The sequence below is a fragment of the Agrococcus sp. Marseille-Q4369 genome (genome assembly GCF_018308945.1).
In the GTDB taxonomy this organism is placed as follows: domain Bacteria; phylum Actinomycetota; class Actinomycetes; order Actinomycetales; family Microbacteriaceae; genus Agrococcus.
The window spans coordinates 1672102-1782216 of the sequence record NZ_CP070501.1; the positions used below are offsets into that span (position 1 = coordinate 1672102).

General features: G+C 72.4%; 112 protein-coding genes and 2 pseudogenes (2 of these 114 cut by a window edge). 43 read left to right on the forward strand and 71 right to left on the reverse strand.

Translation table 11 applies throughout. The features are described from left to right. The 4 genes and pseudogenes from JSQ78_RS08365 to JSQ78_RS08380 form a co-directional block, all read left to right on the forward strand. Nucleotides 1-229, forward strand: partial view of a Fic family protein gene (locus tag JSQ78_RS08365; RefSeq protein ID WP_249295562.1) — the 3' end only. Its footprint begins 962 nt before the window's first position; the window shows 229 of its 1191 coding nt (coding positions 963-1191); its start codon lies beyond the left edge, outside the window; the stop codon is at nt 227-229. Nucleotides 230-329: 100 nt separating this feature from the next. Continuing rightward, nucleotides 330-1781, forward strand: coding sequence for a phytoene desaturase family protein (locus JSQ78_RS08370; RefSeq protein ID WP_211446966.1), 1452 nt, complete (start codon nt 330-332; stop codon nt 1779-1781). 67 nt (nt 1782-1848) lie between these two features. Continuing rightward, the gene (locus JSQ78_RS08375) at nt 1849-3090 is read left to right on the forward strand and encodes a Fic family protein (protein WP_211446967.1); all 1242 of its coding nucleotides are present in this window, start codon (nt 1849-1851) and stop codon (nt 3088-3090) included. 99 nt (nt 3091-3189) lie between these two features. Next, nucleotides 3190-4709, forward strand: a pseudogene (locus tag JSQ78_RS08380) (lipase maturation factor family protein). Nucleotides 4710-4842: 133 nt separating this feature from the next. On the opposite strand, the gene JSQ78_RS08385 reads toward JSQ78_RS08380, so the two are convergent. Beyond that, nucleotides 4843-5979 carry an FUSC family protein gene (locus JSQ78_RS08385; protein WP_211446968.1) on the reverse strand — a complete coding sequence of 379 codons (1137 nt, stop codon included), beginning with the start codon at nt 5977-5979 and terminating at the stop codon, nt 4843-4845. 114 nt (nt 5980-6093) lie between these two features. On the opposite strand from JSQ78_RS08385, the gene JSQ78_RS08390 reads away from it, so the two are divergent. Further along, a complete protein-coding gene (locus JSQ78_RS08390; protein WP_211446969.1) occupies nt 6094-6900 on the forward strand; it encodes a serine hydrolase in 807 nt (268 codons plus the stop codon). Between the two features lie 55 nt (nt 6901-6955). Here the strand turns inward: JSQ78_RS08390 and JSQ78_RS08395 are convergent, their stop codons facing one another. After that, entirely contained in the window at nt 6956-7147 is a 192-nt protein-coding gene (locus JSQ78_RS08395) for a hypothetical protein (RefSeq protein WP_208065207.1), read from the reverse strand. 540 nt (nt 7148-7687) lie between these two features. Between JSQ78_RS08395 and JSQ78_RS08400 the strand changes: the two genes are divergently transcribed. Both JSQ78_RS08400 and JSQ78_RS08405 read left to right on the forward strand, forming a co-directional pair. Continuing rightward, nucleotides 7688-8221, forward strand: coding sequence for a hypothetical protein (locus tag JSQ78_RS08400; RefSeq protein ID WP_211446970.1), 534 nt, complete (start codon nt 7688-7690; stop codon nt 8219-8221). A gap of 371 nt (nt 8222-8592) precedes the next feature. After that, complete coding sequence (locus JSQ78_RS08405) at nt 8593-9036, forward strand: hypothetical protein (protein WP_211446972.1); 444 nt, start codon at nt 8593-8595, stop codon at nt 9034-9036. On the opposite strand, the gene JSQ78_RS08410 is transcribed toward JSQ78_RS08405, so the two are convergent. After that, entirely contained in the window at nt 9033-9278 is a 246-nt protein-coding gene (locus JSQ78_RS08410; protein ID WP_211446973.1) for a glycine zipper domain-containing protein, read from the reverse strand. The genes JSQ78_RS08405 and JSQ78_RS08410 overlap by 4 nt on opposite strands. 71 nt (nt 9279-9349) lie before the next feature. On the opposite strand from JSQ78_RS08410, the gene JSQ78_RS08415 reads away from it, so the two are divergent. Beyond that, nucleotides 9350-10333: a Gfo/Idh/MocA family protein gene (locus JSQ78_RS08415; RefSeq protein ID WP_211446974.1), complete on the forward strand. Its 984-nt coding sequence runs from the start codon at nt 9350-9352 to the stop codon at nt 10331-10333. A 20-nt stretch (nt 10334-10353) separates the two neighbouring features. Here the strand turns inward: JSQ78_RS08415 and JSQ78_RS08420 are convergent, their stop codons facing one another. Both JSQ78_RS08420 and JSQ78_RS08425 read right to left on the reverse strand, forming a co-directional pair. Then, nucleotides 10354-10545, reverse strand: a complete 192-nt coding sequence (locus JSQ78_RS08420) for a hypothetical protein (protein WP_211446975.1) — start codon at nt 10543-10545, stop codon at nt 10354-10356. 60 nt (nt 10546-10605) lie between these two features. Further along, on the reverse strand, nt 10606-10890 hold the full coding sequence (locus JSQ78_RS08425; RefSeq protein WP_211446976.1) for a DUF2277 domain-containing protein: 285 nt from the start codon (nt 10888-10890) through the stop codon (nt 10606-10608). Between the two features lie 155 nt (nt 10891-11045). On the opposite strand from JSQ78_RS08425, the gene JSQ78_RS08430 reads away from it, so the two are divergent. Further along, a complete protein-coding gene (locus JSQ78_RS08430) occupies nt 11046-12662 on the forward strand; it encodes an HNH endonuclease signature motif containing protein (protein ID WP_211446977.1) in 1617 nt (538 codons plus the stop codon). A 27-nt stretch (nt 12663-12689) separates the two neighbouring features. Here the strand turns inward: JSQ78_RS08430 and JSQ78_RS08435 are convergent, their stop codons facing one another. From JSQ78_RS08435 to JSQ78_RS08445, 3 genes are read right to left on the reverse strand one after another with little or no spacing between them, the layout of a single operon-like run. Next, on the reverse strand, nt 12690-13535 hold the full coding sequence (locus tag JSQ78_RS08435; RefSeq protein WP_211446978.1) for a transglutaminase family protein: 846 nt from the start codon (nt 13533-13535) through the stop codon (nt 12690-12692). Further along, a complete protein-coding gene (locus JSQ78_RS08440; protein WP_031223657.1) occupies nt 13532-14461 on the reverse strand; it encodes an alpha-E domain-containing protein in 930 nt (309 codons plus the stop codon). The genes JSQ78_RS08435 and JSQ78_RS08440 overlap by 4 nt, the downstream gene beginning before the upstream one ends. Then, nucleotides 14461-16191, reverse strand: coding sequence for a circularly permuted type 2 ATP-grasp protein (locus JSQ78_RS08445; protein WP_211446980.1), 1731 nt, complete (start codon nt 16189-16191; stop codon nt 14461-14463). Before JSQ78_RS08445 ends, JSQ78_RS08440 begins: the two co-directional genes overlap by 1 nt. Nucleotides 16192-16275: 84 nt before the next feature. Here JSQ78_RS08445 and JSQ78_RS08450 point away from each other — a divergent pair, with 84 nt between their 5' ends. The 3 genes from JSQ78_RS08450 to JSQ78_RS08460 all read left to right on the forward strand — a co-directional run bounded on the left by JSQ78_RS08450 (nt 16276) and on the right by JSQ78_RS08460 (nt 19024). Continuing rightward, nucleotides 16276-16794, forward strand: a complete 519-nt coding sequence (locus JSQ78_RS08450; protein WP_211450570.1) for an adenine phosphoribosyltransferase — start codon at nt 16276-16278, stop codon at nt 16792-16794. A gap of 153 nt (nt 16795-16947) precedes the next feature. Then, the gene (locus tag JSQ78_RS08455; protein WP_211446982.1) at nt 16948-18216 is read left to right on the forward strand and encodes an AAA family ATPase; all 1269 of its coding nucleotides are present in this window, start codon (nt 16948-16950) and stop codon (nt 18214-18216) included. After that, a complete protein-coding gene (locus JSQ78_RS08460; protein ID WP_211446984.1) occupies nt 18209-19024 on the forward strand; it encodes a hypothetical protein in 816 nt (271 codons plus the stop codon). The genes JSQ78_RS08455 and JSQ78_RS08460 overlap by 8 nt, the downstream gene beginning before the upstream one ends. A 311-nt stretch (nt 19025-19335) precedes the next feature. Here the strand turns inward: JSQ78_RS08460 and JSQ78_RS08465 are convergent, their stop codons facing one another. The 9 genes from JSQ78_RS08465 to JSQ78_RS08505 all read right to left on the reverse strand — a co-directional run bounded on the left by JSQ78_RS08465 (nt 19336) and on the right by JSQ78_RS08505 (nt 29078). Further along, nucleotides 19336-20931, reverse strand: a complete 1596-nt coding sequence (locus JSQ78_RS08465; protein ID WP_211446985.1) for a xylulokinase — start codon at nt 20929-20931, stop codon at nt 19336-19338. Then, nucleotides 20928-21644: an L-ribulose-5-phosphate 4-epimerase gene (locus JSQ78_RS08470; RefSeq protein ID WP_211446987.1), complete on the reverse strand. Its 717-nt coding sequence runs from the start codon at nt 21642-21644 to the stop codon at nt 20928-20930. Before JSQ78_RS08470 ends, JSQ78_RS08465 begins: the two co-directional genes overlap by 4 nt. A gap of 17 nt (nt 21645-21661) precedes the next feature. Beyond that, nucleotides 21662-22531 carry a sugar phosphate isomerase/epimerase family protein gene (locus tag JSQ78_RS08475; RefSeq protein WP_211446989.1) on the reverse strand — a complete coding sequence of 290 codons (870 nt, stop codon included), beginning with the start codon at nt 22529-22531 and terminating at the stop codon, nt 21662-21664. 22 nt (nt 22532-22553) lie between these two features. Beyond that, complete coding sequence (locus JSQ78_RS08480; protein ID WP_211446991.1) at nt 22554-23324, reverse strand: class II aldolase/adducin family protein; 771 nt, start codon at nt 23322-23324, stop codon at nt 22554-22556. Continuing rightward, complete coding sequence (locus JSQ78_RS08485; RefSeq protein ID WP_211446992.1) at nt 23321-24454, reverse strand: ABC transporter permease; 1134 nt, start codon at nt 24452-24454, stop codon at nt 23321-23323. Before JSQ78_RS08485 ends, JSQ78_RS08480 begins: the two co-directional genes overlap by 4 nt. After that, a complete protein-coding gene (locus JSQ78_RS08490; RefSeq protein ID WP_211446993.1) occupies nt 24451-25464 on the reverse strand; it encodes an ABC transporter permease in 1014 nt (337 codons plus the stop codon). The genes JSQ78_RS08485 and JSQ78_RS08490 overlap by 4 nt, the downstream gene beginning before the upstream one ends. Further along, nucleotides 25461-27020, reverse strand: a complete 1560-nt coding sequence (locus tag JSQ78_RS08495) for a sugar ABC transporter ATP-binding protein (RefSeq protein ID WP_211446994.1) — start codon at nt 27018-27020, stop codon at nt 25461-25463. Before JSQ78_RS08495 ends, JSQ78_RS08490 begins: the two co-directional genes overlap by 4 nt. 130 nt (nt 27021-27150) lie before the next feature. Continuing rightward, entirely contained in the window at nt 27151-28200 is a 1050-nt protein-coding gene (locus tag JSQ78_RS08500; RefSeq protein ID WP_211446995.1) for an autoinducer 2 ABC transporter substrate-binding protein, read from the reverse strand. Further along, nucleotides 28197-29078 carry a DeoR/GlpR family DNA-binding transcription regulator gene (locus JSQ78_RS08505; protein ID WP_211446996.1) on the reverse strand — a complete coding sequence of 294 codons (882 nt, stop codon included), beginning with the start codon at nt 29076-29078 and terminating at the stop codon, nt 28197-28199. Before JSQ78_RS08505 ends, JSQ78_RS08500 begins: the two co-directional genes overlap by 4 nt. Before the next feature lie 138 nt (nt 29079-29216). Between JSQ78_RS08505 and JSQ78_RS08510 the strand changes: the two genes are divergently transcribed. Genes JSQ78_RS08510 through rbsK form a run of 6 tightly spaced genes read left to right on the forward strand, consistent with a single transcriptional unit; the run spans nt 29217 to nt 37224 of the window. Continuing rightward, nucleotides 29217-29606, forward strand: a complete 390-nt coding sequence (locus tag JSQ78_RS08510; RefSeq protein ID WP_211446997.1) for an L-rhamnose mutarotase — start codon at nt 29217-29219, stop codon at nt 29604-29606. Between the two features lies 1 nt (nt 29607). Then, on the forward strand, nt 29608-30768 hold the full coding sequence (rhaI, locus tag JSQ78_RS08515; protein WP_211446999.1) for an L-rhamnose isomerase: 1161 nt from the start codon (nt 29608-29610) through the stop codon (nt 30766-30768). Nucleotides 30769-30799: 31 nt separating this feature from the next. Then, nucleotides 30800-32833, forward strand: coding sequence for a bifunctional aldolase/short-chain dehydrogenase (locus tag JSQ78_RS08520; protein ID WP_211447000.1), 2034 nt, complete (start codon nt 30800-30802; stop codon nt 32831-32833). After that, entirely contained in the window at nt 32830-34251 is a 1422-nt protein-coding gene (locus JSQ78_RS08525; protein WP_211447002.1) for a rhamnulokinase, read from the forward strand. The genes JSQ78_RS08520 and JSQ78_RS08525 overlap by 4 nt, the downstream gene beginning before the upstream one ends. A gap of 25 nt (nt 34252-34276) precedes the next feature. Beyond that, entirely contained in the window at nt 34277-36283 is a 2007-nt protein-coding gene (locus JSQ78_RS08530) for a S9 family peptidase (RefSeq protein WP_211447004.1), read from the forward strand. A gap of 5 nt (nt 36284-36288) precedes the next feature. Further along, nucleotides 36289-37224, forward strand: a complete 936-nt coding sequence (gene rbsK, locus JSQ78_RS08535; RefSeq protein WP_211450571.1) for a ribokinase — start codon at nt 36289-36291, stop codon at nt 37222-37224. A 6-nt stretch (nt 37225-37230) separates the two neighbouring features. On the opposite strand, the gene JSQ78_RS08540 is transcribed toward rbsK, so the two are convergent. After that, nucleotides 37231-38805: a stealth family protein gene (locus JSQ78_RS08540; RefSeq protein WP_249296024.1), complete on the reverse strand. Its 1575-nt coding sequence runs from the start codon at nt 38803-38805 to the stop codon at nt 37231-37233. Between the two features lie 274 nt (nt 38806-39079). Here JSQ78_RS08540 and JSQ78_RS08545 point away from each other — a divergent pair, with 274 nt between their 5' ends. After that, nucleotides 39080-39979 (forward strand): phosphodiesterase, encoded by a 900-nt coding sequence (locus JSQ78_RS08545; RefSeq protein WP_249295565.1) that lies wholly within the window; start codon nt 39080-39082, stop codon nt 39977-39979. Between the two features lie 45 nt (nt 39980-40024). Here the strand turns inward: JSQ78_RS08545 and JSQ78_RS08550 are convergent, their stop codons facing one another. Continuing rightward, complete coding sequence (locus JSQ78_RS08550; RefSeq protein ID WP_211447010.1) at nt 40025-40864, reverse strand: hypothetical protein; 840 nt, start codon at nt 40862-40864, stop codon at nt 40025-40027. A gap of 109 nt (nt 40865-40973) precedes the next feature. Between JSQ78_RS08550 and JSQ78_RS08555 the strand changes: the two genes are divergently transcribed. After that, nucleotides 40974-41462, forward strand: a complete 489-nt coding sequence (locus JSQ78_RS08555; protein WP_211447012.1) for a VOC family protein — start codon at nt 40974-40976, stop codon at nt 41460-41462. Nucleotides 41463-41474: 12 nt separating this feature from the next. Here the strand turns inward: JSQ78_RS08555 and rocD are convergent, their stop codons facing one another. Then, nucleotides 41475-42722 (reverse strand): ornithine--oxo-acid transaminase, encoded by a 1248-nt coding sequence (rocD, locus tag JSQ78_RS08560; protein ID WP_211447014.1) that lies wholly within the window; start codon nt 42720-42722, stop codon nt 41475-41477. A gap of 14 nt (nt 42723-42736) precedes the next feature. Continuing rightward, nucleotides 42737-43627, reverse strand: a complete 891-nt coding sequence (ddaH, locus tag JSQ78_RS08565) for a dimethylargininase (RefSeq protein WP_211447016.1) — start codon at nt 43625-43627, stop codon at nt 42737-42739. Between the two features lie 91 nt (nt 43628-43718). Here ddaH and JSQ78_RS08570 point away from each other — a divergent pair, with 91 nt between their 5' ends. Further along, nucleotides 43719-44156 carry an Lrp/AsnC family transcriptional regulator gene (locus JSQ78_RS08570; protein ID WP_021010510.1) on the forward strand — a complete coding sequence of 146 codons (438 nt, stop codon included), beginning with the start codon at nt 43719-43721 and terminating at the stop codon, nt 44154-44156. Nucleotides 44157-44184: 28 nt separating this feature from the next. Here the strand turns inward: JSQ78_RS08570 and JSQ78_RS08575 are convergent, their stop codons facing one another. The 6 genes from JSQ78_RS08575 to JSQ78_RS08600 form a co-directional block, all read right to left on the reverse strand. Then, nucleotides 44185-44775: a hypothetical protein gene (locus tag JSQ78_RS08575; RefSeq protein WP_021010511.1), complete on the reverse strand. Its 591-nt coding sequence runs from the start codon at nt 44773-44775 to the stop codon at nt 44185-44187. After that, nucleotides 44766-45371 carry a hypothetical protein gene (locus JSQ78_RS08580; RefSeq protein WP_021010512.1) on the reverse strand — a complete coding sequence of 202 codons (606 nt, stop codon included), beginning with the start codon at nt 45369-45371 and terminating at the stop codon, nt 44766-44768. The genes JSQ78_RS08575 and JSQ78_RS08580 overlap by 10 nt, the downstream gene beginning before the upstream one ends. Next, a complete protein-coding gene (locus tag JSQ78_RS08585) occupies nt 45368-45859 on the reverse strand; it encodes a hypothetical protein (RefSeq protein ID WP_211447017.1) in 492 nt (163 codons plus the stop codon). The genes JSQ78_RS08580 and JSQ78_RS08585 overlap by 4 nt, the downstream gene beginning before the upstream one ends. Continuing rightward, entirely contained in the window at nt 45856-47145 is a 1290-nt protein-coding gene (locus JSQ78_RS08590) for a hypothetical protein (RefSeq protein WP_211447018.1), read from the reverse strand. The genes JSQ78_RS08585 and JSQ78_RS08590 overlap by 4 nt, the downstream gene beginning before the upstream one ends. Beyond that, complete coding sequence (locus JSQ78_RS08595; protein WP_021010515.1) at nt 47142-47447, reverse strand: hypothetical protein; 306 nt, start codon at nt 47445-47447, stop codon at nt 47142-47144. Before JSQ78_RS08595 ends, JSQ78_RS08590 begins: the two co-directional genes overlap by 4 nt. An 82-nt stretch (nt 47448-47529) precedes the next feature. After that, nucleotides 47530-47787 carry a WXG100 family type VII secretion target gene (locus tag JSQ78_RS08600; RefSeq protein WP_021064990.1) on the reverse strand — a complete coding sequence of 86 codons (258 nt, stop codon included), beginning with the start codon at nt 47785-47787 and terminating at the stop codon, nt 47530-47532. 147 nt (nt 47788-47934) lie between these two features. Between JSQ78_RS08600 and JSQ78_RS08605 the strand changes: the two genes are divergently transcribed. Together JSQ78_RS08605 and JSQ78_RS08610 are read left to right on the forward strand one after the other, a co-directional pair. Then, on the forward strand, nt 47935-48417 hold the full coding sequence (locus tag JSQ78_RS08605) for a DUF2087 domain-containing protein (RefSeq protein WP_211447019.1): 483 nt from the start codon (nt 47935-47937) through the stop codon (nt 48415-48417). A gap of 22 nt (nt 48418-48439) precedes the next feature. Then, nucleotides 48440-48850: an NUDIX hydrolase gene (locus tag JSQ78_RS08610; protein WP_211447020.1), complete on the forward strand. Its 411-nt coding sequence runs from the start codon at nt 48440-48442 to the stop codon at nt 48848-48850. Nucleotides 48851-49109: 259 nt separating this feature from the next. On the opposite strand, the gene JSQ78_RS08615 is transcribed toward JSQ78_RS08610, so the two are convergent. Together JSQ78_RS08615 and JSQ78_RS08620 are read right to left on the reverse strand one after the other, a co-directional pair. Then, a complete protein-coding gene (locus tag JSQ78_RS08615; RefSeq protein ID WP_211447021.1) occupies nt 49110-50426 on the reverse strand; it encodes an FAD-dependent monooxygenase in 1317 nt (438 codons plus the stop codon). A gap of 73 nt (nt 50427-50499) precedes the next feature. Next, nucleotides 50500-50850 (reverse strand): nucleoside triphosphate pyrophosphohydrolase family protein, encoded by a 351-nt coding sequence (locus tag JSQ78_RS08620; protein WP_211447022.1) that lies wholly within the window; start codon nt 50848-50850, stop codon nt 50500-50502. A 29-nt stretch (nt 50851-50879) separates the two neighbouring features. On the opposite strand from JSQ78_RS08620, the gene JSQ78_RS08625 reads away from it, so the two are divergent. Beyond that, nucleotides 50880-51377: a beta-class carbonic anhydrase gene (locus JSQ78_RS08625; protein WP_211447024.1), complete on the forward strand. Its 498-nt coding sequence runs from the start codon at nt 50880-50882 to the stop codon at nt 51375-51377. Nucleotides 51378-51466: 89 nt separating this feature from the next. Further along, the gene (locus tag JSQ78_RS08630; protein WP_211447025.1) at nt 51467-52654 is read left to right on the forward strand and encodes a MalY/PatB family protein; all 1188 of its coding nucleotides are present in this window, start codon (nt 51467-51469) and stop codon (nt 52652-52654) included. Between the two features lie 18 nt (nt 52655-52672). On the opposite strand, the gene JSQ78_RS08635 is transcribed toward JSQ78_RS08630, so the two are convergent. From JSQ78_RS08635 to JSQ78_RS08645, 3 genes are read right to left on the reverse strand one after another with little or no spacing between them, the layout of a single operon-like run. Beyond that, nucleotides 52673-53620: a nucleoside hydrolase gene (locus tag JSQ78_RS08635; protein WP_211447027.1), complete on the reverse strand. Its 948-nt coding sequence runs from the start codon at nt 53618-53620 to the stop codon at nt 52673-52675. Nucleotides 53621-53660: 40 nt separating this feature from the next. Continuing rightward, nucleotides 53661-54020 carry a VOC family protein gene (locus JSQ78_RS08640; protein WP_211447029.1) on the reverse strand — a complete coding sequence of 120 codons (360 nt, stop codon included), beginning with the start codon at nt 54018-54020 and terminating at the stop codon, nt 53661-53663. Between the two features lie 45 nt (nt 54021-54065). Further along, a complete protein-coding gene (locus JSQ78_RS08645; RefSeq protein ID WP_211450572.1) occupies nt 54066-54896 on the reverse strand; it encodes a CPBP family glutamic-type intramembrane protease in 831 nt (276 codons plus the stop codon). A gap of 175 nt (nt 54897-55071) precedes the next feature. On the opposite strand from JSQ78_RS08645, the gene JSQ78_RS08650 reads away from it, so the two are divergent. Further along, on the forward strand, nt 55072-55986 hold the full coding sequence (locus JSQ78_RS08650; protein WP_249295568.1) for an ABC transporter ATP-binding protein: 915 nt from the start codon (nt 55072-55074) through the stop codon (nt 55984-55986). Next, nucleotides 55983-57290 carry an FtsX-like permease family protein gene (locus tag JSQ78_RS08655; protein WP_211447031.1) on the forward strand — a complete coding sequence of 436 codons (1308 nt, stop codon included), beginning with the start codon at nt 55983-55985 and terminating at the stop codon, nt 57288-57290. Before JSQ78_RS08650 ends, JSQ78_RS08655 begins: the two co-directional genes overlap by 4 nt. A gap of 83 nt (nt 57291-57373) precedes the next feature. Here JSQ78_RS08655 and fgd read toward each other — a convergent pair whose 3' ends face one another. Next, on the reverse strand, nt 57374-58366 hold the full coding sequence (gene fgd / locus JSQ78_RS08660) for a glucose-6-phosphate dehydrogenase (coenzyme-F420) (protein WP_211447032.1): 993 nt from the start codon (nt 58364-58366) through the stop codon (nt 57374-57376). Nucleotides 58367-58397: 31 nt separating this feature from the next. Then, nucleotides 58398-61865 (reverse strand): bifunctional proline dehydrogenase/L-glutamate gamma-semialdehyde dehydrogenase, encoded by a 3468-nt coding sequence (locus tag JSQ78_RS08665; RefSeq protein ID WP_502756143.1) that lies wholly within the window; start codon nt 61863-61865, stop codon nt 58398-58400. Between the two features lie 1109 nt (nt 61866-62974). Here JSQ78_RS08665 and JSQ78_RS08670 point away from each other — a divergent pair. Then, nucleotides 62975-64558, forward strand: a complete 1584-nt coding sequence (locus JSQ78_RS08670) for a phytoene desaturase family protein (protein ID WP_211447033.1) — start codon at nt 62975-62977, stop codon at nt 64556-64558. A gap of 7 nt (nt 64559-64565) precedes the next feature. On the opposite strand, the gene JSQ78_RS08675 is transcribed toward JSQ78_RS08670, so the two are convergent. Then, nucleotides 64566-65135: an acyl-CoA thioesterase gene (locus tag JSQ78_RS08675; protein WP_249296029.1), complete on the reverse strand. Its 570-nt coding sequence runs from the start codon at nt 65133-65135 to the stop codon at nt 64566-64568. 92 nt (nt 65136-65227) lie between these two features. Here JSQ78_RS08675 and JSQ78_RS08680 point away from each other — a divergent pair, with 92 nt between their 5' ends. Next, nucleotides 65228-65713 (forward strand): GNAT family N-acetyltransferase, encoded by a 486-nt coding sequence (locus tag JSQ78_RS08680; protein WP_211447035.1) that lies wholly within the window; start codon nt 65228-65230, stop codon nt 65711-65713. Between the two features lie 4 nt (nt 65714-65717). On the opposite strand, the gene JSQ78_RS08685 is transcribed toward JSQ78_RS08680, so the two are convergent. The 4 genes from JSQ78_RS08685 to yczE form a co-directional block, all read right to left on the reverse strand. Next, nucleotides 65718-66515: a histidine phosphatase family protein gene (locus JSQ78_RS08685; RefSeq protein ID WP_211447036.1), complete on the reverse strand. Its 798-nt coding sequence runs from the start codon at nt 66513-66515 to the stop codon at nt 65718-65720. Beyond that, a complete protein-coding gene (locus JSQ78_RS08690) occupies nt 66512-68497 on the reverse strand; it encodes a bifunctional copper resistance protein CopD/cytochrome c oxidase assembly protein (protein ID WP_211447037.1) in 1986 nt (661 codons plus the stop codon). The genes JSQ78_RS08685 and JSQ78_RS08690 overlap by 4 nt, the downstream gene beginning before the upstream one ends. 108 nt (nt 68498-68605) lie before the next feature. Further along, nucleotides 68606-68890 (reverse strand): HU family DNA-binding protein, encoded by a 285-nt coding sequence (locus JSQ78_RS08695; RefSeq protein ID WP_021010536.1) that lies wholly within the window; start codon nt 68888-68890, stop codon nt 68606-68608. Nucleotides 68891-69085: 195 nt separating this feature from the next. Beyond that, nucleotides 69086-69766: a membrane protein YczE gene (gene yczE, locus JSQ78_RS08700; RefSeq protein WP_211447039.1), complete on the reverse strand. Its 681-nt coding sequence runs from the start codon at nt 69764-69766 to the stop codon at nt 69086-69088. 127 nt (nt 69767-69893) lie between these two features. Between yczE and JSQ78_RS08705 the strand changes: the two genes are divergently transcribed. The 4 genes from JSQ78_RS08705 (at nt 69894) to JSQ78_RS08720 (ending at nt 74184) form a co-directional block, all read left to right on the forward strand. After that, complete coding sequence (locus JSQ78_RS08705; protein WP_211447041.1) at nt 69894-70874, forward strand: TIGR03885 family FMN-dependent LLM class oxidoreductase; 981 nt, start codon at nt 69894-69896, stop codon at nt 70872-70874. After that, entirely contained in the window at nt 70871-72553 is a 1683-nt protein-coding gene (locus JSQ78_RS08710; RefSeq protein WP_249295574.1) for an alpha-amylase family protein, read from the forward strand. The genes JSQ78_RS08705 and JSQ78_RS08710 overlap by 4 nt, the downstream gene beginning before the upstream one ends. A gap of 74 nt (nt 72554-72627) precedes the next feature. Then, complete coding sequence (locus JSQ78_RS08715) at nt 72628-73935, forward strand: HNH endonuclease (RefSeq protein WP_211447043.1); 1308 nt, start codon at nt 72628-72630, stop codon at nt 73933-73935. 12 nt (nt 73936-73947) lie between these two features. Continuing rightward, entirely contained in the window at nt 73948-74184 is a 237-nt protein-coding gene (locus JSQ78_RS08720; protein ID WP_211447045.1) for a hypothetical protein, read from the forward strand. A 90-nt stretch (nt 74185-74274) separates the two neighbouring features. Here the strand turns inward: JSQ78_RS08720 and rpsN are convergent, their stop codons facing one another. From rpsN to JSQ78_RS08765, 9 genes are all read right to left on the reverse strand, one after another. Continuing rightward, nucleotides 74275-74580: a 30S ribosomal protein S14 gene (gene rpsN, locus JSQ78_RS08725; RefSeq protein ID WP_021010540.1), complete on the reverse strand. Its 306-nt coding sequence runs from the start codon at nt 74578-74580 to the stop codon at nt 74275-74277. Next, on the reverse strand, nt 74581-74751 hold the full coding sequence (rpmG, locus tag JSQ78_RS08730; protein ID WP_021010541.1) for a 50S ribosomal protein L33: 171 nt from the start codon (nt 74749-74751) through the stop codon (nt 74581-74583). Next, nucleotides 74751-74987, reverse strand: coding sequence for a 50S ribosomal protein L28 (gene rpmB / locus JSQ78_RS08735; protein ID WP_123696728.1), 237 nt, complete (start codon nt 74985-74987; stop codon nt 74751-74753). Before rpmB ends, rpmG begins: the two co-directional genes overlap by 1 nt. Before the next feature lie 181 nt (nt 74988-75168). Next, a complete protein-coding gene (locus JSQ78_RS08740) occupies nt 75169-76371 on the reverse strand; it encodes a hypothetical protein (RefSeq protein WP_211447046.1) in 1203 nt (400 codons plus the stop codon). 80 nt (nt 76372-76451) lie between these two features. Further along, complete coding sequence (locus JSQ78_RS08745; protein ID WP_211447047.1) at nt 76452-76886, reverse strand: Fur family transcriptional regulator; 435 nt, start codon at nt 76884-76886, stop codon at nt 76452-76454. Beyond that, a complete protein-coding gene (locus JSQ78_RS08750) occupies nt 76883-77704 on the reverse strand; it encodes a metal ABC transporter permease (RefSeq protein ID WP_211447048.1) in 822 nt (273 codons plus the stop codon). Before JSQ78_RS08750 ends, JSQ78_RS08745 begins: the two co-directional genes overlap by 4 nt. Then, nucleotides 77701-78600, reverse strand: a complete 900-nt coding sequence (locus tag JSQ78_RS08755; protein WP_211447049.1) for a metal ABC transporter permease — start codon at nt 78598-78600, stop codon at nt 77701-77703. The genes JSQ78_RS08750 and JSQ78_RS08755 overlap by 4 nt, the downstream gene beginning before the upstream one ends. Beyond that, nucleotides 78597-79406: a metal ABC transporter ATP-binding protein gene (locus tag JSQ78_RS08760; protein ID WP_249295578.1), complete on the reverse strand. Its 810-nt coding sequence runs from the start codon at nt 79404-79406 to the stop codon at nt 78597-78599. Before JSQ78_RS08760 ends, JSQ78_RS08755 begins: the two co-directional genes overlap by 4 nt. Further along, nucleotides 79403-80305 carry a metal ABC transporter substrate-binding protein gene (locus JSQ78_RS08765; protein ID WP_502756144.1) on the reverse strand — a complete coding sequence of 301 codons (903 nt, stop codon included), beginning with the start codon at nt 80303-80305 and terminating at the stop codon, nt 79403-79405. The genes JSQ78_RS08760 and JSQ78_RS08765 overlap by 4 nt, the downstream gene beginning before the upstream one ends. Before the next feature lie 244 nt (nt 80306-80549). On the opposite strand from JSQ78_RS08765, the gene nadE reads away from it, so the two are divergent. Then, nucleotides 80550-81407, forward strand: a complete 858-nt coding sequence (gene nadE / locus JSQ78_RS08770) for an NAD(+) synthase (RefSeq protein WP_211447051.1) — start codon at nt 80550-80552, stop codon at nt 81405-81407. Here nadE and JSQ78_RS08775 read toward each other — a convergent pair whose 3' ends face one another. Genes JSQ78_RS08775 through JSQ78_RS08790 form a run of 4 tightly spaced genes read right to left on the reverse strand, consistent with a single transcriptional unit; the run spans nt 81408 to nt 85921 of the window. Further along, the gene (locus tag JSQ78_RS08775) at nt 81408-82748 is read right to left on the reverse strand and encodes a dihydrolipoamide acetyltransferase family protein (RefSeq protein ID WP_211447053.1); all 1341 of its coding nucleotides are present in this window, start codon (nt 82746-82748) and stop codon (nt 81408-81410) included. It abuts the gene before it with no gap. 31 nt (nt 82749-82779) lie between these two features. Next, nucleotides 82780-83742 (reverse strand): alpha-ketoacid dehydrogenase subunit beta, encoded by a 963-nt coding sequence (locus tag JSQ78_RS08780; RefSeq protein WP_211450576.1) that lies wholly within the window; start codon nt 83740-83742, stop codon nt 82780-82782. Between the two features lie 14 nt (nt 83743-83756). Continuing rightward, a complete protein-coding gene (locus JSQ78_RS08785; protein ID WP_211447054.1) occupies nt 83757-84866 on the reverse strand; it encodes a thiamine pyrophosphate-dependent enzyme in 1110 nt (369 codons plus the stop codon). Then, nucleotides 84863-85921 (reverse strand): histidinol-phosphate transaminase, encoded by a 1059-nt coding sequence (locus JSQ78_RS08790; protein ID WP_211447056.1) that lies wholly within the window; start codon nt 85919-85921, stop codon nt 84863-84865. Before JSQ78_RS08790 ends, JSQ78_RS08785 begins: the two co-directional genes overlap by 4 nt. Nucleotides 85922-85981: 60 nt before the next feature. On the opposite strand from JSQ78_RS08790, the gene JSQ78_RS08795 reads away from it, so the two are divergent. Further along, nucleotides 85982-86386, forward strand: coding sequence for a phage holin family protein (locus JSQ78_RS08795; protein WP_211447058.1), 405 nt, complete (start codon nt 85982-85984; stop codon nt 86384-86386). 6 nt (nt 86387-86392) lie between these two features. On the opposite strand, the gene JSQ78_RS08800 is transcribed toward JSQ78_RS08795, so the two are convergent. From JSQ78_RS08800 to JSQ78_RS13845, 4 genes are read right to left on the reverse strand one after another with little or no spacing between them, the layout of a single operon-like run. Then, nucleotides 86393-88768: a glycoside hydrolase family 65 protein gene (locus JSQ78_RS08800; RefSeq protein ID WP_211447059.1), complete on the reverse strand. Its 2376-nt coding sequence runs from the start codon at nt 88766-88768 to the stop codon at nt 86393-86395. Further along, on the reverse strand, nt 88765-89727 hold the full coding sequence (locus JSQ78_RS08805; RefSeq protein ID WP_211447060.1) for a PfkB family carbohydrate kinase: 963 nt from the start codon (nt 89725-89727) through the stop codon (nt 88765-88767). The genes JSQ78_RS08800 and JSQ78_RS08805 overlap by 4 nt, the downstream gene beginning before the upstream one ends. A gap of 49 nt (nt 89728-89776) precedes the next feature. Then, nucleotides 89777-91261 carry a serine/threonine-protein kinase gene (locus JSQ78_RS08810; protein WP_249295580.1) on the reverse strand — a complete coding sequence of 495 codons (1485 nt, stop codon included), beginning with the start codon at nt 91259-91261 and terminating at the stop codon, nt 89777-89779. Further along, the gene (locus tag JSQ78_RS13845; RefSeq protein WP_249295582.1) at nt 91258-91518 is read right to left on the reverse strand and encodes a hypothetical protein; all 261 of its coding nucleotides are present in this window, start codon (nt 91516-91518) and stop codon (nt 91258-91260) included. Before JSQ78_RS13845 ends, JSQ78_RS08810 begins: the two co-directional genes overlap by 4 nt. Before the next feature lie 209 nt (nt 91519-91727). Between JSQ78_RS13845 and JSQ78_RS13850 the strand changes: the two genes are divergently transcribed. From JSQ78_RS13850 to JSQ78_RS08825, 3 genes are read left to right on the forward strand one after another with little or no spacing between them, the layout of a single operon-like run. Continuing rightward, entirely contained in the window at nt 91728-92159 is a 432-nt protein-coding gene (locus tag JSQ78_RS13850) for a low molecular weight protein-tyrosine-phosphatase (RefSeq protein ID WP_502756145.1), read from the forward strand. A gap of 9 nt (nt 92160-92168) precedes the next feature. Further along, nucleotides 92169-93548, forward strand: coding sequence for an adenylosuccinate lyase (gene purB / locus JSQ78_RS08820; RefSeq protein ID WP_211447063.1), 1380 nt, complete (start codon nt 92169-92171; stop codon nt 93546-93548). A gap of 36 nt (nt 93549-93584) precedes the next feature. Then, the gene (locus tag JSQ78_RS08825) at nt 93585-94601 is read left to right on the forward strand and encodes a zinc-binding dehydrogenase (RefSeq protein WP_211447064.1); all 1017 of its coding nucleotides are present in this window, start codon (nt 93585-93587) and stop codon (nt 94599-94601) included. A 60-nt stretch (nt 94602-94661) separates the two neighbouring features. On the opposite strand, the gene JSQ78_RS08830 is transcribed toward JSQ78_RS08825, so the two are convergent. From JSQ78_RS08830 to JSQ78_RS08860, 7 genes are all read right to left on the reverse strand, one after another. Beyond that, entirely contained in the window at nt 94662-96164 is a 1503-nt protein-coding gene (locus JSQ78_RS08830; RefSeq protein WP_211447066.1) for a catalase, read from the reverse strand. Nucleotides 96165-96277: 113 nt separating this feature from the next. Then, nucleotides 96278-96715: a Fur family transcriptional regulator gene (locus JSQ78_RS08835; RefSeq protein WP_211447067.1), complete on the reverse strand. Its 438-nt coding sequence runs from the start codon at nt 96713-96715 to the stop codon at nt 96278-96280. 53 nt (nt 96716-96768) lie between these two features. Then, complete coding sequence (locus JSQ78_RS08840) at nt 96769-97608, reverse strand: sulfurtransferase (RefSeq protein WP_211447068.1); 840 nt, start codon at nt 97606-97608, stop codon at nt 96769-96771. 134 nt (nt 97609-97742) lie between these two features. Beyond that, complete coding sequence (locus tag JSQ78_RS08845; protein WP_211447069.1) at nt 97743-98270, reverse strand: hypothetical protein; 528 nt, start codon at nt 98268-98270, stop codon at nt 97743-97745. A 101-nt stretch (nt 98271-98371) separates the two neighbouring features. Next, nucleotides 98372-98944, reverse strand: coding sequence for a hypothetical protein (locus JSQ78_RS08850; RefSeq protein WP_211447070.1), 573 nt, complete (start codon nt 98942-98944; stop codon nt 98372-98374). Then, nucleotides 98941-99222 carry an ABC transporter ATP-binding protein gene (locus tag JSQ78_RS08855; RefSeq protein ID WP_211447071.1) on the reverse strand — a complete coding sequence of 94 codons (282 nt, stop codon included), beginning with the start codon at nt 99220-99222 and terminating at the stop codon, nt 98941-98943. The genes JSQ78_RS08850 and JSQ78_RS08855 overlap by 4 nt, the downstream gene beginning before the upstream one ends. Then, nucleotides 99219-99806 carry a hypothetical protein gene (locus JSQ78_RS08860; RefSeq protein ID WP_211447072.1) on the reverse strand — a complete coding sequence of 196 codons (588 nt, stop codon included), beginning with the start codon at nt 99804-99806 and terminating at the stop codon, nt 99219-99221. The genes JSQ78_RS08855 and JSQ78_RS08860 overlap by 4 nt, the downstream gene beginning before the upstream one ends. 72 nt (nt 99807-99878) lie before the next feature. On the opposite strand from JSQ78_RS08860, the gene JSQ78_RS08865 reads away from it, so the two are divergent. From JSQ78_RS08865 to JSQ78_RS08875, 3 genes are all read left to right on the forward strand, one after another. Continuing rightward, nucleotides 99879-101099, forward strand: a complete 1221-nt coding sequence (locus JSQ78_RS08865) for an amidohydrolase (RefSeq protein WP_211447073.1) — start codon at nt 99879-99881, stop codon at nt 101097-101099. Nucleotides 101100-101224: 125 nt separating this feature from the next. After that, a complete protein-coding gene (locus tag JSQ78_RS08870) occupies nt 101225-101800 on the forward strand; it encodes an NADPH-dependent FMN reductase (protein ID WP_211447075.1) in 576 nt (191 codons plus the stop codon). A 15-nt stretch (nt 101801-101815) separates the two neighbouring features. Then, nucleotides 101816-102085 carry a YciI family protein gene (locus JSQ78_RS08875; RefSeq protein WP_211447077.1) on the forward strand — a complete coding sequence of 90 codons (270 nt, stop codon included), beginning with the start codon at nt 101816-101818 and terminating at the stop codon, nt 102083-102085. 19 nt (nt 102086-102104) lie between these two features. Here the strand turns inward: JSQ78_RS08875 and JSQ78_RS08880 are convergent, their stop codons facing one another. Further along, nucleotides 102105-102977 carry an Fpg/Nei family DNA glycosylase gene (locus JSQ78_RS08880; protein ID WP_211447078.1) on the reverse strand — a complete coding sequence of 291 codons (873 nt, stop codon included), beginning with the start codon at nt 102975-102977 and terminating at the stop codon, nt 102105-102107. 154 nt (nt 102978-103131) lie between these two features. On the opposite strand from JSQ78_RS08880, the gene JSQ78_RS08885 reads away from it, so the two are divergent. After that, nucleotides 103132-103575 carry a hypothetical protein gene (locus JSQ78_RS08885; protein ID WP_211447080.1) on the forward strand — a complete coding sequence of 148 codons (444 nt, stop codon included), beginning with the start codon at nt 103132-103134 and terminating at the stop codon, nt 103573-103575. Between the two features lie 49 nt (nt 103576-103624). On the opposite strand, the gene JSQ78_RS08890 is transcribed toward JSQ78_RS08885, so the two are convergent. Further along, a complete protein-coding gene (locus JSQ78_RS08890; protein ID WP_211447081.1) occupies nt 103625-104614 on the reverse strand; it encodes an NYN domain-containing protein in 990 nt (329 codons plus the stop codon). A gap of 133 nt (nt 104615-104747) precedes the next feature. Between JSQ78_RS08890 and JSQ78_RS08895 the strand changes: the two genes are divergently transcribed. Then, the gene (locus tag JSQ78_RS08895; RefSeq protein ID WP_211447082.1) at nt 104748-105029 is read left to right on the forward strand and encodes an iron-sulfur cluster assembly accessory protein; all 282 of its coding nucleotides are present in this window, start codon (nt 104748-104750) and stop codon (nt 105027-105029) included. A gap of 148 nt (nt 105030-105177) precedes the next feature. Here JSQ78_RS08895 and dnaB read toward each other — a convergent pair. The 6 genes and pseudogenes from dnaB to JSQ78_RS08925 all read right to left on the reverse strand — a co-directional run. Further along, nucleotides 105178-106527 (reverse strand): annotated as a pseudogene (gene dnaB, locus JSQ78_RS08900) (replicative DNA helicase); the annotation flags it as partial. Nucleotides 106528-106920: 393 nt separating this feature from the next. Further along, the gene (rplI, locus tag JSQ78_RS08905) at nt 106921-107373 is read right to left on the reverse strand and encodes a 50S ribosomal protein L9 (RefSeq protein WP_211447083.1); all 453 of its coding nucleotides are present in this window, start codon (nt 107371-107373) and stop codon (nt 106921-106923) included. A 12-nt stretch (nt 107374-107385) separates the two neighbouring features. Beyond that, nucleotides 107386-107643 carry a 30S ribosomal protein S18 gene (gene rpsR, locus JSQ78_RS08910; protein ID WP_021010585.1) on the reverse strand — a complete coding sequence of 86 codons (258 nt, stop codon included), beginning with the start codon at nt 107641-107643 and terminating at the stop codon, nt 107386-107388. A gap of 54 nt (nt 107644-107697) precedes the next feature. Further along, nucleotides 107698-108237: a single-stranded DNA-binding protein gene (locus tag JSQ78_RS08915; protein ID WP_211447084.1), complete on the reverse strand. Its 540-nt coding sequence runs from the start codon at nt 108235-108237 to the stop codon at nt 107698-107700. A gap of 2 nt (nt 108238-108239) precedes the next feature. After that, nucleotides 108240-108602 carry a 30S ribosomal protein S6 gene (gene rpsF / locus JSQ78_RS08920; protein ID WP_211447085.1) on the reverse strand — a complete coding sequence of 121 codons (363 nt, stop codon included), beginning with the start codon at nt 108600-108602 and terminating at the stop codon, nt 108240-108242. 170 nt (nt 108603-108772) lie between these two features. After that, nucleotides 108773-110115, reverse strand: the 3' portion of a protein-coding gene (locus JSQ78_RS08925) for a CCA tRNA nucleotidyltransferase (protein WP_502756123.1). 118 nt of this gene lie beyond the right edge of the window; 1343 of the gene's 1461 nt are visible here — the last part of the coding sequence; its start codon lies off the right edge, out of view; it ends in the stop codon at nt 108773-108775.

The following is a 110115-nucleotide window of genomic DNA, read 5'->3' on the forward strand; positions in this document are numbered from 1 at the left end:
GCGCATCCACTCCATCTCGGAGAACGCTGCGATGCGAGCGCTCAACGAACTGCGCGACGCTGAGATTCTGGAAACGCGCTCCACCGGAACGCGCGCGCGGGCCTTCGTCGCGCGCGAGATCCTCGATCTTGTGACGATCACGGAACGGCAGCTCGCGTCGACGCGCTTCGACACCCGGGCGAGTGCGCCGATACGGGAGGTGCCAGCACTTCCCGAGCCCAGAACCTAGGGCCAGCCACGCTCAAGTTGCGGGCGTAGGGTGCCGCGCAAGGGTTGCGGCGCGCCCGGACGGGCCGACGCATCCGCTCGCCACGATCTCGGGAGGCCGCATGACCAGCGCTGTCGTCGTCGGCGCGGGACCGAACGGCCTCACCGCCGCCGCGGTGCTCGCGCGCGCCGGGCTCGAGGTCACGGTGCTCGAGCGGAACGAGACGATCGGCGGGGCGAGCGCGTCGATCCCGGCGTTCGGCGACCAGGCGATCATCGACCCTGGCGCGTCGGGGCACCCCTTCGGCATCACGAGCCCCGCCTTCCGCTCGCTCGGGCTCGAGCAGCACGGGCTCGAGTGGGTGCACGCCGACTACCCGATGGCGCACCCGCTGCCGGGCGGTCGAGCGGCGATCCTGCACCGCGACGCCGAGCAGACCGCGCGCGAGCTCGGCGTCGACGCGAAGGCGTGGCTGCGACTGCACGCGCCGGCGACCGAGGATCCGAACGCGACCGCCGAGGCGATCCTCGGGCCGCTGCTGCGGTGGCCGAAGGACCCGGTGCTGCTCGCGCGCTTCGGGCTGCGCGGTGCGTGGCCCGCGACGCTGCTCGCCCGCTCGGTCTTCCGCTCGGGCGCCGCGCAAGCCCTCTTCGCCGGATCGGTGACGCACGCGACGCTGCCGCTCGGGCATCCGCTCACGAGCGCGTTCGGCGTCGCGTTCGGCGGCGTCGGTCACTCGGCGGGGTGGCCGTTCGCCAGGGGCGGGTCGCAGTCGATCGCGGATGCCCTGGGTCGCGTCATCGAGGCACACGGCGGCCGGATCGAGACCGGCGTCGACGTCGCCGACCTGCGCGACCTGCCGCCGGCCGACCTCGTGCTGCTCGACCTCACGCCGCGGCAGCTGCTGCGCGTCGCGCACGGCCGCATCGAGGGGCTCTACGCGAAGCGGATGGAGACGTGGAAGTACGGCCCGGCGGTCTCGAAGCTCGACCTGCTGCTCGACGGACCGGTGCCGTGGGAGGACGAGCGCGTCGGCCGCGCCGGCACCGTGCACTTGAGCGGCACGCTCGCCGAGATCGCGCACGCCGAGCGCGAGGTGGCGCTCGGCCGCATGCCGGAGCAGCCGTTCGTGCTTGCGACGCAACCGAGCGTCGCCGATCCCGAGCGAGCGCCCGCGGGGCGGCACACGCTGTGGGCCTACGCGCACGTGCCGCACGGATGGCCCGGGGACGCATCCGATGCCATCGAGGCGCAGATCGAGCGCTTCGCTCCCGGCTTCCGCGACCGCATCCTCGAGCGTCGGCCGATGACGCCCGCGGCGCTCGAGCTGTGGAACCCGAACCTCGTCGGCGGCTCGATCGGCGGCGGCACGCTCGCCGGCACGCAGCAGCTCGCGCGGCCGGTGCTCGCGAACCCCTACCGCGTGCCGATGCCGGGCCGGATCTTCCTGTGCTCGTCGTCGGCACCGCCGGGCGGCGGCGTGCACGGCATGAGCGGGTGGCACGCGGCGCACGCGGCGCTCAAGGAGATCGGCGTGCACGAGAATGTCACGAGCGACGGAGCTCTCGGCTAGACACAAACCTCCAACAGGTGGATGACGTATTGAGGGTTTCGTGCCAAACCTTTAGTACCGTGGGTGCATGAGCACGGTTGCCGGCGAGGCCTCGGCTCCACCCATCGCCTCATGGCCCTCTCTTGAGTACGAGACGGCGCATTGGCAGGTCGATGAAGATTCTGGGCTCTCGCGCCGCCAAGCCGCGCTCAACCGGGGCGACTACCAGGCCGCGGTCGTGCCTCATGTCTCGCAGCTCGAGGTGCGCCTGCCTGCTGACCTCGCCGCTGACCTCGACGAAGCGACCGGTGCGCTCGTGCGTCTCGATGCACACGCCGATGAGCAGCTTCGAGGCGAAGCAGAGGTCGCTCCGCTGCAGTCGATCCTCCTGCGCACCGAGAGTGCGTCGTCGTCGCAGATCGAAGGCCTGACGGCGAGCGCGAGGAAGCTGGCCCTGGCCGAGATCGGTGAGGAGACCGGCACCAACGCGATGCAGGTGCATGGGAACGTCCGCGCCATGGACGCGGCGCTGCGCCTGGCTGAGCGGCCGGGCGTTGCGAGCATCCTGGAGATGCACCGGGCGCTCATGCGGGGACAAGATCGGCACACGCCGGGAGCCTTCCGCGCCGAGCAGGTGTGGATCGGCGGTGGCGCGGGGCCCCGAACCGCATCGTTCGTGCCGCCACTCCATCAGCGCGTCGCAGCCGACATGCAAGATCTCGCGGCATTCATCGAGCGCAACGACCTCCCTTCACTCGCGCACGCGGCGCTCGCACACGCGCAGTTCGAGACGATCCACCCCTTCACCGACGGCAACGGCAGGACCGGGCGCGCGCTCGTGCATGCGATGCTGCGACGCGCGGGCACCACCCGTCGTGTCGCGACGCCTATCTCTGCCGGGCTGCTGACTGACCCGGAGGGCTACTTCACTGCGCTGACCGCCTTCCGCGAAGGCGACGCTCGACCCATCCTGGAGACCTTTGCTCGCTCTGCCAGGCAAGCGGCATCATTCGGCACGAGTCTGATCGATGGGCTCGCCGAAGCCCGCGCGTCGATGCGGGATCGAACGACTGCACGGTCCCATTCGTCGGCTTGGCCGCTGATCGACCTGCTCATAGGACAGCCGGTCGTGAACACGAAGTTCGTGATGCAGCGGCTTGGGGTGTCCGCCCCCACCGCTGGCGCGGCACTTGCCCGGCTCGAGGAGGACGGCGTGCTGCGACAGACGACGGCCGGTCGCAGGAACCGGCTATGGCAGAGCGACGACGTGCTCGGCGTTCTCGACCGCCTTGCAGAGCGCATACGGCGGGCGTCGTCCGGTCGCGCCTGAGCTCAGCTGTCCGGCGAGGAGGCATTGCGCCCACCGGGCTCATTGCCGTCCGGATCGCGAGACGTCACGCTGGTTGTGGTCGCAGGGGAGGAGCGAGTCATGGTCGGGCTGGAGTGGCTGGAGTGGCTCGACGCCCCGCACGCCGAGCTCGCCCGGCAGGTGCTGCAGCGCGGCACCGCCGCGATCTTCGCGATCGCGTTCCTCTCGACCCTCCTCCAGTTCCCCGCGCTGCTCGGCGAGCGCGGCCTCCAGCCCGCCCCGCGATACATCGCCGCCGGCGGCCTCGAGGGCGTGCCCAGCATCTTCCGGTGGCACTACTCCGACCGCATGCTGCGCATCCTCTGCGTCGTCTGCATCGCGATCGCGCTCACGCTCGTCGCCGGTCTTCCACAGGCGGGGCCGCCGTGGGCGCCGATGCTCGCGTTCCTCGCGCTCTGGATCGCCTACCTCTCGATCCTCCCGATCGGGCAGACGTTCTACGCCTTCGGCTGGGAGCTGCTGCTGTGCGAGGCGGGCTTCCTTGTCGCGTTCCTCGGTTCCGACGACCACGCTCCCCCGGCGCTCACGCTCCTGCTGATGGTCTGGCTCGTCTTCCGCCTCGAGTTCGGCGCCGGCATGATCAAGCTGCGCGGCGGCAGCGAGTGGCGCGACCTCACGGCGCTCATGTACCACCACGAGACGCAGCCGATGCCGGGGCCGCTCAGCCGCTGGGCGCACCTCGCGCCCGCGTGGTGGCACAAGCTCGAGGTGCTCGGCAACCACGTCGCTCAGCTCATCGCGCCGTGGGTGCTCGCCGTCGCGTTCGTCGGCGCCACCGCCGCGGGCGCGATCGGCCGGGCAGGGCCCGCCGCCAGCATCTCGCTCGCCTTCGCCGCCGTCGCGACGGTCTCCGCCGCGATCATGATCCTCACGCAGGGCTGGCTCGTCATCACCGGCAACTTCGCGTGGCTCAACTGGATCACGATCGTGCTCGGCTTCGCGGCCGTCGACGATCGCGTCGTCGCGTGGCTCGTGCCCGCCTGGCCGTCGACGGGCGACTACGAGCCGACGCCCGTGTGGTTCGGCATCCTCACCATCGTCCTCGTCGTCGGCTATGCGTGGCTGTCGATCCCGTCGGTGCGCAACCTCTTCTCGCGCCGCCAGCTCATGAACGCGTCGTTCAACCGGTGGCGGCTGGCGAACGCCTACGGCGCCTTCGGCACCGTCACGAAGCAGCGCGACGAGATCATCATCGAGGGCACGCTCGAGGCCGAGCCGCGGGACGGCGACTGGGTCGAGTACGCGTTCAGGGGCAAGCCGGGCGACGTGCGGCGCGTGCCGGGCTGGTTCGCGCCGTACCACCTGCGGCTCGACTGGCTCATGTGGTTCCTCGCCCTCGGCGCGCACGGACCGTGGTTCCGGATGCTGCTGGTGCGCCTGCTGGAAGCCGACCGGCCGACCCTGCGGCTGCTCGCGCGCGATCCGTTCGGCGGACGTCGCCCGCGTGGGTGCGGGCGCGCGTCTACCGCTATCGATTCGCGACGCGGGAGGAGAAGCGCGCGACCGGCCAGGTGTGGATGCGGGAGGGCGGCTCGCTGCTCGTCGCGCCGATGCGGGGCTCGGCGATCGACGACCAGTGAGTCATCGCTGCGGCGCTGCGTTCGTGCCGCCGCGCCGCGCTCGCATTGCAGGTAGAGGGCGAGTCGCTGGAAACGCGGCCGCGATGGAGCGACACGACCTATACCTGTTCGCCCGCAGGCCGCGCTGTCGCTGCTACGGCCCCTGCACCTGCGGCGCCGCCGTCGCCGCCGCTCGGTCGATGCGGCTCCGGATGGCGCGCAGCGCGAACACGACCGCGGCGAGGCCCGACTCGGGGCGGTCCCGGGTGACCGCCTCCTCGTAGAGCGCGTCGATGGCCTTGCCCGACGCATCCGATGCCTGCTCGACGCCGTCGAGCTCCTCCCACGCCCGCAGGTGCGCCGCGAGCGCCTCGACCGCGTCGGCGGTGAGCTGCCGCTCCGCCTCGTCGATGCTCACCTCGACCGGCTGTGACCACGCAGCGCCCGCGAGCGCGTCGAGCACATCGATCGCGCGATGCACGACCGCCCGCAGCGCCGCGACCGCTGCGGCATCGCGCTCGACGTCGTGCGGTCGAAGCTTGGCGCGCGGGTTGAGCCGCCTGCTCTCGCGAGCCTCGCGCACGTCGTCGGCGAGCGCATCCACCCACCCCTCGAGCTCGGGACCCCACGAGGCCCAGTCCTCCCGCTCGGGCGGCCACTCGCCGCGGAGCGTCTCGGCGAGCTCGTCGAAGCGATCGGCGAGCTCGAGCACCGAGGTGTTGATGCGTCGGTGCGCCTCTCGATCCCACAGCGGCGGCCGGGCGAGCGCGTTGATGATGACGCCGACGACGAGGCCGAGCGTGAACTGGCCGACGTAGCCGGTCGCGTAGCCGTCGGGGTCAGCGCCGCCGAAGAGGATGACGAGCACCGCGACGACCGGCACGACGCTTGCGCCGATGCCGAGCGTCGCCGCGCCCTGCAGCACGACGCCGACGGCGCCGATGATGCCGATCTTGGCGAGGGCCGGGATGTCGATCCACAGCATCGCCATGCCGAGGGCTGCGCCGAGCACGAGGCCGAGCGCCTGCTGGAGCGCGGCGCGCGCGATGGTGAAGAAGGTGGTGCCGACGGTGATGAAGGCGCCGAGCGGGGCGGCGTAGGCGTAGTCCGAGAGGCCGCCGGGCAGGATCGACCCGATGCCGAGCGCGACCATCGCTGCGAGCGCGGTGCGCACGGCGATCGCGATGCGCTCGGGCGGCAGCCAGCGGTAGAGCGCGCGCTTGGCCTTCGGCGCGACGGATGCGCGGCGGCTCTCGGGCGCGCCGGCGGACGATGACGACGGCCGGGCCATGCGGTCACGCTAGCCTCACCGACTGGAAGTGGCGTGCCGATCGCCACCCGTTCGTCGAGGAGCCACCGCAGGTGGCGCATCGAGACGAACCCCCGCTTCGTAGACTCCCCCTCGATGACCGCAACGCATCCGCCCCTCACCGACGCCGCGACCTGGTCGGTGCTCGTGCGTGACGTCGCGACGGGCGAGACCGTCCTCTCGAGATCGCCCGAGCTTGAGCTCTCAGCCGCGTCGACGCCGAAGCTGCTGCTGCTCGTCGCGTGTGCGGTGCTCGCCGAGCGCGGCGACCTCGACCTCGACGAGCGGCTCGACCGGTCGAGCGTCGAGCCGGTCGGCGACTCCGGTCTGTGGCAGCACCTCGCGCAATCGACGCTCGCGGTGGGGGATGCCGCGATGCTCGTCGCATCCGTGAGCGACAACCTCGCGACCAACGCGCTGCTCGAGCGGATCGGTCTGGATGCGGTCGAGCGCGTGCGCGCAGAGCTCGGCATCGAGGGCGTGCGCCTGCACGATCGCGTGCGCGACCACCGGGGGCCGGAGCATCCCGCCCGGCTCGGGACCGCATCCGCCACCGGTCTCGCAGACCTCATGGTGCGACTCGCGGCTCGCAGGCTGGGGTCGGCGGCAGTGAGCGACCGGGTGCTCGGCTGGCTCCGCCATTCGGTCGACCTCAGCATGGTCGCCGCGGCGTTCGCGAAGGATCCGCTGTCCCACGGTCACGGAGCCGAGCACCCTGGGATCGTGAACAAGACCGGCACCGATGCGGGTGTCCGAGTCGACGCCGGACTCGTGCTGGGCGCGCGGCGCACGCTCGCCTACGCGGCGCTCGCGAACTGGGCGCCGGAGACGGACACGACGGATGCGGTGCTGACGTCGATGCGCGCGATCGGCGCCGAGCTGCGCCGGTTGGTCGAGGAGTAGCGCCGCAACGAGAAGCGGGGCCGACCCCGAAGGGACGGCCCCGCTGTGGCTGCGGTCATCGCAGCAGGGTGCGCGCGAGCGCGTCGAGGCGGAACTGCTCACGAGCGGCGAGTGCCGCCTCGTAGGCCTCTGCCTCGCGTCGCTGCTCCTCGAGCTGCTGGGGCTTGAGAGCCCAGCGCTCCAGGTGGCGCGATGCGTTCAGTGCGAGCCGGCGAGGAGCCGGCAGCACCAGCGTCGAATTCGACATGGTGGTTCTGCTTTCTGGCATGGCGATTTCGCCCCGTCAATGGGCGCGAGATATCGCAAGATGAATTGCGTGAGAATGGCGCGCTCGCTGCACTCGAGTGATGAATGCGGCTGCGCGGAGTGCGGCGGGAGCAGAGCGGCCGGCAGGTGTCCGGGCGCCGTGCAGCAGCCGTGGTCAGCGTGCGGTGAAGAGAGGAGACGCAGGGCTCAGAAGCCTGCTGTGGCCTGGCAAGAACGAGTCCGTGATGGACTCGGCAGCCGTCGGCCCGTGCGCTCCGCCGCTAGCAGACCCCGCCAGCGAGGAGGGTCCCAGCGGGAATCATGTCGGTGATGAACATCGCGAGCTCCTCCTTTCAGCTTGGCGTGGAAGTTCGCGGTCATGAAGGTATAACGGTCGGAGCGAGAAGCGCAAGTCCATTCGCGATGTTTCTTTGTCCGAGTTTGTGTTGGGGGACATAAGCGAGTGCTCGTCACTCGGGTCGGCACGTGAGCCTGTGGAGAGCACTGTCGGCGTCCGACGCTGCTCGCGTACTCTGCCCGCATGTTCCGAAAGCGGACGGCGCGGGCAGCCCTGGCCCTACTCGTCAGCGTGGCCTTAGCGGGGTGCGGCACCTCGGATCCGCAGCCGACGAACTCGCCAACCACAACGCCGTCCGAGTCGGTGGTCACCGAGGTAAGCGCAGAGGCCGCGGCGCGTGCTGCCTTCGATGGATTCTTCAGCGCTGTGGACGCGCAGTTCGCAGACCGGTCGCCGTCGGCCGCAGGACTCGAAGCGTACGCCGAACCCGCGCTCGCGGCGGAGTATGCCGAAGCTATTCAGACGTCGTTGGACCGCGGTCAAGTCACGCGCGGAGTCCCTACCGTCCTGACGTTCGCAACAACGGACTTCAGCGCGGACGGCGTGATCGCCGATCTGTGCACCGACAGCAGCGGGCTCCGCACGATCGACGACCAGGGCCTCGAGCGACCAGGTGCCGCAGTCTTGCGGTGGACTGCAGACTTCTCTCTCTCTGACGGCACGGCGCTGATTCGATCGCTGGAGCCCCATCAGGACGCTGCCGAATGCACTGGCTAGTCGCGGCGGCTATAGGTGCCGCCTTACTCACTACATCAGGACCGCCCGCGGACCCATGCACTGAACTGGATCTGTGGAGCGGGCACTGCTTCATCGATCCGGGTAGTGGCGAAGTCGTGGTGGGCGGGTCGCTCATCCACCCGGGGATCGGCCCGGCCGAGCCGGGCGCTGGAGGATCAGCCATCGCCGCTCCGAACGACGAAGCCGAGCGTGCGTGGCGTGCCTATCTCCAGATGCTCCACGACCGCTGCGTCGCGATGGGCGAGAACGTGGACGAGTGCCCGCCACCCCCTCCTCCGCCGGGGGAGCCACTGGAAGCTGAGTCCTTCGACCCCATCACCATCAGCGACCTCGCAGCTTTCCGCCCGCTCGTGGGCGAGCTCGTGGTTGAGCCGGACGGCTGGGGCGTCGTCGGCACGCCGACCAACTTCTACGCGACTGCTCAGACGCACACGATGACCGGTCAGCTGTTCGACGTCCCGATCGAGGTGCGGTGGACGCCGACCTCGTACGTCTTCGACTACGGGGACGGGACGTCGGAGACGAGCACCGCATCCGGAAGCCCATGGCACGGACCGGAAGAGTCGTGGACCGAGACGACCACGAGCCACACGTACGCGTCCCGCGACGATGTGACCGCATCCCTCACCGTCGTCTTCACCGCCGAGGTCGACGCAGGCGGCGGCTGGTTCCCCGTGCCCGGCACGCTGCCGGTCGCGGCGCCGAGCGTCGGCGTGAAGATCTTCGAGGTCGGGACCGTGCTCACGAACGGCGACTGCATGGCCAACCCGACGGCAGCCGGCTGCGGAGGCTAGTCGCCGCCCCCGGCGCCGCCGTCTCCACTGTCGCCGCCGTCGTCCGGCTGCGCAGCAGTGCCGCCGTCGGAGCCGCGCGAGTCGTCCTGGCTGGCCCCGAAGGCCACGCCGAACGCGATGCCGATGCCCATGCCGATCGCGATGCCGAGCGCGAGGTTGTCCATCGCGACACCGATCGCAGCCCCGATGCCGAGGCCGATCGCGATGCCGGCGCCGAACATCCCTGCTCGCTTCTCGTCCATGCAGGCCACGCTAGGGAGCGGCGCCGACGGCCGCCTCCCTCCGACGAGGGAGATCGCACTAGGGTCTCCGCATGACGACCTCCTCCCCCGGTTGGGGCATCCTAGGCGCCGGAGGTATCGCCGGCGCCTTCGCCCGCGACCTCGCGACGGCGGGCATGCGCACGGTCGCGGTGGGGAGCCGCGACGACGAGCGCGCCCGAGCGTTCGCCGAGCGGCACGGCATCCCGAACGTGCACCTCGGCTACGAGGCGCTCGTCAGCGATCCCGAGGTCGACGTCATCTACGTCGCGACCCCGCACTCGCACCACCGGGAGCACGCGCTCCTGGCGATCGACGCCGGCAAGCATGTGCTCGTCGAGAAGGCGTTCACGACGAATGGCGATGACGCGCAGGCGGTCGTCGACGCGGCGCGCGCGCAGGGCGTGTTCGCGATGGAGGCCATGTGGACGCGCTTCCTCCCCACCATGGTCGCCGTCCGCGAGCGGATCGCGGCCGGCGAGCTCGGCGACGTGCTGAGCGTGCAGGCCGACCACTCGCAGATGCTCGACCTCTCCCCCGGCAGCCGCCTCATCGAGGCGGCGCTCGGCGGCGGCGCGCTGCTCGACCTCGGCGTCTACTGCGTCTCGATCGCGCACGCGATCCTCGGGCCGGTTACCCGCATCCAGGCATCCGGCGTCGTCGACGGCTTCGGCGTCGACCACCGCGGCTCGGCGATCCTCGAGCACGCGGGCGGCGGCATCTCGACGCACACGTTCTCGATGATGACGCTCGGCTCGAACCGCGCGACGATCGCGGGCACTGACGGCGTCATCGAGCTCGACCCCGCGTTCTACGCGTGGACGCGCTACCGGCGACGCCACGCATCCGCTCACTCCACCGCGGTCGAGGAGTTCGAGCCCCAGCTCGTCGGGCGAGGCATGCAGTTCCAGTCCGCCGAGGTCGAGCGCTGCATCGCAGAGGGGCGGCTCGAGAGCGAGCTCATGCCGCTCGACGAGACGGTGGCGATCATGCGCGTCATGGACGAGATCACTGAGCGGATGCGTTCAGGCGCGTAGTGCGAGACCCCTCGGCGGCCCTACACGCCGTCAGCATCTTCAACGGCGGTCGACGGCTGTCCGAACAGCGCCTCCGCCATCATCCCGCCGGCGACGCCGAAGATCATCCAGATCCCCAGCTGATCGGCGGGCGCGTCGAACGCCGTAGCTGCGACCGCGCCGACGGCCATGCCGAGGCCGACCCAACCGAAGAACCCGAGCCATCTCGCCATGCCTCCACGCTATGGGCGCGGGTCAGCTCGCGACTCCCCCGTGCGACGGAGCGGCGGCCCTCAGCCCGCCGCGAGCGCCTCCCGCTCGGCGATGCGGACGCGCACCTCGGGCCGCCGCAGCGGCGGCACCGTCTTCGGCGGCTGCCGTCGCTCGGGCAGGTCCTCGAGCAAGTGGTGCGTGATGTGCGCGACCTCGGCGACGGCCCGCTCAAACGCGTCGCGAGTGCGGTCGGTCGGATGCGTGATGCCCGACACCTTGCGGATGTACTGGCGGGCAGCGGCCTCGATCTCCTCGTCGTTCGCGGCTGGCTCGAGACCGCGGAGCTCGGTGATGTTCCTGCACATGCAGGAAGGGTAGATCCGGGCGCGGTGCCGCGCCAGACGCTGGCGCGGGCAGTTGGGCCGCGGTCGCCCGAGTTGTCCACAGCCATCGACCCGGGTCCGCGGCGTGTGGGTGGTCTTCAATACTCTGTGCGGAACAGGGATTCGAGGAGGCAGTGATGTCGACCACCGAGCAGGCCGCGGCAGCGATCCGCGCCGCCCGCGCCGTGCTCGATGACCTCGCCTCCATCTCCAGCGCTCCGCGCCAGGAGGTCGTCGATCTGCTGCACCAGACGGCAGAGCTCGCCCGCATCGTCGATGCGCAGCGCGTTCGCCTCGCGGGCGAGATCGAGCAGCGCTCGAAGGGTCCAGAGGAGTCGTCGATCTGCGCTTTGATGGGCAAGCGCAGCCCGAAGGAGGCCGTCGCCTCGGCGTTCGGCATCCGTGCGGGCCAGGCGGCAGAGCTGCTCTCGACGGCCAGGGCGACCAGTCGATCGGTCGGCATCAGCGGCGGCAGCGTCGAAGCACCGTTCCCGCTCGTCGCGGCCGCGCTCGCCGAGGGCGCGATCTCGCTCGCCCAGGTGCGCACCATCGTCTCCGAGCTCGCCCCGGCCGCGCCGAGGGCAGATCTCGACCAGCTCGCCTGGGCTGAGCAGAAGCTCGTCGAGGCGGCCACCGACGCCGCAGCGCCCCTCGTGCCAGAGCTGCTCGCCGTCCGCGCGAAGGCCTTCGCGACGTACCTCGATCCCGACGGCGTGCTGCCGAACGCCGAGCGGCAGTACGCGCAGCGCGACCTGCGCATCTGGCAGCGGCAGAACGGCATGTGGCACTTCGAGGGCGACTCCCCGGCGGAGCTCGGCTCGCAGTTCAAGGCGCTGATGGATGCGTACACCGCGCCGCGCGCGAAGGTGCGATTCGTCGACGACGACGCGCCGCGCGACGATGCAGCCGAGGCCGACCTCGACAACCGCTCGCTCGGACAGAAGCGGCACGACGTGCTCATGGGGCTCGTCGCGGCGCACGCGGCGTCCGGTGACGCTCCCCTCGCGGGTGGGGCGCCACCGCGCATCGTCCTGAACGGCACGATCGAGGCGTTCGACGCGTACATGCAGAACGCGGAGCACCGGGAGCGCACCCTCGCCATCGAGCACACCGGCGACCTCGTGCCCATCGAGACCGTCGATCGACTGCTGTGCGAGGCAGTCGTGCAGCGCGCGGTCGTCGACGAGCGCGGCCACGTGCTCGACCTCGGGCGCGAGCAGCGCCTCTTCACCAAGCCGCAGCGCATGGCACTCGCCGTCCAGTACGAGGGATGCGCGACGCCCGGCTGCCACATGCCGGTCGCCTGGACCGAGGTGCACCACGTGCTCTGGTGGAGCCGAGGCGGGCCGACCGACACCGAGAACGGGATTCTGCTCTGCACGCACTGCCATCACGAGGTGCACGCGGGCCGGCTCCTCGTCGTCGGTGAGCCGGGCGACTGGCGCGTCGTGCCGCAGCTGCGGCCGAGCGATCCCTACGCGCGCGCCGTTCGCTCCGGAGAACCGCTGCGCGCGATCACCGCCGGCGCAGCCACCGCATCAGCCGCCGCCGCGACATCGCTCGCGGTGAGGCTGCCCGACCCGCCGCCTCTGCCAGCGCCTCCGCCCCTGGCGCGACCGCGTCGACGAGTGCGCGGACGCGGCGCATCGCTGACGGAGCGCAGGCTGCTGCATCGCCTGGGCGACCGCCGCAGGCGCCCGAGCTGGGCTGCCGCAGACTTCCACGCGCGACGCAACCTGGTGCTGCGGACCTGAGCCGCGCTCGGTCTGCGCCGACAGGGCTCAGCTCTCCTTCGTGATCTCCACCGAGACGAACAGCTCGCTCTTGCCCGCTCCGGCGTAGACGCCGCGCAGCGGCGGCACGTCGTTGTAGTCGCGGCCGAGGCCGACCTTCACATGGCGGTCGCCGATGTCGATGAGGTTCGTCGGGTCCCATGCGTTCCACTCACCGGTGAACCACTCGACCCACGCGTGCGACTCGCCCCGGATCGTCTCGCCGATCACCGGCTCGCGCTTGGGGTGCAGGTAGCCTGAGACGTAGCGCGCCGGGATCCCGACCGAGCGCAGCGCCCCGATCGTGATGTGCGCGATGTCCTGGCACACGCCCTTGCGGTTCTCCCATGCCTCGGAGGCCAGCGTGTGCACGTGCGTGACGCCCGACATGTACTCGATCTGCTCGCCGACCATCCGGGCGATCGCCGCCGCCGCGGCGCCCGGCGTCTCGGACGCATCCGCGATCATCCGCGCCGACGCGACGAGGTCGGCCGACGGGCGCGTGCGCCGCGTCTGCCCGAGCTGCTCGACGTACTGCGTCGCTCGCGCCGCGACCTTCTCGAGCTGCTCCCACGAGAGCTCGTGCCCGCCGGTGAGCCGCGGCCGCACCTCGACGAGGCTCGTCGCCGTCAGCTGCAGCTCCGTGTGCGGCGCGAGCACGTCGAACGAGACGACCTTCGTGCCCCAGTAGTCGTCGTAGGTGTTGACCGAGGTGCTCGGGCGCACGTCGAGGTTCGAGTAGATGACGAACTGGCCGTCGCTCGTCGACGGCAGCATGCGCGACTCGTTGTAGGAGGCGACGACGGGCCGCTCGTAGCGGTAGCCGGTGGTGTGGCGGATGCGGAGCCGGCTCACGAGGCCTCCCTCGTCCAGGCGGGCATGTTGTGGGTCGGGAAGTAGCGCTCGCGCACCGCGTGCGACACGGCCGTCGTGGTCGACTGCACCTTGTCCATCACCGTCGGCAGGCGCTCGATGATCTCCTGGATCGGCGTGAACTCGAGCTCCGCGCGGATCTGCCCGAGCATCCGCTGGGCCGGGTCGACGTAGCCGACGCGGTCGTGCCTCGGCTCGATGTCGTGCAGGCAGTCCTCCGCTCCCCGGATCGAGAACAGGATCGAGCGCGGGAAGAGGCGATCGAGCAGCAGGAACTCCGCCGCGTTCGTCGACGAGGGCACGCCGCGGTAGGTGCGCAAGTACGCCTCGTAGGCGCCGACCGAGCGGAGGATCGTCGTCCACGAGGGGCCCGACGCCTCGGTGAGCGCGCGCGTCGCGAGCAGTCGCGCGACCATGTCGGCCCGCTCGATGAAGCGGCCGAGGTTGAGGAAGCTCCACGCATCGTCGCGACTCGCGGTCGAGTCGGCCATGCCGCCCGCGAGCGCCGCGCGCTCGCGCACCCAGCCGAACATGACGTGCACCTGCTCGGGGCTCACGCGCCGCGGCATGTTCGCGTAGGTGGCGTTGAGCACCTCCCACAGCTCGGTCGAGATGATCTCGCGCGCGCGGCGGGCGTTCTCGCGCGCCGCGTTGACGGAGTAGGCGATCGATGCCGGCTGCGAGCGGTCGGTCGCGAGCGTGTTGACGACGTCGACGCGCGTGAGCTTCCGCTCCGGCGGGGCGTCGTGCCCCATGACGCCGAGCAGGGCGCGGCACGCGGTGTCCTCGTCGACCGCGACGTCCTCGAGCAGCAGCTGGAGGTAGACGTCGAGGATGCGCGCGGTGCCGTCGGCGCGCTCGATGTAGCGGCCGATCCAGAACAGGCTCTCGGCGATGCGGGAGAGCATCATCGGGCGTCACCTCCGTCGGCGGGGCGTCTCGATACGCCGGCTGCGCCGGCGGCTCGACGAGCGGGTGGCAGCGAGCGCGCGGATTGCTGCTGCTGCTCCGCCTGCGTCGACTTCGTGGTCGGCGCATCCTGCGGCGACTGGTCCTGCGGATGCTCCCCGAGCGCCGCCGCGGCCGCTGCGGCCGCCGTCACGATCGGGATGGGCCGCGTCATCGGCTCGCCCGAGGCGCCGAACTCGGCGTCGTGGTCGATGAGCGGCAGCTGCTCGCGCGGACCGGCGAGCACCCACGTGTCCTTCGAGCCGCCGCCCTGTGAGGAGTTGACGACGAGCTGTCCCTCGGGGAGCGCGACGCGCGTGAGCCCGCCAGGCAGCACCCACACATCCTTCCCGTCGTTGACGGCGAAAGGGCGCAGGTCGACGTGGCGCGGCCGCATGCCGTCGTCGACGAGCGTCGGGATCGTCGAGAGCTGCACGACGGGCTGCGCGATCCAGCCGCGCGGGTCGTCGAGCAGTCGCTGCTTGAGCGCCTCGAGCTCCTCGGGCGTCGCGTCGGGACCGACGACGAGCCCCTTGCCGCCCGAGCCGTCGACGGGCTTGACGACGAGCTCGTGCAGGCGGTCGATGACCTCCTCGAGCGCTCCCGGGTCCTCGAGCCGCCACGTGTCGACGTTCTTGAGGATCGGCTCCTCGGAGAGGTAGTAGCGGATGAGGTCGGGCACGTAGGTGTAGACGAGCTTGTCGTCGGCGATGCCGTTGCCGACCGCGTTCGCGATCGTGACGTTGCCGAGTCGCGCGGCGAGCATGAGGCCGGGGCTGCCGAGCATCGAGTCGGCGCGGAACTGCAGCGGATCGAGGAAGTCGTCGTCGACGCGGCGGTAGATGACATCGACGCGCGCTGGCCCCTCGGTCGTGCGCATGTAGACGCGGCCGCCCGAGGTGAACAGGTCGCGACCCTCGACGAGCTCGACGCCCATGAGGCGCGCGAGCAGCGTGTGCTCGAAGTAGGCGGAGTTGTAGACGCCGGGCGTGAGCACGACGACGCGCGGGTCGTCGACGCCCGCGGGCGCGGCGGCCCGCAGCGCGTGCAGCAGCTTGTCGCAGTAGTCGCCGACCGGCCGCACCCGCATCGACGAGAACATCTCGGGCAGCGTCTGCGCGATCACGCGGCGGTTGGAGATGACGTAGCTGACGCCCGATGGCACGCGCACGTTGTCCTCGAGCACGCGCCACTCGCCCTCCTCGTCGCGGATGAGGTCGATCCCCGAGACGTGGATGCGCACCCCGTTCGCGCCGACGACGCCGGCGGCCTGGCGGTGGAAGTGCGTGGATGTGCTGATGAGCTTCGCGGGGATGATGCCGTCCTCGACGGCGCGCTGCGGACCGTACATGTCGGCGAGGAACGCCTCGAGCGCCCGCACGCGCTGCTGCACGCCCGACTCGACGTGCTTCCAGTCCTCCGCCGTGATGATGCGCGGGACCGCGTCGAGGGGGAACGGCCGCTCCTCACCCGCGAAGTCGAACGTCACGCCCTGCGCGAGGTAGGAGGTGGCGAGCGCGTCGGCGCGAGCGCGGAGGTCGTCCTTCGACATCTCCGAGAGCGCGTCGTACAGCGGCTTGTAGGGGCCGCGAGCGTCGCCCTTGCGCTCGAACATCTCGTCCCACGGCGTGCCCTGCCGCTTGCGAGGCACGGCGAAGGGCTTGTCGTAGTCGTCGAAGAGGTCGCCCATGGCGCGAGCCTACTGGCGACGGCGGCTGCGTCCCTGCGATCGCGGCGGGCGACGAGCCGCGGCGGCTAGCCTCGGCCGGTGCCGATGCCCACCCCCGACCAACTCGCCCGCGCCGAGTCGCTCATCGCGCTCACGCCCGACTGCCCGACCCGCGGCGTGCTGTTCCGCGACATCGGTCCGATGCTCGAGGACGCGGATGCGCTCGCTGCCGTCACCGAGGCACTCGCCGCACCGTTCGAGGGCGGCTTCGACCTCGTCGCGGGCGTCGAGGCGCGCGGGTTCCTGCTCGCGGGCACCATGGCGGCGACCGCTCGGACGGGCCTCCTCCCCGTCCGGAAGGCCGGCAAGACGCCGAGGCCAACCGCATCCGTCGACTACGCCCTCGAGTACGGCGTCGCGACCATCGAGGCCGCGGGCGACCTCTCAGGTCGTCGCGTGCTGCTCGTCGACGACGTGCTCGCGACCGGCGGCACGCTCGGCGCGGCCGCGCGGCTCGTCGAGGAGCTCGGCGGCGAGGTCGCGGGCGTCGCGGTCGTACTCGAGCTCTCGGCGCTCGGCGGCCGCGAGCGGGTGCCGGCGACGCACGCGGTCTTCAGAGCTTGACTGCGAGCCTGCTTCGGGCCACGCTCGGCGCCGGCCGTCGTACGCGGAACCATGTGTCATAGTGAGGCTATGCGCAGACTTGTCGCCGTCGACGTTAGCGGGCTATTCGGAACCACTCACCACCGTGTGGATGTGCGGCCTCGCCAGCCGACCGTGATCACCGCGCCGAACGGTGCTGGCAAGACTCACGTGCTGCGGCTCATCGCCGCGGCGCTAACAATGGACTCTCGCACTCTGTTCGGGATCGACTTCGACAAACTGACTCTTCAGTTCGACGACGACACAGAGCTATCGTACGCAACCGTCCAAGACAATGAGCCACGAGCGGCCTCGCTCGTCGTCGAAGCGTCACTCCACGGCGAGACTGAATTGCTCACGATCAAGCGGCCCGGGTCGCTCGATGCAGCGGATGAACCGCCGCCCTATTTGCGTCAGGTGTCACCGAACCGCTGGCACGACATGCGAAGCGACCGCTATCTGACGGGGGAACAAGTCGCCGAACGCTATGAATCTCGCGTCAACTTGGCTGATCACCCGATCATCGCCTCCATCGTCAGCGGAGAGCGGGCTTACTTGATCGACACCAAGCGCCTTGAGAGCGACCGCGCCGACTTCGCCAGTCGCGGCTACGACCAGGCGCGCCCGGGCCCGCGCGCTTCACGCATCCGGCACTACCTGGGCGAACTGCAGCAGAAGGTGAGCGCCGCCAGGTCCGAGTCGGTGACGGCGGCCCAAAGCGAAGACCTATCGTTCGCGACCCGAGCTCTCGCCGCAGCAAGCTTGAGCGTTAACGAGAATGAACTACGCCGTAGGTACGCACGAATCGCACGCACTTACGAAGACCTCGGCAGAAACTCGCTGTCAGTGGGGCACACACTGATGGAGTTTCCGGAGAAAACAACACCGACAATCCGCCGTATTCTTCATGTGTTCTTCGAAGATATGGAGCGGCGCCAGGCTCCCTTGTTACCGGTGAACGCTCTCGTCAACGCTCTCCGCTCCGTCCTCGACACGAAATTGTCGGCATCGGGCAAGGCCACCGGCATGACCGAGCGCGGCGGACTTCGCATTATTGGCCGTAACGGAAGAAACGTCGAGATCTCGAGACTTTCCTCCGGCGAGCAACACCTGGTGGCCCTCTTCACGATGCTCTTGTTCGGTGCCGCGCCGAACTCGGTTGTTCTGCTGGACGAACCCGAGATCTCACTGCATGCTGCATGGAAGCACGCATTCCTGGACGACGTGGTACGCATCAGCGAATTGAACGGCTTGCAAGTGATCATCGCGACGCACTCGACCGCCATAATCAATGGACGATGGGAGCTGACCGAAGAACTGGCTTTCTCTGCAGTGGACGATCACGACGATGATACTCAGGAGGAAGATAGCCTCGACTTACTGAGCGAGTATGCGAATGAATAGCCTGCGTGAACTCGATGACCTGGCGGGTCGGATCCGCCTGCACCAGCAGTCGGATAAACGGGTTGCACTGATCGTTGAAGGGGAGGATGATGTCATCGTCCTGCAACCGCTGCTTGACTCACCGATATTCCCAGCCGGCGGACGCAGCCTTGCACTCAAGGCATCCGCAAGACTCTTAGCCTGGGGCCGCAAGGGTCATGTCGCCGTGGTCGACCGGGACTTCCGCCCACACCAGCTGGAGGTCGACGGAGCGGTTGCCCCGTTGGCGTACGAGGGCCGCGACCTTGAATCGATGCTCATCCGATTCGGCGTGGTGAGCCAGGCTCTACGCTCTTTCGGAGAGCCAGCTAAACTGGCCGAGTTTGGTGGCGCAGACGCTCTGATCGAGCGATGCTGCGCCGAGGCTGAATCGGTTGCGCGCATTCGATGCTACTCGCTCGACCACCGACTCATGCTTCCGTTCGACAGAGTGGCTGTGACTGCGTTCGTATCTTGGCCTGACCTCACGCTCGACGAGGAACGCTACTGTCAGGCTTTGATCGCTAAGACCGAGCTTTCTTTAAGCGCCGAAGAGCTCTCCAATGAGGCGAGTCGAATCACCATTGACGAGTTCGGACCGCGCGGCAAAGATGTCATAGAGATTCTGAGCAAGGGGCTCGCTCGCGGGCTTCTTAAGTTGTCGAGCGGCGTGAAGTCGAAAGACGCGCTGGGCAGCCTTGCCCTGGCTGCTTCCGCTTTTCGCCTGCAATCCTCCGCCTGGTTCAAGGAGTTAGAACTTGAGCTGGAGGCCAAGACAGTGCATGTCTGAACACAGTCTTGGTGACGCGTCTCCCGCGTTGAGACTACGATGCGGTAGTCCTGGGGTCCAAGGCTTCATGGCGCGTCCGGTGCCGACGGAGGCCGGCAGATCATTGCCGCCGACCTCGAAGGCAGGCGATGCGCCGGCGACCATCCGATTGAGACCCGGCGATTGCCGGTTGTCAATGACGTGCTCGCGGTCGCCGGCAGACCCGTCGCGGCCTCGCAGCTGGGTCGAGTGGCGAGAGCGCTGGCGTGACGGTCGTGCTCACGTTCGCCGCGCTCGTGCGCTGATCTCGCCGCGATCGCGAGCGGCTCGATTCAGAGCGCCTCGACCGCCGCGGCCTCGACCGCGAGCCCCGCGCTGTAGCGCTCGAGGTAGGCCGCGAAGCCGCTGACGTCGCCGGGGTCGGGCTCGATCGTCGACTTCTCGGCCGCCGCGAACACGGCTTCGTCGAGGTAGCGCGAGAGCCCGCGCGCATCCCCGCCCGCGGCTGCTCGCGCGAACGCCGCGAGCACCGCGATGCCCCACGCGCCGCCCTCGGACGCCGTCTCCCCCACCGACACGGGCGCGCGGAGCGCTCCGGCGAGGAACCGCTGCGCGACGCCCGCGGTGCGGAACATGCCGCCGTGCGCGAACATGCGGTCGAGCCGCACGCCCTCCTCGTCGAGCACGCGCATGCCGAGCGCGAGCGTGCCGAACGCGCCGTACAGGTGCGCGCGCATGAGGTTCGCGAGCGTCAGCCGGCTCTCGGGCGTGCGCACGAGCAGCGGCCTGCCCTCGTCGAGGCCCGCGATCGGCTCCCCCGCTACGTGGTTGTAGGCGAGGAGCCCGCCCGCATCAGCCTCGCCCGCGAGCGCCTCGCGGAAGAGCGCGTCGAAGACGGCGTCGTCGTCGATCGGTGCGCCGGCGGCCTCGGCGAAGCGCGCGAACACGTGCGCCCATGCCGCGAGCTCGCTCGCGCCGTTGTTGCAGTGCACCATCGCGACGGGGTCGCCCGCGGGCGTCGCGACGAGGTCGATCTCGGCGTGCACGCGCTCGAGCGGCCGCTCGAGCACGACCATCGCGAAGATGCTCGTGCCCGCGCTCACGTTGCCCGTGCGGGGCGCGACCGCGTTCGTCGCGACCATGCCGGTGCCGGCGTCGCCCTCCGGCGCGCACAGCGGCACGCCGGGCCGCAGCGTGCCGCTCGGGTCGAGCAGCAGCGCGCCCGCCGGCGTCAGGGCTCCCGCGGGCTCGCCGGCGCGCAGCACGGTCGGGAGCAGCTCGGCGACGCTCGCGACCGGCAGACGGCCCGCGACGAGCTCGTCGTAGCGCGCGACGAGCTCGGAGTCGTAGTCGCCGCCGGCCGCGTCGAGCGGGAACATGCCGGATGCGTCACCGACGCCGAGCACCGCGCGTCCCGTGAGGGCGCGGTGCACGTAGCCGGCGAGGGTCGTGATCGAGCGGACGCGGGGCACGTGCGGCTCGTCATCGAGGATCGCCTGGTGGAGGTGCGCGATCGACCAGCGCAGCGGGATGTTCACGCCGAACGCCTCGGTGAGCTCCGCCGCGGCGCGGCCGGTCGAGGTGTTCCGCCACGTGCGGAACGGCGCGAGCAGCTCGCCCGCCTCGTCGAAGGCGAGGTAGCCGTGCATCATGCCCGAGACGCCGATCGCGCCGATCTCGCGCAGCTCGGCGCGGTGCTGCGCGCGGACGTCGTCGCGGAGCGCCGCGAACGCGGCCTGCACGCCGGCCCACGCATCGTCGAGCGCGTAGGTCCAGGTGCGCTCCTCGAAGCGGTTCTCCCACGCGTGGGAGCCGACCGCGAGCACGCGCGCGGGATCGGCCGCGTCGACGATGCACGCCTTGATGCGCGTCGAGCCCAGCTCGATGCCGAGCGCCGTGCGGCCCGCCTCGATCGCCTCGGCGCTCATCGGTCGCCCTGCTGCGTTCCGGGCCGCTGGCCGTAGACGTGCTGGTACCGCTCGTGCAGCCGGTCGATGTCGGCCGGCGCGATGGGGATGAGGGGCCCTGCCTCGCGCGCGAGGTGGACCGTGCGGGCGACGTCCTCGACCATGACCGCCGCCTTCACCGCATCCCTCGCCGTCCTGCCGATCGTGAACGGACCGTGGTTCTGCATGAGCACCGCGCGCGAGCGGTGCTCGCGGAGCGTCTCGACGATGCCGCGGCCGATCGAGTCGTCGCCGATGATCGCGAACGGCCCGACGGGGATCGGCCCGCCGAACTCGTCCGCCATCGCGGTGAGCACGCACGGGATCTCCTCGCCGCGCGCGGCCCACGCGGTCGCGTAGGTCGAGTGGGTGTGCACGACGCCGCCGACCTCGGGCATGTGCCGGTAGACGTAGGCGTGCGCGGCGGTGTCGCTCGAGGGGCTCGCCTCGCTCCCGGCGGTGCCGGGCACGACGGCACCGTCGAGGTCGCACACGATCATCCGCTCGGGCGTCAGCTCGTCGTAGTCGACGCCCGAGGGCTTGATGACGAAGAGGTCGGCGCCCGGGACGCGGCCCGAGACGTTGCCGCCCGTCCACACCACGAGGCCGTAGCGCACGAGCTCGCGGTGGAGCCGCGCGACGTCCTCGCGCACGGCGTCGATCGCCGCGAGCGTCGTCGGGTCGAGCGCAGCCATGCTCGGTCCGGCCATGCTCAGTGGAGCGCGATCGTCTCGACCGAGCGCAGCTGGTCGCGGATGAAGCGGTTGGCGTGCGCGGCGAGGTCGTCGGAGTCCTCCCAGAGGTTGCGCCAGATGCCGAGCGTGTTCGAGAGCGACTCCGAGACGACGGCGCTCGAGAACGACTCGAAGACGATCGGGCCGTCGTAATCCAGGCGCGCGAGGCCGCGGAAGAAGGAGCCGAAGTCGACCGACCCGGTGCCGAGGTAGCCGCGGTGGCTCTCGCCGATGTGCACGTAGCGCAGCCGCTCGCCCGCGTCGAGGACGGGCTCGAGCATCCCCGACTCCTCGATGTTCATGTGGTACGTGTCGAGGTGCAGGTGCACGTTGTCGTGCCCGATCTCCTCGAGGAAGCGGAGGCCCCCGCGCGCGGTGTTCGCGATGTTCGTCTCGTAGCGGTTGACAATCTCGAGCGAGAGCGTCACCCCCGCCGCGGCCGCTCGGTCGGCGAGGCGGCGGAGCGCGGCGGCGGAGTTCGCGCGGCCCGCCTCGGTCGCGGGCTGCATGTACTTCTGCATCGCGGAGTAGATGACGCCGCACAGGTGCTGCCCGCCCGCCTCGGCGACGACGTCGATCGCCCGCTCGAGGAGGGTCTCGCCCTCGCGGCTCACCGCGCCGTCCTCGCTCGAGAGGTCGTGCGCGGCGTCGAGCCCGAGGCTCGACGCCATCGCGACGCCGTGGTCGTCGAGCATGCGGCGCACGAGCGCCCCGTCGATCGCGAACGGATCCATGAGCGGCAGCTCGAGCAGGTCGAACCCCGCCTGCTGGGTGCCGGCGATGGCGGTCTGGAGGCCCGCCTCGTCGAACGTGCCGGTGAAGACGAGGCCGTGGACGCCGATCTGCATGATTGCTCCTTCGCTGGGTGGTCTATCGCGCCGCGTCGAGGATCGCGCGGCGCACGTGCTCGTCGTCCCGACCGTCGATGCGGTCGAGGACGGCGTCGGGGAGGAAATTCGGCTCGCCCACCGAGAGCGCCCCGACGAGGATGCGCGCGACCTTGTCGGCCATCTCGGTGATGCGGAGGCACTCGGCCGGCGTCGCGCCGATCGCGAAGATGCCGTGGTTCCGCATCCACGCGACCTTCGGGAGCGCGCCGTGCCGGTCGGCGAAGTCGCGCAGCTCGTCGCGCATGAGCCGGCCGAGGCTCAGGCCCGGGTCGACGTAGGGCACGAGCAGCGTCTCGGTGCCGAGCACCACGATCTGGTCGGGGAAGAGCGCACCGGCGGCGAGCAGCCCTGCCCGGTCGGAGCACAGCACCGAGTTCGCCGCGATGGGGTGCGTGTGGCAGGCGGCGCCCGCGCCGGAGCTCAGCACGACCGCGTGCAGGAGCGCCTCGACGCTCGGCCGCTTCGCGTCCGGGTCGACGCGCGAGGCCATGAGCGCCTCCGCGACGCGTGCGTCTCCCGCACCGCCCTCGAACGCCGCCGGGTCGTCGAGCAGCTCGAGGATCGGCGCGAACCGGCACTCGACGAGGTCGTCGGGCGCCGCGGCCGCGAGCGACGAGCCCGTGGCCTTCACGAGCATCCGCTCGTCGTCGAGCCTCGCCGAGACGTTGCCCTCGGCGAGGATGACGAGCTCGCGCTGCGGCTCGCCCACGGCGTGCGCGAGCCGCAGCAGGTCGTCGCGGGGATCGGTCACTTCGGCGCTCCCGGCGCGGTCGCCGGGACCGCGAGGCGCGGTGGTGCTCCCGCCTGCCGCCTGCGGATCGTGGCGTTCGAGAGCAGCGAGGCGCCGAGCAGCACGATGCCGAGCGCGAGCAGCTGCGCCTGCGCGCCCTCGTTGCCGGGCACGACGAGCAGGATCGAGGCGTTGAGCCACACGATGAGCAGTGCCGCGAGCAGGATGCCGCTCAGCTTGCCGATGCCGCCCGTGATGGCGACACCGCCGAGCACCGCGATCGTGATCGCGGGCAGCGCCATGCCGCTGCCGCTCGTGCCCGCGTCGGGCCGGGCGGAGGCGAACTGCGCGACGGTGTAGACGCCGACGAGGCCCGAGATCGCACCGGCCGTGACGTAGGCCATCATGCGCGTGCGGCGCGTGTCGATGCCCGCCCACTGCGCGGCGGTGTCGTTCGTGCCGATCGCGTAGAGCTTGCGGCCGTAGGTCGTGCGGTTGAGCACGAACCACGCGACGATCGCGACGGGGATGAGGAAGGTGAAGACGCCGAGCGGCACGAGCGGCAGCGAGCCGCCGATGACGGGGAGCTCGACGGCCTTGGCCGCGTTGTAGAACTCCGAGATCTCCGGTCCCGAGATGGGCCGCTGCTCGCTCACGACGAGCGCGATCGAGCGGTAGGCGTAGAAGGTCGCGAGCGTCGTGATGAGCGCCGGGTAGCCGAGGTAGGCGGTGAGCACGCCGTTGATCGCGCCGAGGAGCGCCCCGAAGAGCACCGCGAGCACGACCGCGACGAGCAGCGGCAGGCCCGCCTGCTGGTAGAGCATCGCGAAGACGATGCCCGTGAGCGAGACCATCGAGCCGACCGAGAGGTCGATGCCGCCGCGGCCGGAGGTGATGACGAACAGCTCGGCGAGCGCGAGCAGCGCGAGCGGCACGTAGGCGATGAGCGTCGAGGCGAGGTAGTCGCTGTTGAACGTGCCGCTCGTGAGCCCGACGGCGTCGAGGATCGACATCGCGACGAGCAGCACGATGATGAGCGCGAGCAGCAGCACCGCGCGGTCGCGGAGGATGCCCGAGCCGAGCCACTCGCGCACGCGCGAGGGCGGCGCCGCCTGTCGCTCGTCGGCGGGGGTCGTCGTGGTGGCGGTCATGCGCGGGCCCTCCTGGCTCGCTCGCGGATGATGTCGGTGCCGACGGCGATGAGGATGAAGATGCCGACGAAGAGGAAGCCGAGCTGGGTGGGCCAGCCGAGCTGCGTGACGCCCGAGACGACGGTCTGCACGAGGATCGCGCCGAGCAGGGTGCCGACGACGCTGCCGCGGCCGCCGAGGATCGAGGTGCCGCCGATGACGACGGCGGCGATGACCTGCAGCTCCTTGCCCGAGCCGACCGACTGGTCGAGCGTCGAGGTGCCCGTCGCGATGATCATGCACGCGGCGAGCCCGGCGAGCGCGCCGGTGATGAGGTACACCCAGACGAGCCGCGGCTGCACCTTGATGCCCGCGAGCCGGGCGGCGTTCTGGTTGCCGCCGATCGCGTAGAGGTTGCGGCCCGACTTCGCGTAGCGCAGGAACCACCACGCGACGGCGACGGCGAGCACCGCGATCGCGAAGGAGTGCGGCACCCCGAAGGTCGAGCCAGCCGAGCCACGCCCGAAGAACTCGAGCGTCGACGGGATGCCGTTGACGGTCGACGAGTTGAAGACGCGCAGCCCGAGCCACAGGAAGACGTTCGCGGTGCCGAACGTGATGATGATCGGATGCACGCGGCCGTAGGCGATCAGGATGCCGTTGAGCGCGCCGAGCGCCGCGCCGATGACGATGGCGAGCGCCACCGCGACGATCGCGGGCACGTCGTAGCTCACGAGCACGCGCGCGGTCACGACGGCGGAGACCATGATCATGCCCGCGACGGAGACGTCGATGCCCGCGGTGATGATGACGAAGGTCATGCCCACGCCGATGAGCGCGATCGGCGCGACCTGCACGAGCAGCGGGCCGATCGAGCCGGGCGTGAGGAACGCGGGCGTGAAGATGCCGAGCAGCACCCACAGGATCACAAGCACGACGAGCAGCACGACCTCCTGCCCCGTCACGATCGGGGGCAGGATGCGGCGCATGCTCACCGCTTGCGGCGCGCGGGCTTCGGTCGCGGTGGTCATCGGTCGTCCTCCTCGGTGACGGGCTCGTCCTCGGCGCCGGCCGCCGCCGCGAGCAGCGAGGCCTGGCTCGCGCTGGGCGGGAACTCGCGGGCGATGCGCCCGGAGCGGAAGACGAGGACGCGGTCGGAGATGCGCTGGACCTCTGCGAGGTCGGTGGTGATCACGAGCACGGCCGTGCCGCGCGCGGCGAGGTCGGCGATGATCCGGTGGATCTCCTCCTTCGCGCCGACGTCGACGCCCTGCGTCGGCTCGGCGAGCACGAGGAGCTTCGGCTGCTCGACGATCTGGCGGGCGAGCACGACCTTCTGCGCGTTGCCGCCGGACATCGCGCCGAGCGGCTGCCGCGACGTGGGCGTCTTGACCGCGAGCCGGCCGATGAGGTCGTCGGCGATGCGCCGCTCGGCCTTGGGCGACACCCAGCCGGGGAGCTTCCCGAGCAGGCCGAGCGAGCCGACCGTGATGTTGAAGGCGATGCTCTGGAACGAGAAGGAGCCCTGCGACGAGCGGTTCGCCGGCACCATTCGGATGCCGCGGCGCTTCGCCTCGGCGGGCGTGCCGGGGTGGCGGTCGCTGCCGACGACGCGCATCCGTCCGTTCGTCGCACGGCGCATGCCGTAGACGACCTCGCCGACCTCGGCCGCGCCGGAGCCGATGAGGCCGTAGAGGCCGAGCACCTCGCCGGCGCGCACCGAGAGCGACACGTCGGCGAACGTGCCGTCGAGCGTGAGCCCCTCGAGCTCGAGCACGGTCTCGCCGTGCTCGCCCGGGACGTGCTCGCCCTCGTCGAGCGCGCCGCCGACCATGCGCTCGGCGATCTCGCGCACCGAGAGCTCGCCGATCGGCTCGGTCGAGACGGTCTCGCCGTCGCGCATGATCGTCACGGCGTCGGCGATGCGGAAGAGCTCGTCGAGCCGGTGACTGATGTAGATGATGGAGACGCCGTCGGCGGCGAGCCGTCGCACGACGCCGAAGAGCACCTCGATCTCGGCGTCGGTGAGGATGGCGCTCGGCTCGTCGAGGATGAGGATGCTCGCCTGCTCGAGGAGCGCCTTCGCGATCGAGACCTGCTGCTGCTGCGCGATCGAGAGGCCGCCGAGCGGCTGCGAGGCGACGCCGCGGTCGAGCCCGACGGTGTCGAGCAGCTCGAGCATGCGCGGCGCCTGGGCGCGCCAGTCGATCATCGGGCCGCGGGTGATCTCGCGGCCGACGAAGAAGTTCTCGGCGACGGTGAGCTCGGGGAAGAGCTGCGGCTCCTGGTAGACGGTCTGCACGCCGAGGCCGATCGCGTCGGTCGTCGAGCCGATCGAGACGGCCGTGCCGTCGATCGCGATCGAGCCGGTGTCGGCCTGCTCGGCGCCCGCGAGGATCTTGATGAGCGTCGACTTGCCGGCGCCGTTCTCGCCCACGAGCGCGTGGACGGTGCCGGGCATGACGGTGATGTCGGCGTGGCGGATGGCGCGCACGCCGCCGTAGCGCTTCGAGATGTCGCGCATCTCGAGCCGGGGCGTGGAGTCGTGCCCCGGCGTGGGGCGTGCCCGCTGGGCGGTGTCGGTCATGGTGCTCCTCGTGATCGCCGCCGCTGGGGCCGGCGGGCTGCCTGCGGGTCGGCCTCCGGGCCGGCCGGCGGGCCAGATGGGGTGCCGGGGCGCGGCGCGAGCCGCGCCCCGGCGTCAGTCGATCGGGCGATCAGTAGTCGTAGTCGCCCGCGTTCTCGGCGGTGAAGACGGTCGGCGGGCCGAGCAGCAGCACGCCCGTCGCCTCGTCGTACTCGACCTCCGAGAGCGCCTCGTTCGACAGGCTCGACGTGTCGCCGAGGTCGCCGTCGGTCGCGAGCTGCACGCCGGCCCAGCCGGTCAGGTAGCCGAGGCCCTCGACGTCCCACAGGATCGACCCGCTCGACGCGCCCGACTCGAGGTACGGGAGCATCGACTGCGGCGTGCCGAGGCCGACGGTGAAGACCTCGCCGATGCGGTCGGCGTCCTGCACGGCCTGTGCGACGCCCGGGGCGCTCGAGGTGCACTCGCCCACGAGGCCCGTGAGGTCGGGGTGGCTGTTCATGAGGTCGGTCGCCATCTGCGTCGCCATGGCCTGGTCCTCGCCGGCGTAGACGATGTCGACGATCTCGGCGTCGGGGTACTCCGAAGCGGTGTACGCCTCCTGCACCTCGATCCACGCGTTGAGGTTCGCCGCCGTCTCGCCGCACGAGACGATCGCGTACTTGCCCGAGCCGCCCATCGCCTCGAGGAGCGAGTCGGTGAGCTGCTGGCCGATGCCCTCGACCGAGGCCTGGCTCACGAAGACCTCGCGCACCGAGTCGGGCGCGTCGGTGTCGGTCGTGGCGACGTGGATGCCGGCGGCCTGCGCCTCCTGCAGCAGCGGCGCCATCGAGTTCGGGTCGTTCGGTGCGACGAACAGCACGTCGACGCCCTGCTGGATGAACGAGCGCACGATGTCGGCCTGCGCGGCCGCGTCGGCGGTCGTCGGGCCCTGGTAGAGCCACTCGAAGCCGAGCTCCTCGGCCGCCTGCTGGCCGCCCGTGTTCATCGCCTCGAAGTAGGGGATGCCCTGCAGCTTGGGGACGAACGCGATGGTCAGGCCCTCGGCGCTCGCGCCGTCGGTGGCGCCCGGCTCCGCCGACGATCCGGTGTCGGTGTTGCGCGACGTGCAGCCGGCCAGCACGACGGCAGCGGCCGCCGAGAGCGCCAGTGCACCCGCGATCTTGCGTGAGATCTTCATCGATGCTCCTTCAGGGTGAGGCGACGGGAGGCGGTCTCCGCCCGTGCCGAGACCGGCGCCGTGCCGGTCGTCTGCGCGTCGGGGAGCGGCACGCGGGCCACCGGCACGCCGATGGCGCGCCACTCCTCGACGAAGTCGTCGGATGCGTCGGCATCCGTGATGAGGCTCGTCACCTGCTCGGCGCGCGCGAACGGGTGCAGCGCGAAGCCGTCGATCTTGCTCGAGTCGAACAGTCCGTGCACCTCGTCGGTCGCGGCGACGAGCGCTTGCTTCGAGACGGCCTCGTCGGTCGCGAGCTCGAGCAGGCCGCGCTCCGGCGAGAGGCCGACGACGCCGACGAACGCCTTGTGCACGCGGCCGCGGCCGACGAGCGCGTCGGTGATGGGGCCGACGAGGCCCGAGCTCTCGCGGCGCAGCGTGCCGCCGGGCATGATGACGCGCGCGTCGGAGCGCTCCATGAGCACGGTCGCGGTCGGGAGCGACTGCGTGATGACGACGAGGCCCTGCCGCTGCAGCAGCTCGAGCGCGAGGTAGTGCGCGGTGCTCGAGGTGTCGAGCGCGATGACGTCGCCGTCGGCGACGAGCGTCGCGGCCTGGGCGGCGATCGCGCGCTTCGCGGCCGACTCGCGCTGCAGGCGGTCGCGGAAGGCGCCCTCGTCGCCGCGCTCCGGCAGCAGCGCGCCGCCGCGCGTGCGTCGCAGCAGCTGCCGGCGCTCGAGCGCGTCGAGGTCCTTGCGGATCGTCACCTCGGAGACGTCGAGGTCGCGGGCGAGCTCGGCGACCTGCACGGAGCCGTTGGCTCCGAGGGCGTCGAGGATGCGCGCCTCACGACTGATCACGGCGTCTCCCTTGTCGGTGATGGTGGCGACAGTACGCATCCGAAACCGGCTTCGCAAGTCACCGATACCGAATCGCAACCTTTGTGCTTGCGTTCGAAACCTCGACGAGGCATGCTGGCGTGGCGCGACCGGCGCTGAGCCGACCGGTGGCGACGGTCGACGAGGACGGGAGCGAGCATGGCGAGCACGGAGGCGCAGCGCCTGACGCCGGTGTGCTTCCGCTTGCGCGTGCGCCCCGAGCTCGTCGGCGAGTACCGCGAGCGCCACGCCGCCGTCTGGCCCGAGATGCTCGAGGCGCTCAGCGCGACCGGCTGGCTCGACTACCGCATCTTCGTCGCCGACGACGGCACGTGCATCGGCACCTTCCGCACCCTCGACCTCGACGCATCCCTCGCCGGCATGGCCGCGCGCGACGTCAACGCCCGCTGGCAGACCGAGATGCAGCCCTTCTTCGAGGGCATCGAGCGACCCGCCGACGAGTCCTTCGAGCTCATCCCGCTCGCCTTCGACCTCGACGCGCAGCTCGCCACGAGCCGAACCGAATCCCGCCCCGAACCGAGGAGCTGACATGGCCGTCACCCCCACCGCAGAGCAGCTCGAACGGCTGCGCATCGAAGTGCCCAGCTGGGCCTACGGCAACTCCGGCACGCGCTTCCGCGTCTTCACGACGCCCGGCACGCCGCGCGACCCGTTCGAGAAGCTCGCCGACGCCGCCGAGGTGCACCGCCACACGGGGCTCGCGCCGACCGTCGCTCTGCACTACCCGTGGGACAGGGTCGACGACTGGGCGGCGCTCCGCGAGCGCGCGGCGGAGCTCGGCGTCGCGCTCGGCACGATCAACTCGAACACGTTCCAGGACGACGACTTCAAGTTCGGCTCGCTCACGCACCCGGATGCGCGCGTGCGGCGAAAGGCGATCGACCACCACTTCGAGTGCATCGACGTCATGCACGAGACGGGCTCGCGCGACCTCAAGGTGTGGCTCGCCGACGGCACGAACTATCCCGGGCAGGACTCGATCCGCGAGCGCCAGGACCGCCTCGCGGAGTCGCTCGCCGAGATCTACGCGCGGCTCGCCGACGACCAGCGGATGGTGCTCGAGTACAAGTTCTTCGAGCCGGCGTTCTACCACACCGACATCCCCGACTGGGGGACGAGCTACGTGCACTGCCTCGCGCTCGGCGACCGCGCGAAGGTCGTGCTCGACACCGGCCACCACGCGCCCGGCACGAACATCGAGTTCATCGTCGCGCAGCTCCTGCGGCTCGGGAAGCTCGGCGCCTTCGACTTCAACTCGCGCTTCTACGGCGACGACGACCTCATCGTCGGCGCCGCCGACCCGTTCCAGCTCTTCCGCATCGTCGTCGAGCTCATCGCGGGCGGCGGCTACGGCGACCCCGACGTGCAGCTCGTGCTCGACCAGTGCCACAACATCGAGGAGAAGGTGCCGGGCCAGATCCGCAGCGTCCTCAACGTGCAGGAGGCCGTCGCGAAGGCGCTCTCGCTCGACACCGAGGCGCTCGATGTCGCGCGCCGCGAGTGCGACGTGCTGCTCGCGAACGAGATCCTCATGGACGCGTTCGCGACCGACGTGCGCCCGCTGCTCGCCGACTACCGCGAGGCGAAGGGGCTGCCCGCCGACCCGATGCGCGCCTTCCTCGCCTCCGGCTACCTCGAGCGCATCGCCGCCGAGCGCGTCGGCGGCACCCAGGCCGGCTGGGGCGCGTGACCGCGCCGACCCCCGAGACGACGGAGACGACATGAACCAGGCAGTCAGCGACCTGCTCGCGCGCAGCAACACGCTCGGCAGCGATCCCCGCAACACGAACTACGCCGGCGGCAACACGTCGGCGAAGGGCACCGAGATCGACCCCGCGACGGGCGAGCCCGTCGAGCTCCTGTGGGTCAAGGGCTCCGGCGGCGACCTCGGCACGCTCACGGAGGCTGGCCTCGCCGTGCTGCGCCTCGACCGCGTGCTCGGCCTCGTCGACGTCTACCCCGGCGTCGAGCGCGAGGACGAGATGGTCGCCGCGTTCGACTACTGCCTCCACGGCCGCGGCGGCGCCGCGCCGTCGATCGACACGTCGATGCACGCGCTCGTCGAGGCGCCGCACGTCGACCACCTGCACCCCGACTCCGGCATCGCGATCGCCACGGCGGTCGACGGCGAGGAGCTCACGCGGCGCATCTTCGGCGACAGGGTCGTGTGGGTGCCGTGGCGCCGCCCCGGCTTCCAACTCGGGCTCGACATCCGCGACATCCAGCGCGCGAACCCGGATGCGGTCGGCTGCATCCTGGGCGGGCACGGCATCACGGCATGGGGACGCTCGAGCGAGGAGTCGGAGCGGAACTCGCTCTGGATCATCCGCACCGCCGCCGAGTACATCGAGCAGCACGGCCGACCCGAGCCGTTCGGCGCCGAGCTCGACGGCTACGCCGCCCTGCCCGAGACCGAGCGACGCGCGCGCGCGGCGGCGCTCGCCCCGCACATCCGCGCGATCGCCTCGACCGACCGCCCGATGGTCGGCCACTTCAGCGACGCGGAGGTGGTCACCGACTTCCTCGCGCGCGCCGAGCACCCGCGGCTCGCGGCGCTCGGCACCTCGTGCCCCGACCACTTCCTGCGGACGAAGGTCAAGCCGCTCGTGCTCGACCTCCCCGCCGACGCGCCGCTCGAGCGCGCCATCGAGCGGCTCGGCGAGCTGCACGAGGCCTACCGCTCCGACTACGCCGCGTACTACGAGGCGCACCGGACGCCCGAGTCGCCCGCGATGCGCGGCGCCGACCCCGCGATCGTGCTCGTGCCGGGCGTCGGCATGTTCTCGTTCGGCAAGGACAAGCAGACCGCGCGCGTCGCGGGCGAGTTCTACACGAACGCGATCAACGTCATGCGCGGCGCCGAGGCGATCTCGCGCTACGAGCCCATCTCGGATGCCGAGAAGTTCCGCATCGAGTACTGGTCGCTCGAGGAGGCGAAGCTGCAGCGCATGCCGAAGCCTCGCTCGCACGCGGGCCGCATCGCGCTCGTCACGGGCGCCGCGAGCGGCATCGGCAAGGCGATCGCCACCCGGCTCGCCGCCGAGGGCGCGTGCGTCGTGATCGCCGACCTCGACCTCGAGAAGGCACAGGCCGCCGCGGCGGAGCTCGGCTCGACCGACGTCGCGATCGGCGTGCAGTGCGACGTCACGCGCGCCGGTGAGGTGCAGGCGGCGGTCGACGCGGCGCTGCTCGCGTTCGGCGGCCTCGACCTCGTCGTCAACAACGCCGGGCTGTCGCTGTCGAAGTCGCTGCTCGAGACCACCGAGGCCGATTGGGACCTCCAGCACGATGTGATGGCGAAGGGCTCGTTCCTCGTCTCGCGCGCGGCGGCGAAGGCGCTCATCGACCAGGGCCTCGGCGGCGACATCGTCTACATCTCCTCGAAGAACGCGGTCTTCGCCGGTCCGAACAACATCGCGTACTCGGCGACGAAGGCCGACCAGGCGCACCAGGTGCGGCTGCTCGCGGCCGAGCTCGGCCAGTACGGCGTGCGCGTCAACGGCATCAACCCCGACGGCGTCGTGCGCGGCTCGGGCATCTTCGCCTCCGGCTGGGGCGCCTCGCGCGCGAAGGTCTACGGGGTGAAGGAGGAGGAGCTCGGCAAGTACTACGCCGGCCGCACGCTGCTCGGCCGCGAGGTGCTGCCCGAGCACGTCGCGAACGCCGTCGCGGCGCTCACGGGTTCGGAGCTCAGCCACACGACCGGCCTGCACGTGCCCGTCGACTCCGGTGTGGCGGCCGCGTTCCTGCGATGACGGCGACGGTCGCGGCGGTCGACCTCGGCGCGACGAGCGGTCGGGTGGTGCGGGCCGAGGTCGGCCCCGCCACCCTGCGGCTCGAGGAGGTCGCGCGCTTCGAGAACCGGCCGGTGCGCATCGGCGACGGCCTGCACTGGAGCGTGCCCTCGCTCTACGACGAGGCGATGCGCGGCGTCGCGGCGGCGTCGCGGATGCACGGGGATGCGTCGCTCGCGTCGGTCGCGGTCGACTCGTGGGCGGTCGACTACGCGCTGCTGCGGCGGGGCAGCCTGCTCGGCATCCCCTTCTCCTACCGCGACGGCCGCACGGCGCGCGGGCTCGAGCTCGTCGACCGGGTCATCGCGCAGCCCGAGCTCTACGCCCGCTGCGGCCTGCAGCGCATGCCGTTCACGACGATCAACCAGCTCATGGTCGACCGCGAGCGAGGCCTCCTCGAGGTCGCCGACCGGCTGCTCATGCTCCCCGACCTGTTCGGCTACTGGATGACCGGTCGCATGGTCGCCGAGCGCACCAACGTGTCGACGAGCGGGCTCATGCGGCTCGACGAGCAGTGGGACACCGAGCTCATGGGGATGCTCGGCATCCCGCCATCGCTGCTCGCGGAGGTCGTCGACCCCGGCACGCGCATCGGCCCGATCGACGCCGCGACGCGCTCCCACTACGGGATCGAGGGCGCGCCCGACGTGTTCGCCGTCGGTTCGCACGACACCGCATCCGCCGTCGTCGCCGTGCCGATGGAACCGGGCGGCGCCTACGTCTCGAGCGGCACGTGGTCGCTCGTCGGCATCGAGACGGCCGCGCCGATCGCGACGCCCGCGGCGCTCGACGCGTCGTTCACGAACGAGGGCGGCGTCGACGGCCGCACGCGCTTCCTCAAGAACGTCATGGGCCTGTGGATCCTGAGCGAGTCGGTGCGCACGTGGCAAGCGGCGGGCGAGCGGCTCGGCCTGCCCGAGCTGCTCGCTGCGGCCGCGGCGGTCGACTGGGCCGTGCCCGTCTTCGACCCGACCGACGACGCCTTCTACCCGCCCGGCGACATGCCCGCGCGCATCCGCTCGTGGTTCGAGGAGCGCGGGCAGCGGCCGCCGCAGGGCAGGGCGGAAGTCGTGCGCTGCATCCTCGAGTCGCTCGCCGAGGGCTATGCTCGGGCGCTGCGGGACGCGGCCGCGATCAGCGGGCAGGCGATCGAGCGGGTGCACGTCGTGGGCGGCGGAGCGCGGAACGCGCTGCTGTGCCAGCTCACCGCCGACCGCACGGGGCTGCCGGTGGTCGCCGGCCCGGTCGAGGCGTCGGCGATCGGCAATGTCCTCGTGCAGGCGCGCGCGCTCGGCGCCGCGCCCGCGACCCTCGAGGAGCTGCGGGCCCTCGTGCGCGCGACGCACGAGCTCGTCGAGTACCGGCCGCGCGCCCGCTGAGAGGAGCGGCCGCTAGCGTCGAGGGATGCACTCCGCGCGCTTCGACGACTTCACCGACATCGACGGCCTGCTGCGGCTGCCGCGCTTCGCGGGGCTCGCGGCCTCGCCGGGCGGCGAGCGGCTCGTGGCGGCGATCGCGCAGGCTGACGAGCACGGCTCGCGCATGGTCTCGTCGCTCTGGGAGCTCGACCCCGCGGGTGAGCGGGACGCGCGTCGGCTGACGTGGTCGGACAAGGGCGAGAGCGCGCCGCGCTTCGCGCCCGACGGCTCGCTGCTCTTCTCCTCGGCGCGGCCCGACCCGACGGGCGGCGCCGACGAGGACGTGCCAGCGATCTGGCGCCTGCCCGAGCGAGGGGAGGCGAGCGTCGTCGCGTCGGCGCCGGGCGGGCTGAGCCTCGTCGCGGTCGCCGACGACGGGTCGCTGCTCGCGACGACCGAGGTGCTCGCGGGCGGCTCGCTCGACGACGACGCCGAGCGCCGGAAGGCCCGCAAGGACGCGAAGCGCACCGGCATCTGGCACACCGGCATGCCCATCCGCTACTGGGACCACGAGGTCGGCGACGTGAGCCCCCGGCTCGTGCTCGTCTCCCCGAGCGGCGAGCTGCGCGACCTCACGCCCGACGCCGACACGGTCGCGCTCGTGAACGCATCCGCCGACCTCGTGCCCGACGGGTCGGCGATCGTCACCACCTGGACCGAGCGCGTCGCGGGCGGTGAGACCCGCTCGTCGATCGCGCTCATCGACACCGCGTCGCTCGAGCGGCGCGAGCTGCTGCCCGCGACGGCCGGCGAGCAGTGGAGCGGCCCGGCCGTCTCGCCCGACGGCACGCGCGTCGCCGTCACGCGCCTGACGACCTCGACGCCGACCGACACGACCTACGACTTCCTCGAGCTGCACCGGCTCGACGGCGGCGACCCCGTGACCGTCGAGGTCGGCGACGTCACGATCACCGACTACGCGTGGGCGGATGCGTCGACCCTGATCGTCGTGGGCGACCTGCACTCGCGCGGTGCCGTGCTCGTCGTCGACGTCGCGACGGGCGCCGTGCGCACGCTCGTCGATGACGCACCGCACGCGGCGCTCGCGCCAGCCGCCGAGGCTGGCGCGGTCTTCGCGCTCCGCACCGACATGGTGACGCCGGCGGCGCCCGTGCGGATCTCGCTCGAGGACGGCAGCTCGGCGAGCATCCCGGCGCCGGGCGGCATCGGCGAGCTGCCCGGAACGCTCGAGTGGGTCGAGGCCGACGTCGACGGCGTGACGGTCGGCGGCTGGCTCTGCACGCCGCACGCCGCGAGCGCCGCCGAGCCCGCGCCCATCATGCTCTGGATCCACGGCGGCCCGCACGGCTCCTACAACGCGTGGAGCTGGCGCTGGAACCCGTGGCTCGCGGTCGCGCGGGGCTACGCGGTGCTGCTGCCCGACCCGGCGATGTCGACCGGCTACGGTCACGCGGGCCTCAACCGCGGCTGGCCGCGCCTCGCCGACGTCGTCTGGCGCGAGTGCGAGACGCTGCTCGACGCCGTGCTCGAGCGGGCGGAGCTCGACGAGGAGCGCACCGCGGTGCTCGGCGGCTCGTTCGGCGGCTACATGACCAACTGGATCGCCGGGCACACCGAGCGGTTCCGCGCGATCGTGACGCACGCGGGGCTGTGGGCGCTCGACCAGCAGCACGCGACGACGGATGCCGCGGCGCAGAAGGTGCGCGTGCACGGCCACGCCGACGAGCTGCCCGACTGGTACCGCGCCTACTCGCCCCACCACCACGCATCCGCCATCACGACCCCGATGCTCGTCACGCACGGCAACCGCGACTACCGGGTGCCGGTGAGCGAGGCGCTGCGGCTGTGGTGGGATCTCGTGTCGGGCTGGCCGGGCTCGCCCGAGGCGATGCCGCACCGCTTCCTGCAGTTCACCGACGAGAACCACTGGGTGCTGCGGCCCTCGAACGCGCGCACGTGGAACGAGGCGGTGCTCGGCTTCTGCGACCAGCACGTGCTCGGCGCCGAGCCCGTGCCGGACGCGCTGGCGTGAGCGCGATGGGCGAGGCAGCGGGCGTGGCGGTCGGCGCCGTGCTCGTCGTCGGCTCGATCAACGTCGACGTGACGGCGTTCGCACCCCGCGCGCCGCAGCCCGGCGAGACGCTCTCGGGCGACTCCTTCGAGCTCCAGCTCGGCGGCAAGGGCGCGAACCAAGCCGTCGCCGCGGCGCGGGCGGGCGCGACGACGCACATGGTCGGATGCGTCGGCGACGACGCGTTCGCGGGTCTCGTGACGTCGAGCCTCGGCGCCGCCGGCGTCGACCTCGAGCACGTGCGCACCGTGCCCGGTCACACGGGCGTCGCCCACATCCGCGTCGTCGAGCGCGGCGAGAACGACATCGTCGTGATCCCGGAGGCGAACGCGGCCCTCGACGACGCGCAGCTCGAGCGCGCGTTCGCCGCGCTCGCCGGCACCGCGCGCGTCTTGCTCACGCAGCTCGAGACGCCGTTCGCGACGACGCTCGTCGCGGCCCGGCTCGCGCGCGAGGCCGGCATGACGGTCATCCTCGACCCGGCACCCGCGGTGCCGCTCGACGACGCGATCTGGCCGCTCATCGACCTCGTCAAGCCCAACGAGACCGAGGCGAGCCTGCTCACCGGCATCGAGGTCGACTCGCGGGAGTCGGCCGAGCGCGCCGGGCGCTGGTTCCTCGATAGGGGCGCTGGCGCGGCGCTCATCACGATGGGCGGCGAGGGCAGCGTGCTCGTGACCGCGGGGTCGGTCACGCTCCACGAGGCGCTGCGGGTCGACGTCGTCGACACGACGGCCGCGGGAGACGCCTACGCGGGGCACCTGGCAGCATCCATCGCCAGGGGCCTCCCGATCGACGAGGCCATCCGCCGAGCCGGCGCCGCGGGCGCGATCACCGTCACGCGCCGCGGCAGCTCGTCGAGCGTGCCGACGGCGGGCGAGGTCGACGCGCTGCTCGGCTGATGCCGCTCAGCGAGAGGCCGCCGCCCTCGCGGCAGCGGCGGTCACGGCCTGCCGCTCCCAGGGCGCCGGGATCGGGAAGTACGCCTCGAGGAACTCGCGCACCGCGGCCGTGCGCTCCTCGACCGAGATCTCGGGGAACGAGCCGTCGTTGAGGCAGAACATGTCCTGATCGCGCCGCTTCAGCAGCCGCTGCATCGCCGGCAGCGCCTTCTTGAGCGTCGTCTCGATGTACTGCACCTTCGCGTCGCGCTGCTGCACGGCCCGCCCGGTCATGAGCGCGTAGTAGTGGTAGAGCGAGTTCGTCACCGAGATGTCGGTCGGCGAGCGGAAGCGCGCCGCGGCCGTGCGGCGGAAGTCCTCCGGGAACTCCGCCTCGAGCTCGGCCATGACGCTCCGCCGCAGCGGCGCGGCGCAGTGCTCGAGGTGGCGGGTCGTGATGGCGCCGAAGCGCTCGCGCAGCAGTCGCCGGTTCGTGCGCGCCGCGTTGTCGTGGCCCGATCGCTTGGCGTGCGTCTCGCCCATGCCGATGCGGGTCGTGGCCTCGACGAACTTCGTGATCCCGCCCGGTGAGAAGAACACATCCGGCTTCAACGGGCGCCCGAAGAACATGTCGTCGTTCGAGTAGAGGAAGTGCTCGCTGAGCCCCTCGATGTGGTGCAGCTGCGCCTCGACCGCGTGCGAGTTGTGGGTCGGGAGCACCGAGGGGTCGGCGAACATCGCCTCCGCCGGCACGATCGTCACCATCGGGTGCTCGGCGAGCCACTCCGGCGCGGGCGAGTCGGTCGCGATGAAGATGCGGCGCACCCACGGCGCGTGCATGTGCACCGAGCGCAGCGCGTACTTCAGCTCGTCGATCTGCCGGAAGCGCGCCTCCGAGTCGTCGCCCTCGCCGACGACGTACGCCTGCATGCGCTTCGCGCGCTCGCGCTGGAACTCGTCGCTCGAGCCGTCGACCCACGAGAAGACGATGTCGATGTCGAACGGGACGTCGCTCGCGAGCGGCTCCCACATGTCGCGGATCGTCTGCCACTCGCGGCCGTAGCGCAGCACCGAGTCGACGACCGCCTCGCTGCGGGGCATCGTCGCGCGCATGAGCGCGTTCGGCAGCGGCGCCTCGAGCGTCTCGTCGCCGAAGCGCCACAGCTCGAGCTGCACCGCCGTCTCGCGGCCGTAGCGCAGCCGGCCCGCGGGGGCGACGCGCGGCCGGTAGACCCGCATGGCGCCAGCCTTGCGGTGCCCCGCGAGGCGGCCGTCGCCGAGCAGCACCGCACCGAAGCCGAGCGCCTTCTCGGGCGCGATCGCCTCGGCGTAGAAGGGCTCCTCGGCGAACGCCTCGGCGAGCGCGGCCGCGAGCTGCTTGCGCAGCGCCCGGTCGACCGCCACGATCGGCCGCCCGTCGTCGTCGCGCACGAGCAGGCACGGGATGTCGGCGGCGTCGAGCGCATCGCGCAGCGCCAAGAGGTCCTCGACCATCGACTCGTGCGGCGTCATGTGGCCGCTCAGCAGCGCGTAGCGCCCCTTCTGCAGCACGACGTCGGCCCGATCGAAGCGGCTGAAGCGGCCGCCGGACGGCAGCACCACGAGCTCGGGAGCCTCCGAGACGCGGATGCGCGAGACCGGTCGGGCGGGCGTGAAGACGCTGTCCGGGTCGTCGACCTTCCGCTCGTGCTCGTCTGCCACTGGGCGCGCCGTTCCTCTCCTCGGGGTACATCCCATGGTACTTCCCCGGAATCCGGTGCCGGAGCGGCGTGTTCTCGCTCGTACACGCCGCGTTCACGTCGCGTTCGGGCGCGTGCGCTGGACTAGCCTCCGAGCAAGTTCGATGAAGAGCCGACACCTTGGAACAGGACGAATCGTGACAACCCGATCCGCCGAGCACCCCCGGCCGGACCACTTCCTCCTCCACATCTCCGACACCCACCTCCTCGCCGGCGGCGGCCGCCTCTACGACCGCGTCGCGAGCGAGGACCACCTCCGCCGCCTCTTCGACGAGTTCGAGGCATCGGGGGCGAGGCCCGAGGCGATCGTCTTCACCGGCGACCTCGCCGACCGCGGTGAGGCGGATGCGTACCGTCGCCTCCGTCGGATCGTCGACCCCGTCGCGGAGGACCTCGACGCGCAGGTCGTCTGGGTGATGGGCAACCACGACGAGCGGCGCGCGTTCCGCACCGAGCTGCTCGGCCAGGCCCCCTCGGATGCGCCGATCGACGCGGTCACGCACGTCGGCGGGCTGCGGATCATCACGCTCGACTCGACCGTGCCGGGCCGCCACCACGGCGAGGTCGGCGACGAGCAGCTCGAGTGGCTGCGCGCCGAGCTCGCGGAGCCCGCGCCGCACGGCACGATCCTCGCGATGCACCACCCGCCCGTGCCGAGCGTGCTCGAGCTCGCGGCGAGCGTCGAGCTGCGCGACCAGCGCAACCTCGAGGAGGCGCTCGTCGGCACCGACGTGCGCTCGATCCTCGCCGGCCACCTGCACTACTCGTCGACCGCGACGTTCGGCGGCATCCCCGTGTCGGTCGCCTCCGCCACCTGCTACACGCAGGACCTCAACGTGCCGGTCGGCGGCACGCGCGGCCGCGACGGCGCGCGCGCTTTCAACCTCGTGCACGTCTACCCGACGACGGTGCTCCACTCGGTCGTGCCGCTCGGCGCGTTCCCGCACCTCGACTGGATCGACGCCGACGAGTCGCGGCGCCGCCTCGAGGCGTCGGGACTCCGGCTCGCGCCTGAGGCGCTCGTCCCCGCTGGCTGAGCCGCTGCGGGCGCCGAGGGCGCCCTCGGCGTGCCGAAGCCCCGGCTAGACCAGCCGCGCCTCGATCGTCACGGCATCCGTCACGCTCACTTGCACTTCGGCGAGGCTGACGCCGGCCGGCAGCTCGGAGGCGAGGTCGATGCGGCGGCCCTCGTAGGCCTGGATCTTGCCGCGCATCGCGCCGAGCATCGCCGACACGAGCGGGTTGCCGCTGTCGACCTGGATGTCCGAGAGCGTCACACCCATGCGGTCGTCGATCGACGCGCTCGCGGTGCCGCGCACCGAGGCGCCGAGCAGCCCCTTGCGCACCTTCGCGTCGACGGCGATGCGCAGGTCGCGCGGCCCGGTCGACTCGACGTCGAGCTCGAGCTTCGAGACCGAGACGCCGTGGTCGAGCAGCGCCGACTCGGCGAGGCCCAGCACCGCCTTGCCGATCTGTGCCTTGGGCACCGACACCATCGCGTGCCCGTGCAGCGGCCGATCGGCGGTCGGGCGCGCGAGGTCGACCGCGAGCTCGCCGAGATCGGTCTCGATCCAGGTGAACGGCACGTCGGTCAGCTGTGCGTCGAGCGTCACGTCGGCGCCCGAGACGTGCATGGGGCTCGCGTGCACGCGCAGGTCGCGCAGCACGGCCGACTCCCAGCCCACCGAGGCCCCTTGCGGCTCGAGCCGCGCGCGATCGCGGTCGACCTCGCCGGCGAGGATGAAGCCGGTCAGGTCGAGGTGGAGCCTGGCGATGTCGGCGCCGTCGAGCTCGGCGTCGATGATCGACGTGCAGGCGATGCCGGCGGGCTCGGCGGCGATCACGACGGTGCGGATGCGCTTCGCGAGCTGCGCGCCGTCGGTCGGCCTGGGTGCGTGCCCGAGGAGGATGCTTTCAGCCACCCCGCGACCATACTCCCCTTCTGCTATGCGTGCAGGCTGACCCCGCGTCGCAAGTGCTGGGCGGCCGGAGCCCCTGGCGCGAGCGCGACGGACGGCGTAGCGTCGCGGCATGAGCAGCCTGGTCGTGCACTTCGAGATCCACGCGAGCGAGCCGCAGCGGCTCATCGACTTCTACAGCGAGCTGCTGGACTGGCGGTTCGAGCGCTACGGCGACCTCGAGTACTGGTCGATCTTCACCGGCGAGGGCGCGGCGAGCATGCAGGGGCCGGGCATCGGCATCAACGGTGGCCTCGCGCGGCGGGAGGGCCCGCCGCCCGGCCCCGATGCACCCGTCAAGGGCGCGAACATCGTCGTCGGGGTGGATGACGCGGATGCGGTCGTCGCCCGAGCGCTCGAGCTCGGCGGCTCGGTCGTCGTCCCGGCCGCCGACATGGAGGGGCTCGGCAGGTTCGCGACCCTGCTCGATCCCGACGGCAACCTCTTCGGCATCATGGCCGAGGAGCTCGCGGGCGATGGCGCGGGCGAGCGCATCGAGCCGGCCGGCGCGGACGGCGCCGCCGAGGCTGCCGACCCGATGGGCGCGACGCCGGAGCCGTGACCCGCGCGGGCGTCAGCGCGATGCGCTGACGGCCTCGCGGAACGCGGCGATGAGCAGGTCGAGGTCGGATTCCTCGATGACGATCGGGGGCGCGAACCGCACCGTCTGCCCGTGCGTGTCCTTCGCGAGGATGCCGCGCTCGAGCAGCCGCACGCACACGTCGCGCGCGGTGCCGACCGCGGGATCGATGTCGATCCCGGCCCACAGCCCCACGCCGCGCACCTCGGTGACCCCGTGGCCGACGAGCTCCGCGAGGCCCGCGTGCAAGCGCTCGCCGAGCTCGCGAGCGCGAGCCTGCATTGCCCCCTCGGAGAGCATCCGCACGACCTCGAGCCCGACCGCCGCGGCGAGCGGGTTGCCGCCGAACGTCGAGCCGTGCGAGCCGGGCGTCAGCACGCCGAGCACGTCGGCATCGGCGACGACCGCCGACACCGGCACGACGCCGCCGCCGAGCGCCTTGCCGAGCAGGTAGACGTCGGGCACGACGCCCTCGTTGTCGCACTGGAACGTCGCTCCCGTGCGGCCGAGCCCCGACTGGATCTCGTCGGCGATGAAGAGCACGCGCTCTCGCGAGGTGATGTCGCGCACGCGCTGCAGGTAGCCGGCCGGCGGCATCTTGATGCCAGCCTCGCCCTGGATGGGCTCGAGCAGCACCGCCGCGGTGCGCGGCGTGATCGCGGCCTCGAGCGCCGCGGCGTCGCCGAACGGCACGCGCACGAAGCCGGGCGTGAACGGCGCGTAGCCCGTCGTCGCATCCGGGTCGTCCGAAAACGAGACGATCGTCGTCGTGCGCCCGTGGAAGTTGCCCTCCATCACGATGATCTCGGCCTCGCCCGCCGGCACGCCCTTCACCTCGTAGGCCCAGCGGCGCGCGACCTTGATCGCCGACTCCACCGCCTCGGCGCCCGTGTTCATCGGCAGCACCATGTCCTTGCCGGCGAGCGCCGCGAGCGCCTCGACGAACGGGCCGAGCGCCGCGGAGTGGAAGGCGCGGCTCGTGAGCGTCACGCGGTCGAGCTGCGCGTGCGCGACGGCGAGCAGCCGGGGGTTGCCGTGCCCGAAGTTCACCGCCGAGTAGGCGGCGAGGCAGTCGAGGTAGCGGCGGCCGTCGACGTCGGTGACCCACGCGCCCTCCGCCTCGGTCACGACGACCGGCAGCGGGTGGTAGTTGTGCGCCGCGTGCGCCTCGACCTGCTCGATCGCGTCGCGCGTGGCCTCGCTCGGCGTCGTGCGGCTCACCGCATCCGTCGTCTGGGTCATGGTCGCCTCCGTCGTCATCGTCGCAGCTCCAGGGTGCAGCACTTGATGCCGCCGCCGCCCAGCAGCAGCTCGCTCAGGTCGAGCCCCACGGTCTCGAAGCCGCGCTCGCGCAGCTGCCGCTCGAAGCCCGTCGCCCGCTCAGCGATGAGCATCGTGCGGCCGTCGCCGAAGGAGTTGAGGCCGAGCACGGATGCGTCCTGGTCGTCGACGAGGATCGCGTCGGGGTAGCGGCGCTCGAGCTCCGCGCGGCTCGCGTCGTCGAACGCCTTCGGGAGGTAGGCGATGTTCGACTCGTCGAGGATCGCGACGGCGGTGTCGAGGTGGTAGAACGACGGGTCGACGAGGCGCAGGCTCACGACCTCGCGATCGAAGATGCTGCGCAGCTCGTCGTGCGACTCGAGGGTCGTGCGGAAGCCGTGGCCGGCGAGGATCGCGCCGTTCGAGAGCAGGAAGTCGCCCTCGCCCTCGTTGATCGCGCGCGGCTCGTGCACCTCGAAGCCGTTCGCCTCGAACCACGACATGTAGGCGGGGCCCTCGGGCACGCGCTCGTCGTAGGTGAACTTCGCGCCGTAGGCGTGCCCATCGAGCGTGAAGCCGCCGTTCGCGGCGTAGACCATGTCGTTGAGGCCGGGGATGGGCTCGATGAGCTCGACGTCGTAGCCGAGCGAGCGGTAGGCGTCGTGGAGCGACTGCCACTGCTCGACCGCGAGCGGCGTGCTCGTCGGGAGCTCGGGGTTCATCCACGGGTTGATGCGGTAGCTCACGGTGAAGTGGTCGGGCCGGCACATGAGCACGGTCTTGTGCACGGCCGCTCGGGCGTCGGGGCCGAGCTGCGCGGTCGCGGCCTGCGTGCTCGCGATTCGGGGGTTCGCGGACTCGGTGCGCGCGTCGGTCGTCTGCTGCATGCATCCAGGGTCGCAACGGATCGACGCAAATGCGCGGGTCCGCACGCAAGTTTCGTGCAAGTCAGCCGGTCGGCACTGTAGATTCGTGCGTATGGATCGAATCGACCACGGCATCATCGACCGCTTGCGACTCAATGCGCGGGCCGGCTACGCCGACATCGGTGCCGAGGTCGGCCTCTCCGCCTCTGCCGTGAAGCGGCGGATCGACCGGCTCGTCGCCGACGGAGTGATCCGCGGCTTCACCGTGCAGGTCGATCCCGCGGTCGAGGGCCTCGCCACGGAGGCGTACGTCGAGCTGTTCTGTCGCGGCACCGTCTCCCCCACCGACCTCAAGCGCATCCTCGCCGGAGTGCCAGAGATCGTCGAGGCCGGCACCGTGACGGGCGAGGCCGACGCGATCGTCATCATGCGGGCGCGCGACGTCATCGCGCTCGAGGACGCGCTCGAGAAGGTGCGGGCGGCCGCGACCGTCGACCACACGCGCTCGGCGATCGTGCTCTCGAAGCTCATCACGCGCACGGCGGGCTGAGCTGCGGCGAGCGCCGCGACCGCCGCGGTCATGCGGCAGGTCCGAGCCGCAGCGACTCGGCGAGCCCGACCGCGGGCTCGAGCAGCCGCGCGGCGACGGAGAGGTCGGCGTCGAGCACCTCGATCACGACGATCATGTCGTCGAGCGCGCCGATCACGCGCAGCACCGCTGCCGCGGCGCCGGGCTCGCCGGGGATGGGCCACAGCGCGCTCGTGCACACGAGCGTGCCGAACACCTCGGATGCGCGCGGCTCGGCCCGCTGGAAGAGCGCCCCCTCGTAGCCGTCGGTCGCCCACTCCTCGATGCGCTCGCGCCAATCGGGCTCGAACGGCTCGGCGTAGGCGTGCACGACGCGCGAGACTCCCGGCTCGAGCGGCAGGTGCCAGAACCTCGCGACCGGCCCGGGCAGCGGAGTCGGGCTCGACGCGATGACGAGCGCCATGTGCTCGAGGTCGGCGCGCTGCAGGTCGTCGAGTCTCCAGAACGGCGCGAGATCGGCCGCCGCTCGCGCCGCCCACGCCTGCGGCGTCGGCCAGCGCTCGCTCGGGAATCCGAGCGGCACCGGCACCCACACATCCGGGTCGGCGTCGAAGTGCGCGACCGGGTCGCTCAGCTCCACCGGAACGTCTCCACGATCGCGTCGGCGAGCTCGACGAGCGCATCGGCCATGCGATCGGTCTCGTCGGTGCCGAGGTGCAGGATGCCGGCCGTGAGCAGGATGCCGCGCCGCGCGTCGTCGCCCGGCTCCGGATGGACGTACGAGACCGTGCGCGTCAGCACGCCCTCTCGAGTGGATGCGCCGTCGCGGTCCACGACCCACCGGAGGACGGTGCCGTGCGGCATGTCGATGCGCACGACCTCGGCCCCCGCCCGCGCGCGCACGTCCGCCTCGAGCGGCGTGCCCGCCGGGGCGAGCCAGCGAGAGGCGACGACCGACATCGGCATGCCGCTCTCGGCTGTCGCCTCGGCACCGGGCACGTACATCGCGACGCCCCGGCTCTGGCGCAGCCCGTCGAACTGCTCTCGCGCCTTGCGGCGCAGTGCCGCGTCGACATCGGGTCGGCCGACGAGCTTCGCGCGCTCGGCGATGTCGCGCAGGAGCGCGGCGCGGCCGCGATCGTCGACCGGGTAGTGCCGCCAGCCCGGCGGGAACGCGATGCGGAAGCCTCGCGGCGACTCGCGCGTCAGCTCCTCGCGGAGCGACGCCGCGCTCACGACGACCGCCCGGCGCGAGGCGCGCGGCTCGCGCGCGAGGCGCGGACGACGCGGACCACGAGCGCGAGGAGCGTCACGACGAAGACGAGCGACGCGATCCAGTGCCATCCGAGCGCTCCGTCCGGCACGCCCACTCCGGCGTACGCGCGAGCGAGCCCGACCGGGAGGAGGCCGAGCAGGAGCACGCCCGTCGCGAGGTCCTGGAAGGCCACGCCCACCTCATCCGTCACCTCGCGCCGCACGGCCATCGCGATGGCCGCCGCTGCCGCGACTGCGCCGATCGCGATCGTGAGCCACGCGGGCACGGCGAGCACCGGCCACTCGGCGAGCGGGTCCCACCGCGGCCACTCGTCGGCGAGGAACTGCCCGCCGGCGAGGAGCCCCATGAAGAACACCCACCCGAACTGCACCGCGGCGGCGATCGTCGCGATGCGGTACGCGCGCTCCCAGGGGGACCGGGCTCGCGCGGGAGCGATCGCGATGCTCACAGGCGCACGAGCGGGTCCGACTTCGGCACGAGGCCGAACTTGTCGCCGAGGTCGAGCCCGGTGCCGACGCTCCAGAGCGAGAACTGCCCGACCTGCGAGGCGACGCTCGGCGTCGCTCGCGCGATCATGTCGTCGATGCCGTTCACGACGCCAGGGTACTGGCGGAGGTTGCTGCGAGCGGTGTTGAGGAACTGCAGCGTGCGCCCCGTCTCGGTGCCGCCGAAGCGGATCGAGTCGAAGCCGTTGACGAGCATGCCGGGCCGCGGCGTCGCGGCGCGGGCCTGCCCCCACGCGCTCACGCGGTTCGAGAGCGGCCGGTGCCACGTGAACGGGTTGAGGGTCGGGCCGCGCATGCCCGAGCGGATCGCCGGTCGCGCCGCGGCGCGAGTGGCGCCGATCGCGCCGCTGAGCGTCGGCGCGCCCTTGCTCGCGACCCGGGCGATCGCGCCGCCCGCGCCGAGCGTGACGAGCGCGAAGCCGGCGAGCGCGACGTCCTGCCAGGTCGTGCGGCCCGTCGCGTACTGCGCGATCTTGCCCGCGAGCAGCACGAGCGATCCGACGACCACGAGCGCCATGAGCGCGAGGCCGATCGGCCCTGAGACGAACAGCGCGATGATCGCGAGCCCCGTCACGACCCAGCCGAGGATGTCGAGGAAGTCGGCGAGCCCCTCCCAGAAGCCGTCGTTGTTGCCCGCCGCCTCGATCGCGCCGTCGACGCCGGCGACCGCGTCGTCGTAGGCGTCCGACCAGGTGGAGAAGACGGTCTCGAACGACTCCCAGCGCTCGTCGCGGATCCCCTTGGCCGTCGACTCGGCACCCTCGGCGCTCGACACCGCGCCTTGGGCGGCGGTGAGCTCGGCGTCGGTCGGGTCGTCCTCCCACGGCATCACCCGCGTGAGGCTGCGCTGCTCACGGCGCGCGTCCTCCGCCGCCTCGACGGCGGCCTCCCAATCCCGCTCGGCCTGCTCGATCGACTCCTGGTGATCGTCGATCCAGTCCTTCGCCTTGCGCAGCTGCGGGGCGTACGCCTGCAGCACCTCGGCGGTGGAGCGGTAGCGCTGCTCAGCCTTGTCGACCTCGGGCTTGGCCTTGAGCGCGAGCTCGGCGAGCGCATCCGTGCCCTTCGACCTGTGCACGTCGGAGGTGCCGATCGCCTGCAGCTCGCTCGAGAGCGCGTCGAGGTCGTCGGCGAGGCGGATGAAGCTCGCGGCGTCGGTCTCGATCTTGTCGGGGTTGCCCGCGAGCGGGCGCAGCGCGTAGCCGGCCGTCGGTGAGCGGTAGGTCATCGGACGGTTCCCGTCGGCTCGAGCTCTGCGGCGGTCTCGGTGTCCCACCGATCCCACTCGGTGATGATGGTGTCGATGCCCTTGTGGATCTCCTCGAGCATCTCGGTGAGGTCGCCGCGGCGACCGTTCCAGTCGGACTCGAAGTCGCTCACCTTGCGACGGAGTGAGCTCCGGTCGTCCGGCTCGGCGACGGCGCGCTCGAGGTCGTTGTTGAACGAGCTCGCGCCCTTGAAGCTCTCGACAGCGCTGCCGAGGCTCGTGCGAGCCTGCTTGAGGCGCTCGAGGTCGAGCATGACGTCCACGGTGATCCTTCCGAGTCGGATTGGGATGGGATGCGAAGAGCCGGCGGGCGCAGCAGCGCGCCCGCCGGCTACAGCGGCACGATCAGCTGCCGGCGAGCTGCTCGTCGAGCGACTGGATCGCCTGCATCATGCCGCGCAGCGCCTCACCCATCTCGGAGATGCCCTCGATCGCCTTCTCGAGACCCGACGTGAGCTCCTCGTAGCCCTCACCGAACTTGCCCGACGCGTGCTGCGTCTTGAAGTCCTCACCCAGCAGGGTGTCGACCTGACCCTTCAGGTCCTTCAGGACACCCGAGATGTCCTCCTTGCCCGTGTCGAGCTTGCCCGCCACGGACTCCATCTCTGCATACGATGCGCCGAAATCGCTCATGCGATGATCACTCCCTCGAAGTCTTCGACCGCCGGCCCCGATCGGTGCCGACGCCTCTACCGTAGGAGCGCGACGCTGAAGATGCGATGGGGAGAAGTCCCCTGCCAGCATGAGGACATGACAGATGCGTGGAGGCCGATCGCCGCGACGCTCGCCGATGAGGGCCGACGGCTCGCGTGGGCTCGCATCGTGCTCGGGGCGGCGAACCGCTCCCCCGTGCAGGTCTCGGCGCTCACGGCGCGGGCGCAGCGCGAGGTCCGGGCCCTCGAGCGCGCAGGGCTCGTCACCGTCGTCGACGGCGCCGTCGAGCCGGCCGATCCGTTCACGCCGCTGCTCGGCCATCGCCCCGCGGCGAGCGGGATCGACCGGTTCGTGCGCGAGGGTCGCATCGCGGTGTGGCCGAAGCGCCCCGGCGATCGCGCGGCGCTGCTCGCGTGGGCGGCCGAGCGCGCGCTGCCCGCCGGGACCACGGCCCCCGAGGCGGCGGTGACGGAGCGGCTCGCCGCGATCACCGACGACCCCGCGACGCTGCGCCGTGACCTCGTCGACGCCCGCCTCCTCGAGCGCGAAGCTGACGGCAGCGCCTACCGCCGCCCGTAGCCGAGCCGCCTAGCCTGGTCGCATGGGCGTCATCACGGTCTCGGCGATCTGCTTCGAGCGCGCCGACGGCGCGGTGCTGACGGTGCGGAAGCGGGGCACCTCCGCGTGGATGCTGCCGGGCGGCAAGCCCGAGCCCGGCGAGAGCGCGGCGGAGTGCGGCGTGCGCGAGGTGCTCGAGGAGCTCGGCGTCGAGATCGACCTCGACCGCATCGAGCCGATGGGGGAGTTCGAGACGCGCGCCGCGAACGAGGCGGGCTTCGCGCTCCGCGCGAGCGTGTTCCGCACGCGCGACGTGATCGAGCCGCACGCGCGCGCCGAGATCGAGGCGGTGCGCTGGATCGACCCGGCGCTCGGCATCGACGACGAGGCGGAGGCGCCGCTCAACCGCGAGCTCATCTTCCCGATGCTGCTGGCGGAACGAGCTCGGCGATAGATCCGCAGACGAGAGAAGGGGCCCGACCCCAGTCGAGCCCCTTCTCTGATGTGGACGACCGGCTCTCGCCGAGTCGTGCAACGCCCCGTCCCTGAGGCCCTTGCACTCCGGCGCGATGCGCCGGATCCCTGTCTCATAGCCCGATTTCCCTTGCGGGGCCCCAGCCGGGCTACCCAGAACGGTAGCGCCCGCACCTGGGAGAGGCCTATGGGGAGAACTGCCCATGTCGCGCTCGGGCGTGTCGCCCACAACGCCCCGATCAGCGCTTCGCGCGCGGGCTGCGCCAGTGCAGCATCCAGTCGCCGGCGATCTCGGCGAGCATCGCGGGCATGAGGCTGTAGGCGCCGTTCCTGGCAGCGACGAGCACCGAGCTGCGCGTCTCGGTCGTCGTGCGGGCGAGGCGGTGGGAGAGCTGCTTGAAGCGGTCGGTGCGGCGGATGCGCTCGCTGTCGTAGGCGCGGAGCGCCTGCTCGAGCGGGTGGTCGGCGAGCAGGATGCCGAGGGTCGCCGCATCCTCGAACGTCAGGTTGCCGCCCTGGCCGAGGGTCGGGAGCATCGCGTGGGCCGCGTCGCCGAGCAGCACGACCCCCGGGCGGTGGAAGGTCCTCAGCGGCGTCGCGAGCCAGTGCAGGTCGCGGCGCGTGATCGATGCCTGCGCGGTCGCGGCGATGTGGTCGCGCACCTCGGGCGCCCACGTGTCGAAGCGCTCGCGCGCGGCCTCGAGCTCATCCGGCGCGTGCCGACCCATCCGGGCGTGCGCCATGCCCCACCAGTAGATGCGGCCGCCGTCGATCGGCACCATGCCGAACTCGGCGCCCCGACCCAGGTACTGGCGGGCGCCCGCCGGCGAGTCGGACTCCGCCTGCACGACGCCGTACCAGCACGTCGCGCCCGAGTAGTCGGTCGCGGCCTTCGGCCAGAGCGCCTTGCGCACCGCCGAGTCGATGCCGTCGGCGCCCACGATGAGGTCGGCCTCGAGCGTCTCGAAGCGGCCCTCGGCCGCGACGCGCACCTGCTGCTTCGTCGCCCGCTTCTCGGCGCGGCGGTCGATCGGCTCATCGCCCGGCTCGAGGGCGCGCTGCAGCCGTCGGCCGACCTTGATGCCCAGCGAGCGGTCGGCGCGCGCCTGCCGCTCCGAGCGCGCGTCTCGCGAGTCGGGGTCGGCGGCGCCGTGCTCGATCGTGACGCTCGGGCGACCGCTCGATCCGTCCGCGACGCCCACGACGCGCATGCCCGTCTCGACCTCGCGGTCGCCGCGCAGGATCTCGAGCAGCGTCCCGCGGTGGATCGCGTGCACGGCGCTCGACTCGTGCGCGAAGCCCTGCTGCAGGCGCGTGCCCTGATCGGTGAAGACGCCCTCGGGCCTGGCCTTGACCGCCTGCTCGCGCACGGCATCCCCGACCCCGAGCTCGTCGAGCGCCTCGAGCCCGTTGCTCGTGATGCTGATGCCGGCGCCCATGGCCCGCACCTTCGGCGCGGCCTCGAGCACCCGCACGTGCCAGCCGGCGGTCTCGAGCGCTCGGGCGGCCGCGAGCCCGCCGAGTCCGGCACCGACGATGATGGCGGTCTGCGTCATGGCGGCAGGCTATCGGGGCGACCTCAGCGGCGGCACCATCGCGATCGGATGCGGGGCGATCGGATGCGGGGCGTCAGTCGTGCTCGGGCGCATCCGCCTCGCCGGCGCGCTGCGAGACGCGCCGATCCCAGACGAGCCACTTGTCATCGATCGCCTGCTCGATGTCGACCCCCGTGGCCGCCGCGAGCGCGAGCAGCATGCCAAGCGCATCCGCGAGCTCGAGCGCGAAGCGGCGATCGATCTCCGCAGGGCTGTGGCCCTTGTCGCGCTGGCGGCCGGTCTTCGCGAGCCACGCCTGCACGAGCTCGCCGACCTCCTCCTGCAGCTTGAGCACGAGCCAGTCGGCGTCGCGCTCGAAGCCGTACACCTCGGCGTAGCGGCGCGAGATCGCGTCGATCTGCTGGGCGAGGGCGCGGATCTCCATGCGGTCATGCTCGCACTAGATTCATTGACATGAGCAACGCCTTCGATGACCTCCTCGAGCACAACCGCGCCTTCGCCGAGACCTTCGCCCTGCAAGGGTTCGACGGCGTTGCGAAGGCGGGTGTCGCGATGGTCACGTGCATGGACTCGCGCATCGATCCGCTCGGCATGATCGGGCTCGTCCCGGGCGACGCGAAGATCCTCCGCAACCCGGGCGGCCGCGCGACCGAGCGCACGCTCGTCGCGCTCGTGCTCGGCGTCAACCTGCTCGGCGTGAACCGGGTGCTGCTCGTGCAGCACACGCGCTGCGCGATGGCGTCGAAGTCGGAGCGCGAGCTGCTCATGGACATCTCGCAGGCGGCGGGCGTCGACGCGTCGTGGCTCGACCTCGGCGCGATCGAGCAGCAGCGGCTCTCGATCATCGAGGACGTGCACCGCGTGCGCTCCCACCCGCTCATCGGCGACCGCGCCGAGGTCGGCGGCTTCCTCTACGACGTCGACACGGGGCTGCTCGAGCAGGTCGCCTGAGCCCGTTGCGCGCGGCTCAACCGGGTAGCCGGCAGGGCGCGACAGCATTCGCCTCGCCCTACCGGCTGTCCGGTTGAGATGCTGTGCGCATGGTCAACCCCTTCGAGCAGGTGCCCCTCGACCGGCTGCGCGAGCGCACGAGCATCAAGTGGCGCTTCTTCGAGCCCGACGTGCTGCCCATGTGGGTCGCCGAGATGGACGTCGTGCCGGCCGAGCCGATCACGCGCGCCGTCCATGACGCGATGCTGCGGGGCGACACCGGCTACCTGCACGGCACGGGGTACGCGGATGCGTTCGCGGGCTTCGCCGCGGAGCGCTGGGGCGCCGAGGTGGTCGTCGAGCGCACCGCGCTCGTGAGCGACGTCATGATGGGCGCGTTCGAGCTCATCCGGCAGCTCACGCCGCCGGGCGGCTCGGTGATCGTCAACAGCCCGGTCTACCCGCCCTTCCACGCCTACTCGGTGCACGCGGAGCGGCAGGTGGTCGAGGCGCCGCTCGGCGACGACCTGCGGCTCGACCTCGACGCGCTCGAGGCGGCGTGCGAGCGCGTCGGCGGCGCCGCTCCCGACGGGCGGAGCCTCGCGGTGCTGCTGCTGTGCAACCCGCAGAACCCGACCGGCACGGTGCACTCGCGCGAGGAGCTCGAGCGGGTCGCGGCGATCGCGGATCGGCACGGCGTGCGGGTCATCTCCGACGAGATCCACGCGCCGCTGCTGTTCGACGCGCAGCTCACGCCCTACTGGACCGTGGATCCGCGCGGCTTCTCGCTCACGAGCGCGTCGAAGGCGTTCAACCTCGCGGGCCTCCGCACCGCGCTCATCGTCGGCGGCGAGGAGACGGCGAGCGACCTCGCGTCGATCGCCGAGGTCGTGAGCCACGGCCCCTCGCACCTCGCGTCGATCGCGCACGTCGCGGCCTTCGCCGAGAGCGGCGCGTGGCTCGACGACGTGCTCGCGGGCCTGCGCGAGAACCGCGCGCTGCTCGGGCGGCTGCTCGCGGAGCACGCGCCTGCGATCCGCTGGCGGCCGGGCGAGGCGACGTTCCTCGCGTGGCTCGACTGCCGCGAGACCCGCGTCGCCGACCCGGCGGCGCGCCCCGACCCCGGCTACATCGGCCTCTCGAGCGGGCCGGCGAAGGCCTTCCTCGAGCAGGCGCGCGTCGGGCTGAGCGCCGGCGAGGCGTTCGGCACCGGCGGCGCGAACCACGTGCGCTTCAACCTCGGCACCCGCCCCGACGTCATCGAGGAGGCGGTGCGGCGGATGGGCGCCGTCGCTTGAGACGGCTGCACTCGGCGCTCAGCGCGCGGCAGCGAGCAGCTCGACCATGCGGTCCTCGAAGCCCGGCTCGACCTCCATCACGACGCGGTGCCGGGCGCCCTCGGGCTCGGGCCACTCGCCCCACTCGCCCTCGAGCTCGGCGACCGTGCGGCCGCGCGCGGGACCGTCGGAGCAGTCGACGTGCACGTCGACGATCGGCGAGAGCGTCGTGCGCACGAGCCCCGTCGCGACCGCGAGCGCGAGCGCGTCGTGGTTGCCCGAGGCGCGCTCGCCCGTGTAGCCCTCGTAGAAGTCGAGGTAGAAGTCGAGGATGCGGTCGCAGAAGCGCCCGACCTCGCCGCCGGCGCGCAGCCGCTCGCGGTGCGCGTCGGTGATGAGCGACGTCATCGTCACGTCGAGGCCGACCATCGTCAGCTCCCACGGCGCGTCGAAGACGACCTGCGCCGCCTCGGGGTCGTGCCAGATGTTGGCCTCGGCCGTCGCCGACACGTTGCCGGGCGCGAGCGCCGCGCCGCCCATGATCGTGACCTGGCGGATGCGCTCGGGCAGCTCGGGATCCGCGTCGAGCGCGGCCGCGAGGTTCGTGAGCGGCCCGACGGCGACGATCTCGAGGCTCCCGGCGTGCTCGCGGCTGAGCCGCAGGATGAGCTCGACCGCGCTCTCGGGCGCGAGCTCCGGCTCGTGAGCCGTGTCGGCGCATCCGCCGAGCCCGTCGTCGCCGTGCACGCGAGGCGAGTAGACGGCTACCGCGCCGTTCCGCGGACCGGCGGCGCCGACCGCGATCGGCACGTCGCCGTGCCCCGCGAGCCGCAGCACCTCTGAGGTGTTGCGGGCGCCCTGCCGGACGTCGACGTTGCCCCACACGACCGAGCAGCCGACGAGGTCGATCTCGTTCGAGAGCGCAGCGGTGAGGATGGCGAGGGCGTCGTCGATGCCGGTGTCGACGTCGAGGAGCACGGTGGTCACCTCTCGAGCCTAGGTCCCGCGCTCGCCGAGCGAGCGCGAGCTACTCGACGCAGAGGCAGAAGGGGTGGCCGGCCGGGTCGAGCATGACGCGGAAGGTCTTGCCCGGCTGGTGCTCGTGCCGCGTCGCGCCGAGCTCCACGACCGCCGCCTCCGCGTCGTCGAGGTCGTCGACGTCGACGTCGAGGTGCATCTGCTGCGGGTGCTCCTGCCCCGGCCATTCGGGCGCCGCGTACTGCTCGACCTGCTGGAAGCAGAGCATCTGGCCGTCGTCGGCCTTGATCTCGACCCAGTCGTCGTTCTCGTCGACGATCGGCCAGTCGAGCATCGCGCCGTAGAAGCGCGCGAGCGCGAGCGCATCCGGGCAGTCGATGACGAGGGTGGGGAAGCGTGCGATGGCCATGCGCGCGAGGCTACGCCGACGCATCCGCTCGCGCCAGAGGAATCGTCAGAACCCGTGCACGAGCGGGAAGATCGGCAGCGCGCCCGGGTGGTGCGCGTGCACGATCACGAGGAAGACGACCGCGTCGAACAGCAGATGCACCGTGACGACGTAGAGGAGGTTCTTCGTCCACGAGAAGATCAGGCCCTGCACGAGCGCGAACGGGATGGTCAGCAGCGGCCCCCACGACTGGTAGCCGAGCTCCCACAGGAACGAGACGAAGATGCCCGCTTGCAGGACGTTCGCGAGCCACGGCCGGAAGTGGCGCATGAGGAGCGTGTAGACGGTGCAGATGAAGAAGAGCTCGTCCCACAGCCCCACGGCGTTCACGCCCATGAACAGCCGCGCGATCATGTTCCAGTCCTCGACGGCGGGCCAGTTGCGGTAGACGCCCGAGGTGAGGAAGTAGAAGGGCAGGATGAGGTAGGCGGCGAGCACGACGACCACGAGGTACGTCCACATGCGGCGCGTCCAGCGGCCGCCGGCCCACGGGAAGCGCACCGCGTGGTCGCGGTAGAGCCAGCGCGAGATCGAGTACGGGATGAGCACTGCGCCGCCGAGCGCGATCGTGAAGCGCAGGATCCCGGCGTCGCTCAGGTCGGCGTGCAGCGAGATGAAGCTGATCCACGTGAGGGCGATCGCGATGATCGCGAGGTCCTGCCCGAGCTTGCGCGAGAGCCCTGCGCGGTCGGTGAGGATGCCGCCGACGACGCCGAGCACGAGCGGCAGGTAGCCCCAGTCGCTCAGCGCCCAGAAGAGCAGCACCGCGGCGCTCGAGACGAGCGCGGCGGGGATGATGGCGAGCGGATGCGTCGTCGTGCCCTCCGCGGCGACCATCGGTCGGGCGGGCCCGGGCGCCGGCACCGCGGCGGGCGTCGCTCGATCGGTCCTCACGCCATCAGCCTACGGAAGGCGACCTGACTCATCCGCCCGGATGATCCACCTCCCCCGGGCGATGCAAAGGCGGCGGATGCGCTGGCCCGGCCCGGGTGCCCGGTGCTCCGATGGATCCATGCACACGAACCGACTCGAGGCCCTCGGGCTCACCCACACCTACGGACAGGGCAACGCCGCGGCGCCAGCGCTCGCGGACGTCTCGCTCACGATCGGCGCCGACGGGCCGGAGGCGGTCGCGATCATGGGCCCCTCGGGCTCGGGCAAGTCGACCCTCCTGCACGTGCTCGCCGGCATCGTCGCGCCGGCGTCGGGCCGCGTCGTCTGGCGCGGCCGCGACCTCGCATCGATGCGCGACGGCGAGCGCACGAAGCTGCGCCGCAGCGACTTCGGCTTCGTCTTCCAGTCGGGCCAGCTGCTGCCCGAGCTGCCCGCGATCGAGAACGTCGCGCTGCCGCTCATGCTCGGCGGCACCGCCCGCACGGGCGCCGAGGCGGCGGCCGGCACCCTGCTGCACCGGCTCGGGCTCGGCGAGATGCTCGGCCGCCGGCCGGGCGAGCTCTCGGGCGGCCAGGCGCAGCGCGTCGCGATCGCCCGTGCGCTGGTCGGCTCCCCCGGCATCGTCTTCGCCGACGAGCCGACCGGCGCGCTCGACCGCTCGACGGGCGACGCGGTCATGAGCCTGCTCATCGGCGCGACGCTCGGCCACAGCGCCTCGCTCGTCGTCGTCACGCACGACCCCGAGGTCGCCGCGATGTGCTCGCGCGTCGTGCGGCTGCAGGACGGGCGCATCGTGAGCGACGAGCGGCGCGTGGACGCCGGAGCGGATGCCGTCCCGGCGGCCGCGCACGCGGCACCGTCGGGCGTCCCGCAGTCGGGCGTCCCGCAGTCGGGTGCTGCGCCGTCGTACGCGGTGCCCGGCACCGCATCCGCCGCCATGCCGCTGCCGCAGCACCCCTCCTACGGTGCCGCGCGCAGCGAGGCGCACGTGCCGAACCCCGTGCAGCAGCCCGGGATCGAGGCCTCGCGATGACCGCCGTCACGCTCTGGGCGCGGCTCCTCCGCGCCACGGGACCCCGCGCGACCGACGTGCTGAGCGCGACGGCCTTCGCCTTCGCGACCGCGGCGCTGCTCGCGGTGCTCGGCGGCGTCAACGCCTTCCAGGTGCGGGTCGACGAGGGTCGGGTCGACCGGTTCGACGGCGAGCTCATCGTCACGCTCGCCTTCGTCGCGGCGGCGCTGCTGCTGCCGGCCGTCTGGACGCTCGCGCAAGCGGCGGTGCGGCTCGCGCTCGCGCGCCGCGATGACCGGCTCGCCGCGCTGCGCCTCGCGGGCGCGACGCGCAGCCAGGTCTCGACCATGGCGGTGCTCGACGCGGTCGCGCAAGCGCTCGTCGGCGTCGTGGTCGGCGCGATGCTCGCGCTCGCGGTCACGCCCGGGATCGCCCGCATCGAGTTCCAGGGGCTGCCGTTCACGGTCGCCGAGCTGCTGCCGCCCGCGTGGATCTGGCTCGCCGCCGCGGTCGCGGTGCTGCTCACGGCGCTCGGCGCCGCGCTCGCGTCGCTCCGGCGCGTGCACGTCACGCCGCTCGGCGTCGCGCAGCGCGTGGGCCAGAAGCGGCTCTCGCTCTGGCGCGCGGTTGGCTTCGCCCTCGCCGGCGGCGCCTACGTCGCCGTCGTCGTGCTCGACCTCATCCCCGCGGACATGTCGTTCACGATCGCGCTCATCGCGGTCGTCGTGCTCGCCTACTCGCTCATCGGGCCGCTCATGATCCAGATCGTCGCGCGCATCGTCGCGAAGGCGGCGCGGAGGCCCGCGACGCTCATCGCCGCCCGCCGCGTGATCGACGACCCCCGCGGGGCGTTCAACATCGTCGGCGCGATGTCGATCGCGGTCATGGCGGGCGGCTTCGCGTCGCTCGCGCCCGCCGCCGCCGCGCCGGGCGACCCCTTCGGCGCCGACATCGCGACGGGTGCCGCGCTCACGATCGCGATCGCGAGCGTGCTCGGCGCCGTGCTCGCGGGCATCGCGCAGTCGGCGAAGGTGCTCGACCAGCGCCGCGAGCACCAGGCGATGCACCGGATGGGCGTCGAGCTGCCCGTCATGCGCGCCTCGCTCGTGCGCCAGGTGACGATGCCGCTCGTCGTGGGCGTCGGCGGCGCGGCCGGGGTCGCGCTGCTGCTCATCCTGCCGTCGTTCATGCTCTGGTGGTCGAGCGCCGACTCGGTCATCACGTGGGCGCTGCTGACGGTCGGCGCGGTCGCGGTGACGCTCGGCGCGACGGCCGCGGCGCTGCCGCTCGTGAAGCGGGTCGCGACGGCGAGCGCCGCCGCCTGACGAGTCGAGCGGGCCTCAACCGGATAGCCGGTAGGGCGAGGAGATATCTGTCGCGCCCTACCGGCTGTCCGGTTGAAGATGACTCAGCGCGCGGGCAGCAGCGGCAGCACGTCCTCGGCGAACTGCTCGAGGAAGCGCCGCTGGTCATGCCCCGGCCCGTGGAAGACCAGGTGGGTGAAGCCGAGCTCCGCGTAGTGGCCGATCTCGCCCGCGACCCGCGACGCATCCGACCCCACGATCCAGCGCTTCGCGACCTGCTCGATCGGCAGCTCGTCGGCGAGCCGCTGCATCTCGAGCGGGTCGTGCACGTCGTGCTTCTGCTCCTGCGAGAGCGAGAGCGCCGCCCAGAAGCGCGTGTTCTCGAGCGCCGCGTCGGCATCGCGGTCGTACGAGACCTTGATCTCGATCATCCGGTCGACCTCGGCGGAGTCGCGCTCCGCTTGCGCGAGGCCCTCCTCGAGGTTCGCGACGATCGTGTCGCGGTAGTACTCGTCGCCCTTCCCGGACGTGCAGATGTGACCGTCCGCGAAGCGGGCGGCGTAGCGCGTCGTGGCGGGGCCGCCGCCGGCGACGTAGACGGGGATGCGCTCCGCCGGCCGGTCGTAGATCGTCGCCCCGTTGAGCGAGTAGTAGTCGCCGTCGAAGTCGACGCGCTCGTCGGTCCAGAGCCGCTTGAGCACGCGCACGGCCTCGCGGAGCCGCGCGAACCGCTCCTTGAGCTCTGGGTACTCGACGCCGATCGCCTGCTCGTTGAGCGCCTCGCCGGTGCCGACGCCGAGGATGAGCCGGCCCGGGTGCACCTGCCCGAGGGTCGCGAACTGCTGCGCGACGACCGCCGGGTGGTAGCGCAGCGTCGGCGTGAGCACCGAGGTGCCGAGCACGAGGCGCTCGGTGCGCTCGAGCGCCATGCCGAGCCAGGCGACGGCGTTCGGGGCATGGCCGCCCTCGTGCCGCCACGGCTGCAGGTGGTCGCTGATGAACGCGCTGTCGAGCCCGACCCGCTCGGCGAGCACGACGAGGTCGAGCAGCTCGGCGGGCGAGAACTGCTCGGCGCTGGCCTTGTATCCGTACCGCATGGGAGTCAGTCAACCAGCCTTCGGCGCGGCCTCAGACGGGCAGCTCGAGCATCGCCCGGTCGGGCGTGCCGAAGCGGTGCGCCGTGATCGACACCGACTGCTCCCGCAGGAACGGCAGCAGCTCGACGCGGCCCGCGCGTGTGACCGGCTGGTCGTAGACGGCGACCGAGACGTCGCCCGCGAGCGCCTCGCGCACACCGGGATCGGTGCCGACGAGGCGGATGCGTCGCACGGGCTCCGAGGGACGCTCGAGGCCGAGCACGTCGTCGCGCTCCACCGGGGCGAGCGCCTCGCGCGAGCGCAGCCGTGCGTGGAACTCGGCGTCGGACTCCTCGACGACCTCGAGCAGCCGCAGCGCCGGCAGCGGCCGCCGGGCGAGCTTCACGACGCCGGGCGGCACCTCGACGGCTGTCGAGATGCGCACCGTGGAGCGCGCGCGAGCCGCGGCGGCGAGCAGCCGCACGAGGTCGACGACGCGGCCGTCCTCCGCGACGCGGATGAGCACCTCGGCGGGCCGGTAGCGGAGGACGTTGCGCTCGACGCCGAGCCCGGAGACGTCCTTCGAGACGCCGAACTCCGCCTTCCAGCGCGCCTGGTCGCTCTTCGCACCGGCCCGCACGGCGTCGAACTCGACGAAGTCGAGCGCGGGCGTCGCCGCCTCGATGACCTCGGCGACGCGCTTGTCGAGCCCCTTGAGCTGCACCGACGCCTTCGGCTCGGCGTGCACCGGCTCCCAGTCCACGAGCGTCGCGAGGTAGTTCGGTCCGCCGGCCTTCGCGCCCGGCCCCACCTGCGAGCGCTTCCAGCCGCCGAACGGCTGCCGCCGCACGATGGCGCCGGTGATGCCCCGGTTGACGTAGAGGTTGCCCGCCTCGACCTCGTCGAGCCAGTGCGCGACCTCCTCCGGGTCGAGGGAGTGGATGCCGGCGGTGAGGCCGAACTCCGTGCTGTTCTGCACCTCGATCGCCTCCTCGAGCGAGTCGACCTCGATGAGCGAGAGGTGCGGCCCGAAGAGCTCGGTGACGTGCGAGTACGTTCCCGGGAGGACGGCGTCGCGGATGCCGGGCGACCAGAGCCGGCCCGACGCATCCAGCCGCCTCGGCTCGAGCAGCCACTCCTCGCCGTCCTCGAGGCTCGTGAGCGCGCGCAGCAGGTCGCCCTGCGCCGGCTCGATGAGCGGGCCGACGTGGGTGCGGGCGTCGAGCGGCGAGCCGACCCGGAGCGTCTTCGCCGCGTCGACGAGCTGGCGCCGGAAGCGCTCGCTGTCGCCGACCGTGTCGACGAGGATCGCGACCGAGGCGGCCGAGCACTGCTGGCCCGCGTGCAGGAAGGCGCTGCGCACGATGTCGGCCACGGCGAGGTCGAAGTCGGCCGAGGGGGTGACGATCATGGCGTTCTTGCCGCTCGTCTCGGCGAGCAGCGGCAGGTCGGCGCGCCAGGTCGTGAAGCGCTCGGCGGTCTCGGTCGAGCCGGTGAGGATGACGCGGCCGACCGCGGGGTGGGCGACGAGGCGCTCGGAGAGCTCGCCCTCCTCGACGTCGCACAGCAGCAGCACGTCGCGCGGCACGCCCGCCTCCCAGAGCGCCTCGGCCAGGACGGCCGCCGAGCGCCGGGCCTGCGGGGCGGGCTTCAGGATGACCGCCGAGCCGGTCGCGAGCGCCGCCGTCACGCCGCCGCACGCGATCGCGACCGGGAAGCTCCACGGCGGGGCGACGACCGTGAGCGCGACGGGCCGCGGGGTGGCGCCCTCGACGCGCTCGAGCTCGATCGCCTGCTCGGCGTAGTACCGCGCGAAGTCGATCGCCTCCGACACCTCTGGGTCGGCCTCGCCGATCGTCTTGCCGGTCTCGGCCATCATGATCTCGATGAGCCGGCCGCGGTAGACGCCGAGCGCCGTCGCCGCGTCGCGCAGGATCTCGGCCCTCCGCGCGGCACCGAGCCCAGCCCATCCGCTCGCCGCTTGCGCCGCCCGGTCGATGCGCCGCTCGAGCGTCGGCCAGTCGTCGATCCGGTTCATCTCGAGGGTGCGCAGGCCCAGCCGCGTCTCGCCCGCGCGCTGCACGAGCTGCCTCGCCCAATCGCGGTTGGCCGGCAGCGACGGATCGGTGTCGGGCTCGTTGGCGAACCCGGTCGGATGCGTCACCGACACCGCGAGGTCGCCCAGCCGGTCCTGGGTGCGGTTCGGTCGCGGCTCGCCGGCCGCGTCGTCGGTGCGCAGCAGCTCGATCGACTCGAGGAAGCGGTCGCGCTCCTGCTGGAAGACGGCAGGGTCGGCGAGGTCGAACATGCTCGACATGAAGTTCTCGCCCGCGGCGTTCTCCTCGAGCCGGCGGACGAGGTAGGCGACGGCGGCGTCGAACTGGTCGGGGCGCACGACGGGCGTGGAGAGCACGAGGTTGGGGAAGACCTCGCGCACGGCGCCCTGGTGCTCGGCGGCCATCCCGAGCAGCATCTCGGCGTCGACGCGCTGGTGGGTGCCGTGGTGGCGGGCGAGCTCGGCGGCGTAGGCGAGGTCGAAGAGGTTGTGGCTCGCGACGCCGAGCCGCACCGCGAACGCGTTGTCGGGCAGCAGCGCCTCGCGCAGCACGCGCTTGAAGCTCGCGTCGCTCGCGGCCTTCGAGCCGACGACGGCGAGCGGCCAGCCGTGGATCGCGGCGTCGACGCGCTCCATCGCGAGGTTCGCGCCCTTCACGAGCCGCACCTTGATGCCGGCGCCGCCGCTCGCACGGCGCTGCTTCGCGAACGCGGCGAGCCGCCGGTAGGCGCCGAGCGCGTCGGGCAGGTACGCCTGCAGCACGATGCCCGCCTCGAGCCCGCGGAGCTCGGTGCGCGACAGGAGGCGCTCGAAGACCGCGATCGTCAGGTCGAGGTCGCGGTACTCCTCCATGTCGAGGTTGATGGGCTTCGGCGGTGTCGACTCGGCGGCGAGCCGGTAGAGCGGCAGCAGCCGCTCGACGACGAGCTCGACCGTCTCGTCGAACGCCCACGGCTGCAGCTGGGGCGCGATCGCCGACACCGTGATCGAGACGGAGTCGACGTCGTCGCGGCGCAGCAGCTCCATCGTGCCCTCGAGGCGGCTCGCGGCCTCCTCCTCGCCGAGCACCCCCTCGCCGAGCAGGCTGGCGTCGACGCGCGTGCCGTCCTCGCGGAGCCTCGCGAGCGGCTTCGCGAGCTTCGAGGGGGATGCGTCGATCACGAGGTGCGAGACCATGTCGCGCATCGCGCGCTTGACGACGGGGATGACGAGCTTCGGCACGACGATGCCGAAGCCGCCGCCCGCGGTGATGCCGAGCTTGAGGTACCAGTCGAGGAAGCCGGGGATCTCGCGGCTGAGCACCTCGAAGTTGCGAGCGCTGACCTTCGGATCCTCAGGGCGGATGACCTTGTCGACGAAGCCGATCGCGAAGTCGAGGCCCGCGGGGTCCTTCAGCAGCCCGGCGAGGCGCTCGGCCGACTTGTCCTGCTTGTCGCTCGCCGGCCGGTCGATCCAGCCGCGCACGCGCTCGATCGCCGCGAGCGCGAAGGGGTCGTCGCTCGACGCGTCGGTGAGCTCGACGCGAGCGGATGCGGTCGGTCGCTCGGGCGCCGCGGGGTTGACGACCGCGCTGGGCTCGGGGGGCGCGACGGGCGCCGCGACGGCAGCGGCGGGCGGCTCGTCGGTCGAGCCCTCGCGAGCCCGGCGCTCGGCCTCCGCCTTCGCGGCCGCGCGGGCCGAGACCGCGGCGGCGAGTCCGCCGATGCGCGGCTGGTCCTGCTCGGGCAGCACAGGATTCGCGACAACGGGGTTCGCGACGACGGGGTTCGCGAGCACGGGGTTCGCGAGCACGGGGTCGGGGACCGTCGGCGCCTCGGGCTCGGTCGCGTCACCCGGCGGCCGCAGCGGCTCATGCACGTCGCCGTGCTGCTCGTCCAGGATCTCCGGCTCGGCCTCGTCGAGCGCCGGAGCCTCGAGCTGCGCCGCCTGCTCGCGCAGCTCGCGCCGCGAGGGCATCCGCGCGGCGAAGGGGTCGTCGGCCGGCTGCTCCGCATCCACCGGCTCCGGCGACTCGGCCGCGGCGGTCGGCGAGGCGTCGTCGGCACCGCCCGCCGAGGCAACCGTCGGCACGATCGGGCGCGCGTCGCCCGGCACCGGCACCTGGGAGGCGGCGTCGAGCTCGGCCTGCAGCTCGGCGGCGTCCATCTGCGCGGTCGGCTCCTCCTCGCGGTCCTGCGCGAGCGACCAGCCCGACGTTGGACCCTCCGCGGAGCGGGCGACGGCGGGCGGCGGGACCGGCTCGGCGCCGCTCGCGGCCGCGAACGTCGCGTCGTCGACCTCGAACGCCGGGCCGCTCAACCCGAAGCGCCCACCGAGCGGGGCGAGCGGCTCATCGGGATCGGCGTCCTGCTCGGCGACGACCTCGACCTGCTCCGCCCCGGACTGCTCGGCGTCGGCGAGCTCGATGCCCTTCGCGATGAGCGCGTCGAAGTCGTCGTCCCTGGACTGGTCGGTCATGCCGCATATCGTATGGGGGTGGGCCCTGGGGCGACCCGGGCCGGGCAGCGGCGCCGAGCGCTCGCCGGCCGGCGCCGACCGCCTGCATCGGCCCTCCCGAGTCGAGGAGGACGAGCATGTCGCGTGTCGCCATCATCGGCGGGGGCCACAACGGGCTCACCGCCGCCGCGTACCTCGCCCGCGCGGGCGTCGACGTCACGGTGCTCGAGCGGCTGCCGCACGTCGGCGGCGCGGCCGTCTCGGCGCAGGCCTTCGACGGGCTCGACGCGCGGCTCTCGCGCTACAGCTACCTCGTGAGCCTCATGCCGCAGCAGATCATCGACGACCTCGGCCTCGACGTGCGGCTCGCCCGCCGCCGCTACTCCTCCTACACGCCCGTGCCGGGCGGCGACCGCGGGCTCCTCATCGACGCCGGCGACGAGGCCGCGACCCGTGCGTCGTTCGCCGCGATCGGGGCGGCCGACGACGCCGACGGCTTCGCGGCGTTCTACGACCGCACGACGCGGCTCGCCGCGGCGCTCTTCCCGACGCTCACCCAGCCGCTGCCGACGAGGGACGCGGCGCGCGCGGCCGCCGGCGACGCATCCGCGTGGTCCGAGATCGTCGACGCGCCCATCGCCCAGGCGATCGAGCGCGCGGTGCGCAGCGACGTCGCGCGCGGCGTCATCGCGACCGACGCGCTCATCGGCACCTTCGCGTCGCTCGCCGACCCGGGCCTCGAGCAGAACCGCTGCCTGCTGTACCACGTGATCGGCGGCGGCACGGGCGATTGGGACGTGCCGATCGGCGGCATGGGGCAGGTCTCGGGCGAGCTCGAGCTCGCGGCCCGTCAGGCGGGCGCGAAGATCCTCACGGGCGTGACCGTCACGCGCGTGACGCCCGACGGCGAGGTGACGTGGAGCGAGCAGGTCGGCGGGCTGCCGACCGACTCGCCCGGCGTGCCGATCGGCACCGAGCTCACCGCCGAGTTCGACCTCTTGCTCGCAGGCATCGCGCCGCACGTGCTCGCGGGGCTGCTCGAGCCCGCGGGGCTGTCGGTGCCGCGCCCGGAGGGCGCGCAGGTGAAGGTCAACATGCTGCTCTCGCGGCTGCCGCGGCTGCGCGAGGACATCGCGCCCGAGGCGGCGTTCGGCGGCACGTTCCACATCAACGAGACCTACTCGCAGCTCGAGCGCGCCTACGCCGCCGCGGCGGGCGGCGCCATCCCCGAGCCGCTGCCGTGCGAGATCTACTGCCACTCGCTCACCGACCCGACGATCCTCGGTGACGACCTGCGCGCATCCGGCGCCCACACCCTCACCGTCTTCGGGCTGCACGCGCCCGACCGGCTGCTCACCGAGGAGTCGAACGAGCGGATGCGCGCCGAGCTCGAGCGCGCGGTGCTCGCGTCGCTCGACTCGGTGCTCGCCGAGCCGATCGAGCCGCTGCTCGTCGAGGGGCGGAGCGGACCCGCGATCGAGACGCGCACGACGCGCGACATCGAGGAGTCGCTCGCGATGCCGGGCGGCCACATCTTCCACGGGCAGCTCTCGTGGCCGTGGCTCGACCACGAGCCGACGTCGGTCGCCGAGGCGTGGGGCGTCGCGACGGCGCACCCGCGGATCCTGCTGGCCGGCTCGGGCGCGCGGCGCGGCGGCGCCGTCTCGGGCATCGGCGGCCACAACGCGGCGCACGCGGCGCTCGAGCTGCTGCGGCCGTAGCCGCCGGTCAGCGCGGGACGCGGCCCGCCCAGTCGGAGGGGTGGCTCGCGCGCGACGGCGGCAGCGCGTTCAGGCGCGCCCACTCGGCGACCTGCTCGGGCAGCGCCGGCAGGTCGACCGCGATGCCGGCGGCCTCGAGCACCTCGATCACGCGGGCGATCTTCGCCGTGCCGACGCCCTTCTCGATGAAGCGGCCCTGCACGATGCCGCGCGCGTAGACCTCGCCGTCGACGACGAAGCGCTGCACGAGGTAGATCGCGCGCTCGTCGCCGCCGAGCACGGCCGTCTCGATGTCGAAGCGCTGCCACAGGTCGAGCGAGCGGCGGTAGACCATCGACGACTGGCCGACGACGGCGTAGATGCCGGCCGTGCCGAGCGCGGCCGACATGCCCGTGCGGTTGGTCATGTCGACGCGCGCGAGGTCCATGTAGGAGGGGTAGCGCCCGTTGTTCATGTGCCCGAGGAGGTCGATGTCCGTCGGCAGCACCCGGAAGGTCGTCTTCGCGACGTCGCCGATGCCGAGCTCGGGCTTCCTCCGGCTCTTGAGGTCCATCGCGAGCAGCCACTGCAACCACATGTTCACGAGGAGCCATCCTGCCCGACTCGCGCCCGCGCATCCGCACGCCTTGGCGGGAACCTCCATGGAGCGCGTCGGGCTACGCTGGCGCCATGAGCGAAGGCGCGATCACGGTCCGGCGGGCGACGACGGCCGACGCCGAGGCGCTGCTGCCGATGTTCGCCGCGCACCGCCCGGTCGACGAGCAGGACGAGAAGGTCGACCGCTACCGCGAGCGCCTCGTCGCGCTCGTCGAGAACCCCGCGCACCACATCGTCGTCGCCGAGCTCGACGGGCGCGTCGCCGGCTACGCGGCCGCGCAGGACTACGGACCGGCGCCGCACCGCGACTGGTCGATCGCGCGCATGCACGACCTGTGGGTGTCTCCGGATGCGCGGGGTCGCGGCGCGGGGACGGCCCTGTTCGAGGCGGTGCGCGACTGGGCGGAGCAGCAGACGAAGATCCGGGTGCTCGAGTGGCAGTCGCTCGACGTCGCGAAGGACTTCTACGAGCAGCTCGGCCTCTCGGGCGAGCACTCGGACGACACCGACCCGCGAGCGCGCTACGAGATCGCGGTGCACCTGCCCTCGCGGGACTGAGCCGCTACTCGACCGGCGTGACCTCGCCGAGCCGGTCGAGCTGCCACACGGTCGTGCCCGCGGGCAGCGACACCGTCGTCATCGAGCAGTTCGGCAGGATGACGTCGGGCGTGAGGTCAGGCACGAGCTGCCGCAAGAGGGACGTGATGAAGCCGCCGTGCGAGACGAGGAGCACGTGGACGGCACCGTCGCCCGGCACGTCGGCCGCGGCGCGGATGACGTGCTCGAGCGCGGCGTCGGCGCGGAGGACGGTCGCGGCGGCCTGCTCGGCCTGACCGGTCGAGTCGAGCTGGGCGATCGTGTCGAACAGGCCCCGCCAGCCGACCTGCTCGGCGATCGTTCGCAGCGCGCTCAGCTCGCGGTCGACCTCGAAGCCGTGCTCGACGATGACCTCGCGCCACACGTCGGAAGCCTTCCGCTCCTCGTGGCCGCCGAAGTTCCACTCGCGCAGCAGCTCGGTGAGCTCCAGCTCGGGCGCGGGGTCGAGCGCCGCGCGGATGCCCTCCGCCGTCGTGCGGGTGCGCTGCAGGTCGGAGGAGAAGAAGAGGTCGAAGCGCTCGCTCGAGAGGCGCCGCGCGACGGCCTCGATCTGCCGGGTGCCGAGCGCGGTGATGGGCGAGTCGGACCAGCCCTGCATGAGGTGGTTCGTGTTGTGCTCGGTCTCGGCGTGCCGCACGATCGTGATGCGCAGCTCGCGCCCGCGGGCGAGCGCCGCGAGCTCCTCCGGCAGGCGCTGCTCGGGCTGCGCCGCCTTCGACTGCTCCGCGCGGTTGGTCTCGGTCTCGGTCGCCTGGTCGTTCATCGCTCCCCCATCTTCTCGAGCATGGCGTTGTAGGCGCCGAGCTCGGCATCGCCGTCGCGAGCAGCGGCGCGATCGGTGCGCCGCTGCTCCTTGCGGTCGCTGCGCGACCACTTGATCGTCGTGATGATCGCCATGATCACGGTCGGCACCTCACCGACCGACCAGGCGATGCCGCCGCCGACCCGCTGATCCTCGAGCGCGTCGATGCCGTTGCCCATCGCGCCGAACCAGTCGGCGAGCATGAGCGCGTCGCCCATCATGATCGACAGTCCGAAGAACGCGTGGAAGACCATCGTGCCGAGCAGCAGCGTGAGCCGCAGCGGGTAGGGCGGCCGCGCCGGACCCGGGTCGACGCCGATGATCGCCTGCACGAAGAGGTAGCCGGCGCCGAGGAAGTGCAGCACCATCCACACGTGCCCGAGGTGGTCGCGCATCGACCACTCGAAGATCGGCGTGAAGTAGAAGATCCACAGGCTCGCGACGAAGATGACCGCGGCAATGACCGGATGCCCGATGACCTGCAGGTAGCGCGAGTGCACGATCGCGAGCATCCACTCGCGCCCGCCCCGCGAGCCGTCGCGGCGCTTGGCGATCGCGCGCATCGCGAGCGTGATGGGCGCGCCCGGCACGAGCAGCACCGGCACGGCCATGCCGATGAGCATGTGCACGAGCATGTGCAGCGAGAACTGGTACTCCTGGTAGGCGTTGAGCGCGCCGTTCGTGCACCACCACAGCAGCGCGATGCCCGCGAGCCACGCGAACGTGCGGCCACCCGACCAGCGGTCGCCGCGGCGCGCGAGCCGCACGACGCCCGCGAGGTAGAAGAACGCGAAGAGCGCGCAGATGACCGTCCAGAGCGGGTCGATGCGCCACTCGGTCAGCAGTCGGATGGGCGAGAACTCGGGCGGCAGCGGCTGCTTCGTGAGGATCTCCGCCGGGCTCGCCTGGGCGCCCGGCGGCACCTCCGGCACGGGTGTTGCCGTGCGGGCGAGGCCCGCCGCGACGCCGGCCGTGACGCCCATCACGACGAGCTCGAGGCCGAGGATGAGCGCGACCGCTCTGCCGGTCACGCGCGAGCGCGCCTCGCGCGCGGGCGTGAGGATGCGCATCCGCTGCCACGCGCCGAAGGCGCCGAGCACGACGAGCAGCACCGCCTTCGCGATCGACAGGATGCCGTAGTCGCTGAACCAGTCGCCCTCCATGCGCACCCACGACGAGACGATGCCGGTGAAGGCGACGATGGCGAAGCTCACAAGCGCGAGGCTCGAGTAGCGCAGCAGCACGTCGCCGTAGGCGGCGTTCCGGGGTGCGGATGCGTCGTCGGGGCTCTCGTCGTCGCGCCCGCGCACGAGCACGGCGAGGTGGATGAGCCCGCCGAGCCAGATCGACACGAAGATCAGGTGCAGGAGGAGCGAGGAGACGGCGAGCGCGTGGTTGGCGGTGCCGCCCGCGTGGCCGCCGGAGGCGATGAGCCAGAACGGCACGGCCCAGCCGACGACCGCGAACGCGACGGCGGTCGAGCCGCGCACGACGAGCAGCACGACCGTGAGCACCGCGAGCGAGAGCATCGTGCCCAGCTGCAGCCTGCCGGTCTCGATCTCGACGAAGAACAGCTGCAGCAGGTTGCCGAACTCGTCGTCGGCCGTGACGGGGTTCGAGACGAGCTGGCGGAAGGTCCAGAAGCCGACGAACGCCTGCAGCACCGTCGCGACCCCCGCGGAGAGCGCGGCGAGGTCGAGCGAGCGGTTCCAGTCGCGGCTGCCCGGCACGAGCGCGAAGCACGCGAGCACGAGCCCGCCGAACGACGCGGCGATCGCGAGGTTGCGCACCATCGTGACGGCGGGGAGGCCGTAGCGGACGAGCGGGCCGGGATCCTCGATCGCGAGCGCGTCGGCGCCGCCGCCGAACTCGAGCGCCGCCCACAGCGCGGCGAGGCCCGCGAGGATCGCGAGCGCCGGGGCGAGGAGACGGAGGCGCTGCACCCATCCAGGGTAGTGACCGACGCTATGAGCGGCCCGCCGCCGCCCGTGCACGCGAGAGGGGCGCCGCCTCTCGACGACGCCCCTCCCGGTGCTGTGTGTGAAGCGGAACTACTTGACGGCAGCCTTGAGCTTCGAGCCGGCGGTCAGCTTGACGCGGTGGCCCGCCGCGATCTGGATCTCCTCGCCCGTCTGCGGGTTGCGGCCCGTGCGGGCAGCCGTCTCGGTGCGCTCGGCGCTGAAGAAGCCGGGGATCGAGACCTTGTCGCCGGCCTTGACGGCCGCCGAGACCTCGTCGAAGAGAGCGTCGAGGACGGCGCTGACCTTGGCCTGCGAGAGGTCGGTCGTCGCGGCGATCTTCGAAGCGAGGGTGGTCTTGTTGATGGTCTCAGCCATGGTGTCCTCCTGGATGTGGCATGCCGGGCCCGCCTGGAGGCGGGCATCCGCCGGGGCCCCCAGGGGCTCCGACCAACCCCGAACGTAGACCCGCGCCCCGCGATCCGCGGCAGGAACACCCCGACACGCCGCGCTTTCCGCGGATTTTCGCAGTCTGCGAACGCGAATGGGGGACAAATCGGATGCGTCGGCCCGTCACTCCCCGGTCGACGCGGCCAGGCGCGCGGCACGCAAGCGGGACGCCCTCGCCGCCCGGCGGCGCTCGAAGAAGGGCAGGAACAGGCCGATGAGCGGCCCGACGCCGAAGGCGAAGATGACCGTGCCGATGCCGACCGGCCCGCCGAGCAGCCAGCCGACGAGCAGCGCCGTGCCCTCGATGAGCGTGCGGATGATCCAGATGCGCCAGCCGGTGATGCGCACGAGCCCCGTCATGAGGCCGTCGCGCGGGCCCGGCCCGAGCGCGGGCGCGATGTAGACGCCGGTCGCGAACGCGAGCAGCACGATCGAGCCCGCGAGCAGCAGGACCTGCTGCCACAGCACGGTCGTCTCGGGGATGAGCCACAGCCCGAGGTCGGCAGCCGGTCCGACGAGGAAGCCGTTGAGCAGCGTGCCGATGCCGGGCCGCTGCCGCAGCGGGATCCAGAGCAGCAGCACGAGGCACGAGACGACGACTGTCGCGGTGCCGTAGGTCATCGGCAGGTGGTTCGCGATGCCGAGCGCGAAGACGTCCCACGGGCCGACGCCGAGATCGGCGCGCACGAGCATCGCGAGCGAGAGGCCGTAGAGCGCGAGCCCCGCCATGAGCTGCACGACCCGTGCGGTCGTGTCGGCCGGTCCGAGCGCGTCGATCGGCAGCAGCAGTCGTCGGAGGGTCACCGACCCATTCCACTCCATCGGGGCGCTCGTCGACGCATCCGCCACCCGCTTCCATGCGCACGGCTTCCACGCCCACCTGGACGAACGCCGATTGACCGGGTGCGCCCGGCGCGGTTCCGTGGAGGCCATGACGCTCATCGGGTTCCACGCCTCGCACGAGCAGATCGCGCCCTCGGCGCTGCTCGATCACGTGCGCCATGCCGAGCAGGCCGGCTTCCAGGCGGCGATGTGCTCCGACCACCACACGCCGTGGAGCACGCGCCAGGCCGAGAGCGGCTTCTCGTGGGCGTGGCTCGGCGCCGCGCTCGCGACGACGTCGTTCTCGCTCGGGCTCGTGACCGCGCCGGGGCAGCGCATGCACCCCGCGATCGTCGCGCAGGCGATCGCGACGCTGGGCGAGATGTTCCCGGGCCGCTGCTGGGCGGCGCTCGGCTCGGGCCAGAACATGAACGAGCACATCACGGGCGATCCGTGGCCCGACAAGGCCACGCGCTTGCGACGGCTCGACGAGTCGGTCGACGTCATGCGGCGGCTGCTCGCGGGCGAGGAGGTGTCGCACTCGGGCGAGGTCGTGGTCGATCGCGCGCGCGTGTGGTCGCTGCCGGCGCAGCCGCCGCCGCTCTTCGGCGCGGCCGTGACGGCCGACTCGGCGGCCTCGCACGCGCGGTGGGCGGATGGCCTCATCACCGTCGCCTCCGACCCGGCGACCCTGCGCGACATCCTGGCGCGCTACCGCGACGCGGGCGGGCGAGGCGAGGCCGCCGCGCAGCTGCACCTCTCGTGGGCACCGGACGAGGGCGAGGCGATGGCGATCGCGCGCGACCAGTGGGCGACGGGCACGATCGGTGCGCCCGCGTCGTGGGACCTCGCGACCGCGGAGGAGCTCGAGCGCGCCGCGGCGGGCGCGACGGACGACGACATCCGGGAGGCCGTGACGATCTCGAGCGACCTATCGGTGCACGAGGCGCGGATCGCCGAGATCCTCGGGGTCGGCTTCGACCGCGTCTACCTGCACCACGTCGGCAAGGAGCAGTCCGCCTTCATCGACGCGTTCGGCGAGCGCGTGCTGCCCGCGCTCGGCGCCGGTTCGGGACGGGCCGGCGCGTGAGCCCGCACCCGATCGACTACGCCGACCACTGGTGGCGCAACACCGTCATCTACTGCCTCGACGTGCAGGTCTTCCAGGACTCCGACGGCGACGGCGCAGGCGATCTGCAGGGGCTCGTGTCGCGCATCCACGACCTCGCCGACCTCGGCGTGACGTGCTTGTGGCTCATGCCGTTCTTCCCCACCGCCGATCGCGACGACGGCTACGACATCACCGACTTCTTCGCCGTCGACCCACGGCTCGGCACGCTCGGCGACCTCGTCGAGGTCATCCGCGTCGCGCGATCGCAGGGCATGCGCGTGATCATCGACTTCGTCATGAACCACACCTCGTCCGAGCATCCGTGGTTCCGCTCGTCGCGCTCGTCGCGCGACTCCCCGCACCGCGACTGGTACGTGTGGCGTGACGAGCCGCCCGCGAACCCCGACCCGCCCGTCTTCCCCGGCGAGGAGGAATCGACCTGGACGCTCGACGAGCAGACCGGCCAGTACTACCTGCATCACTTCCGGGCCCACCAGCCCGATCTCAACATCGCGCATCCGGCCGTCCGCGAGCAGATCGAGCGCAACCTCGGGCTCTGGCTCGAGCTCGGCGTCTCGGGATTCCGCGTCGATGCGGTGCCGTTCCTGTTCAGCGACGCCGACCAGCACGGCACGCAGCCGGCCGGGACCGACTACGACGGCGCCGAGCACCTGCGGCGGCTGCAGCGCTTCGCGTCGCGGCGGAACGGCGAAGTCGCGCTGCTCGGCGAGGTGAACCTCCCGCATCGCGAGCAGCTCGACTGGTTCCACGCCGACGGCAAGTCGGCGGGCCTGCAGCTGCAGTTCGACTTCGTCTCGATGCAGCGGCTCTACCTCTCGCTCGCGCGGAAGGACGCGACGCCGCTCGCGGGAGCGCTCCGCGAGCGGCCCGAGCTGCCGGACGCGAGCCAGTGGGCGAACTTCGTGCGCAACCACGACGAGCTCACGCTCGACAAGCTCGAGCCCGACGAGCTCGAGGAGGTCTTCGAGGCGTTCGCGCCCGACGAGGGGATGCGCGTCTACGGTCGCGGGATCCGGCGCCGGCTGCCGACCATGCTCGGCGACGAGCGCGCGGTGCGGCTCGTCTACACGCTCATGTTCTCGCTCCCCGGTTGCCCCGTGCTCTTCTATGGCGAGGAGATCGGCATGGGCGAGGAGCTCGCCGTGCCCGGCCGCTATGCCGTGCGCACGCCGATGCAGTGGGAGCCCGGGCGCGGAGCGGGCTTCTCGAGCGCGCGCGCTTCCAGCCTGACGCGCCCGATCGTCGAAGGTGACTTCGGGCCGGAGCGCGTGAACGTCGCCGACCAGCGGCGCGATCCCGACTCGCTGTGGCACCACATCCGTCGCCTCACGACGATGTATCGCGATGCCCCGCAACTCGCGTGGTCGACCCTCGAGGTCATCGGCGTGCGGCAGCGCGCGGTGCTCGGGCACGTCGCGCGCAGCGACGAGTGGACGATGCTCGCCCTCCACAACCTCGGCGACGGCCGGGAGGCGGTGCGGCTCTCCGTGTCGTCGGAGGACGGACCGGTGACGCTGACCGACCGCTTCGACGGGCAGTCGATCACGATCGACGGCACGCTCGAGCTGGAGCTCGATCCCTACGGCTGGCGGTGGCTCGAGGTCTCCCCGGCGGATGCGGTGATCACCCGGGTCTGACCGGGCAGAACTCGTTCTCCACAGGCTCTGCTCGCGCGCATTCGCGTGTCAGTGGCTCGTGGTGGAATGCCGTCATGGATGAGTGGTGGGGCGTCGATGCGGAGGAGTACATCGCGTCGATCCGGGCGGGCGCGATCGACCCGCACGGCCGCACCGCCGACGAGCTCGAGGAGGAGTTCGCCGCCTACGACCGCGACTGGTCCGCGCGGCTCGCGCTGCTGAGCGACGCGGAGGTCGAGGAGGTCATCGCCGGCCGCAAGCAGGTGCCGCCGCTGCCCGGCACTGTGCCCGCGGCCGAGCGGCCGGAGTCGGTGCGGCGGCAGGAGGCGCTCGCGGGCCGCATCCGCGCGATCGAGCTGCGCCGGGCGCGGCTCGAGGCCGAGCACCGCGAGGTGCTCGCGGCCGAGCTGCAGCATCTGCGCGACGCCGGCGGCGACGTCGGCATGGCCGTCAAGGAGAGCGCCTCGATCCTCGCCGCGGAGCTGCGCCTCTCGGATCGCGCCATGGAGCGCAGGCTCGTCGATGCCTGGACGACCGTCACCGATCTTCCCGCCGCGCACGCCTCCCACAAGGCCGGCCGCATCACCGGCACCCACTTGCGCGCGATCGAGCAGGCGACCGAGGCGCTGCGCGCCGATCCGTCCGTCGACCCGGCCGACCGGGCGAAGGTCGAGGCGGAGCTGGTGGAGATCGCCGAGCGCGTCACCCCGTCGCAGCTGCGCTCCAGCGCCCGCCGGATCGTGGACCGGGCGATGGCCGAGCCGCTCCAGCGCCGCCACGACCGCGCCGTCGAGCAGCGCCGCGCCTGGGTCGACGACCATGACGACGGGATCTCGACGCTGTCGCTGTCCGGACCCTCGGTCACGATCCACGGCGCGTTCAACCGGGCGACCGACGCGGCGCGCGGCAAGCCGAAGGACGACCCGCGCTCCTTCGACCAGTACCGGCTCGACGCGCTCATGGAGCTGCTGCTGACCGGCCAAGTACCGGAGGACCTCCACGGCATCAACCCGATCGCGGCGACGGTCACGGTCACGATCCCGGCGACCGAGCTGCTGAAGCAGACCGACGACGACGAGCCGCAGCTGCGGTTCTCGGGCGCGCTCGAGGGCGGTGCGCTCGTCGACGCCGCCACCGTGCGAGCGCTCGCCTCCGAGACGATCACCTGGGAGCGGCTCTTCCTCCACCCCGTCACCGGCATCCCGGTCGCCGTCGACACCTACAGGCCCAACCGGGCCATGCGCCGCTGGCTGCAGCGCCGCGACGGCCGCTGCCGCTGGCCCGGCTGCACCAACCGCGTCTCAAGAGCCGACGCCGACCACACCATCGCCCACGCCGACGGCGGACCCACGACCCTCTCGAACCTCGCCCACCTCTGCTGACGGCATCACCTCATGAAGCACGCCACCGCCTGGACCGTCCGACAGCTCGACCAAGGCGTCCTCGAATGGACCAGCCCCACCGGCAAGATCTACCTCGACGAACCCGAACCCGCCGGACCAGCGTTCCTCGACCGCGGGGTCGACATCTGGGAGCTCTCCAGCGATGAACCGGCGAAGTGCACCGCGAGCGACCCGCCATGGGCGCACCTCAACGACTGCACCTGCGACCTTGAGGACGTTCCCGCCTGATCCCTGGCGCCCTCGAGCCGGTGCCACCGCACCCGGAGACGACGAAGGCCCCGACCGCTGGGGTCGGGGCCTCCGTGTGTGAGTCGGTGCTTACCAGCTCGACTTGGTCACGCCGGGCAGCTCGCCTCGGTGCGCCATGTCGCGGAAGCGGACACGCGAGATGCCGTAGTCGCCGACGTGGCCGCGGGGGCGGCCGTCGATCGCGTCGCGCTTGCGGACGCGCACGGGCGAGGCGTTGCGGGGCAGCTTCTGCAGGCCGATGCGGGCGGCCTCGCGCTCCTCGTCGGTGCTCTTCGGGTCGACGAGCGCCTTCTTGAGGGCTGCGCGCTTCTCGGCGTAGCGGGCGACGATGGCCTTCCGCTGCTCGTTCTTGGCGATCATGCTCTTCTTGGCCATTTATCGCTCCTCTCGGAACTCGACGTGCTGACGCACGATGGGGTCGTACTTCTTCAGCACAAGTCGGTCAGGGTTGTTGCGACGGTTCTTCTTCGTCACGTAGGTGTAGCCGGTGCCCGCAGTCGAGCGGAGCTTGATGATCGGACGGACGTCCTGCGCCTTCTTCGCCATCAGAGCTTCACCCCCCGAGCCTGCATGTCACGGACGACGGCCTCGATGCCACGGGCGTCGATGACCTTCATGCCCTTGGCCGAGACGTTGAGCGTCACGTTCCGCTTGAGCGACGGGACGAAATAGGTCTTGCGCTGCACGTTCGGGTCGAAGCGACGCTTCGTGCGCCGGTGCGAGTGCGAGATGTTGTGCCCGAAGCCGGGAACGGCTCCGGTCACCTGGCATACGGCTGCCATGGTGCCTCCAATTGGGTACCGCAGGCCCGAGGGCCTGCCCAAGATCACTTGCCTGCACACGCCGAAGCCGAGCCTTTGAGGGGTTTGGAGGAGGCGTGCGCTGCGCGGCCGAGACCGCGCCAAGGGTCAATCGTACGCGATGCGGCGTGCTCGCGGCAAGACTCGCATCGTCGCGCCGCCGTCAGCGCTGGGGCGGGAAGACCGGCTGGCCGTCGGGACCCATCGGGAACGGCGTCCCGTCGGCGTACGTCGGCCAGGGCAGGAGCGGGCTCGACGCGGCATGCGGCGCCGGCTGCGGCACGGCCTGCGGCATCGGCTGCCCCGCGGTCGAGCCTGGGTGCATGGCGGCCGGGACCGGCGCTGCGCCGTGCGGCTCGGGCACGGGTCGCCGCTGGTGCTCACCGCGCGCCTCCGCCTCCTGCCAGTCGATGTTCCGGCGATTCCAGAACAGCAGCACCGTCACCGACGCCGCGAGCGCCGTCACGACGATCGCCGCGACCGTCGCGCGCCAGTACCACTCGGTCACGTCGAAGCCGAAGGCCTCGATCGCGAAGTGGAGCGTCAGCAGGATGCCGACGAGCCCGAGCAGCGCGGCCGCGACGAGCCCGATGATGCGCGCCATCTCAGCGCGGCCGCGCTCGCCGAGGGAGATGAGGCCCCACGCGCCGGCCGCCGCCGCGCGCACGACGAGGATCGTCAGCAGCGTGATGCCGAAGAGCTCGCCGAAGAGCCACTCGTCGTCCCACGGGTCGCCCTCGGCACCGCTGCCGCGCATCCAGATCGAGATCATGAGCACGGCGAGCAGGTAGATGTTCGCCGCGACCCCGATGATGAGCGGCGTCGACGAGCGCCGGGCGAGCGCGAGGTCGAGCGCGAGCAGGCCCGTGAAGGCGAGGAAGACGACGACCGTCCAGACGACGCGCGACGCCTGGCTCTCGAAGTCGCCGACGAAGATGAGCACGACCGTCACGAGCGTGACGATCGCGAGGAGGCAGATGCCGACGAACAGCACCGGCTGGATGCCGAAGACGCGGCGCGTCGGGCCCACGGGCGACGGCCGCTCGGGCCACGGCGACGGCGAGCTCGGCTGCCCGCTGTAGGGGTTCTCGACCGTGCCCGCGGCGGCGCGACCGCCCGCGGAGCCCGGGCCGTAGGGCATCGATGCCTGCGCGAGCGGCTCTCCGGAGGCTGAGCGCTGGTCGTAGGGGCCAGGCTCGGCCGGGCGGCGATCGGCCGGCGGCTCCTGCGACTGCGCGTGCTGCTGCTCGCGCTGCTGGATCTGCTGCAGGAGCGTCGGCTGCTCCTGCACGCTGCCGGGTCGGCGCGCACCGAAGGCACTGGGCTCGAACGCACTGGGCTCGAAGGCACTGGGCTGAGCGGTCACTGGGGCTCCCCTCGGTCTCGTCGAGACAGTCTCACATCGGGAGCGCCAGAGCGCGATGGGCAGAAGTCACCTGGGGAGGATCAGCGCGTGGCGCGACCCCGCGCGGCGCGCTCGGCCGCGCACTCGGCGCACAGGCCGAAGATGTCGACGACGTGGTCAGGCTCGACGAAGCCGTGCGCGGCGGCCACCTGACCCGCCCAGCGCTCGACCGCCGCCGCCTCGAGCTCGACGGTGCGGCCGCACGAGCGGCAGATGAGGTGGTGGTGGTGGGTCTTGGTGCACGCGCGGTAGAGCAGCTCGCCCGCCGACTGCAGCGCATCCGCCTCGCCGTCCTCCGCGAGCGCCGCGAGCGCCCGGTAGACCGTCGCGAGCCCGACCGTCGAGCCCGCCGCGCGCATCGTCTGGTGGAGCGCTTGCGCCGAGACGAACTCGTCGCTCGCCTCGAGGGCCTCGCGCACGGCCTCGCGCTGCTTCGTGCTGCGCCGGGGACCGGGGGCGGGAGCGGGGGCGGTCATGGTGTCCTCGTCTCGATCGTGCCACGCGGGCGGCGGGCGACCTCTGTCCAGATCCAGGCGAGGCCGTAGCAGGCTGCGGCCACGAGCGCGATCGTGCCGCCCGCAGCGAGCTCGAACCAGCGCGAGGCGAAGAGGCCGAGCACGCCGGACGCGATCGCGATGAGCGGCGCGACGACGAGCATCGCGCGCCAGTCGCGCACGACGAGGCGCGCGGCGGCGGCGGGCGCGACGATGAGCGCGACCCCGAGGATCGCGCCGACGACCGGCATGATCGCGACGACGGTCGCGGCGATGAGCGCGAGCGCGACCGCCTCGGGGATCCACGGGCGCAGCCCCGCTCGCCGATAGCCGCCCTCGTCGGCGCTCAAGAAGACGAGGTGCGGGCCGGCGATCGCCCACACGACGATCGCGACGGCGAGCAGCACCGCGGTGAGCGCGATGTCGGCGCCCGTGACGGCGAGCACCTGGCCGATGAGGAACGACTCGACGTCGATCGCGAGCGGGGTGAGCGACTGCAGCAGCGCGCCGAGCGCGAAGCCGGCGGTGAGCATGATGCCCGACGCGACCGCCGGGCCCTGCGAGCGGATGCGCCCGATGCCGACCGCGACCGCGACGAGCGCGACGGCCGCGACCGCCGCGCCGAGCGGGATCGAGACCCCGAGCATCGCCGCCGCGACGGCGCCGGGGAACGTCGCGTGGGTGAGCGACATCGTGAAGAAGGCGCGCTCACGCAGCACGACGAGCACGCCGACGACGCCGGCGAGGGCGCCGGCGAGCGTCACCTCGACGAGCGCCCGGGAGAAGAAGTCGAGCGTCACGACGCCGCCCCCGCCGTGCTCGCGGCGGGCGCCGCGCGCCTCGACGAGGCGCCGCGCGCGCCGCCGATCGCGAGCGCCACGAGGTAGCCCGCGATCATCGTGAGCGCGACGGTCGCGCCGGGGGCCGCATCCACGCCGAGCACCGCGAGCTGCACGACCGCCCAGAGCCCGAGCCAGCCCGTGACGGCGCCGAAGCCGATCGCGACGACCGCGGCCGCCGCGAGCGATCGGGTGAGGGCGCGCGCCGCCGCGGTCGGCACGATGACGACGGCGAGCGCGAGGAGCGTGCCGACCGAGGCGGATGCGGCGACCACGACGAGCGCGACCGCGACCGTGCCGACGACCTCGAGCGCGAGCACGGGGAGCCCCGCCCGACGCGCGCCCGCGGGATCGAAGGCCGCGTAGAGCTGCGGCCGCGCGGTCAGGGCGACGAGCAGCACCGCGACGCCGATGAGCGCGAGCGAGACGCCGAGGTCGGCCCACGTGATCGTGAGCAGCCGGCCGAAGAAGAAGTCGGAGAGGTTGCCCGTTCGGCCCCCGGATGCGGAGACGAGCACGACGCCGAGCGAGAAGAAGGAGGTGAGCACGATCGCGACCGCGGTGTCGCGCGGCTGCCCGCGGCGGGAGATGAGCGCGAGCACGACCGCCGCGACCACGGCCGCGCCGATCGCGCCGGGCATGAGCCCGGCCGCGCCGCCGAGCGCCGCACCGATCACGAGGCCCGGGAAGACCGCGTGCGTGAGGCCGTCCGTCGAGAACTCGAGCCGGCGGAGGTTCACGAGCACGCCGACGGTCCCCGCCGCGCTCGCGAGCGCGAGCAGCAGCAGGAGCGGCCGCCCCATGAACGGCACCGAGAACGGCGTGATCGGGTCGATGAGCGCCGCGACGGGCGTCATCGGGGCGGGACGCCCGCGGCGTCGTCGTCCTGCAGCAAGTGGTGGTGGTGGGCGCCGTGCGCGGCCTCGTGGTGCTCGGTCGTCGCGAGCGTGTGGCCGTCGATCTCCATCACGTGGCTCGCGAACGCGGCCTCGACGCGCTCGAGCGTGAGGACGCAACCGGTGTCGTCGAAGGCGATCTGCCGCCCGTTGACGAGCAGCGTGCGATCGCACACCGCGCGCGCGAGGTCGAGGTCGTGCGTCGTTATGACGAGGGCGACGCCCTGCGCCTTGAGGCGCCGCACCGTCTCGAGCAGCGCGTCGCGCGAGCCGTGGTCGAGGCCGTTGAACGGCTCGTCGAGCAGCAGCAGGCGCGGCTCACCCGCGAGCGCGCGAGCGAGGAGTGCGCGCTGGCGCTGCCCGCCCGAGAGGTCGCCGAAGCGCGTCGCGCGCTGCTCGGCCAGCCCGACCGCCTCGATCGCGTCGGCGACGATGCGCCGATCGGCACGCCCCGGCCACTTGAGGCCGAGGCGCGGCGTGCGGCCCATCGCGACGACCTGCTCGAGCGTGACGGGGAACGCCGGGTCGATCTCGCTCGACTGCGGCAGCGTGCCGATCTCGCCCTGCGCGCTCGGCACGCGGAACACGCGCGCCTCGTGCTGCGCGAGCCCGAGCAGGCCCGCGAGGAGCGTCGACTTGCCGGCGCCGTTCGGCCCGATGAGCGCGACCGCCTCGCCCGCGCGCACCTCGAACGAGACGCCCGAGAGCACCGGCGCTCCGCCGTAGCCGAAGGAGGCGTCGGCGATCTCGACGACGGGCTCGCTCACGAGAGCGATCCTGGCACCGGCAGCGGCTCGGCGCCCCACGCCGTCACGATCGCAGTCGTGTTGTGGAGCTGCGAGCCGATGTAGGTGCCGGTGGGGCTGCCCTCCGGGCCGAGCGCGTCGGCCGCGAGCGCGTCCTCCCCCTGCCGCAGCTCGACGCCCGCCTCGCGGGCGATCGTGGCGGCGAGCTGCGGGTCGATCGCGTTCTCGCTGAACACGACGGGCGTGCCCGTCGCGCGGATCTCGGCGACGAGGCCGTCGATGTGCGCGGCGCTCGCGTCGGCGCTGTCGTCGAGGCTCGGCAGCACCGTGCCGACCACCTGCACGTCGAAGGCCCGCTCGAGGTAGCCGAACGTGTCGTGCGTCGTGACGACGAGCCGCTCCTCGGCCGGCACCTGTTCGATCGAGCCGCGCATCCACGACTCGAGCTCGGCGAGCCGGTCGAGGTAGGCGGTGGCGGATGCGTCGATGTCGGCGGCGGGGTCTGCGGCGGTGACCGCGTCGCGGATGGCCTCCGCCTGGACGATCGCGTTGGCCGGGTCGGTCCAGACGTGGGGGTCGAACGCGCCGTGGTCGTGGCCCGCGTGGGCGTCGGGCTCGTGCGCGTGCTCGTGGTCGTGACCCTCGTGCGGGTCGTGACCGGCGGCGATGAGGTCGATGCCCTCGGAGGTGTCGACGAGCGTGCCCGCGAAGCCGGAGGCCTCGACCGTGCTGTCGAGCCAGTCCTCGAGGCCCGCGCCGTTGATGACGAGCAGGTCGGCGGAGGCGAGCGCCGCGAGCGCCGCGGGTCCGGGGTCGAAGCTGTGCGCCGAAGCGCCGGGGCGCAGCAGGCTCGTCACCTCCGTCCCATCGCCGACGACCTCGCGGGCGATGTCGGCGAGCTGCGTCGTGGTGGCGACGATCTCGAGCCGATCGTCGGCCGAGCCTGCCCCGGCGGCCGGGCCGGCGCATCCGGTCAGCATGAGGGCCGCCGCTCCGACGGTGCCGAGGAGGGCGGTGGTCTGCGTGGATCGCATGGGATTCCTGTCCAAGTGCGACGCCGTGCCGCACGCGTCGACGTTACGGCTTAGTGAGAACGATTGTCAATCTCGGTCGGGGTTCAGCGGACGTAGCACTCCGGAAACATCGCGAGCGTAGGCTCAGGCCATGGAGCGCATCCCCACCGGTACAGCCCAGTTCAAGATCATCGCCGCCCTCGGCTCCCGTCCCGAGATCGATGCGGCCGAGGAGATCGAGCGGCGCGTGCAGTTCCTCGCCGACTACCTCGCCGCGACCGGCGCGAAGGGCTTCGTGCTCGGGATCTCCGGCGGGCAGGACTCGACGCTCGCCGGACGCCTCGCCCAGCTCGCCGTCGAGCGTGCGCGGGAGGCCGGCGGCGAGGCGAGCTTCGTCGGCGTGCGGCTGCCCTACGGGGTGCAGCACGACGAGGACGACGCGCAGCTCGCGCTCGACTTCATCCGCGCGGATCGCGAGGTGACGGTCGACGTCAAGCCGGGGGTCGATGCGCTCGAGGCGTCGATCGAGGCGGGCGTCGGGGAGGTCGACGACTACCACAAGGGCAACGTCAAGGCGCGGGCGCGGATGATCGCGCAGTACGCGATCGGCGGCCAGCTCGGCATGCTCGTGATCGGCACCGACCACGCGGCCGAGGGCGTCACGGGCTTCTACACGAAGTACGGCGACGGCGGCGCCGACGTGCTGCCGCTCGCCGGCCTCACGAAGCGGCAGGGCAAGCAGCTGCTGCGCGAGCTCGGCGCCGCGGAGCGACTGTGGCAGAAGGCGCCGACCGCCGACCTGCTCGACGAGCGCCCCGGCCAGACGGACGAGGCCGAGCTCGGCCTCGCCTACGAGCAGATCGACGCGTTCCTCGAGGGGCGCGACGTCGAGCCCGAGGTCGCCGAGCAGATCGTCGACCGCTACACGCGCACCGAGCACAAGCGCCGCATGCCGGTGACGCCCGATGACGAGTGGTGGCGGCCGCAAGCGGGGCCGCTGTTCGACTAGTCAGTCGACGAGCAGCGCCGGCTCCTCGAGGATCGACGCGACGTCGGCGACGAAGCGGCTGATTACGTCGCCGTCGACCGCGCGGTGGTCGAAGGAGCCGCCGACGGTCGTGACCCAGCGCGGGCGCACCTCGCCATCGACGACCCACGGCTTCTGCCGGATCGCGCCGAGCGCGATGATGCCCGTCTCGCCGGGGTTGAGGATCGGCGTGCCGGTGTCCATCCCGAACACGCCGATGTTCGTGATCGTGAAGGTGCCGTGCTGCATGTCGACCGGCGGCGTACGGCCCTCGCGCGCCGTGAGCGTGAGCTGCTCGATCGCGCGCGCGAGGTCGACGAGCGAGAGGTCCTGCGCATCCTTGATGTTGGGCACGAGCAGCCCGCGCGGGGTCGCCGCGGCGATGCCGAGGTTGACGTAGCGGTGCACGACGAGCTCCTCGGGGGTGAACGTCGAGTTCACCTCCGGCGCGCGCTCGATCGCCCACAGGATCGCCTTCGCCATGACGAGCAGCGGCGAGACCTTCACGCCCGCGAAGCCGTCGGAGGCCTTGAGCCGCTTGACGAGCTCCATCGTGCGGGTCGCGTCGACCTCGGTGAAGACCGAGACGTGCGGCGCCGTGAACGCCGACTGGGCCATCGCCTGCGCGGTCGCCCTGCGCACGCCCTTGACCGGGATGCGCTCCTCGCGCCCGCCCGTCCAGGCGGCGCGCGCCGATGCGGCCGGCCGCGGAGCCTCCGCCGGCGCCTGCGCGGCGCGCTGCACGTCGTCGCGCGTCACGTCGCCGATCGGGCCGGTCGGCGTCACTTGCCGCAGGTCGACGCCGAGGTCCTTCGCGAGCTTCCGCACGGGTGGCTTGGCGAGCACGGGGGCGGATGCGTCGCGGGGCGCCGCGGGTCCGTCCGGCACCGCGGCGGCGGGCGCTGGCACCGCCGCGGGAGCGGCGGCCCGCGGCGCCGCCTGCGCCGGCGGCTCCTGGAGCGTGCGCGGCTTCCGGCGGCGCGTCTCGGCACCGCCCCGCACCCCGTAGCCGACGAGCACGGCGCCGCCCGAGGCATCCGGCTCGACCGTCTCCTCCGTCGGCGTGCCCGACTCGACCGCGTCGGGATCGCCGCCCGCGACGCGGATGATGGGCGTGCCGACCTCGACGGTCTGGCCCTGCTCGACGAGCAGCGCCTCGACCGTGCCCTCGAAGGGGCTCGGCAGCTCGACGAGCGACTTCGCCGTCTCGACCTCGAGCAGCACGTCGTTGACCGCGACGGTGTCGCCGGGGCGCACGCGCCACGAGACGATCTCGGCCTCGGTGAGGCCCTCGCCCGGGTCGGGCAGCCTGAACTCCTGCATCAGAGGGTCCTTCCGTCTCAGTGGGCTACGGTCAGTGCGCGAGCGCGCGGTCGACGGCCGCGAGCACCCGGTCGGCGTCGGGGAGGTAGACGTCCTCGAGCTGCGCGGGCGGGAACGGGGTGTCGAAGCCCGACACCCGCTGCACAGGCGCCTCGAGCGAGTAGAACGCGCGCTCGGCGATCGTCGCGGCGATCTCGGAGCCGACCGACGCGTGGCCGGGCGCCTCCTGCGCGACGACGACGCGACCGGTGCGCTCCGCCGAGGCGACGAGCGGCGCCCAGTCGATCGGCGAGAGCGAGCGGACGTCGACGACCTCGCAGCTCGTGCCCTCGCCGGCGGCGATCTCGGCGGCCTGCAGCAGCACGTGCACCATCGCGCCGTGGCCGATGAGCGTCACATCGGTGCCGGGGCGCGCGATCACCGCGTCGTGCAGCGCCGCCGTCGGCTCTGGCAGCACCTCGCCCTTCGTCCAGTACTTCGCCTTGGGCTCGAGGAAGACGACCGGATCGTCGCTCTCGATCGCCTGCCGGAGCATCCAGTGCGCGTCGTTCGCGGCCGAGGGGCTCACGACCCGCAGGCCCGCGGTGTGCGCGAAGTACGCCTCCGGGCTCTCCTGGTGGTGCTCGACGGCGCCGATGTGGCCGCCGTAGGGGATGCGGATGACGACCGGCATCGAGACGGCGCCGCGGTGGCGGGCGCGCATCTTCGCGAGCTGCGAGACGATCTGGTCGAAGCCGGGGTAGACGAAGCCGTCGAACTGGATCTCGATGACCGGGCGGTAGCCGCGCATCGCGAGCCCGATCGCCGTGCCGATGATGCCCGACTCGGCGAGCGGGGTGTCGAGCACGCGGCGGTCGCCGAACTCGGCGTGCAGCCCCTCGGTGACGCGGAAGACGCCGCCGAGCGGGCCGATGTCCTCGCCCATGAGCAGCACCGCGTCGTCGGCGCGCATCGCCTCGCGGAGCGCCGAGTTCAGCGCCTTCGCGATCGGCATGGTCTCACCGGCGCTCACGCGTCGCTCCCGAACGATGCCTCGAACGCCGCGAGCGCCGCCTTCTGCTCGGCGACGAGCGGATGCGGCTCGGCGTAGACGTGGTCGAAGATGTCGTCGCTCGCGGCGGCGGGCGCCTCGAGCGTGCGGCGGCGCATGTCGGCCGCCTCGTCGGCGGCCCGCTCGTCCTGCTCGGCGAGCGCCGCATCGTCGACGCCGAGCGAGCGGAGGTGGGCGGCGAGCCGCGCGATCGGATCGCGCCGCGCCCACGCCTCCTCCTCGTCGCGCGATCGGTAGCGGGTGGGGTCGTCGCTCGTCGTGTGGGCGCCCATGCGGTACGTGTCGGCCTCGACGTAGCCGGGGCGTCCCTGCCTGGCCTCGTCGAGCATCCGCCTCGACACCGCGAACGACGCGAGCGGATCGTTGCCGTCGACCCACGCGGACTCGAGGCCGAAGCCGCGGGCGCGCTCGTGGAGCGGGAAGCGGCTCTGCCGGGTCGAGGGCACCGAGATCGCCCACTTGTTGTTCTGCACGAAGAAGACGATCGGCGCGTCGTAGCTCGCGGCGAACACGAGCCCCTCGCTCGCATCGCCCTGGCTCGCGGCGCCGTCGCCGTAGAACGCCATCACCGCCTCGTCGGTGGCCGGGTCGCCCGTGCCGCTCGCGCCGTCGAGGCCGATGCCCATCGCGAAGCCGGTCGCGTGCAGCGCGTGCGTCGCGATCACGAGCGAGTAGATGCGCATGCCGGGCAGCTCCGTCGGGTTCCAGCCGCCGTGCGCGGCGCCGCGGAAGATGTCGATGATCTGCAGCATGTCGACGCCCCGGTGGAGCGCGATGAGGTGCTCGCGGTAGCTCGGGAAGAGCGTGTCCTGCGGCCTCGCGGCCCACGCGGCGCCGACCTGCGCGCCCTCCTGCCCGAGCGAGGGCACCCAGAGGCCGAGCTTGCCCTGCCGCTGCAGGTGGCCGGCCTCGATGTCGAAGCGGCGCGTGCGCAGCATCTCGCCGTGCATCGCGAGCCGGTCGTCGGTCGAGAGCTCGTCGGCGATCGTCCGCCACTGCTCGTTCTCGTCGCTGACGACCGCGTCGCCCGCCTCGTCGAGCAGGCGGATGGGCTGGATGCCGGTCACTGGAGCGCCTGGATCGCCTTCGCCGCCGCGACGACGTGCTCGTCGGCCTCGGGCTCGCCGATCGAGATGCGGGTGCCCTCGGGGAAGACCTTCGCGACGAGGAGGTGGTCGAAGAGGATGTCGTGGATGGCGTCCTCCTGGCCGGGCTGCGACGGCACCCAGACGAAGTTGCCGTGCGGTCGCGGCACCGGGACGCCCTCGTCGACGAGGCGCTGCCACAGCGCGTCGCGGTGCTCGACGACCTGCTGGATGCGGCCGAACGTCTCGTCGCGGTGCTCGAGCGCCGCGAGCGCCGCCGCGGCGCCGAGCGCCGTCTGCGAGAGCGGCACGCCCGTGAGGTCGGCGGCGCGGAGCACGGCAGGGTCGCCGACGGCGTAGCCGACGCGGAGGCCCGCGAGGCCGTACGCCTTGGAGAAGGTGCGCAGCACGACGAGGTTCTCGTGCTCGCGCTGGAGCGCGAGGCCGTCGGGGACCGGCTCGCGCACGAACTCGATGTAGGCCTCGTCGAGCATGACGAGCACGTCGTCGGGCACGCGCTCGAGCAGCGCCTCGAGCTCCGCAGGGCTCACGATCGTGCCGGTCGGATTGTTCGGGCTGCAGACGATGACGGCGCGCGTGCGCTCGGTGATGGCATCGGCCATCGCGGCGATGTCGTGGCGGTGGTCGGCGTCGACCGGCACCTCGACGGGCGTCGCGCCGCCCGTGCGGACGAACAGCGGGTAGGCGTCGAACGAGCGCCACGCGTAGACGACCTCGTCGCCGGGGCCCGCGACCGCGTGGATGAGCTGCTGCAGGAGCGAGGCGGAGCCGTCGCCGATGAGGATGCGCTCGGCGTCGACGCCGAGCTCCTCGGCGAGCTGCTGCTGGAGCTGCGGCGAGCCGGGGCGCGGGTAGCGGTTGACCCGCTCGGCCTCGCGCTGCACCGCCTCGACGACGGCCGGCAGCGGCGGGAAGGGGTTCTCGTTGCTGGAGAGCTTGAACCCGCCCTCGGGGGCCGGTCGCCCCTGCTGGTACGGCGGGACGGCAGCAATCTCGGGTCGAAGTCGCACGGTCACCGCCTCAGGCTATTGCGAGCGTCGACGCCCCGCTGGGATATGGGTGGAAGAATCGGCGGCATGCGATTCCTGCTGCGCGTCGTCTTCACCGCGATCGCGATCTGGCTCGTCACGCTCTTCGTGCCGGGCATCGAGATCGTGCCCTTCGGCGACGAGTGGTGGCACGTGGCGCTCACGACGCTCGGCGTCGCCCTCGTGTTCGCGGTCATCAACGCGACGATCGGCAACCTCATCCGGATCGTCGCGTTCCCGCTCTACATCCTCACGCTCGGGATCGTCGCGCTGTTCGTGAACGCGTTCCTGCTCATGATCGTCCACTGGATCTCGGAGGCCGTCGGCTTCGGCGTCCGGATCGAGTCGTTCTGGTGGGGGATGCTCGCGGCGGTGTGCATCGCGTTCCTCACGTGGCTCATCACGATCGTCATGCGGCCCGTGGTGGGCAAGGAGCGTCCGCGCGAGAGGTAGGGGCGCCTACGCCGGATCCCCGAGCGCCTCGCGGAACGGCCGCGGCGTCCGGTGCCGCGGCTGCGTCGGCCGCTCGCCCCGCACGACGAGCGGCGCCGTCGGAGAGCTGATCGACTCGCCGGGCGTGAGCTCGAGCTCGTCGCCGAAGTGGCGCACCGTCACCGGTTCGCCGTCCTCGAGCCGGTAGGTCGACTGCTCGGGCAGGATCTCGATCCTCAGCACGCGGCCGTGCACGCGGATGCCGAAGGCGATCCGGGTGATGCCGGGCGGCAGCCTGGGCGCGAAGGAGAGGCCGCCCTCCCCCTCGCGCATGCCGCCGAAGCCCGCCGTGATCGCGAGCCACACGCCCGCGAGCGACGCGAGGTGCACCCCCGCATCCGCATCACCCTGCAGGTCGTCGAGGTCGATCGTCGCCGCCTCGGCGAGGTAGTCGGCGGCGAGCTCGAGGTGGCCGAGCTCGGCGGCGAGCACGGCTTGCGGCACGGCGGAGAGCGACGAGTCGCGCACCGTGAGCGGCTCGTAGTAGGCGAAGGCGCGCGCCTTCTCGTCGAGCGTGAACGCGTCGTGGGCGAACAGCAGGGCGAGCACGAGGTCGGCCTGCTTCACGACCTGCTTGCGGTAGAGCTCGACGTAGGGGAAGTGCTCCTGCAGCGGGTACTCGTCGGCGCCCGTGCCCTCGAAGTCCCAGCGCGCCTGCTCGGTCCACCGCGCAGCCTGCGGGTGCACGCCGCGGCGCTCGTCGAAGGGCACGACCATCGCGGCGGCGGCCGCCTCCCACGCCGCGATCTCGACGTCGGCGACGCCGAGCCGCGCGGCGACGTCGAGGTGCCGGCGCGCGACGACCGCCGCGCCCTCGAGGTTCCGCCGCGCCATGAGGTTCGTGTAGACGTTGTCGTCGGCGAGCGCCGAGTACTCGTCGGGCCCCGTCACGCCGTCGAGGTGGAAGCCGCCCTCGGCGTCGCGGCGGCCGAGCGAGAGCCAGAGCCGCGCGGTCTCGACGAGGATCTCGAGACCCGCCTCGCGCTCGAACCGGGTGTCGCGCGTCGAGCGGACGTAGTGCAGCACCGCGGCCGCGACGTCGGCGTTCACGTGGAACGCGGCCGTGCTCGCCGGCCAGTAGCCCGAGCTCTCGCGCCCGTCGATCGTGCGCCAGGCGAAGGTCGCGCCGCCGAGCCGCAAGTGCGCCGCTCGCTCCCTCGCGTGGTCGAGCGTCGCGTGCCGCCACCGGAGCGCTTGCGCGGCCGCCTCCGGCAGGGTCGACGTCAGCACCGGCAGCACGAACGCCTCGAAGTCCCAGAAGGTGTGCCCCTCGTAGCCCTTGCCCGTGAGGCCCTTGCCGGGCACGGAGCGCAGCTCGAGCCGCACCGCCGACTGGAAGACGTGGAAGAGCGCGAACCGCACGGCCTGCTGCAGCCGCGGGCTGCCGTCGATCTCGACGTCGACGCACGCCCAGTGCTCGTCGAGCCGAGCACGCTGGCCTGCGGCGAGCCCCGCCCAGCCTTCGCGCAGCGCGTCGTCGACCGCCGCCTCGGCGCGGGCGCGGAGCGTCGCCGGCGCGAGATCGGCCGACCACTCGTGGCCGACGAGCTTCACGACCTCGAGCCGCTCGCCGGGTTCCAGCTCGGCGACGATCGTCGTGCGGGCGAGGTCGTCGGATGCGTCGGTCGAGACCGAGGGCGCGGCGGCGCCGGCGCGCTCGACGACGTGGTGCATCGCGACCGCGACCCCGAGCCGGCTGCGGCGCGTGCGGTGCAGGAGCGTCGCGGCCGCCCCGCGGGCGTCGTGCCCGACCGGCTCGAGCGGCCGCTCGAGCGCGTCCTGCACGCGCGGATCGGGATGCACGTCCTCGAGACCCTCGTTCGCGAGCAGCTCGGACTGCAGCGTGATGCGAGCGGGGGCGTCGACGGCCTCGACGACGCAGCGCACCGCGGCGATCGAGCGGTGCGTGAAGGAGACGAGCCGCTCGGTGGTGAACCGCACCGCGCGGCCGGCGGGCGAGGTCCACTCGACCTCGCGGCGGAGCGTGCCGGCGCGCAGGTCGAGCCGCTGCTCGTGCCGGGAGAGCGTGCCCGAGCGGACGTCGAAGGGCTCGTCGTCGACGAGCAGCCGGACGAGCTGCCCGTCGGCCACGTTGACGACGCTCTGACCCACCTCCGGGTAGCCGTAGCCCTCCTCGGCGTACGGCATCGGACGCTCCTCGAACACGCCGTTCAGGTAGCTGCCGGGCTCGCCGCGCGGGTCGCCCTCGTCGAGATTGCCGCGCCACCCGATGTGCCCGTTCGAGAGCGCGAAGAGCGACTCGCGGTGCGCGAGCCGGTCGACGTCGACGCCGTCGAGGCCGAGGCTCCACGGCTCGACGTCGAAGCCGAGCGGTCCGGTCATTCCTGCTCCGCCGGCGGCGAAAGCTCGGGGTGGCCGCCGAGCCGCTGCACGGTCGAGCCCGCCGCCTCGGACGCGATCTCGCCGATGCGGCCGGGCTCGGCTCCGAGGAGCAGGCCAGCGACAATGCCTGCCACGAACGCGTCGCCACCGCCCGTCGGGTCGACGACCCGCTGCTCGACGTGCGGCAGGAAGCGCTCGCCGCCCGACCAGCACACGAGGTCGCCCTCGTCGGGCACCGCGAGCGCCACGATGCGGGCGCCGCGGCCGAGCAGCCCCTCGGCGGCGCGGCGCACATCGTCGCGCGTCGCGACCTCGACGCCCGTGAGGATCGACGCCTCGGCCGCATCGGCGCGCACGACGTCGGCGACCGAGAGCAGCTCGTCGCGCTCGTCGCCCTCGATCGCGCCGTCGAGCACGATGCGGGCGCCGCCCTCGAACGCGAAGCGGGCCGCGCGCACGAGCGCGTCGGCAGGCTGCTGCAGCTGCAGCACCACGACGTCGGCGCCGGCGAGCGCGGCCTCGGCGGCGTCGATGTCGGCGGGCGTCAGCTGCGACTCCGGGGTGACGTGCTCGAGCAGGCGCCGCTCGCCCTCGCCGGTGACGACGTCGACGAGCAGCGCGGTGTCGCCGCGCCGCGCGACGTGCGCGACGTCGATGCCGGCTGCCACCGCCTCGCGCCGCCCGGACTCGCCGGGGGCGTCGTCGCCGAGCACCGCGACGAGCGCGACGGCGGCGCTCGGGTGCAGCTGCCGCACGCCGACGGCGATGTTGGCGCCCTTGCCGCCCAGGCGCTCGATGCGCTCCTCGACGACGGCGCTGCCGCCGGCGGCGGGGAGGTCGTCCGCGCGCAGCACGAGATCGCGCGCGGCGTGCCCGACCACCACGACGGTGGGCTGCCGGGTCTCGGGCTGCCGGGTCTCGGGCTGCTGTCGGCTCTCGGGCGATCGCTGCTCGTCCACGCGTCGACGATAGTGAGCGCGCCCCGATGTCGGCTGGGCACGGGCCGCATCATCCCCGCTCGAGCGCGACGTCGTGGGCGGCGACGCCGCGGCCGCCCGCGGTCGCCTCGGCGAGGTGCTGCTGCCAGTGCGCGACGACGAAGTCGTCGGTCGTCTTCAGGGTCGTGAGGTACTCGGCGCGCGAGTGCCGGGCGAGGGCGCCCGCTCCGTGGCCCCCCGCGCTCTCCAGCAGCACGGTCGTCGGGCCCGCGCCGTCGGCGATGCCGTCGCTCGCCGCCACGAGGTCGCCCTCGTGCGCGACGCTCAGCACCGCGACGCCGGGCGGGAGCTCGGCCGTCGCGACCGGCCCGGCGATCAGCAGCGCCGTCTCGACGCGGAAGCGACCGCTCGCCGCGACGTTCGCGACCGCACCCGCGCCCTGCGAGTAGCCGAACACGTCGACGGGGTCGTCGGGACCGACGCCGGCCGCCTCCATCGCTTCGACCACCGCTCGATCCGAGCCGAGCAGCGCGCGGGGCGTGGAGGCGGCGTTCTCGACGTTCGCGAGGTCGTCGAGCCCGACGTCCTGCGTGCCGTCGACGAAGACCTGGAACCGGCGCGAGCCGTCGGGCATGCGGTGCTCGTGGATCGACACCTGTCCCGGCTGGTCCCGGATGACCCGCATCGCCGCGGCGGGCGTCGAGACGGGCGCGCGGGGCGGCGTCGACGGGGTGAGGGCGGCGACGCGCACGGGTCGCACGCCGCCCCCGACCCGGGTCGCGATCACGGCGCCGCCGACGAGGCCCGCGAGCAGCTCGTCCTGCCCCACGGTCGACTCGATCGCGCGTGCCGTGCCGACCGGCACCCCGAGGAACCCCGCGAGCGCCTCGTCGCTCGACTCGACCGCGAGCGCGAGCGCCGTCACGAACGCGGGGTTCGCGAGCAGCGACTCGCCCGCGCGATCCCAGAACGCGGACGCCTGCGCGAGGAACGGGTCGACGGCTCGGCCGGCGCGCTCCGCGAGCGCGGTGACGGCGGCGGCCTGCGCGGGGTGGAGCGCCGCGAGCCTGGCAGCGAGCGGCACCGCGACGAGGCCGACGAGCAGCGCGCCGCCCACACCGGCCGCGAGCGCCGGGCCCCACAGCCCGACGGTGCTGAGCGCGGCGCCGAACGCCGCGCCGACGAGCGCTCGCGCGCCGACTCCCGCGGCGTAGGCGGCGCCGCCGGCGAGCTCCTCGACCGCGCGCAGCACGGCATCCGAGGCGAGCTCGTACGCGCGGCCGGCGAGCATGGTGTCGTCGTGGAGCCGCTCGAGGTCGACGACGAGCGCCTCCGCCGCGTCGAGCCGGAGCTCGAGCTCCGCCGCGCACGAGCGGAGGGCGGCGACGCTCACGCCCGGCGCCGCCGAGAGCCGCAGATCGGGCGCCGAGCGGAGCGCGAGCGCAGCACCCCGCACGCGCCACTCCGCCTCGCGGAGCCGTGCGCAGGCGACGCCCGTCACCGTGCTGTCCCACGCGACAGGAGCTGAGGCCTTGGTCGCGGTGCCGGCGCTCACAGCGCTCCCTCGATCGACAGCACGAGCATCGCGAGCTCGTGCTCCTCGGCCGCGAGCCGCTCGCGCAGCCGACGGCAGCGCTCGTCGAACGCCTCCCGGGCGGGACCGAGCCAATCGCCCTGCCCGCGCAGGACGACGGTGTCGGCCGCGTCGCGCATCCGCGCCCGCGCTCGTCGCACCGCGTGCTGCGCGGCCCGTGCCTCGTCGACCGCGCGAGCGCGCATGGCCGCCGCAGCCGCATCCGTCGTCATCGTCATCGCCGCTCCCTCCGCCGTGGGCGGCACGATCGCACCCGCGATCTGCCGCTCGGGCGGCGCGAGCGCTCGCCTGTGGAGAACCGGCGGCGCCCGCGCGGCCGGTGCGCCGCATCCGCCAGAATGGGCGGGTGACGATCGAACGGGAGCTCGCCGATGCGACGCGCTTCCGCGTCTGCTTCGTCTGCACCGGCAACATCTGCCGCTCGCCGATGGCGGCGACGGTCTTCGAGCAGCTCGCGAAGCGGCACGGGCTCGCCGACCGGCTGCTCGTCGCGAGCGCCGGCATCAGCGACTACCACGTGGGCGAGACGGCCGACGCGCGCACGCTCCGCACCCTCGTCGACGCGGGCTACGACGCCCGCGCCCACCGCGCGAAGGAGTTCAGCGCCGACTGGCTCGACACCTTCGACCTCGTGATCGCCTTCGACCGCGGGCAGGAGCGGGCGCTCCGCTCGCTCGCGCGCGACGAGGAGCAGCGCTCGAAGATCCGGCTGCTGCTGTCGTTCGACCCCGACGCGACCGTGCCCGACGTGCCCGACCCCTACTACTCGGAGGACGCCTTCTTCGGCACCGTCCTCCGCCAGATCGAGATCGCGGTCGGCCGGCTGTTCCGCCAGATCCAGCCAGCCCTCCGCGCCTGAAGGAGCCCCATGACGATGCCCGCCCAGCCCCTCTCCCCGCTCGACGGCCGCTACCAGCGGCAGGTCGCGGGACTCTCTGAGCACCTCTCCGAGGCGGGCCTCAACCGCGCGCGCGTGCACGTCGAGGTCGAGTGGCTGCTGTGGGTCGCCGAGCACGGGCTCTTCGGCGCGAGCCCGGTCGAGGCGAGCGAGGCGGATGCGCTGCGGCAGTGGGCGGCGGGCTTCGGCCAGGAGGAGATCGACTGGCTCGCCGAGAAGGAGGCCGTCACCCGGCACGACGTCAAGGCGGTCGAGTACCTCGTGCGCGACCGGCTCGCGCACCTGGGGCTCGAGCGGCTCTCGGAAGCCGTGCACATCGCGTGCACGAGCGAGGACATCAACAACCTCTCCTACGCGCTCACGGTGCGCGCGGCCGTGCACGACGTGTGGCTGCCGGCGCTCCGCGCGGTGATCGACCGGCTGCGCGAGCTCGCGCTCGAGCAGCGCGACCGGCCCATGCTCTCGCTCACGCACGGCCAGCCGGCCACTCCGACGACGCTCGGCAAGGAGCTCGCGGTCGTCGCGTGGCGGCTCGAGCGGCAGGCGACGCGCATCGCGGGCGTCCCGGTGCTCGGCAAGTTCGCGGGCGCGACCGGCACCTTCTCGGCCCACGTCGTGGCCGAGCCCGACGCCGACTGGCCCGCCACCGCATCCGCCTTCGTCGCCTCGCTCGGCCTCACCTGGAACCCGCTCACGACGCAGATCGAGTCGCACGACTGGCAGGCCGAGCTCTTCGGCGCGATCTCGCACGCCGGCCGGATCCTGCACAACCTCGCGACCGACGTGTGGACCTACATCATGCTCGGCGCGTTCACGCAGATCCCCGTCGCGGGCGCGACCGGCTCGTCGACGATGCCGCACAAGATCAACCCCATCCGCTTCGAGAACGCCGAGGCGAACCTCGAGATCGCGTCGGCGCTGCTCGAGTCGCTCTCGGCGACGCTCGTGACGAGCCGGCTGCAGCGCGACCTCACCGACTCGTCGACGCAGCGCAACATCGGCGTCGCGCTCGGGCACTCGCTGCTCGCGCTCGACAACCTGCGGCGCGGGCTCGGCGAGATCGCCGTCTCCGACGCGGCGCTCGACGCCGCGCTCGAGGGCAACTGGGAGGTGCTGGCCGAGGCGATCCAGACGGTGATCCGCGCCGAGGTGCTCGCCGGCCGGTCGCAGATCGACGACCCCTACGCGCAGCTCAAGGAGCTCACGCGAGGCCAGCGCGTCGGGCAGGCGGAGCTCGTCGCCTTCGTCGACGGACTCGACATCTCCGAGGGCGCGAAGGAGCGGCTGCGCCGCCTCACGCCGCACACCTACACGGGGCTCGCGAGCGAGCTGGTCGACCGGCTGCCGTAGCCAGGCGCACTCAGCCGCGCGTGCCAGGCTGAGGGCATGCGAGCGACGATCCTGCATGCGCCCGGCGACATCCGCGTCGAGGAGTGGGCCGACCCGACGATCGAGCGGCCGACCGACGCGATCGTGCGCGTCGTCGCGGGCTGCGTGTGCGGCTCCGACCTGTGGTCGTACCGCGGCGTCAACGACGTGCCCGAGCCGCGCACGGTCGGCCACGAGGCGATCGGCGTCGTCGAGGCGATCGGCGCCGGCGTCGAGCGCGTGCGCGAGGGCGACTTCGTCATCGTGCCCTTCAACCACTGCTGCGGCCGCTGCGTGCACTGCCTCGCGGGCCAGACCCAGGGATGCGTCGAGCTCGCGATGACGGCGAGCGGCCAGGCCGAGCTCACCCGGGTGACGAACGCCGACGCGACGTGCTTCGTGCTCGACGAGGCGCCCTCGCCCGACCGGCACGCGGCGGTGCTCGCGCTGAGCGACGTGCTGCCGACCGGCTACCACGCGGCCGTCTCGGCGGGCGTGACGCCCGGCTCGACCGCGGTCGTCGTCGGCGACGGCGCCGTGGGGCTCTGCGGCGTGCTCTCGGCCCAGCGGCTCGGCGCGGAGCGCATCATCGCGCTCTCGCGCAATCCCGAGCGGCAGCGGCTCGCGACCGCGTTCGGCGCGACCGACCTCGTCGCGGAGCGCGGCGACGCCGCTGTCGCTGCGGTGCTCGAGCTCACGGACGGCGTCGGGGCGGATGCGGTGCTCGAGTGCGTGGGGACCGAGGAGTCGATGACGACGGCGTTCGAGGCCGCCCGACCCGGCGCCACCGTCGGCTTCGTCGGCGTCCCGCACGGCGCAGCCGTGCCGTGGCGGGTCGCCTTCCGCGGCAACGTGGGCCTCCGGGGCGGCATGGCCCCCGTCATCCGGTACCTGCCGGAGCTCGTGCCGGCCGTGCTCTCGGGCGAGCTCGACGCATCCGCCGTCTTCGACCTCGAGCTCCCGCTCGACGAGGCCGCCGAGGCCTACCGCGCGATGGACGAGCGCCGCGCGGTGAAGTCGCTGCTGCGCCCCTGAAGCGACTGACGACGGAGGCCCGCGCCGGTCGGAACCGGCGCGGGCCTCGCGCGTGAGCCGCTAGAAGACCGCGGGCGTGCGCACCGGCTCCGACGCGAGCGACGTGCGCGGCTCGGTGATGGGCGTCAGGCCCGCCGCGACGCGAGCGCCGAGGTCGGCGTCGACGTTCGTCCAGTACTGCAGCGCGCGCTCGCGGATCTCCGGCACGCGGGTCTTGCCGACGTGGCCGACGATGTTCGCGACGAGGCGCTCGCGCGCGGGCTCGTCGAGCACCTCGCGGTAGAGGGTGCCGGCCTGACCGAAGTCGTCGTCCTCCGGGTGGAGCGTGATGGCCGAGCGCACGAGCTCGCCGTCGTTCTCCCAGCCGCGATCGTCGCCGGCGGCGGCGGGGTCGGCCGCCGGGCCGCCGAACGAGTTCGGCGCGTACACGGGCGCGGCGGGCGAGCCGAAGCCGTGGCGCATCGAGCCCTCCTTGTCGTAGGAGTGCACCTCCGTGCGGGCGCGGTTCACGGGCAGCTCGGCGTGGTTGACGCCGATGCGGTAGCGCTGCGCGTCGGCGTAGCTGAAGATGCGCGCCTGCAGCATCTTGTCGGGGCTCGCCGCGATGCCCGGCACGAAGTGCGCGGGGCTGAACGCCGCCTGCTCGATCTCGGCGAAGTAGTTCTCCGGGTTGCGGTTGAGCGTCATCTGCCCGACCTCGATGAGCGGGTAGTCGCCGTGCGGCCACACCTTCGTCAGGTCGAACGGGTTGAAGCGATAGGTCTCCGCGTCCTCGTAGGGCATGACCTGCACCGAGAGGGTCCACGACGGGAAGTCGCCGTCCTCGATCGCGCCGTAGAGGTCGCGGATGTGGTGGTCGGCGTCGCTGCCCGCGAGCTGGTCGGCCTCGGCCTGCGAGAGGAACTCGTTGCCCTGGTTCGTCTTGAAGTGGTACTTCACCCAGAAGCGCTCACCGGCTGCGTTGATCCACTGGTAGGTGTGCGAGCCGAAGCCGTCCATGTGGCGCCAGGTCTTCGGCAGGCCGCGATCGCCCATGAGCCACGTCACCTGGTGCGCCGACTCGGGGCTCAGGGTCCAGAAGTCCCACTGCATGTCGTTGTCGCGCAGGTGCGAGCCGGGCAGGCGCTTCTGCGAGCGGATGAAGTCGGGGAACTTGATGCCGTCGCGGATGAAGAAGACGGGCGTGTTGTTGCCGACGAGGTCGTAGTTGCCCTCGCTCGTGTAGAACTTGAGCGCGAAGCCGCGCGGGTCGCGCCACGTGTCGGGGCTGCCCTGCTCACCGGCGACGGTCGAGAAGCGCGCGAGCATCTCGGTCTCGACACCCGGCTGGAAGAGCGCCGCGCGCGTGTACTGCGACACGTCGTGGGTCGTGACGAAGGTGCCGTAGGCGCCGCCACCCTTGGCGTGCACCACGCGCTCCGGCACGCGCTCGCGGTTGAAGTGGGCGAGCTTCTCGACCAGGTAGTGGTCGGTGAGCGCGATCACGCCGTTCGGGCCGGCGCTCTGCGAGTGCGCGTCGCTGCCGATCGGGGTGCCGACGCTGTTGGTGGTGGGCTTCGTCATGCGGTGTTCCGTCCTTCTCGTCCTGCTGGGCATGTTGGGGATCGTGGGGCGCGCGCGGTCGAGCCGCGCGAGCGGTGGCGGATGGGCTCCGTCGCCCGGGCGCGCGCGTGCCGTCAGGCGACGGTGCTCGAGCCGACGGTGCCGGTGCACTCGGCGCACAGGCCGACGAACGTGACGTCGGCGGCCTGCACCGTGAACCCGGGCGGCGCGTCGGCGTGGAGGCACGGGGCCTCCCCCACGACGCAGTCGACGTCCTCCACCTTGCCGCAGCGCGAGCACACGGCATGGTGGTGGTTGTCGTCGATGCGCCGCTCGTAGCGCGCGGGCGAGCGCTCGGGCTCGAAGCGACGCAGCACGCCCGCTCCCGTGAGGTCGCCGAGCACGTTGTGCACCGACTGCACCGAGGTGCCGTGGCCCGCGTCGGCGAGCGCGCGGTGCACGGCCTCCGCGTCGGAGTGCGGCATGCGGCCGAGCACGTCGAGCACCGCGAGCCGGCCCTGCGTCACTCGCAGGCCGCGCTCGCGCAGCAGCTCGACATCCGTCTCGTTCACATCCTCACCCTACCAGTTATCGTGAACGATTCAAAAGAACGCCGCGTCGGCGATCAATCGCCGGTCGTGACGGGGCGGCCGGAGTCGGCCCGCCCCCACCCCGCCCACGAGCCGTCGTACACCGTCGCGTCGCGGCCGACGAGGGTCGCGGCGAGCGCGACGACGGCCGCGGTGACGCCCGAGCCGCAGCTCGCGACGATGCGCTGCTCCCCCGCCGCCTCGCGGAGCCGCTCGGCGAGCTCGGCCTCGGGCAGCAGCCGGCCGCCGGGAGCGAGCGCGGCGTAGTGCAGCGATCGGGCACCCGGCATGTGGCCCGCGCGCACGTCCGGGCGCGGATCGGGCTCGGCGCCGCGGAAGCGCGCGGGCGATCGCGCGTCGAGCACCGCCGCGTCGCCCTCCGCGAGCGCCGCGGCCGTGGTGTCGGCGTCGACGAAGGCCGACGCATCCCATCGCACCGTCACGTCGCCCCTCCGACCGGTGCTGTCGGAGACGGGGGCGAGCGGATGCCCTGCGTCGGCCCAGGCGGGAAGGCCCCCGTCGAGCACGGCCGCGTCGATGCCCGCGGCGCGGAGCATCCACCACGCGCGGGCGCTCGAGAACATGCCGGCCGCGTCGTAGGCGACCACGCGGTCGCCGTCGCGGATGCCGATCGCCCGGAGCTCTCGCTCGAGGTCGTCGGGCGCGAGCGCGTCGTGCACGCCGACGGGACCGAGCCCATCCGCTTCGTCATGCCTCGAGAAGCGGCCGTCGAGGTCGAAGCGCACGGCGCCCGGGATCCCCTCGGTCGGCAGCGGCTCGACCGTGCCGGGCGGCGCCATGCTCGCATCGAGGACGATGAGGCCGGGCTCGCCCAGGCGCTCTGCCAGCCAGTCGACGTCGACGAGATCGCGCATGCCCCCATCGTGGCAGGCGCCGAGCGCTACGGCTGCAGCGGCGCCACCCAGCCGGGGAGCGGGAACGGCACCGAGGGCTCGACCGTGCCCCGACGACGAGCGCGATCCACGCCCAGCCGCCGCAGACCGCGGCGCTACGTCTTCTTCTTGTCCTTCTTCTCGTCGACGATGCCGCCGATGAGCCCGCCGATCGCGCCGCCGAGGGCGCCGCCCGCGGGTCCGCCGATCATGGCGCCGATGCCGGCGCCGATCCCGGCGAGGCTCGAGCCGTAGCTCTGGCGCGCGATCGCGACGGTCGTGGATCCGTCGTCGCCGGGCGAGACCTCGAAGGAGCCGACCGCGGCTGAGGCGACGACGAGCGCCACGGGACTCGTCGTGCCGCTCGCGGCCATCCGGTCGTAGATGCTCCTCGACTCGAAGAACGCGCGCTGCGCATCGGCCTTGCCCTCACCGGCCTCGAAGCCGATCCGGTAGAGCTCGAGCAGCGTGCGCGCCTCGTCGCCGTCGATGAGCTCGGCGGCCTGCAGGCGGTCGAGGACCGCCTCGTGGTCGCTGATGAGATCGCCCTTCGAGGCCTCCATCACCCGACGGGCCTCCGCCCGCGCCGCATGCATGAGCCCGGCGATGTCGATCACCGGGTGCGGCTGGTGCTCCGTCTTCATCGCGCGCCTCCTCCTCGAGTCGCGATCGTGGTGGCGTCAGTGAAGCACCGCGCGCACGCCGACGGTAGGGGCGAGATCCGCGGCACTCGCAGGCCGCGCGCTCAGCGCTGCTCGTCGGGGAACGCGGTGATGACCTGGCCGGAGCCGAGGCCCACGCCGACGGTCACCATCCACGAGCGGGTCGTCTCGCCGCCGTCGACGTGCTCGACGAGCACGTCGTAGTTGAGGATGTCCTCGCGGTACTCCTCCACTTGCGTCGGCTGCTCGAGGGCGCGGTCGATCGCGAACCACGCGACGTCCTCCCACTCGGCGCCGACGAGCTCGGCGAGCTCGCCGAAGTCGCCGGTGTGGCCGTCGGCGATGTGCCGCCAGCCCGCGCCGTCGGCGTTCCCGCAGCGCATGACCGCGTCGCCGGCCGGCACGCCGAGCTCTGGCCATGCCGCACGGTCGAGCACCGCGAGCGCCTCGCGACCCCCGCGCCCCTCGCACTCGGCATCCGGGTCGACGTCGTGCGCGACCGGGTCGAAGGCGACGCCCTCGGCGCGCAGGTGCGGGCCGTCCGCCTGGCCGGCGGCGCTCGGCGGCGCGGCGGGACCGGTCGCGCTGCAGCCCGCGAGCAGGACGACGGCGCTGGAGGTCAGGGCGACGGCGGTCCGCAGCGCCGCGCGGCTCACGCCTCGAAGCCGTCGCGCTTGTCGAGGTCGGCCGAGGAGCGACCCTTGGGCTTCACGGCGAGCATGAGCGTCGCCGTCAGCAGCAGCGTGAGGATGAAGCCGACGCCGCCGAAGATGAGGGCGAGCACGACGTCGCGCACGGTCATGAAGACGATGAGGCCGATGAAGAGGCCGGCGGCGCCCGCGAACGCGAGGTACTCGAAGGGCTTCAGCTGCTGCTTGCGGGTGGGCTGGACTGGGCCGTCGTTCAGGCGCCCGTCGTTCAGGGGGTCGCTCATGCGTCGCTCCGCTCGGGTTCGGTGGTGGCGCGCGCAGGTCGTGCCGAGAGCGCCGCGAGCGCGAGGTAGACGCCGACGATCACGGCGTAGGCGCCGATGAGGCCGGTGAGGGTCACGGCGTCGCGCGTGAACGCGAAGACGACGCCGAGGACGAGGGTGAGGACCGCGACCGCGCGCCAGTCGCGAGCGAGCCGGAGCGTGCGCGCAACCGCCGCGTCGCGCATCCGCCACCAGCCCGAGAGCTCGAGCGCGCCGGCCGGGAGCGCCCAGGCCGCGACGGCGAGGCCGAAGGCGGTCTCGGTCGGCAGCGCGACCGCGAGCACCGCGGCGACGACGGCCATCACGGCCGACCAGGCGGCGACGAGGGCGGGCCAGCCGCCTGCGGCGGCGGGGACGAGCCGGCGCCCGAGCCAGAGCGCGAGCGCGGTGCCGGCGAGCAGCACCGCGAGCGCGATGAGCCCCACGAGCGCCGAGTGCAGCTGCACGAACGGCAGCGGCAGCCCGACGACGAGCGCGGGGACGGCTCGCATCGCAGGGAGGTGCCAGGGGTGCAGTCCCTGCGAGGGCCCGGAAGTCTCGGTCACGGCTCTCCTCACAGCTGCTGCCATCCTACCGGCGGCCGCCTCGGCGGCGCCCGGCGCGACTACGCTGACGCCATGACCCTGGAGCGCCACCGCCCGTTCATCGAAGACCTCTACCGCGAGCTGCACGCGCACCCCGAGCTCTCGAACCGCGAGCACCGCACGGCGGCCCGCATGGCCGAGCTGCTGCGCGAGCTCGGCCTCGAGGTGCACGAGGGCGTCGGCGAGTCGACCGGCGTGGTGGGGATCCTCCGCCGCGGCGAAGGGCCGACGGTGCTGCTGCGCGCCGACATGGACGGTCTGCCGGTCACCGAGGTCGAGCAGGTGCCCTACCGCTCCACGGCGACCGACGAGTGGGAGGGGCAGGTCTCGGGCGTCATGCACGCGTGCGGCCACGACACCCACATGGCCTCGCTGCAGGGCGCGCTGCGCGTGCTCGCCGACCAGGACGACTGGTCGGGCACGATCGTCGCCGTCTTCCAGCCGGCCGAGGAGCTCATCAACGGCGCCCGCGGCATGCAGGAGGGCCTCCGAGCGCTGCTGCCCGGCGGCATCGACATCGCGCTCGGCCAGCACGTCATGCCCGGCGCGGCCGGCGAGGTGCGCTTGAGCGGCGGACCGGTGATGGCCGCGAGCGACCACCTCATCCTCACGGTGCACGGTCGCGGCGGCCACGGCTCGCAGCCCGAGAAGACGATCGACCCGATCGTGCTCGCGGCCTCCATGGTGGTGCGGCTGCAGACGATCGTCGCGCGCGAGGTCGCGCCCTCCGACCGCGCGGTCGTCACGGTCGGCACATTCCACGCCGGCACGAAGCAGAACATCATCCCCGGCTCGGCGCGGTTCGAGATCAACGTGCGCACCTTCGAGGCGCCCGTGCGGCGCCGCGTGCTCGCCGCGATCGAGCGCATCGTGCAGGGCGAGTGCCAGGTCGCGGGCGCCCCGGCCGCGACGATCGAGCACGGCGACGCCGCGCCGCTGACGATCAACGACGAGGATGCGGCGGCCCGGCTCGCCGAGGCGTTCGACGCCGCGTTCGGCGAGGCCCACGCGCCCGGCGAGCCGCTGCTCGGCTCCGAGGACTTCAGCGACCTGCCGGCGACGTGGGGCGCGCCGTACGTCTACTGGTTCTACGGCGGCTTCGATCCCGCCCTCGTTGCGCAGGCGCGCGAGCGCGGCACGTTCGACATCGACGTGCCCTCGAACCACTCGCCGAACTTCATCCCCGTGATGCAGCCGACGCTCGACACGGCCACGACCGCGATGGTCGCCGCCGCGCGCGCGTTCCTCGCCTGACGTTCCGCGGTCGCCCGCCGCGCCCGGCCCGCGAGGGCCGGGAATGCGCATCCGCTCGACCGAGTTGTCTGGACCTGGTGCCCGACGCCGTGTGCCGTGACCATGCCGCGACAGCAAGGAGAGTCATGTCCGCACGCCCCCAGATCGGCATCATCGTCGGCAGCACGCGCCCGGTGCGCGTCGGCCGACCCGTCGCCGACGAGATCGCCGCGCTCATCGAGGGCGCCGACGCCGACGCCGTCATGCTCGACCTCGCGGAGCTGCGCCTGCCGCTGCTCGACGAGGCCATGCCGCCGGCCTCCGGCGTGCGCTCGAACCCGCACACGATCGCGTGGGCGGAGGGGATCGATGCGCTCGACGGCGTCGTGTTCGTCACTCCCGACTACAACTCCGGCTACCCCGCCGCGCTGAAGAACGCCATCGACTACCTCAAGCACGAGTGGGTCGGCAAGCCGGCCGGCATCGTCTCGTACGGCTGGGCCGGCGGAGCGGTCGCCGCGGCGCAGCTCTCGGCGGTGCTCACCTACATCGGGCTCGCGCTCGACGAGCAGGGCGTGCAGATGGCGTTCGAGCGGGGCGACTTCGACGAGTCGATGCGGCTCGCCGACCCGACGGGCTTCGCCGCCCGCTCGATCGAGCCCCTCCGCGCGCTCGTCGAGCGCGTCGTCGCCGCCTCGAGCGCCGCGCTCGTCGACGCCTGAGCCTAGGCTGAGAGCATGATCGCCGTCATCGCCTCCTTCACCGACGACCCCGCCCGCCTCGAGCTGCGGCCGCGCCACCGCGAGCGGCTCGTCGAGCTGCACGAGCAGGGACTCGTCATCGCCGCGGGGCCGTTCGGCGACCAGTCGGGCTCGCTCGTGCTGTTCGCGACCGACGATGTCGACGAGGTGCGGGCGGCGATCGACGCCGACCCGTACTACTCGGCGCCGGGGGTGGCGGTCGAGACGATCCAGCCGTGGAGCATCATCGCGGGGGCGCTGGGCTGAGCCCGATCGCCGCGGGCGCTCAGCGGCGCACGCCGAGGCGCGAGAGCACGCGGTCGGCGAGCGGCTTGCCGCCCGTCTGGCACGTCGCGCAGTACTCGAAGGTGCTGTCGGCGTAGATGACCTGCCGCACGGTGTCGCCGCAGACCGGGCACGCCTCGCCCTTCCGGCGGTGCACGCGCATCCCCTGCTGCTTCTCCGCCTTGAGCGATGACGCCTCGACGCCTCGCGCGCGCTCGACGGCGTCGCCGAGCACCTGGCGGAGCGCCTCGAAGAGGCGGTGCACGTCATCGGGCGGCATCGAGGCGGGGTGGAACGGCGACATGCGAGCGGCGTGCAGGATCTCGTCGGAGTAGGCGTTGCCGATGCCCGCGATGCGCTGCTGATCTCGCAGCACCCCCTTGATCTGCGCGCGTCCCGCCTTCGCGAGGATGCCCGCGAACCGCTCCTCGGTGAACGAGGGCTCGAGCGGCTCGGGCCCGAGCGTCGCGATCGACAGCACCTGCTCGGGGTGCCGCACGACGTGCAGCGCGAGCCGCTTCTGCGTCGCTTGCTCGGTGATGTCGACGCCATCCCCGTCCGGCTCGAGCTGCACGCGAGCGGCGAGCGGGCCGCGGCCGCGACCGGCGGTCGGTCGGGGCGCGCCGTCGCGCCAGCGGATCCAGCCCGAGCGGGCGAGGTGCACGACGAGGTGCAGGCCGGTGTCGACCGCGACGACGAGGTGCTTGCCGCGCCGGTGGACGTCGGTGACGGTCGCGCCGCGGAGGGCGTCGACGGATGGGTCGTAGGTCTTGAGCGCGGCGATCTCGGTCACGTCGACACGGCGGATCACGCGACCGACGAGGCGCTCGGCCAGGTCGGTCGCGAGCGCCTCCACCTCGGGCAGCTCCGGCATGCGACCCAGTCTGCACCCGCGCGGCTCAGCGATGAGAGGGCTCTCATCCAGCCTTCCCGTCCGCCTCACGGGCGCTGGCGAGAGTGGAGGCACAGCGACGGAGACGGGCCGACCGCCTCCGCGTCACAGCACACGGACCCCGCAGGAGGACACCATGAACACCAAGTGGATCGCGATCGGCACGCTCAGCACGCTCGGCATCGGGGCCATCGCCGCGAGCGCGGCGGGCGTCGCGAACGCCGTCGAGCTGCGGAGCGCCGACGGTCAGGTCGTCGAGCAGGCAGCCGTCAAGGGCGACCTGCTCGAGCGCGGCACCGTCGGCATCACGACGACCGGCGACCACGCCTCGGTCGTCTCGGCGGCGACGGCGCCGTCGGCGACCGACGCGCCCTCCGCCCCGTCGGCGACCCCGGCGCCCGCGCCGCAGGTAGCCGCTCCGGCAGCCGTCGACTCGGCGCCGTCGGCCGCATCCGCAGCGGCCGCGCCGGCGGAGCCGTCGGCACCGTCGCCGGCCTCAGCGCCGAGCCCCGCCTCCGCGCAGTCGCCGGCCTCGCCGATCTCGGCGCCGTCGGCGCCGTCGGCCGCCTCGAACGGCTGACGCGCGCGGTATCGCGAAGCGCCTCGCCGGCTCGGCGGGGCGCTTCCGCTCACGCGCGGCGCAGCCGCAGCAGGCGCGCCTGCCCGTCCTCGCGCACCTCGACGAGCTCGTCGCGCGCGCCGAGGAAGTCGGAGAAAGAGCGGTGGCCGAGCGACTTCTCGTTGAACACCGGGTCCATGCGCTTCATCTGCTCCTTGACGACGTTGGCGTGCAGCCACTCGTCGTCGCCCTTCTGCAGCAGGATGCGCAGGGCGCGCTCGAGCAGGCCCGTCGCGGCGTCGCCGCGCTGCTCGGCGGTCGGCTCGACATCGCGCTCCTGCGCGACCGACTCGCTCGTCGCCCGACGGCGTCGTCGGGCCGGCTTCGACTCGGCCACCTCGACCGCCTCCGCCTCGATCTGCTTCGCCTGCTCGGGCGTGGGCTCCGGCGCGTCGGGCTCGGCCCGCTCCTCGCGGCGCGAGCGCTCGACCGGCACGACGCCCGGGAGCGCGTCGTAGTCCGCGAACTCGTCGCACGCCGCCGCGAGCGACTTCGAGGTCGACCCGGCCACGCCGATCCCGACCATGAAGCGGCCGAGCCGCTTCACCCGCTGGGCGAGCGCGATGTAGTCGCTGTCGCCCGCGACCACCACGACGTGCGTGATGTCGTCGAGCCGGAAGAGGTCCTCGACGACGTCGATCGAGAGGCGGATGTCGGCGCCGTTCTTGAGCGCTCGGGTGGTGGGGAACATCTGCACGAGATCGACCGCGCGAGCGAGCAGCTGGTCGCGGTAGGCGGCGTGCGCCGGCACCGACCAGTCGGCGTAGGCGCGGCTGAGCACGATCGAGCCGTAGCTCGACGCGTAGTCGATGATGGCGCCGAGGTCGACGGTCGCCTCGGCGAAGCGCGTGCGGGCCTTCGACTCGCGGCCGTCGATCGGCAGCGTGCGGACCTTGTCGCTGTGGAAGGCGCCGCGACCGTGCAGCTGGTCGTAGCGTGAGATGAGGATGTTGTCGAAGTCGATGTAGACGGCGACGCGCGCCTCGGAGTCGGTGGGCATGCCTCCAGTGTGGCAGGGCCCGTCGCGGACGACCCCCGGATGCCCGCGCGGTGACACGCCCGAACCGGGACCCGGCTTGCGAGCCGGCCGGATCCTCGGCATCGTGGCCCGCTCGCCAACGGAAGGAGCAGCCATGCTCACCTTGACCGAGAACGCCCAGACCGTCATCGGCGGCATCGTCCAGCACGCGCAGGCCGCCGAGACCGGTGGCCTGCGCATCGCCCAGGAGCAGGGCGGCGCCGGGCTCGGCGTCACCGTCGCGACCGCGCCGGAGGCCGACGACCAGGTCGTGGAGGCCGCCGGCGTGCGCGTCTTCCTCGACCCCTCGGCCGCGACCGCGCTCGACGACAAGGTGCTCGACGCATCCGCCTCGGCCGACGGCCGCGTCGACTTCGCGGTCGGCCAGCAGGCCTGAGACCGACTTCGAGGGGCCCGACCGCGCGGTCGGGCCCCTCGTCGGCTCAGCCCTCGTAGGGCGGGGGCGGTGCCCCGTAGGGCGCGCCGCCGAAGGGCGTGCCGGCCGGCGGGATCGCCGGGGCTCCCCCGTCACCCGGACCCATGCCCGGCGCGATGTCGGCGAATCGCGCGAGGTGTCCGTGGAAGGCGACCGGGATGGTCTTCGTCGGGCCGCCGCGGTGCTTGGCGACGATGATGTCGGCCTCGCCCGGCCGGATGTCGCGGTCGTACGCGTCCTCGCGGTGGAGCAGCATGACGATGTCGGCGTCCTGCTCGATCGAGCCCGACTCTCGCAGGTCGCTGATCGCCGGCTTCTTGTCGCCGCGCTGCTCGGGACCGCGGTTGAGCTGCGAGAGCGCGATGACCGGCACCTGCAGCTCCTTCGCGAGCAGCTTGAGCGAGCGCGAGAACTCGGAGACCTCCTGCTGGCGCGACTCGACCTTCTTGCCGCTCGTCATGAGCTGCAGGTAGTCGATGACGACCATCCGCAGGCCGGCCTGCTGCTTGAGGCGGCGGCACTTCGCGCGGATCTCGACGAGCGTGAGGTTGGGGCTGTCGTCGATGTAGAGCGGTGCGTCGTTGATGCGGCCCCGCACCTGCGCGAGCGTCGTCCAGTCGCGGCCCTCGATCGCGCCCTTGCGCAGCTTCTGGAGCAGGATGCTCGACTCGGCGGAGAGCAGCTTCATCGCGATCTCGGTGCGGCCCATCTCGAGCGAGAAGAAGACCGACGGCAGGTCGCTCTTGATCGAGCACGCGCGCACGAGGTCCATCGCGAGCGTCGACTTGCCGATGCCGGGTCGCGCCGCGATGACGATCATCTGACCCGGGTGCAGGCCGTTCGTGAGCTCGTCGAGCTCGCGGAAGCCGGTCGGCACGCCCGTCATCACGCCGTCGAGGCCCTTCGCGGCCTCGATCTCCTCGATGGCCGCCTCCACGGCCATGCTGAGCGGCACGTAGTCCTCGGCCTGCTCGTCGCCCATGACGGAGTAGATCTCCGCCTGCGCGTGGTTGACGAGGTCGGTGACCTCGCCCTCGGAGGCGTAGCCCATCTGCACGATGCGCGTGCCGGCCTCGACGAGGCGGCGCAGCACGGCCTTCTCCGCGACGATCTCGGCGTAGAAGCCGGCGTTCGCCGCGGTCGGCACCATCGAGGTGAGCGAGTGCAGGTACTGCACCCCGCCGGCGCGCGAGAGCATGCCGGTCTTCGTGAGCTCGTCGCTCACGGTGATGACGTCGGTCGGCTCGCCGCGCGAGTAGAGCGAGAGGATCGCCTCGTAGACGATCTCGTGCTTCGGCTGGTAGAAGTCGCCGCCCCGCACGGTCTCGAGGCAATCGGCGACCGCGTCCTTCGAGAGCAGCATGCCGCCGATGGCGGACTGCTCGGCGAGCAGGTCGTGCGGCGGGGTGCGCTCGCTGTACCGGCTCTCGTCGAGCCCGATCTCTGCCAAGTCGGTCACGCTGCTCCTTCCGGCTCGATCGTCTCGTGGGCTGCCCACACGGCCCAGCCAGCGGGAGCCTGCATCAGGCTAGGAGGCCCCCGTCGCCTCAGCGAATCCTGCTGTGGAGAACTCTGTGGACGACTGGGGACAACGCCGCGATTTGACAATCGCGACACACCGCCCGCCTGTGCACAGTCCTGTGGAACTCCGCGCTGAAAAGCGCCGAAACACGCGGCTGACCGGACCTTTCTCTTTGCACAGGACGTGGGGAGAAGTGGGGTTGAAGTACACATTGAGACTTCCAGCGCTCCTTCAGGTTCGCTTGAGAGCCGCGCCCCGCATCCGCCCCGTCCGCAGACGACGAGGGCCCGCATCCATGACGGATGCGGGCCCTCGAGCGAGGTGGCGGCCCTACTTGGCTGCGACCACCTTGAGCGAGATCGTCGCGACGATCTCGTCGCGCAGGCGCGCGGTCGCCTGGTGGTCGCCCACCGAGCGGATCGGCGTCGGGATCTCGATGACGCGCTTGTCGATCGAGCCGTGACCGGCTGCCTCGACCGCCTCGGCGATGTCCTTCGTCTGGATGGAGCCGAAGAGGCGTCCCTCGGAGCCGGCCTTCGCCTTCAGCGTGACGACGTTCGCCTCGAGGCGGGCGCGGAGGTCCTGCGCCTCCTCGATCGTGGCGTGCTCGCGAGCGACGCGAGCGGCCTTGATCTGCTCGACCTGCTTCTCGCCGCCGCGCGACCACGCGACAGCCAGGCCCTGAGGCACGAGGTAGTTGCGGGCGAACCCGTTCTTGACCTCGACGACGTCACCAGCGGAGCCGAGGCCGGAGACCTCGTTCGTGAGAATGAGCTTTGCCATGTGTCAGTCCCCTCAGCGTCCGGCGCCCGAGTAGGGCAGGAGCGCCATCTCGCGAGCGTTCTTGATCGCCTTGGCGATCAGGCGCTGCTCCTGCACCGACACGCCGGTGATGCGACGGGCGCGGATCTTGCCGCGCTCCGAGATGAACTTCTTGAGCGTCGCGACGTCCTTCCAGTCGATGACGCCGACCTTGATCGCCTTGGCGGGAGCGAGCGGCTTCCCGCCCTTGCCGCCGCGCGGCTTCCTGTTGTTCTGCGGCTTGCCAGCCATGTGTCCTTCTTTCGTGCTCGGGACTGCCGTCCCGGTGATGCTTGGAGAGAGCCCTTAGAAGGGGGTCTCGTCGTTGTAGGAGGTGCCGGGGGCTCCCCAGACGTCGCCGGTCGACTGCGGCTGCGCGGCCGGCTGGCCCCACGGCTCGTCGGCGACCTGCTGGGGCTGGCCGAAGCCGCCGCCCTGGCCGAACTGCTGCTGCCCGCCGGAGCTGCGGCCAGCGCCGCCGCCCGTCGTGCGCGTCACCTGCGCGGTCGCGTAGCGGAGCGAGGGGCCGATCTCGTCGACCTCGAGCTCGATGACCGTGCGCTTCTCGCCCTGCTGCGTCTCGAACGAGCGCTGCTTCAGCCGGCCCTGCGCGATGACGCGCGAGCCCTTCTGCAGGCTCTGCGAGACGTGCTCGGCGAACTCGCGCCACACCGAGGCGCGGAGGAACAGCGCCTCGCCGTCCTTCCACTCGTTCGCCTGGCGGTCGAACGTGCGTGGGGTTGACGCGATCGTGAAGTTCGCGACCGCGAGGCCGTTCTGCGTGTAGCGCAGCTCCGGGTCGGCAGTCAGGTTGCCGACGACCGTGATGATCGTCTCGCCGGCCATGGCTACTCGGCCTCGACCTCTGCGGGGGCCTCGGCCTTGGCCTCGCGCTTCACGGGCTCCTTGCCGGCGCGGGCCACGGCGACGTCGGCGCGGAGCACCTTCGTGCGCATGACTGCCTCCGACAGCTTCAGCTGGCGGTCGAGCTCGTCGCTCGTCGCCGGCTCGGCCGTGAAGTTCACGACGGCGTAGATGCCCTCGGTGCGCTTGTCGATCTCGTACGCGAGGCGACGACGGCCCCAGATGTCGACGTTGTCGATCGTGCCGCCGTCGTTGCGGACGACACCGAGGAACTTCTCCAGGGACGGGGCGACAGTGCGCTCGTCCACCTCCGGGTCGAGAATCACCATCAGCTCGTACTGCTGCATGCTTCACCCACCTCCTTCGGACTAGAACGGCTGCAGGCGGTCTGCAGCAGGAGGGTATGCATGGTGCGCGGGCCTCGTGCTCGAGGACGAGCAGCGCCCGCACAACCTGTCAACTGTACCGCAGGGCCCGCGCATGCATCAATGGCGGATCGGCGAGACCCGGACGACGATCAGGCGTCGCGCGCCGCCCACCAGTCGCGCAGCACCTGCTCGGCGCGCTCCTCGCCGAGCGGGCCGTGCTCGAGGCGCTGCTCGAGCAGCATCCGGTACGCCTCTCCCACCTCGCGGCCGGGCGGGATGCCGAGCACCTCCTGGATGCGGTTGCCGTCGAGATCCGGGCGGACGGCCTCGAGCTCCTCCTGCTCGGCGAGCTCGGCGATGCGCCGCTCGAGGTCGTCGTAGGCGAAGTCGAGCCGCTCGGCCTTCCGCCGGTTGCGGGTCGTGACGTCGGAGCGGGTGAGGATGTGGAGCCGCTCGAGCAGCGGGCCCGCATCGCGCACGTAGCGACGCACCGCCGAGTCGCTCCACGCCTGGTCGCCGTAGCCGTAGAAGCGCAAGTGCAGCTCGACGAGCCGCGCGACCGCCTTCACCGTGTCGTTGTCGAACCGCAGCGCCTTGAGCCGCTGCTTCGCCAGCCGCGCGCCGACGAGGTCGTGCTGGTGGAACGTCACGGTGCGGCCCTCGATGCGGCGGGTCGCCGGCTTGCCGATGTCGTGGAGCAGGCCCGCGAGCCGCGAGACGAGGTCGGGCGCGGCATCCGGGTTCCGCGTCGCCTCGAGGTCGATGCCCTGCTGCAGCACCGTGAGCGAGTGCTCGTAGACGTCCTTGTGGTGCGCGTGCTCGTCGGCCTCGAGCCGCAGCGCGGGCACCTCGGGCAGCACGCGGTCGAGGATGCCCGTGTCGGTGAGCAGGCGGATGCCCGGCACCGGCCGGCTCGTCAGGAGCAGCTTCGAGAGCTCGTCGCGCACCCGCTCGGCGGAGATGTCGAGGATGCGGTCGGCGAGCTCCGCCATCGCGGCCCGCACGCGCGGCGCGACCTCGAAGCCGAGCTGGGCCGAGAACCGCGCCGCCCGCATCATGCGCAGCGGGTCGTCGTCGAAGGAGCGCTCCGGCGCCTGCGGAGTGTCGATGACTTGCGCGAGCAGGTGCTCGAGCCCGCCGCCGACGTCGACGAGCTGGGGCACCGCATCCGCCCCACCCGTCTCGCCCCGCGCGGGCGTGACGCGCAGCGCCATCGCGTTGACGGTGAAGTCGCGCCGCACGAGGTCGTCCTCGAGCGACTCGCCGAAGCGCACCGCCGGCTTCCGCGAGACGCCGTCGTACTGGTCGGCGCGGTAGGTCGTGATCTCGACATCGGCGCCGCGGATGCGGGCGGCGATCGTGCCGAACTCGCGGCCGACGTCCCACGTCGCGTCGGCGAGCGGCGCGACGAGCCGCAGGATCTCGTCGGGTCCCGCGCTCGTCGTGTAGTCGAGGTCGGTGACCGGGCGGTCGAGGAAGGCGTCGCGCACCG

What these genes read in the sequence shown, in the direction of transcription:
- rpsN (WP_021010540.1), bottom strand. Translation starts at nt 74,580, where the DNA reads ATGGCCAAGAAGAGCATGATCGCCAAGAACGAGCAGCGGAAGGCCATC.
- rocD (WP_211447014.1), bottom strand. Translation starts at nt 42,722, where the DNA reads ATGACCCAGACGACGGATGCGGTGAGCCGCACGACGCCGAGCGAGGCC.
- JSQ78_RS08880 (WP_211447078.1), bottom strand. Translation starts at nt 102,977, where the DNA reads ATGCCGGAGCTGCCCGAGGTGGAGGCGCTCGCGACCGACCTGGCCGAG.
- JSQ78_RS08640 (WP_211447029.1), bottom strand. Translation starts at nt 54,020, where the DNA reads ATGGCCATCGCACGCTTCCCCACCCTCGTCATCGACTGCCCGGATGCG.
- JSQ78_RS08495 (WP_211446994.1), bottom strand. Translation starts at nt 27,020, where the DNA reads ATGACCGACACCGCCCAGCGGGCACGCCCCACGCCGGGGCACGACTCC.
- JSQ78_RS08705 (WP_211447041.1), top strand. Translation starts at nt 69,894, where the DNA reads ATGACGCTCATCGGGTTCCACGCCTCGCACGAGCAGATCGCGCCCTCG.
- JSQ78_RS08600 (WP_021064990.1), bottom strand. Translation starts at nt 47,787, where the DNA reads ATGGAGTCCGTGGCGGGCAAGCTCGACACGGGCAAGGAGGACATCTCG.
- rpsF (WP_211447085.1), bottom strand. Translation starts at nt 108,602, where the DNA reads ATGCAGCAGTACGAGCTGATGGTGATTCTCGACCCGGAGGTGGACGAG.
- JSQ78_RS08400 (WP_211446970.1), top strand. Translation starts at nt 7,688, where the DNA reads ATGTTCCGAAAGCGGACGGCGCGGGCAGCCCTGGCCCTACTCGTCAGC.
- JSQ78_RS08395 (WP_208065207.1), bottom strand. Translation starts at nt 7,147, where the DNA reads ATGTCGAATTCGACGCTGGTGCTGCCGGCTCCTCGCCGGCTCGCACTG.
- JSQ78_RS08390 (WP_211446969.1), top strand. Translation starts at nt 6,094, where the DNA reads ATGACCGCAACGCATCCGCCCCTCACCGACGCCGCGACCTGGTCGGTG.
- JSQ78_RS08875 (WP_211447077.1), top strand. Translation starts at nt 101,816, where the DNA reads ATGATCGCCGTCATCGCCTCCTTCACCGACGACCCCGCCCGCCTCGAG.
- JSQ78_RS08440 (WP_031223657.1), bottom strand. Translation starts at nt 14,461, where the DNA reads ATGCTCTCCCGCATCGCCGAGAGCCTGTTCTGGATCGGCCGCTACATC.
- fgd (WP_211447032.1), bottom strand. Translation starts at nt 58,366, where the DNA reads ATGCGGTACGGATACAAGGCCAGCGCCGAGCAGTTCTCGCCCGCCGAG.
- JSQ78_RS08490 (WP_211446993.1), bottom strand. Translation starts at nt 25,464, where the DNA reads ATGACCACCGCGACCGAAGCCCGCGCGCCGCAAGCGGTGAGCATGCGC.
- JSQ78_RS08895 (WP_211447082.1), top strand. Translation starts at nt 104,748, where the DNA reads ATGCTCACCTTGACCGAGAACGCCCAGACCGTCATCGGCGGCATCGTC.
- JSQ78_RS08655 (WP_211447031.1), top strand. Translation starts at nt 55,983, where the DNA reads ATGACCGCCGTCACGCTCTGGGCGCGGCTCCTCCGCGCCACGGGACCC.
- rpmB (WP_123696728.1), bottom strand. Translation starts at nt 74,987, where the DNA reads ATGGCAGCCGTATGCCAGGTGACCGGAGCCGTTCCCGGCTTCGGGCAC.
- JSQ78_RS08865 (WP_211447073.1), top strand. Translation starts at nt 99,879, where the DNA reads ATGACCCTGGAGCGCCACCGCCCGTTCATCGAAGACCTCTACCGCGAG.
- rpsR (WP_021010585.1), bottom strand. Translation starts at nt 107,643, where the DNA reads ATGGCTGGCAAGCCGCAGAACAACAGGAAGCCGCGCGGCGGCAAGGGC.
- JSQ78_RS08855 (WP_211447071.1), bottom strand. Translation starts at nt 99,222, where the DNA reads ATGAGCGACCCCCTGAACGACGGGCGCCTGAACGACGGCCCAGTCCAG.
- JSQ78_RS08465 (WP_211446985.1), bottom strand. Translation starts at nt 20,931, where the DNA reads ATGAGCGCCGAGGCGATCGAGGCGGGCCGCACGGCGCTCGGCATCGAG.
- JSQ78_RS08475 (WP_211446989.1), bottom strand. Translation starts at nt 22,531, where the DNA reads ATGCAGATCGGCGTCCACGGCCTCGTCTTCACCGGCACGTTCGACGAG.
- JSQ78_RS08670 (WP_211447033.1), top strand. Translation starts at nt 62,975, where the DNA reads ATGTCGCGTGTCGCCATCATCGGCGGGGGCCACAACGGGCTCACCGCC.
- JSQ78_RS08510 (WP_211446997.1), top strand. Translation starts at nt 29,217, where the DNA reads ATGGCGAGCACGGAGGCGCAGCGCCTGACGCCGGTGTGCTTCCGCTTG.
- JSQ78_RS08775 (WP_211447053.1), bottom strand. Translation starts at nt 82,748, where the DNA reads ATGCAGGAGTTCAGGCTGCCCGACCCGGGCGAGGGCCTCACCGAGGCC.
- JSQ78_RS08650 (WP_249295568.1), top strand. Translation starts at nt 55,072, where the DNA reads ATGCACACGAACCGACTCGAGGCCCTCGGGCTCACCCACACCTACGGA.
- JSQ78_RS08745 (WP_211447047.1), bottom strand. Translation starts at nt 76,886, where the DNA reads ATGACCGCCCCCGCTCCCGCCCCCGGTCCCCGGCGCAGCACGAAGCAG.
- JSQ78_RS08890 (WP_211447081.1), bottom strand. Translation starts at nt 104,614, where the DNA reads ATGCCCACCGACTCCGAGGCGCGCGTCGCCGTCTACATCGACTTCGAC.
- JSQ78_RS08625 (WP_211447024.1), top strand. Translation starts at nt 50,880, where the DNA reads ATGAGCAACGCCTTCGATGACCTCCTCGAGCACAACCGCGCCTTCGCC.
- JSQ78_RS08385 (WP_211446968.1), bottom strand. Translation starts at nt 5,979, where the DNA reads ATGGCCCGGCCGTCGTCATCGTCCGCCGGCGCGCCCGAGAGCCGCCGC.
- rbsK (WP_211450571.1), top strand. Translation starts at nt 36,289, where the DNA reads ATGGGCGAGGCAGCGGGCGTGGCGGTCGGCGCCGTGCTCGTCGTCGGC.
- JSQ78_RS08425 (WP_211446976.1), bottom strand. Translation starts at nt 10,890, where the DNA reads ATGTGCAGGAACATCACCGAGCTCCGCGGTCTCGAGCCAGCCGCGAAC.
- JSQ78_RS08645 (WP_211450572.1), bottom strand. Translation starts at nt 54,896, where the DNA reads ATGGTCGCCGCGGAGGGCACGACGACGCATCCGCTCGCCATCATCCCC.
- JSQ78_RS08460 (WP_211446984.1), top strand. Translation starts at nt 18,209, where the DNA reads ATGAATAGCCTGCGTGAACTCGATGACCTGGCGGGTCGGATCCGCCTG.
- rplI (WP_211447083.1), bottom strand. Translation starts at nt 107,373, where the DNA reads ATGGCAAAGCTCATTCTCACGAACGAGGTCTCCGGCCTCGGCTCCGCT.
- JSQ78_RS08915 (WP_211447084.1), bottom strand. Translation starts at nt 108,237, where the DNA reads ATGGCCGGCGAGACGATCATCACGGTCGTCGGCAACCTGACTGCCGAC.
- JSQ78_RS08430 (WP_211446977.1), top strand. Translation starts at nt 11,046, where the DNA reads ATGTCGACCACCGAGCAGGCCGCGGCAGCGATCCGCGCCGCCCGCGCC.
- JSQ78_RS08845 (WP_211447069.1), bottom strand. Translation starts at nt 98,270, where the DNA reads ATGAAGACGGAGCACCAGCCGCACCCGGTGATCGACATCGCCGGGCTC.
- JSQ78_RS08590 (WP_211447018.1), bottom strand. Translation starts at nt 47,145, where the DNA reads ATGACCTACCGCTCACCGACGGCCGGCTACGCGCTGCGCCCGCTCGCG.
- JSQ78_RS08685 (WP_211447036.1), bottom strand. Translation starts at nt 66,515, where the DNA reads ATGAACGACCAGGCGACCGAGACCGAGACCAACCGCGCGGAGCAGTCG.
- JSQ78_RS08525 (WP_211447002.1), top strand. Translation starts at nt 32,830, where the DNA reads ATGACGGCGACGGTCGCGGCGGTCGACCTCGGCGCGACGAGCGGTCGG.
- JSQ78_RS08375 (WP_211446967.1), top strand. Translation starts at nt 1,849, where the DNA reads ATGAGCACGGTTGCCGGCGAGGCCTCGGCTCCACCCATCGCCTCATGG.
- JSQ78_RS08415 (WP_211446974.1), top strand. Translation starts at nt 9,350, where the DNA reads ATGACGACCTCCTCCCCCGGTTGGGGCATCCTAGGCGCCGGAGGTATC.
- JSQ78_RS08620 (WP_211447022.1), bottom strand. Translation starts at nt 50,850, where the DNA reads ATGGAGATCCGCGCCCTCGCCCAGCAGATCGACGCGATCTCGCGCCGC.
- JSQ78_RS08885 (WP_211447080.1), top strand. Translation starts at nt 103,132, where the DNA reads ATGAACACCAAGTGGATCGCGATCGGCACGCTCAGCACGCTCGGCATC.
- JSQ78_RS08420 (WP_211446975.1), bottom strand. Translation starts at nt 10,545, where the DNA reads ATGGCGAGATGGCTCGGGTTCTTCGGTTGGGTCGGCCTCGGCATGGCC.
- JSQ78_RS08570 (WP_021010510.1), top strand. Translation starts at nt 43,719, where the DNA reads ATGGATCGAATCGACCACGGCATCATCGACCGCTTGCGACTCAATGCG.
- purB (WP_211447063.1), top strand. Translation starts at nt 92,169, where the DNA reads ATGACGATGCCCGCCCAGCCCCTCTCCCCGCTCGACGGCCGCTACCAG.
- JSQ78_RS08780 (WP_211450576.1), bottom strand. Translation starts at nt 83,742, where the DNA reads ATGCCGATCGCGAAGGCGCTGAACTCGGCGCTCCGCGAGGCGATGCGC.
- JSQ78_RS08720 (WP_211447045.1), top strand. Translation starts at nt 73,948, where the DNA reads ATGAAGCACGCCACCGCCTGGACCGTCCGACAGCTCGACCAAGGCGTC.
- JSQ78_RS08840 (WP_211447068.1), bottom strand. Translation starts at nt 97,608, where the DNA reads ATGCGCGATCTCGTCGACGTCGACTGGCTGGCAGAGCGCCTGGGCGAG.
- JSQ78_RS13850 (WP_502756145.1), top strand. Translation starts at nt 91,728, where the DNA reads ATGGCGGCGACGGTCTTCGAGCAGCTCGCGAAGCGGCACGGGCTCGCC.
- rpmG (WP_021010541.1), bottom strand. Translation starts at nt 74,751, where the DNA reads ATGGCGAAGAAGGCGCAGGACGTCCGTCCGATCATCAAGCTCCGCTCG.
- JSQ78_RS08410 (WP_211446973.1), bottom strand. Translation starts at nt 9,278, where the DNA reads ATGGACGAGAAGCGAGCAGGGATGTTCGGCGCCGGCATCGCGATCGGC.
- JSQ78_RS08795 (WP_211447058.1), top strand. Translation starts at nt 85,982, where the DNA reads ATGCGATTCCTGCTGCGCGTCGTCTTCACCGCGATCGCGATCTGGCTC.
- JSQ78_RS08470 (WP_211446987.1), bottom strand. Translation starts at nt 21,644, where the DNA reads ATGGCTGCGCTCGACCCGACGACGCTCGCGGCGATCGACGCCGTGCGC.
- JSQ78_RS08530 (WP_211447004.1), top strand. Translation starts at nt 34,277, where the DNA reads ATGCACTCCGCGCGCTTCGACGACTTCACCGACATCGACGGCCTGCTG.
- JSQ78_RS08675 (WP_249296029.1), bottom strand. Translation starts at nt 65,135, where the DNA reads ATGTGGTTGCAGTGGCTGCTCGCGATGGACCTCAAGAGCCGGAGGAAG.
- JSQ78_RS08695 (WP_021010536.1), bottom strand. Translation starts at nt 68,890, where the DNA reads ATGGCTGAGACCATCAACAAGACCACCCTCGCTTCGAAGATCGCCGCG.
- JSQ78_RS08680 (WP_211447035.1), top strand. Translation starts at nt 65,228, where the DNA reads ATGAGCGAAGGCGCGATCACGGTCCGGCGGGCGACGACGGCCGACGCC.
- rhaI (WP_211446999.1), top strand. Translation starts at nt 29,608, where the DNA reads ATGGCCGTCACCCCCACCGCAGAGCAGCTCGAACGGCTGCGCATCGAA.
- JSQ78_RS08630 (WP_211447025.1), top strand. Translation starts at nt 51,467, where the DNA reads ATGGTCAACCCCTTCGAGCAGGTGCCCCTCGACCGGCTGCGCGAGCGC.
- JSQ78_RS08800 (WP_211447059.1), bottom strand. Translation starts at nt 88,768, where the DNA reads ATGACCGGACCGCTCGGCTTCGACGTCGAGCCGTGGAGCCTCGGCCTC.
- JSQ78_RS08830 (WP_211447066.1), bottom strand. Translation starts at nt 96,164, where the DNA reads ATGACGAAGCCCACCACCAACAGCGTCGGCACCCCGATCGGCAGCGAC.
- JSQ78_RS08450 (WP_211450570.1), top strand. Translation starts at nt 16,276, where the DNA reads ATGCCCACCCCCGACCAACTCGCCCGCGCCGAGTCGCTCATCGCGCTC.
- JSQ78_RS08555 (WP_211447012.1), top strand. Translation starts at nt 40,974, where the DNA reads ATGAGCAGCCTGGTCGTGCACTTCGAGATCCACGCGAGCGAGCCGCAG.
- JSQ78_RS08370 (WP_211446966.1), top strand. Translation starts at nt 330, where the DNA reads ATGACCAGCGCTGTCGTCGTCGGCGCGGGACCGAACGGCCTCACCGCC.
- JSQ78_RS08520 (WP_211447000.1), top strand. Translation starts at nt 30,800, where the DNA reads ATGAACCAGGCAGTCAGCGACCTGCTCGCGCGCAGCAACACGCTCGGC.
- nadE (WP_211447051.1), top strand. Translation starts at nt 80,550, where the DNA reads ATGGAGCGCATCCCCACCGGTACAGCCCAGTTCAAGATCATCGCCGCC.
- JSQ78_RS08870 (WP_211447075.1), top strand. Translation starts at nt 101,225, where the DNA reads ATGTCCGCACGCCCCCAGATCGGCATCATCGTCGGCAGCACGCGCCCG.
- JSQ78_RS08485 (WP_211446992.1), bottom strand. Translation starts at nt 24,454, where the DNA reads ATGACCGCCACCACGACGACCCCCGCCGACGAGCGACAGGCGGCGCCG.
- JSQ78_RS08755 (WP_211447049.1), bottom strand. Translation starts at nt 78,600, where the DNA reads ATGACGCCCGTCGCGGCGCTCATCGACCCGATCACGCCGTTCTCGGTG.
- JSQ78_RS08605 (WP_211447019.1), top strand. Translation starts at nt 47,935, where the DNA reads ATGACAGATGCGTGGAGGCCGATCGCCGCGACGCTCGCCGATGAGGGC.
- JSQ78_RS08715 (WP_211447043.1), top strand. Translation starts at nt 72,628, where the DNA reads ATGGATGAGTGGTGGGGCGTCGATGCGGAGGAGTACATCGCGTCGATC.
- JSQ78_RS08615 (WP_211447021.1), bottom strand. Translation starts at nt 50,426, where the DNA reads ATGACGCAGACCGCCATCATCGTCGGTGCCGGACTCGGCGGGCTCGCG.
- JSQ78_RS08445 (WP_211446980.1), bottom strand. Translation starts at nt 16,191, where the DNA reads ATGGGCGACCTCTTCGACGACTACGACAAGCCCTTCGCCGTGCCTCGC.
- JSQ78_RS08610 (WP_211447020.1), top strand. Translation starts at nt 48,440, where the DNA reads ATGGGCGTCATCACGGTCTCGGCGATCTGCTTCGAGCGCGCCGACGGC.
- ddaH (WP_211447016.1), bottom strand. Translation starts at nt 43,627, where the DNA reads ATGCAGCAGACGACCGACGCGCGCACCGAGTCCGCGAACCCCCGAATC.
- JSQ78_RS08500 (WP_211446995.1), bottom strand. Translation starts at nt 28,200, where the DNA reads ATGAAGATCTCACGCAAGATCGCGGGTGCACTGGCGCTCTCGGCGGCC.
- JSQ78_RS13845 (WP_249295582.1), bottom strand. Translation starts at nt 91,518, where the DNA reads ATGACGATGACGACGGATGCGGCTGCGGCGGCCATGCGCGCTCGCGCG.
- JSQ78_RS08825 (WP_211447064.1), top strand. Translation starts at nt 93,585, where the DNA reads ATGCGAGCGACGATCCTGCATGCGCCCGGCGACATCCGCGTCGAGGAG.
- JSQ78_RS08505 (WP_211446996.1), bottom strand. Translation starts at nt 29,078, where the DNA reads ATGCGTACTGTCGCCACCATCACCGACAAGGGAGACGCCGTGATCAGT.